At 55.3% G+C, this 106,638-nt stretch carries 100 protein-coding genes and 3 tRNA genes; 47 read left to right on the forward strand and 56 right to left on the reverse strand.

Annotated features, from left to right (window positions below; all coding sequences use genetic code 11):
- Nucleotides 1-93: 93 nt before the first annotated feature.
- Nucleotides 94-639 (reverse strand): GNAT family N-acetyltransferase, encoded by a 546-nt coding sequence (locus tag ABLV30_RS07495; RefSeq protein ID WP_148851448.1) that lies wholly within the window; start codon nucleotides 637-639, stop codon nucleotides 94-96.
- 64 nt (nucleotides 640-703) lie between these two features.
- Nucleotides 704-2,077 (reverse strand): UDP-N-acetylmuramate:L-alanyl-gamma-D-glutamyl-meso-diaminopimelate ligase, encoded by a 1,374-nt coding sequence (gene mpl, locus ABLV30_RS07500; RefSeq protein WP_004098056.1) that lies wholly within the window; start codon nucleotides 2,075-2,077, stop codon nucleotides 704-706.
- 175 nt (nucleotides 2,078-2,252) lie between these two features.
- Here mpl and fbp point away from each other — a divergent pair, with 175 nt between their 5' ends.
- Nucleotides 2,253-3,251, forward strand: a complete 999-nt coding sequence (fbp, locus tag ABLV30_RS07505; RefSeq protein ID WP_004098053.1) for a class 1 fructose-bisphosphatase — start codon at nucleotides 2,253-2,255, stop codon at nucleotides 3,249-3,251.
- A 44-nt stretch (nucleotides 3,252-3,295) separates the two neighbouring features.
- Here the strand turns inward: fbp and yjfF are convergent, their stop codons facing one another.
- The 4 genes from yjfF to ytfQ form a co-directional block, all read right to left on the reverse strand.
- Nucleotides 3,296-4,282, reverse strand: coding sequence for a galactofuranose ABC transporter, permease protein YjfF (gene yjfF, locus ABLV30_RS07510; RefSeq protein WP_265800849.1), 987 nt, complete (start codon nucleotides 4,280-4,282; stop codon nucleotides 3,296-3,298).
- Nucleotides 4,269-5,294: a galactofuranose ABC transporter, ATP-binding protein YtfT gene (gene ytfT, locus ABLV30_RS07515; RefSeq protein ID WP_014837207.1), complete on the reverse strand. Its 1,026-nt coding sequence runs from the start codon at nucleotides 5,292-5,294 to the stop codon at nucleotides 4,269-4,271. Before ytfT ends, yjfF begins: the two co-directional genes overlap by 14 nt.
- A 10-nt stretch (nucleotides 5,295-5,304) precedes the next feature.
- Entirely contained in the window at nucleotides 5,305-6,807 is a 1,503-nt protein-coding gene (ytfR, locus tag ABLV30_RS07520; protein WP_014837206.1) for a galactofuranose ABC transporter, ATP-binding protein YtfR, read from the reverse strand.
- A 109-nt stretch (nucleotides 6,808-6,916) separates the two neighbouring features.
- Nucleotides 6,917-7,873: a galactofuranose ABC transporter, galactofuranose-binding protein YtfQ gene (gene ytfQ, locus ABLV30_RS07525; protein ID WP_004098043.1), complete on the reverse strand. Its 957-nt coding sequence runs from the start codon at nucleotides 7,871-7,873 to the stop codon at nucleotides 6,917-6,919.
- A 403-nt stretch (nucleotides 7,874-8,276) separates the two neighbouring features.
- On the opposite strand from ytfQ, the gene ppa reads away from it, so the two are divergent.
- Nucleotides 8,277-8,804: an inorganic diphosphatase gene (gene ppa, locus ABLV30_RS07530; protein WP_348865585.1), complete on the forward strand. Its 528-nt coding sequence runs from the start codon at nucleotides 8,277-8,279 to the stop codon at nucleotides 8,802-8,804.
- A gap of 151 nt (nucleotides 8,805-8,955) precedes the next feature.
- Here the strand turns inward: ppa and ABLV30_RS07535 are convergent, their stop codons facing one another.
- From ABLV30_RS07535 to tamA, 3 genes are read right to left on the reverse strand one after another with little or no spacing between them, the layout of a single operon-like run.
- Nucleotides 8,956-9,300 carry a gamma-glutamylcyclotransferase gene (locus ABLV30_RS07535; RefSeq protein WP_004098039.1) on the reverse strand — a complete coding sequence of 115 codons (345 nt, stop codon included), beginning with the start codon at nucleotides 9,298-9,300 and terminating at the stop codon, nucleotides 8,956-8,958.
- Nucleotides 9,301-9,302: 2 nt separating this feature from the next.
- Entirely contained in the window at nucleotides 9,303-13,079 is a 3,777-nt protein-coding gene (gene tamB, locus ABLV30_RS07540) for an autotransporter assembly complex protein TamB (protein WP_265800847.1), read from the reverse strand.
- A complete protein-coding gene (gene tamA / locus ABLV30_RS07545) occupies nucleotides 13,076-14,809 on the reverse strand; it encodes an autotransporter assembly complex protein TamA (protein WP_014227642.1) in 1,734 nt (577 codons plus the stop codon). Before tamA ends, tamB begins: the two co-directional genes overlap by 4 nt.
- A gap of 209 nt (nucleotides 14,810-15,018) precedes the next feature.
- Here tamA and msrA point away from each other — a divergent pair, with 209 nt between their 5' ends.
- The 5 genes from msrA (at nucleotide 15,019) to araC (ending at nucleotide 21,545) form a co-directional block, all read left to right on the forward strand.
- Nucleotides 15,019-15,657, forward strand: a complete 639-nt coding sequence (gene msrA / locus ABLV30_RS07550; RefSeq protein WP_348865586.1) for a peptide-methionine (S)-S-oxide reductase MsrA — start codon at nucleotides 15,019-15,021, stop codon at nucleotides 15,655-15,657.
- A 184-nt stretch (nucleotides 15,658-15,841) separates the two neighbouring features.
- Nucleotides 15,842-17,185: a hemolysin family protein gene (locus tag ABLV30_RS07555; protein ID WP_025107621.1), complete on the forward strand. Its 1,344-nt coding sequence runs from the start codon at nucleotides 15,842-15,844 to the stop codon at nucleotides 17,183-17,185.
- A 196-nt stretch (nucleotides 17,186-17,381) separates the two neighbouring features.
- Nucleotides 17,382-18,614 carry an oligosaccharide MFS transporter gene (locus ABLV30_RS07560; RefSeq protein ID WP_014227639.1) on the forward strand — a complete coding sequence of 411 codons (1,233 nt, stop codon included), beginning with the start codon at nucleotides 17,382-17,384 and terminating at the stop codon, nucleotides 18,612-18,614.
- Nucleotides 18,615-18,632: 18 nt separating this feature from the next.
- Nucleotides 18,633-20,642, forward strand: a complete 2,010-nt coding sequence (locus tag ABLV30_RS07565) for a beta-galactosidase (RefSeq protein WP_103814240.1) — start codon at nucleotides 18,633-18,635, stop codon at nucleotides 20,640-20,642.
- Between the two features lie 30 nt (nucleotides 20,643-20,672).
- Complete coding sequence (araC, locus tag ABLV30_RS07570; RefSeq protein ID WP_004098024.1) at nucleotides 20,673-21,545, forward strand: arabinose operon transcriptional regulator AraC; 873 nt, start codon at nucleotides 20,673-20,675, stop codon at nucleotides 21,543-21,545.
- A gap of 67 nt (nucleotides 21,546-21,612) precedes the next feature.
- Here araC and ABLV30_RS07575 read toward each other — a convergent pair whose 3' ends face one another.
- On the reverse strand, nucleotides 21,613-21,819 hold the full coding sequence (locus ABLV30_RS07575) for a DUF1107 domain-containing protein (protein WP_004098023.1): 207 nt from the start codon (nucleotides 21,817-21,819) through the stop codon (nucleotides 21,613-21,615).
- Between the two features lie 322 nt (nucleotides 21,820-22,141).
- Between ABLV30_RS07575 and ABLV30_RS07580 the strand changes: the two genes are divergently transcribed.
- Nucleotides 22,142-22,699, forward strand: a complete 558-nt coding sequence (locus ABLV30_RS07580; protein WP_025107624.1) for a YtfJ family protein — start codon at nucleotides 22,142-22,144, stop codon at nucleotides 22,697-22,699.
- Here the strand turns inward: ABLV30_RS07580 and cysQ are convergent.
- Nucleotides 22,689-23,432 (reverse strand): 3'(2'),5'-bisphosphate nucleotidase CysQ, encoded by a 744-nt coding sequence (cysQ, locus tag ABLV30_RS07585; protein ID WP_004098019.1) that lies wholly within the window; start codon nucleotides 23,430-23,432, stop codon nucleotides 22,689-22,691. The genes ABLV30_RS07580 and cysQ overlap by 11 nt on opposite strands.
- A gap of 191 nt (nucleotides 23,433-23,623) precedes the next feature.
- On the opposite strand from cysQ, the gene ABLV30_RS07590 reads away from it, so the two are divergent.
- Complete coding sequence (locus ABLV30_RS07590) at nucleotides 23,624-25,567, forward strand: bifunctional 2',3'-cyclic-nucleotide 2'-phosphodiesterase/3'-nucleotidase (protein WP_049069025.1); 1,944 nt, start codon at nucleotides 23,624-23,626, stop codon at nucleotides 25,565-25,567.
- A 52-nt stretch (nucleotides 25,568-25,619) separates the two neighbouring features.
- Here ABLV30_RS07590 and ABLV30_RS07595 read toward each other — a convergent pair whose 3' ends face one another.
- Nucleotides 25,620-25,997 (reverse strand): helix-turn-helix domain-containing protein, encoded by a 378-nt coding sequence (locus tag ABLV30_RS07595; RefSeq protein ID WP_004098015.1) that lies wholly within the window; start codon nucleotides 25,995-25,997, stop codon nucleotides 25,620-25,622.
- A 90-nt stretch (nucleotides 25,998-26,087) separates the two neighbouring features.
- Here ABLV30_RS07595 and ABLV30_RS07600 point away from each other — a divergent pair, with 90 nt between their 5' ends.
- From ABLV30_RS07600 to ytfE, 4 genes are all read left to right on the forward strand, one after another.
- Nucleotides 26,088-26,936, forward strand: coding sequence for an SDR family oxidoreductase (locus tag ABLV30_RS07600; RefSeq protein ID WP_014227633.1), 849 nt, complete (start codon nucleotides 26,088-26,090; stop codon nucleotides 26,934-26,936).
- A gap of 80 nt (nucleotides 26,937-27,016) precedes the next feature.
- Nucleotides 27,017-27,841 (forward strand): AraC family transcriptional regulator, encoded by an 825-nt coding sequence (locus tag ABLV30_RS07605; protein WP_004098011.1) that lies wholly within the window; start codon nucleotides 27,017-27,019, stop codon nucleotides 27,839-27,841.
- A gap of 75 nt (nucleotides 27,842-27,916) precedes the next feature.
- Nucleotides 27,917-28,888 carry a DMT family transporter gene (locus ABLV30_RS07610; protein WP_004098010.1) on the forward strand — a complete coding sequence of 324 codons (972 nt, stop codon included), beginning with the start codon at nucleotides 27,917-27,919 and terminating at the stop codon, nucleotides 28,886-28,888.
- 82 nt (nucleotides 28,889-28,970) lie between these two features.
- Nucleotides 28,971-29,633: an iron-sulfur cluster repair protein YtfE gene (gene ytfE, locus ABLV30_RS07615; protein ID WP_014227630.1), complete on the forward strand. Its 663-nt coding sequence runs from the start codon at nucleotides 28,971-28,973 to the stop codon at nucleotides 29,631-29,633.
- Between the two features lie 114 nt (nucleotides 29,634-29,747).
- On the opposite strand, the gene cycA is transcribed toward ytfE, so the two are convergent.
- On the reverse strand, nucleotides 29,748-31,151 hold the full coding sequence (gene cycA, locus ABLV30_RS07620; RefSeq protein WP_004128150.1) for a D-serine/D-alanine/glycine transporter: 1,404 nt from the start codon (nucleotides 31,149-31,151) through the stop codon (nucleotides 29,748-29,750).
- 306 nt (nucleotides 31,152-31,457) lie between these two features.
- Complete coding sequence (gene fklB, locus ABLV30_RS07625) at nucleotides 31,458-32,078, reverse strand: FKBP-type peptidyl-prolyl cis-trans isomerase (RefSeq protein WP_004871077.1); 621 nt, start codon at nucleotides 32,076-32,078, stop codon at nucleotides 31,458-31,460.
- A 451-nt stretch (nucleotides 32,079-32,529) separates the two neighbouring features.
- On the opposite strand from fklB, the gene ABLV30_RS07630 reads away from it, so the two are divergent.
- The gene (locus ABLV30_RS07630; RefSeq protein WP_025107627.1) at nucleotides 32,530-33,186 is read left to right on the forward strand and encodes a LysM-like peptidoglycan-binding domain-containing protein; all 657 of its coding nucleotides are present in this window, start codon (nucleotides 32,530-32,532) and stop codon (nucleotides 33,184-33,186) included.
- A gap of 19 nt (nucleotides 33,187-33,205) precedes the next feature.
- Here the strand turns inward: ABLV30_RS07630 and ABLV30_RS07635 are convergent, their stop codons facing one another.
- The 5 genes from ABLV30_RS07635 to rpsF all read right to left on the reverse strand — a co-directional run bounded on the left by ABLV30_RS07635 (nucleotide 33,206) and on the right by rpsF (nucleotide 35,741).
- Entirely contained in the window at nucleotides 33,206-34,156 is a 951-nt protein-coding gene (locus ABLV30_RS07635) for a DMT family transporter (RefSeq protein ID WP_265800839.1), read from the reverse strand.
- Nucleotides 34,157-34,302: 146 nt separating this feature from the next.
- Nucleotides 34,303-34,752 (reverse strand): 50S ribosomal protein L9, encoded by a 450-nt coding sequence (rplI, locus tag ABLV30_RS07640; protein WP_004098003.1) that lies wholly within the window; start codon nucleotides 34,750-34,752, stop codon nucleotides 34,303-34,305.
- 41 nt (nucleotides 34,753-34,793) lie between these two features.
- Entirely contained in the window at nucleotides 34,794-35,021 is a 228-nt protein-coding gene (gene rpsR / locus ABLV30_RS07645; protein ID WP_000135199.1) for a 30S ribosomal protein S18, read from the reverse strand.
- A gap of 4 nt (nucleotides 35,022-35,025) precedes the next feature.
- Entirely contained in the window at nucleotides 35,026-35,340 is a 315-nt protein-coding gene (priB, locus tag ABLV30_RS07650; protein ID WP_004098002.1) for a primosomal replication protein N, read from the reverse strand.
- Between the two features lie 5 nt (nucleotides 35,341-35,345).
- Entirely contained in the window at nucleotides 35,346-35,741 is a 396-nt protein-coding gene (gene rpsF / locus ABLV30_RS07655) for a 30S ribosomal protein S6 (protein WP_004098001.1), read from the reverse strand.
- A 336-nt stretch (nucleotides 35,742-36,077) separates the two neighbouring features.
- Between rpsF and ABLV30_RS07660 the strand changes: the two genes are divergently transcribed.
- The gene (locus ABLV30_RS07660) at nucleotides 36,078-36,353 is read left to right on the forward strand and encodes a DUF1471 domain-containing protein (protein ID WP_004098000.1); all 276 of its coding nucleotides are present in this window, start codon (nucleotides 36,078-36,080) and stop codon (nucleotides 36,351-36,353) included.
- 180 nt (nucleotides 36,354-36,533) lie between these two features.
- Nucleotides 36,534-37,727, forward strand: a complete 1,194-nt coding sequence (locus ABLV30_RS07665; protein ID WP_025107629.1) for an MFS transporter — start codon at nucleotides 36,534-36,536, stop codon at nucleotides 37,725-37,727.
- A gap of 62 nt (nucleotides 37,728-37,789) precedes the next feature.
- On the opposite strand, the gene ABLV30_RS07670 is transcribed toward ABLV30_RS07665, so the two are convergent.
- The 6 genes from ABLV30_RS07670 to ulaA are packed head-to-tail and all read right to left on the reverse strand — an operon-like array spanning nucleotide 37,790 to nucleotide 42,199.
- On the reverse strand, nucleotides 37,790-38,476 hold the full coding sequence (locus ABLV30_RS07670) for an L-ribulose-5-phosphate 4-epimerase (RefSeq protein ID WP_122116892.1): 687 nt from the start codon (nucleotides 38,474-38,476) through the stop codon (nucleotides 37,790-37,792).
- On the reverse strand, nucleotides 38,476-39,330 hold the full coding sequence (locus tag ABLV30_RS07675; protein WP_032697160.1) for an L-ribulose-5-phosphate 3-epimerase: 855 nt from the start codon (nucleotides 39,328-39,330) through the stop codon (nucleotides 38,476-38,478). Before ABLV30_RS07675 ends, ABLV30_RS07670 begins: the two co-directional genes overlap by 1 nt.
- Before the next feature lie 9 nt (nucleotides 39,331-39,339).
- Entirely contained in the window at nucleotides 39,340-39,990 is a 651-nt protein-coding gene (locus ABLV30_RS07680; protein WP_009652369.1) for a 3-keto-L-gulonate-6-phosphate decarboxylase UlaD, read from the reverse strand.
- A 13-nt stretch (nucleotides 39,991-40,003) separates the two neighbouring features.
- A complete protein-coding gene (gene ulaC / locus ABLV30_RS07685) occupies nucleotides 40,004-40,471 on the reverse strand; it encodes a PTS ascorbate transporter subunit IIA (protein WP_004097995.1) in 468 nt (155 codons plus the stop codon).
- A gap of 9 nt (nucleotides 40,472-40,480) precedes the next feature.
- Entirely contained in the window at nucleotides 40,481-40,786 is a 306-nt protein-coding gene (ulaB, locus tag ABLV30_RS07690) for a PTS ascorbate transporter subunit IIB (RefSeq protein ID WP_004109091.1), read from the reverse strand.
- A gap of 12 nt (nucleotides 40,787-40,798) precedes the next feature.
- Complete coding sequence (ulaA, locus tag ABLV30_RS07695) at nucleotides 40,799-42,199, reverse strand: PTS ascorbate transporter subunit IIC (RefSeq protein ID WP_221842353.1); 1,401 nt, start codon at nucleotides 42,197-42,199, stop codon at nucleotides 40,799-40,801.
- A 364-nt stretch (nucleotides 42,200-42,563) separates the two neighbouring features.
- Between ulaA and ulaG the strand changes: the two genes are divergently transcribed.
- Both ulaG and ulaR read left to right on the forward strand, forming a co-directional pair.
- On the forward strand, nucleotides 42,564-43,628 hold the full coding sequence (ulaG, locus tag ABLV30_RS07700; protein WP_014227627.1) for an L-ascorbate 6-phosphate lactonase: 1,065 nt from the start codon (nucleotides 42,564-42,566) through the stop codon (nucleotides 43,626-43,628).
- 106 nt (nucleotides 43,629-43,734) lie between these two features.
- A complete protein-coding gene (ulaR, locus tag ABLV30_RS07705) occupies nucleotides 43,735-44,490 on the forward strand; it encodes an HTH-type transcriptional regulator UlaR (protein ID WP_004097990.1) in 756 nt (251 codons plus the stop codon).
- Here the strand turns inward: ulaR and yjfP are convergent.
- On the reverse strand, nucleotides 44,487-45,203 hold the full coding sequence (yjfP, locus tag ABLV30_RS07710) for an esterase (protein ID WP_004097989.1): 717 nt from the start codon (nucleotides 45,201-45,203) through the stop codon (nucleotides 44,487-44,489). The two genes, ulaR and yjfP, sit on opposite strands and share 4 nt — an antisense overlap.
- 197 nt (nucleotides 45,204-45,400) lie before the next feature.
- On the opposite strand from yjfP, the gene bsmA reads away from it, so the two are divergent.
- Together bsmA and yjfN are read left to right on the forward strand one after the other, a co-directional pair.
- The gene (gene bsmA, locus ABLV30_RS07715; protein ID WP_004097988.1) at nucleotides 45,401-45,709 is read left to right on the forward strand and encodes a biofilm peroxide resistance protein BsmA; all 309 of its coding nucleotides are present in this window, start codon (nucleotides 45,401-45,403) and stop codon (nucleotides 45,707-45,709) included.
- 137 nt (nucleotides 45,710-45,846) lie between these two features.
- Nucleotides 45,847-46,122 carry a DUF1471 family protease activator YjfN gene (gene yjfN / locus ABLV30_RS07720; protein WP_014227626.1) on the forward strand — a complete coding sequence of 92 codons (276 nt, stop codon included), beginning with the start codon at nucleotides 45,847-45,849 and terminating at the stop codon, nucleotides 46,120-46,122.
- On the opposite strand, the gene ABLV30_RS07725 is transcribed toward yjfN, so the two are convergent.
- Nucleotides 46,113-47,750 carry an isovaleryl-CoA dehydrogenase gene (locus ABLV30_RS07725; protein WP_221842355.1) on the reverse strand — a complete coding sequence of 546 codons (1,638 nt, stop codon included), beginning with the start codon at nucleotides 47,748-47,750 and terminating at the stop codon, nucleotides 46,113-46,115. The genes yjfN and ABLV30_RS07725 overlap by 10 nt on opposite strands.
- A gap of 105 nt (nucleotides 47,751-47,855) precedes the next feature.
- Between ABLV30_RS07725 and ABLV30_RS07730 the strand changes: the two genes are divergently transcribed.
- On the forward strand, nucleotides 47,856-48,218 hold the full coding sequence (locus ABLV30_RS07730) for a hypothetical protein (protein ID WP_265800832.1): 363 nt from the start codon (nucleotides 47,856-47,858) through the stop codon (nucleotides 48,216-48,218).
- Nucleotides 48,219-48,254: 36 nt separating this feature from the next.
- On the opposite strand, the gene rlmB is transcribed toward ABLV30_RS07730, so the two are convergent.
- From rlmB to nnr, 14 genes are all read right to left on the reverse strand, one after another.
- Complete coding sequence (rlmB, locus tag ABLV30_RS07735; protein ID WP_004109129.1) at nucleotides 48,255-48,986, reverse strand: 23S rRNA (guanosine(2251)-2'-O)-methyltransferase RlmB; 732 nt, start codon at nucleotides 48,984-48,986, stop codon at nucleotides 48,255-48,257.
- Between the two features lie 86 nt (nucleotides 48,987-49,072).
- Entirely contained in the window at nucleotides 49,073-51,523 is a 2,451-nt protein-coding gene (gene rnr, locus ABLV30_RS07740) for a ribonuclease R (protein WP_004097981.1), read from the reverse strand.
- A gap of 37 nt (nucleotides 51,524-51,560) precedes the next feature.
- The gene (gene nsrR / locus ABLV30_RS07745; RefSeq protein ID WP_004097980.1) at nucleotides 51,561-51,986 is read right to left on the reverse strand and encodes a nitric oxide-sensing transcriptional repressor NsrR; all 426 of its coding nucleotides are present in this window, start codon (nucleotides 51,984-51,986) and stop codon (nucleotides 51,561-51,563) included.
- Nucleotides 51,987-52,135: 149 nt separating this feature from the next.
- Nucleotides 52,136-53,434 carry an adenylosuccinate synthase gene (locus ABLV30_RS07750; protein WP_004097979.1) on the reverse strand — a complete coding sequence of 433 codons (1,299 nt, stop codon included), beginning with the start codon at nucleotides 53,432-53,434 and terminating at the stop codon, nucleotides 52,136-52,138.
- Between the two features lie 102 nt (nucleotides 53,435-53,536).
- Nucleotides 53,537-53,734 (reverse strand): DUF2065 domain-containing protein, encoded by a 198-nt coding sequence (locus ABLV30_RS07755; protein WP_004097978.1) that lies wholly within the window; start codon nucleotides 53,732-53,734, stop codon nucleotides 53,537-53,539.
- A 197-nt stretch (nucleotides 53,735-53,931) separates the two neighbouring features.
- Nucleotides 53,932-54,936 carry a protease modulator HflC gene (gene hflC, locus ABLV30_RS07760; RefSeq protein ID WP_004097977.1) on the reverse strand — a complete coding sequence of 335 codons (1,005 nt, stop codon included), beginning with the start codon at nucleotides 54,934-54,936 and terminating at the stop codon, nucleotides 53,932-53,934.
- 2 nt (nucleotides 54,937-54,938) lie between these two features.
- On the reverse strand, nucleotides 54,939-56,195 hold the full coding sequence (hflK, locus tag ABLV30_RS07765) for an FtsH protease activity modulator HflK (RefSeq protein ID WP_014227623.1): 1,257 nt from the start codon (nucleotides 56,193-56,195) through the stop codon (nucleotides 54,939-54,941).
- Nucleotides 56,196-56,260: 65 nt separating this feature from the next.
- Complete coding sequence (gene hflX / locus ABLV30_RS07770; RefSeq protein ID WP_004097973.1) at nucleotides 56,261-57,541, reverse strand: ribosome rescue GTPase HflX; 1,281 nt, start codon at nucleotides 57,539-57,541, stop codon at nucleotides 56,261-56,263.
- A gap of 75 nt (nucleotides 57,542-57,616) precedes the next feature.
- Complete coding sequence (hfq, locus tag ABLV30_RS07775; protein ID WP_004097968.1) at nucleotides 57,617-57,925, reverse strand: RNA chaperone Hfq; 309 nt, start codon at nucleotides 57,923-57,925, stop codon at nucleotides 57,617-57,619.
- A 92-nt stretch (nucleotides 57,926-58,017) separates the two neighbouring features.
- Nucleotides 58,018-58,968 (reverse strand): tRNA (adenosine(37)-N6)-dimethylallyltransferase MiaA, encoded by a 951-nt coding sequence (gene miaA, locus ABLV30_RS07780; protein ID WP_032695150.1) that lies wholly within the window; start codon nucleotides 58,966-58,968, stop codon nucleotides 58,018-58,020.
- Nucleotides 58,961-60,850: a DNA mismatch repair endonuclease MutL gene (gene mutL, locus ABLV30_RS07785; protein ID WP_025107633.1), complete on the reverse strand. Its 1,890-nt coding sequence runs from the start codon at nucleotides 60,848-60,850 to the stop codon at nucleotides 58,961-58,963. The genes miaA and mutL overlap by 8 nt, the downstream gene beginning before the upstream one ends.
- A 10-nt stretch (nucleotides 60,851-60,860) precedes the next feature.
- The gene (gene amiB / locus ABLV30_RS07790) at nucleotides 60,861-62,192 is read right to left on the reverse strand and encodes an N-acetylmuramoyl-L-alanine amidase AmiB (RefSeq protein ID WP_048262017.1); all 1,332 of its coding nucleotides are present in this window, start codon (nucleotides 62,190-62,192) and stop codon (nucleotides 60,861-60,863) included.
- A gap of 16 nt (nucleotides 62,193-62,208) precedes the next feature.
- On the reverse strand, nucleotides 62,209-62,670 hold the full coding sequence (gene tsaE, locus ABLV30_RS07795; RefSeq protein ID WP_014227619.1) for a tRNA (adenosine(37)-N6)-threonylcarbamoyltransferase complex ATPase subunit type 1 TsaE: 462 nt from the start codon (nucleotides 62,668-62,670) through the stop codon (nucleotides 62,209-62,211).
- Nucleotides 62,663-64,174 carry a bifunctional ADP-dependent NAD(P)H-hydrate dehydratase/NAD(P)H-hydrate epimerase gene (gene nnr / locus ABLV30_RS07800; RefSeq protein ID WP_348865588.1) on the reverse strand — a complete coding sequence of 504 codons (1,512 nt, stop codon included), beginning with the start codon at nucleotides 64,172-64,174 and terminating at the stop codon, nucleotides 62,663-62,665. Before nnr ends, tsaE begins: the two co-directional genes overlap by 8 nt.
- Nucleotides 64,175-64,187: 13 nt before the next feature.
- Here nnr and queG point away from each other — a divergent pair, with 13 nt between their 5' ends.
- Nucleotides 64,188-65,327 (forward strand): tRNA epoxyqueuosine(34) reductase QueG, encoded by a 1,140-nt coding sequence (gene queG / locus ABLV30_RS07805; protein ID WP_014227617.1) that lies wholly within the window; start codon nucleotides 64,188-64,190, stop codon nucleotides 65,325-65,327.
- 269 nt (nucleotides 65,328-65,596) lie between these two features.
- Here queG and ABLV30_RS07810 read toward each other — a convergent pair.
- The 3 genes from ABLV30_RS07810 to ABLV30_RS07820 form a co-directional block, all read right to left on the reverse strand.
- Nucleotides 65,597-65,672: transfer RNA gene (locus ABLV30_RS07810), tRNA-Gly, on the reverse strand.
- Nucleotides 65,673-65,696: 24 nt separating this feature from the next.
- Nucleotides 65,697-65,772, reverse strand: a tRNA-Gly gene (locus tag ABLV30_RS07815).
- 24 nt (nucleotides 65,773-65,796) lie between these two features.
- Nucleotides 65,797-65,872: transfer RNA gene (locus tag ABLV30_RS07820), tRNA-Gly, on the reverse strand.
- Between the two features lie 286 nt (nucleotides 65,873-66,158).
- Here ABLV30_RS07820 and ABLV30_RS07825 point away from each other — a divergent pair.
- On the forward strand, nucleotides 66,159-66,890 hold the full coding sequence (locus tag ABLV30_RS07825) for an arginine ABC transporter substrate-binding protein (protein ID WP_025107636.1): 732 nt from the start codon (nucleotides 66,159-66,161) through the stop codon (nucleotides 66,888-66,890).
- Nucleotides 66,891-66,930: 40 nt separating this feature from the next.
- On the opposite strand, the gene orn is transcribed toward ABLV30_RS07825, so the two are convergent.
- Nucleotides 66,931-67,476 (reverse strand): oligoribonuclease, encoded by a 546-nt coding sequence (gene orn, locus ABLV30_RS07830; protein ID WP_004097954.1) that lies wholly within the window; start codon nucleotides 67,474-67,476, stop codon nucleotides 66,931-66,933.
- 94 nt (nucleotides 67,477-67,570) lie between these two features.
- Between orn and rsgA the strand changes: the two genes are divergently transcribed.
- From rsgA to mscM, 3 genes are all read left to right on the forward strand, one after another.
- Entirely contained in the window at nucleotides 67,571-68,632 is a 1,062-nt protein-coding gene (gene rsgA / locus ABLV30_RS07835; protein ID WP_004097952.1) for a small ribosomal subunit biogenesis GTPase RsgA, read from the forward strand.
- Nucleotides 68,633-68,726: 94 nt separating this feature from the next.
- Entirely contained in the window at nucleotides 68,727-69,689 is a 963-nt protein-coding gene (gene asd / locus ABLV30_RS07840; RefSeq protein WP_032695147.1) for an archaetidylserine decarboxylase, read from the forward strand.
- A gap of 21 nt (nucleotides 69,690-69,710) precedes the next feature.
- Complete coding sequence (mscM, locus tag ABLV30_RS07845) at nucleotides 69,711-73,037, forward strand: miniconductance mechanosensitive channel MscM (RefSeq protein ID WP_049082936.1); 3,327 nt, start codon at nucleotides 69,711-69,713, stop codon at nucleotides 73,035-73,037.
- A gap of 36 nt (nucleotides 73,038-73,073) precedes the next feature.
- On the opposite strand, the gene yjeM is transcribed toward mscM, so the two are convergent.
- Both yjeM and epmA read right to left on the reverse strand, forming a co-directional pair.
- Nucleotides 73,074-74,576: a glutamate/gamma-aminobutyrate family transporter YjeM gene (gene yjeM, locus ABLV30_RS07850; protein ID WP_265800825.1), complete on the reverse strand. Its 1,503-nt coding sequence runs from the start codon at nucleotides 74,574-74,576 to the stop codon at nucleotides 73,074-73,076.
- A 151-nt stretch (nucleotides 74,577-74,727) separates the two neighbouring features.
- Nucleotides 74,728-75,705: an elongation factor P--(R)-beta-lysine ligase gene (gene epmA / locus ABLV30_RS07855; protein WP_219677748.1), complete on the reverse strand. Its 978-nt coding sequence runs from the start codon at nucleotides 75,703-75,705 to the stop codon at nucleotides 74,728-74,730.
- 275 nt (nucleotides 75,706-75,980) lie between these two features.
- On the opposite strand from epmA, the gene frdA reads away from it, so the two are divergent.
- The 5 genes from frdA (at nucleotide 75,981) to ABLV30_RS07880 (ending at nucleotide 79,945) form a co-directional block, all read left to right on the forward strand.
- Nucleotides 75,981-77,771, forward strand: coding sequence for a fumarate reductase (quinol) flavoprotein subunit (frdA, locus tag ABLV30_RS07860; protein ID WP_025107641.1), 1,791 nt, complete (start codon nucleotides 75,981-75,983; stop codon nucleotides 77,769-77,771).
- Nucleotides 77,764-78,498: a succinate dehydrogenase/fumarate reductase iron-sulfur subunit gene (locus ABLV30_RS07865; protein ID WP_004097940.1), complete on the forward strand. Its 735-nt coding sequence runs from the start codon at nucleotides 77,764-77,766 to the stop codon at nucleotides 78,496-78,498. Before frdA ends, ABLV30_RS07865 begins: the two co-directional genes overlap by 8 nt.
- A gap of 10 nt (nucleotides 78,499-78,508) precedes the next feature.
- Complete coding sequence (frdC, locus tag ABLV30_RS07870) at nucleotides 78,509-78,904, forward strand: fumarate reductase subunit FrdC (RefSeq protein ID WP_004097939.1); 396 nt, start codon at nucleotides 78,509-78,511, stop codon at nucleotides 78,902-78,904.
- Nucleotides 78,905-78,914: 10 nt separating this feature from the next.
- Nucleotides 78,915-79,274, forward strand: a complete 360-nt coding sequence (gene frdD, locus ABLV30_RS07875; RefSeq protein WP_004097938.1) for a fumarate reductase subunit FrdD — start codon at nucleotides 78,915-78,917, stop codon at nucleotides 79,272-79,274.
- Nucleotides 79,275-79,414: 140 nt separating this feature from the next.
- The gene (locus ABLV30_RS07880) at nucleotides 79,415-79,945 is read left to right on the forward strand and encodes a lipocalin family protein (protein WP_025107642.1); all 531 of its coding nucleotides are present in this window, start codon (nucleotides 79,415-79,417) and stop codon (nucleotides 79,943-79,945) included.
- Here ABLV30_RS07880 and sugE read toward each other — a convergent pair.
- From sugE to efp, 4 genes are all read right to left on the reverse strand, one after another.
- Entirely contained in the window at nucleotides 79,942-80,259 is a 318-nt protein-coding gene (gene sugE / locus ABLV30_RS07885; protein ID WP_014227609.1) for a quaternary ammonium compound efflux SMR transporter SugE, read from the reverse strand. The genes ABLV30_RS07880 and sugE overlap by 4 nt on opposite strands.
- Before the next feature lie 140 nt (nucleotides 80,260-80,399).
- Entirely contained in the window at nucleotides 80,400-80,546 is a 147-nt protein-coding gene (ecnB, locus tag ABLV30_RS07890) for a lipoprotein toxin entericidin B (protein ID WP_004097935.1), read from the reverse strand.
- Between the two features lie 162 nt (nucleotides 80,547-80,708).
- Nucleotides 80,709-80,840 (reverse strand): entericidin A/B family lipoprotein, encoded by a 132-nt coding sequence (locus ABLV30_RS07895; protein ID WP_025107643.1) that lies wholly within the window; start codon nucleotides 80,838-80,840, stop codon nucleotides 80,709-80,711.
- Between the two features lie 69 nt (nucleotides 80,841-80,909).
- Complete coding sequence (gene efp, locus ABLV30_RS07900; protein WP_004097931.1) at nucleotides 80,910-81,476, reverse strand: elongation factor P; 567 nt, start codon at nucleotides 81,474-81,476, stop codon at nucleotides 80,910-80,912.
- Nucleotides 81,477-81,518: 42 nt separating this feature from the next.
- On the opposite strand from efp, the gene epmB reads away from it, so the two are divergent.
- Complete coding sequence (epmB, locus tag ABLV30_RS07905) at nucleotides 81,519-82,547, forward strand: EF-P beta-lysylation protein EpmB (protein WP_025107644.1); 1,029 nt, start codon at nucleotides 81,519-81,521, stop codon at nucleotides 82,545-82,547.
- A 161-nt stretch (nucleotides 82,548-82,708) separates the two neighbouring features.
- Here epmB and ABLV30_RS07910 read toward each other — a convergent pair whose 3' ends face one another.
- The gene (locus ABLV30_RS07910) at nucleotides 82,709-83,275 is read right to left on the reverse strand and encodes a winged helix-turn-helix domain-containing protein (RefSeq protein WP_004097927.1); all 567 of its coding nucleotides are present in this window, start codon (nucleotides 83,273-83,275) and stop codon (nucleotides 82,709-82,711) included.
- Between the two features lie 481 nt (nucleotides 83,276-83,756).
- Here ABLV30_RS07910 and ABLV30_RS07915 point away from each other — a divergent pair, with 481 nt between their 5' ends.
- From ABLV30_RS07915 to yjeJ, 8 genes are all read left to right on the forward strand, one after another.
- Complete coding sequence (locus ABLV30_RS07915; protein WP_004097925.1) at nucleotides 83,757-84,317, forward strand: fimbrial protein; 561 nt, start codon at nucleotides 83,757-83,759, stop codon at nucleotides 84,315-84,317.
- A gap of 57 nt (nucleotides 84,318-84,374) precedes the next feature.
- A complete protein-coding gene (locus ABLV30_RS07920) occupies nucleotides 84,375-85,067 on the forward strand; it encodes a molecular chaperone (protein ID WP_219677750.1) in 693 nt (230 codons plus the stop codon).
- A 50-nt stretch (nucleotides 85,068-85,117) separates the two neighbouring features.
- Nucleotides 85,118-87,652 (forward strand): fimbria/pilus outer membrane usher protein, encoded by a 2,535-nt coding sequence (locus ABLV30_RS07925; RefSeq protein WP_064405869.1) that lies wholly within the window; start codon nucleotides 85,118-85,120, stop codon nucleotides 87,650-87,652.
- 4 nt (nucleotides 87,653-87,656) lie between these two features.
- Nucleotides 87,657-88,670, forward strand: coding sequence for a fimbrial protein (locus tag ABLV30_RS07930; RefSeq protein WP_348865587.1), 1,014 nt, complete (start codon nucleotides 87,657-87,659; stop codon nucleotides 88,668-88,670).
- Between the two features lie 448 nt (nucleotides 88,671-89,118).
- A complete protein-coding gene (locus ABLV30_RS07935) occupies nucleotides 89,119-89,481 on the forward strand; it encodes a hypothetical protein (protein ID WP_004097919.1) in 363 nt (120 codons plus the stop codon).
- 80 nt (nucleotides 89,482-89,561) lie between these two features.
- The gene (locus tag ABLV30_RS07940) at nucleotides 89,562-90,848 is read left to right on the forward strand and encodes an HlyD family secretion protein (protein WP_064405839.1); all 1,287 of its coding nucleotides are present in this window, start codon (nucleotides 89,562-89,564) and stop codon (nucleotides 90,846-90,848) included.
- The gene (locus ABLV30_RS07945) at nucleotides 90,841-92,964 is read left to right on the forward strand and encodes a peptidase domain-containing ABC transporter (RefSeq protein WP_004097913.1); all 2,124 of its coding nucleotides are present in this window, start codon (nucleotides 90,841-90,843) and stop codon (nucleotides 92,962-92,964) included. Before ABLV30_RS07940 ends, ABLV30_RS07945 begins: the two co-directional genes overlap by 8 nt.
- A 22-nt stretch (nucleotides 92,965-92,986) precedes the next feature.
- Nucleotides 92,987-93,853 carry a YjeJ family protein gene (gene yjeJ, locus ABLV30_RS07950; RefSeq protein ID WP_025107651.1) on the forward strand — a complete coding sequence of 289 codons (867 nt, stop codon included), beginning with the start codon at nucleotides 92,987-92,989 and terminating at the stop codon, nucleotides 93,851-93,853.
- Between the two features lie 47 nt (nucleotides 93,854-93,900).
- Here yjeJ and ABLV30_RS07955 read toward each other — a convergent pair whose 3' ends face one another.
- From ABLV30_RS07955 to ABLV30_RS07965, 3 genes are all read right to left on the reverse strand, one after another.
- On the reverse strand, nucleotides 93,901-94,254 hold the full coding sequence (locus ABLV30_RS07955) for a DUF4156 domain-containing protein (RefSeq protein ID WP_004097909.1): 354 nt from the start codon (nucleotides 94,252-94,254) through the stop codon (nucleotides 93,901-93,903).
- Between the two features lie 133 nt (nucleotides 94,255-94,387).
- Nucleotides 94,388-96,034 carry a chaperonin GroEL gene (groL, locus tag ABLV30_RS07960; protein WP_032747587.1) on the reverse strand — a complete coding sequence of 549 codons (1,647 nt, stop codon included), beginning with the start codon at nucleotides 96,032-96,034 and terminating at the stop codon, nucleotides 94,388-94,390.
- A gap of 43 nt (nucleotides 96,035-96,077) precedes the next feature.
- Nucleotides 96,078-96,371 (reverse strand): co-chaperone GroES, encoded by a 294-nt coding sequence (locus tag ABLV30_RS07965; protein ID WP_003855929.1) that lies wholly within the window; start codon nucleotides 96,369-96,371, stop codon nucleotides 96,078-96,080.
- Nucleotides 96,372-96,605: 234 nt separating this feature from the next.
- On the opposite strand from ABLV30_RS07965, the gene yjeH reads away from it, so the two are divergent.
- Entirely contained in the window at nucleotides 96,606-97,865 is a 1,260-nt protein-coding gene (gene yjeH / locus ABLV30_RS07970) for an L-methionine/branched-chain amino acid transporter (protein WP_014227596.1), read from the forward strand.
- Between the two features lie 19 nt (nucleotides 97,866-97,884).
- On the opposite strand, the gene ABLV30_RS07975 is transcribed toward yjeH, so the two are convergent.
- Entirely contained in the window at nucleotides 97,885-98,361 is a 477-nt protein-coding gene (locus ABLV30_RS07975; RefSeq protein ID WP_004097899.1) for an FxsA family protein, read from the reverse strand.
- A 338-nt stretch (nucleotides 98,362-98,699) separates the two neighbouring features.
- Between ABLV30_RS07975 and aspA the strand changes: the two genes are divergently transcribed.
- The 6 genes from aspA to ABLV30_RS08005 all read left to right on the forward strand — a co-directional run bounded on the left by aspA (nucleotide 98,700) and on the right by ABLV30_RS08005 (nucleotide 106,486).
- The gene (aspA, locus tag ABLV30_RS07980) at nucleotides 98,700-100,136 is read left to right on the forward strand and encodes an aspartate ammonia-lyase (RefSeq protein ID WP_004097898.1); all 1,437 of its coding nucleotides are present in this window, start codon (nucleotides 98,700-98,702) and stop codon (nucleotides 100,134-100,136) included.
- A 118-nt stretch (nucleotides 100,137-100,254) separates the two neighbouring features.
- Nucleotides 100,255-101,556 carry an anaerobic C4-dicarboxylate transporter gene (locus ABLV30_RS07985; protein WP_014227594.1) on the forward strand — a complete coding sequence of 434 codons (1,302 nt, stop codon included), beginning with the start codon at nucleotides 100,255-100,257 and terminating at the stop codon, nucleotides 101,554-101,556.
- Nucleotides 101,557-101,650: 94 nt separating this feature from the next.
- Complete coding sequence (gene cutA, locus ABLV30_RS07990; RefSeq protein ID WP_004097896.1) at nucleotides 101,651-101,974, forward strand: divalent cation tolerance protein CutA; 324 nt, start codon at nucleotides 101,651-101,653, stop codon at nucleotides 101,972-101,974.
- Nucleotides 101,950-103,719 carry a protein-disulfide reductase DsbD gene (locus ABLV30_RS07995; RefSeq protein WP_265800814.1) on the forward strand — a complete coding sequence of 590 codons (1,770 nt, stop codon included), beginning with the start codon at nucleotides 101,950-101,952 and terminating at the stop codon, nucleotides 103,717-103,719. The genes cutA and ABLV30_RS07995 overlap by 25 nt, the downstream gene beginning before the upstream one ends.
- A 20-nt stretch (nucleotides 103,720-103,739) precedes the next feature.
- Nucleotides 103,740-104,330: a transcriptional regulator gene (locus tag ABLV30_RS08000; protein ID WP_004097892.1), complete on the forward strand. Its 591-nt coding sequence runs from the start codon at nucleotides 103,740-103,742 to the stop codon at nucleotides 104,328-104,330.
- Nucleotides 104,331-104,398: 68 nt separating this feature from the next.
- Entirely contained in the window at nucleotides 104,399-106,486 is a 2,088-nt protein-coding gene (locus ABLV30_RS08005; protein WP_265800812.1) for a DUF1176 domain-containing protein, read from the forward strand.
- Nucleotides 106,487-106,638 lie beyond the last annotated feature (152 nt).

Here is a 106,638-nt window from a genome sequence, read left to right on the forward strand (position 1 = left end):
TAGCCCGGCTAAGCGCAGCGCGAGCCGGGAAAAAAGCGGAGATGACATTGCGCGCGGCTTCCCGGAGGCGGCGCTTGACGCGCCTTGTCCGGGCTACAAAACCTTGACCGCGCCAGCCTGCTCCATGACCACCAAACGCAAATCCTGCGCAAAGCGCTGGTACTGCGCCTCATTAATCGGCTGCGGATAGCTCAACACGATCAGTTCATGATCGGCGATACCCTGATGATAGGTCGGATGGCGATGCGCCCAGGGATTCGCGCAAAAGCCCATGGTTTCATAAAAGCGCAGGCGCTTATGGGCAACTTCGCTGGTCAGCGGATCGATTTCCAGAACGGTCAGCGGCGCGCGCTGAAGTATTTCAGCTAACAGCCGCTTGCCGTAGCCGCGCGATCGCAAGGTATCGTCGATGGCCAGATGTTCAACGTAGCGATAGTCAGCAAACCGCCAGCAGCCGCTCAGGCCAATAAACTGGCCATCATCGAACCAGGCTTCCAGTTCATAATGCGGATTATCAAGCGCCTGCTGCTTAGCCTCGGCTTCACGCTGCTCGTGCCACGGGAAGGCCCTGCCGTACAGCGCGTCAAGCACGGGAAAATGCGCGGAATCGGTAGAGGTCACTCTTTCTGAATTCAACATGAACCCTCCTGGCTACAAAAACTATCCGCCCTCACGCGGAGGGAGGATAAACGAGGAGAATAGCCTACTCGGCCGCCTCGGCTTTTTTCGCCAGCTTATCGAGCAGCTTCTGATGAATGCCGCCAAATCCACCGTTGCTCATCACCAGAATGTGGTCGCCAGGATGGGCGGTTTTAACAATCATATCCACCAGCGCATCGACATCGGCGCTCCAGTGCGCAGGCTGTACGCAAGCATCAGCCACTTCAGCAACCTGCCACGGGATATGCTGCGGCTGCAGCAGGAAGACCTCGTCCGCGCGACCGAGAGACGGCGCCAGGTCGTCTTTGCAAATGCCCATTTTCATGGTGTTAGAACGGGGTTCAAGCACGGCAAGAATACGCGCGGTACCGCCAACTTTGCCGCGTAGCGCCTGCAGGGTCGCCAGAATCGCCGTCGGGTGGTGGGCGAAATCATCGTATACGGTCACGCCGTTGGCTTCGCCGCGCAGCTCCAGACGGCGGCGGGCGTTGATAAAGCTGCCCAGCGCGTTGGCCGCATCGGCAGGCAGCACGCCGACATGCCGGGCGGCGGCGATGGCCATCAGGCCGTTATGCATATTATGCTCGCCGACCAGCGCCCACTTCACTTCGCCGACTTTCTCGCCGTCCAGCCACACTTCCCAGGAGGAAGCATCGGTGGTGAGCTTTTTCGCCTGCCAGTGCCCCTGTTCGCCAACCAGCTCCTGCTCGCTCCAGCAGCCCATCGCCATCGTCTGCTTCAGATTGATGTCGTTCTCCGGCAGGATAATCTTGCCTTTGCCCGGCACAATACGCACCAGATGATGAAATTGCTTCTGGATAGCTTTTAGATCGTCAAAGATGTCCGCGTGGTCGAATTCAAGGTTATTGAGAATCAACGTGCGCGGGCAGTAATGAACAAATTTGGAACGTTTATCGAAGAAAGCGCAGTCGTATTCATCGGCTTCAATCACGAAGAACGGGCTGTCGCCGAGGCGCGCGGAAACATCGAAGTTGCCCGGAACGCCGCCGATAACAAAGCCCGGCTTGTAGCCGCAGGCTTCGAGGATCCAGGTCGCCATGCCGGCAGTGGTGGTTTTCCCGTGCGTTCCGGCAACCGCCAGCACCCAGCGATCGCGCAGCACGAAATCGTGCAGCCACTGGGGACCGGACATGTAAGGGATATTATTTTCCAGCACCGCTTCCACGCACGGGTTTCCGCGCGTCATTGCGTTACCGATGATCACCAGGTCCGGCTGCGGATCCAGCTGGCTGGCATCATATCCTTGAATTAACTCAATTCCCTGGTTTTCCAGCAGGGTACTCATTGGCGGATAGACGTTCGCATCCGACCCCGTTACCTCATGACCGAGGGAACGCGCCAGCATCGCCAGCCCCCCCATAAACGTGCCACAGATTCCTAAAATATGAATGCGCATTCGTCATTTCCTTCTCTTATCTGAAGCACAGTTTACCGGGATGTTGGGGGGGAAAGAAATGCATTTCAGGCGATTCCGTATTTTGCTGGCGCGATTCACCAGTGCGAACTTTTTTTATTCTTTGTTAAGATTGTTATGTTCGTTTTACTTCACATAAACATGCAGGGAACGGGTTATGAAAACGTTAGGTGAATTTATTGTCGAAAAGCAGCACGAGTTCTCTCACGCAACCGGCGAGCTTACTGCTTTGTTGTCGGCGATAAAGTTAGGCGCCAAGATCATCCACCGCGATATCAACAAGGCCGGCCTGGTCGATATCCTGGGTGCCAGCGGTGCTGAAAACGTTCAGGGCGAGGTTCAGCAAAAACTCGACCTGTTTGCCAATGAAAAGTTGAAAGCCGCACTGCGAGCACGCGATATTGTTGCCGGGATCGCCTCTGAAGAAGAAGATGAGATCGTCGTCTTTGAAGGATGCGAACACGCCAAATACGTGGTGCTGATGGACCCGCTGGATGGATCTTCTAACATCGACGTTAACGTCTCTGTTGGCACGATCTTCTCTATTTACCGCCGCGTCACGCCGGTGGGCACCCCCGTTACCGAAGAAGATTTCCTGCAACCGGGCAACCGACAGGTCGCTGCGGGCTATGTGGTGTATGGCTCCTCGACGATGCTGGTTTACACCACCGGCTGCGGCGTCCACGCCTTTACCTATGACCCCTCCCTTGGCGTCTTCTGCCTGTGCCAGGAGCGCATGCGCTTCCCGGAAAAAGGCAACACCTACTCGATTAACGAAGGTAACTACATTAAGTTCCCGATGGGCGTGAAGAAGTACATTAAGCACTGCCAGGAAGAAGATAAAGAGACCCAGCGCCCGTATACCTCACGCTACATCGGCTCTCTGGTGGCGGATTTCCACCGCAACCTGCTTAAAGGCGGCATCTATCTCTATCCGAGCACCGCCAGCCACCCGGACGGTAAACTGCGCCTGCTGTACGAATGCAACCCGATGGCGTTCCTTGCGGAACAGGCGGGCGGTAAGGCCAGCGATGGTAAAGAGCGTATTCTGGATATCATCCCGGAAAGCCTGCATCAGCGCCGTTCTTTCTTCGTCGGCAACAACCATATGGTTGAAGACGTCGAAAACTTTATTAAAGAGTTCCCGGACGCGTAACCCGCCTCTTCCCCTCCCGCCTTACGGGAGGGGAAATCCTTCCGTCAGTGCCCCACCCTTGTCACCGGCGAACTCTGCCGATTCTCCCACAGCACCGTCAGGCCGCGCTGCAGCGCGATAAAGATGAACAGCAGGATACCGATAGCGATCTTGGTCCACCATGAACTCAGCGTACCGTCGAAGTTGATGTAGGTTTGAATCAGCCCCTGAATGGCGACGCCAAACAGCGTGCCGAGAACCGTCCCCACCCCACCGCTCAACAGCGTACCGCCGATAACCACCGATGCAATCGCGTCCAGTTCAACGCCAACGCCCGCCAGCGCATAGCCCGCCTGGGTATAGATGGAGAAGACGATCCCCGCCAGCGTCGCCAGCCCGGTAGAGAGCATATAAATGCGGATCGTCGTGCTCCGCGTGGAAATCCCCATCAGGTTCGCCGAAGTCGCATTACCGCCGATGGCATAAACCTGATTGCCAAAGTGGGTGCGGTGGGCCATAAAAATTCCGCCGATCACCACCAGCAGCATCAACAGCCCCATCGCGCTCAGACGCCCGCCGCCGGGGATGGTCCATGCCAGTCCTGACAGCGCGTCATACACCGGATGATTAATGGGAATCGACTCTTCCGAGACCAGGTAGCTGACGCCGCGCAGGAAAAACATCCCGGCGAGGGTGATGATGAACGCCGGGATCTTCAGCGCATCAATAAGCAGGCCCATAAACGCGCCAAAGGCGCAGCCCATCACCAGCACCAGCGGAAACGCCACCAGCGGCGAAATCCCCCAGAAACCGATCGCTTTAGCGAGAAATACGCCGGTAAAGGCGATCACCGACCCCACCGACAGATCGATCCCGCCGGAGAGGATCACGAAGGTCATGCCGACGGCGATGATCCCAAGAAAGGCATTGTCGGTCAGGATATTGCAGATCACCCGCGTCGAGGCAAAGCCGGGAAACTGGGTCAGGCAGTAAAGGTATCCCAGTACGAAGACCGCGAGGGTAATCATTAACGGTAAATTACGTTTTATCATGGCCGCGCATCCCCTTCAGTATGCTGATAAAGCGCGGCGACTGGACGATCAGTACGCACAGCACCACCACCGCTTTGACTACCTGATTAAGCTCCGGCGGGAATCCTGACAGCAGGATCCCGGTATTCATCCCCTGGATAATCAGCGCCCCGACGACCGAGAGCAGCAGGTTAAAGCGCCCGCCCATCAGCGAGCCGCCGCCGATAACCACCGCCAGGATGGCGTCCAGCTCCAGCCATAGCCCGGCATTATTGGCATCCGCGCCGCGAATATCCGCTGCAACGATAATGCCGGCAATCGCCGCGCAAACGCCGCTCAGCACGTAGGCCAACATCACGACGATGCGGGTATTTACCCCGGCGTTTTTTGCCGCGCGAATGTTAATCCCCACCGCTTCGATAAACATCCCCAGCGCGGTTTTGCGGGTAAACAGCCAGAACAGCGCCAGCGTCACGATGGCGATTATCACCGGCGTCGGGAACAGCAGTAGCGATCCGCTGCCGAGCCACGCCAGATGCGGAGAGTCAAAGGTGACGATCTGCCCGGAGGTGATCAGCTGCGCCACGCCGCGTCCGGCGACCATCAGGATCAGCGTGGCGACGAACGGCTGGATCTTCAGCACCGCCACCAGAATGCCGTTCCACAGACCGGCCAGCGCGCCGGCCCCCAGCGATGCGAGCAGCACAACCGTCAGGCTGTGCCCCGCCACGGTCATTGACGCCGCCGTTGCGCCGGCAATCGCCATCACCGCCCCGACGGAGAGATCAATCCCGCCGGTGGCGATAACCAGCGTCATGCCAATCGCCAGCAGCGCCACCGGTGCGGCGCGGTTCAAAATATCTATCGGGCTGCCGAACAGTCGCCCGTCCTGGAGCACGATCTGGTAGAAATGCGGGGCGACCAGGCTGTCAACGACCAGCACCAGCAGCAGCGCAATAATTTGCGGCATCCCTTTTGGCCAGTTAAAGCGCCGTTTCGGCTGGCCGGTTTTCGGAACAGATTGAGGCATCATCGGTTACTCCTTATGCCGCAATAGCGTTCATGATCGCCGGCACGGAGAGCTCGCTCAGAGCCAGCTCCGCCACCTGCTGGCGATCGCGCATGATAATCACCCGATCGGCGTAACCCACCAGCTCTTCCAGCTCTGAAGAAATGACCAGCAGCGCCAGACCATCGGCGCACAGGGTTTCAATCAGGCGGATGATTTCGGCGTGGGCGCCAACGTCAATACCGCGAGTCGGTTCATCAAGGATCAAGAACTGCGGCTTCGTCAGCAGCCACCGGGAGAGCAGCACCTTCTGCTGATTACCGCCGGAGAGAAATTCGATCGGTTGTTCAGCGCTGGGGGTACGAATACCCAGTTGGCGAATGAAACGTTCGGCAATCTCATTTTGTTCGCGCCGACCAATCGGCCGCAGCCAGCCGCGCTGCGCCTGTAGCGCGAGAACGATATTTTCCCGCACCGAGGCGGCGGCGATAATGCCGTCGGTTTTACGATCTTCCGGACAGAAGCCGATCCCGAGGCAGGATGCCTGATGCGGCGAGCGCAGGGTTTGCGGCTTGCCTTTGATCCACGCTTTGCCGCTGTCGGCGGGTTTAATGCCGAAGATCACCTCCGCCGTTTCCGTACGTCCCGAGCCTAACAGCCCCGCCAGGCCGACGATTTCACCGGGACGGACCTGCAGACTAAACGGTGCGATGGTGCCTTTTTTGCCAAAATCTTCGAAGGCGGCCACCGGCTTATCGCTCAGCAGGGTGCGGCCCGCGCGCTGCAGGGCGTTATGCTCCAGCTCACGGCCCAGCATCATCTTCACCAGTTCAATTTGCGGCAGCTCGCGGGTTTCCCGGCAGCCGACAAAACCGCCGTTACGCAGCACGGTGATGCGATCGCTGACGGCATACACCTGGTCGAGGAAGTGGGTGACGAAAATCAGGCTGACCCCGCTATCGCGCAGCTGGCGCATCAGGGTAAAGAGCATCTCCACCTCCTGGGTATCCAGGCTGGCGGTCGGTTCATCAAGAATTAACACTTTTGCTGACAGGTCGATCGCCCGGCAGATCGCGACAATCTGCTGCATCGCCACCGAAAAGCGGTTCAGCGGTTCACGGACATCAAGAGAAAAACCGTAGGACGCCATCAGCGCGGTGGCGCGCTTTTCCATCTCTTTACGCCGCAGCAGGCCAAAGCGTCTGGGCTCGCGGCCGATAAACAGATTATCCGCCACCGACATATTAGGCAGCAGGTTCACTTCCTGATAGACGGTGCCGATCCCCAGCTGCTGGGCGTGAGCGGTATTTTTCGGCGCGATCTCCCGCCCTTCCAGCCAGATGGCCCCGCGATCGGCATGATAGACGCCGGTCAGCGCTTTGATCAGGGTGGATTTACCCGCGCCGTTTTCGCCTAACAGAGCCATGATTTCGCCCCGGCGCAGGCTAAAATTAACGTTATCCAGCGCCTTCACGCCGGGGAAAAATTTGCTAAGCCCTTCAGTACGAAGGATTTCCTGATGTAATTCGCCGTTCATGCTCTCCCCCTCACCTTTGCCCTCTCCCCGATGGGAGGAGAGGGAAATCAGCCGCGCTTTAGCGACCGGGGACATCCCGGAGGCGGCGGTGAACCTGTGATTCGGCTACTCAGTAGCCCATATTTTTCTTCTTCTCTAACTCTTCTTTCGCCGTATCCGGCAGGTAGAGGGTCGATTTGGTGATGGTGACTTTTTCAGGCAGGGTGCCGTCTTTTTTGTATTTCTCCAGCGCATCGAACGCCGGACCGGCCATATTCGGCGTCAGCTCGACGCTGGCATTGGCCTCGCCGGCCATCATCGCTTTATAGATATCCGGCACGCCGTCGATAGAGCCGGTGAGGATATCTTTGCCCGGCTTCAGCCCGGCCTCTTTAATCGCCTGAATGGCGCCAATCACCATATCGTCGTTATGGGCGTAAACCATGCAGATGTTCTTGCCGTTGTTTTCCGCTTTGATAAAGCTCTCCATGACTTCTTTGCCCTTGCTGCGGGTAAAGTCGCCGGACTGGGAGCGGATAATTTTGATATTAGAGGCTTTAGAAATGGCCTCAGCGAAGCCTTTCTTGCGGTCAATCGCCACGCTGGCCCCCACGGTGCCCTGCAGTTCAACAACGTTACACGGCTTACCGTCGACGGTTTTGACCAGCCACTCGCCGATCAGCTGGCCTTCCAGCACGTTGTTCGCGGTAACGGTGGTCATGTAGAGATCTTTGTCTTTAACATCAATTGAGCGGTCGAGCAGGAATACCGGGATTTTGGCCTCTTTCGCTTCTTTCAGTACCGGCTCCCAGCCGGTCGCTACGACCGGCGCGATGAAGATGGCATCGACGCCCTGAGCGATAAAGGAGCGTACGGCTTTAATCTGGTTTTCCTGTTTTTGTTGCGCGTCGGCAATCTTCAGAGTGATGCCGCGCTTCGCGGCCTCCTCTTTCGCGACGTTAGTTTCGGCCGCGCGCCAGCCGGATTCAGAACCGACCTGCGAAAAACCTACGGTAAGAGGGGCAGCCATGACCATAGACGACATAGCTGCGGAAACTGCTGTGACAAGAAGTAAGCGCTTCCACATAAGAGGATCCTCGTAGGGTTATTGTTGGTTAAAGCCTCACCTGCGGACAAACTATAGACAATCGGAGATGTAACTGAATGCGTTACATCACACTTCAAAAAAGTTAATTAGATGTTAATCAGCGGCCATCTCACCAGCGGAGAGCCGGTGAGGCTTCGCGAGCCGCGCGAGCTTCGCCGTTTATGACGAAATTTTGCACACTTTGAGATATCAAGCATATGCAATGAAAACGGTTACATAATTTTATTCAGTATGCGGCTATGTTTATGGATTTTCAGGCTGTCTTACGCTGAAAAATTCAGACTCCACCCACCCGTTCTGGGGAAAAAGAAGCGAAGACATTCGATGTGAGTTGGCTATAATACCGGGCACTTGTTTGCCATACATTTTAAAGGAAACAGACATGAGCTTACTCAACGTACCTGCGGGCAAAGATCTGCCGGAAGACATCTACGTCGTGATCGAGATCCCGGCGAACGCAGATCCTATCAAATACGAAGTCGACAAAGAGAGCGGTGCACTGTTCGTTGACCGTTTCATGTCCACGGCGATGTTCTATCCGTGCAACTACGGCTACATCAACCACACCCTGTCCCTGGACGGCGACCCGGTTGACGTTCTGGTCCCGACGCCGTACCCGCTGGAGCCAGGTTCAGTCATCCGCTGCCGTCCAGTTGGCGTGCTGAAAATGACCGACGAATCCGGTGAAGATGCGAAACTGGTTGCGGTACCGCACACCAAGCTGAGCAAAGAGTACGATCACATTAAAAATGTGAACGACCTGCCGGAACTGCTGAAAGCGCAGATCACCCACTTCTTCGAGCACTATAAAGACCTCGAAGCGGGCAAATGGGTTAAGGTTGACGGCTGGGACAACGCTGAAGCGGCGAAAGCTGAAATCGTGGCTTCCTTCGAGCGCGCTAAGAAGTAATTCAGCCGCACTCAGGTTCGCAAAAACACCGCCTCCGGGCGGTGTTTTTTTTGGCCGTTGATCCATGCCCGAGCGGCGGCTGACGCCTTAGCCGGGCGACAGCACCCAACGCCACAAAAAACAACGCCACCCGAAGGTGGCGTTATCGTTATTAATACTGGTCTTTATCCAACCAGTTGCCGCTTTCTATCAGCGTGAAGCCCTCAACGGGGCGCTGATAGACATACATCCAGGCGCTACCGTAGGGCGTCTGGATCAGGTGACGAGCATACTCGCCGCCTTTGGTACGCAGCGCATCCAATTCAGCCAGCGTCGATGCGTCAATACGATAGACCTCACCATGTACCGTGCCATCGCCGGGCACCGCGCCTGGATAGTGGCCCAGGCTGTACAGTTGATAATCATTGACACTATGATCGCCCAGCCACTGAGCGTTGGTCATCCAGTGGCTGTTGCCTTGTTTGCGTCGTAAACTGCCGTAAACAAATATTCGCATTGCTAAAACTCAAACTGATAGAGCAAATCGAGAGCCTGGTCTACGCCAGACACAGCTTCCATATATAGCTTAGGCATCAGGCGATAGCGTAACGTCAACGTCGCCAGGGAGTCAAAGATCCCTACCCCATATTTTACCTGCAGACCCGGCAGTACATAGCCGCTGACCACCACTTGGGAGGAGTCGCCCACTCCCTCGGTATCCAGCGCCAGATTGCTTACGCCAAACGTCTCGCCGATTTTACCCACAACCTGACCACTTTGTGCAACCCCCATACCAATAAGCATTGAAGTCATGGCTGCGCTATCGCTCTGTCCGCTGCCTAAACCCTGCCCGCGTAGCAGGTAAGAGAGCGCTTCCTGCTGCGACATCGCCGGATCGGAGAAAATCTCCGCTTTCGGCTGATCGGCCGAGCCGGTCACGCGAACGCCGGCGATAACGTCGTCCTCGGTGGCGTCCGGATTACGAATGGCTTCGATATTCAGCAGCGGCTGATCCGGCGGACCGGAGAACAGCAGCTCGCCTTTACGCACGATCAGATCCTGGCCGTAGGCATGGAAACGCCCTTCCGGGATGTTGATCTGCCCGTTGAGCCCCAGCCCCTGTTTGTCCTGCGCCACTTTCAAATCGCCGGTCAGACGCGCTTTCAGACCAAAGGCGTCGAGACGAACGTTGTTGCCCACGTGAATCGTCAGGTTGCTGTTGATAGGGATACCAGCGCTCTGCTGCTTAATCGGCTGCAGATTTTTATCCAGCATCACTTCGTCAGATGAGACCCCAACGGCGCTTTCCGGCACTTCGTTGACGACGATACGCGCCCAGGGTACGTCAACGCTGCCATCCAGGTTAAACAGGCTTGGCGTGGCGGTAAAGACCACGTCCGGCGACACATCCAGGCGCACCATCGGCGGCACGGTTATCCGCACCCGGCTGCCCTTCGCCGCAATCTGCGCGCGCCAGTTGTCAATCTGCGTCCAGTCGGCGTTGCCGCTGAGCGCAATCTGTCCCTGGCGAGTGTTCACCGTCCCCTGCAGGGTCGAACGGGTACCGGTAAAATTCATCGCCAGCTGGCTCGGCTGCATATCAAACGGCATAAAGTTACCCTCAATATCCACACCGTTCAGCTGCATCTGACCGAAAAGCTGCGGGCTCTGGACGTTACCGCCCAGCGTCAGACGCGCGTTCAGTCTCCCTTCCGCCTTTTCACCGCGCGAGAAGATAGGGTTGATCATCGCCAGCGAGAAGTTGCTGATATTGACGTTACCGCCCAGATTGCGTCGGCCCTGGGGATCGGTGACCTGCACCTGCCCGTCCAGCTGGCCATTGTTGGTCAGGCGAATCAGCCAGCCCAGCTGGGCGCGGTTATTGTGCAGATCGGCCGTGAGGTTCAGGGTATCGAAAGCCACCGGCAGCGGCGCGTCGTTGACCGTCTGCGTCACCTTCACGTTACGCCCGCTCAGGGTGACCTTACCCTGCGGCAGCCCCTCTTTGGTGGTGTCCCAGCTCACATCGGCATTACCGCTAAACACGCCGCTGGCCTGGGTCGCTTCCGGCATAAAGGGCTTGAGCATCGCGAGATCGAAACGGTTGAGGTTCACCACCGCGCGCCCGCTCGCGCCAGCGTCGATGGTCTGCGGTACGCACAGCTCGGCGTTCGGGTTAGTCCAGCAGTGCGGCCCGATGCTGATTTTCTGCTCAAGGTTGCGGTAATCCAGCGCGATATCACGCGTCAGCGCCACCGGCCCCACCGGGGTCTGGAAACGGGTATTGCTCAGCGTGCCTTTCCAGCGCTCCGCTTTGCGGTCAAAGCTCCCCGCCAGCGAGAGCTGCCCGGAGACCGGATCGCCCTGCACCCGCAGCTGCAGGTCGTGCTGCTTCTCATTGCCCTTCGCATTGAGCTGCACCAGGCTGATATTCACGCCCGGCTGGCTAATACGGTCTACGCGTACGTCAAGGTTACCGCCAATCTGGTCGGTGGATTTCACATCACCCTTCACGTTCACCTGAGCCACCGACAGCTCCTGCCAGCGCAGCGCCCGGGCGGTGATATCCGCCAGCAGCTGCGGCGCGTCGACGGTGCCACGAACCTTCACCAGCCCTTTCGCCGTCCCGCCCAGGCCCGGCAGGGCGTTATCGAGATGCGGCGCATCAATGGTGGCGTCGAGGTTTAGGTCTTTGACCCCCAGCTCGCCTTTCACGTCGGCGCTGTTAGGGCCTAAAGCCAGATGCAGGCCGGGGATTTTCCACTGCATATAGCTGTTGCCCTGCAGCGATCCGCTTACATCGACTTTGTTTTGCTTCACGTTACCGGTAATTTTCAGCTCCGGCACCGACATCTGCCAGCTGCCGCCGTACAGGCTGCCCTGGATCTTAATCAGACCGTTGAGCTTCGACGGCCAGTCCGGGACCTCTTTAGCGGTGTTGATACCGTCAAGCGTCAGTTCGCCGCGCCAGCTGATCGCCTGCTGCCAGTTGAGCAGCGCCTTCAGTTCGGTTTTCCCTTCGAGGGCGGCGACGGTGAGCTTATCGAGATTTACCTGCTGCTCGTTGCCCTTCGCGTTCAGGTTAATCTTCGCTGGCGGCAGCGACTGCCCTTTCACCGCGGTGCTAAAGGCCAGGGTGTAGTCGGTCATCTTGCCGTTAAATTTCAGCAGAAGATCGTCAGCCTGATACGCTTTCTCGCCGGTAAACGGCCAGTAGAGCTGCTTGCTTTTCACCTCCATATCCAGCGGCAGGCCGGCCTCAGCCAGCTGCGTTTCGGCGCGCAGCGTCATCGCGACTGGACCATTCAGATCGACGCCGACCGTGAGCTTTTTACGCACTTCGCCGCCCACTTTTAGCTGCACTTTCTCGCCCTTCAGGGGGTCAATATTCAGCGTACCGTTGAGGGTGATATCGACCGGCCAGTTATCCTGCAGCTGCGCGTTACCGGAAGCCGTGACTTTCCCCTGGTCGGAGTCCACGTCCAACGCGTCCAGCTTCATCTGCCCATCGATGCTGCTGACTTTAAGCAGCAGATTGTAGATGGTTATATCGGTATCGCCGGTGAGACGCAGCTGCTCGCCGCGGAACGCCTGAATATTAAGATTCAACGGCAGATGGACGTCAGTCATTTCCGGCAGCACCGGTTTCGAGAACAGCTCTTTCATCGTCTCGCCGAGCGGCTTTTCTTCCGGCTGCGGGTTGTCAATTTTCGGCTCGACAACCTGCTCCTGAGCCACCTTCGCCACCTTCGGCAGCGCGATGAGCAACCCCTGCAGCGAGGTCGGCGTCAGGGTGAGGTTTTTCTCCTGCCAGTTAAGCCCCGTGGAAAAGTCGCGCACCGAGACGGCGGTATCGTCAATTTTTACGTTGACGTTATGCAGCGCCACCCGGCTCAGGGTAACGGGATAAGGCGTGGAGAGATTCAGCGGCCCGCTCTCTTCTTCTTCAACCGGCGCCGCTGGCGGCATCTTGCTGGTATCGATCGCCACATAGATATCGCGCAGGGAGATATCGTTGACGCACAGGCTGCTGTCCCACAGGCAGCGTAGCTTAACGCCCAGATGGAACTGGCCGGCGGTGACCGCCACGCCCGGCTGCTCAAAGCGCACGTTCTCCAGCGTCAGATCGCGCCAGCCGCCGGTGGCTTTACCGATTTCCAGCCCCGGGACCCAGCGATCGGCGGCTTTGATAACCAGATGCAGACCGGTCGTCGTCCCCACCAGGAATCCTACCGTCCCCAGCAGCAGCAGCAGAAAAATCAGTACGCCGAGGCTTATCTTCTTCCATAAACTCATAATTCAGGCCCCAGACCGATGTAAAACTGTAAACCGTGCTCTTCTTTGTCGCCGATCGGTCTGGCGATATCCAGCTTGATTGGCCCGACCGGAGACTGCCAGCGCACGCCGAGGCCGGCGCCGGTTTTAAAGTTGCTTTCGCGGATATCGCTTACCGCTTCGCCGCTATCGACGAACACCGCGCCCCACCACTTGCCGCTCACGTTGTACTGATACTCCAGCGAGCCGGTAGCCAGCTTCGAGGCCCCCATCAGTTTGCCGTCGTCATCTTTTGGCGAGATAGATTTGTATTTATAACCGCGAATGCTGCGGTCGCCGCCGGCGAAGAAACGCAGATCCGGCGGGACTTTGCTGAAGTTATCCGCCTCAATCCAGCCGAGGTTGCCGCGCACCACGAAGCGGTGGCGGTCATAAAGGGTGCGGATCCAGACGTCCTGCGCCTGCATCACAATAAAGTTAATATCCGAGCCCCACATGGTGTTGGAGTAGTCCACCGAATAGCGCTGCGAATCGCCCCAGGTCGGCATCAGGCCGCCGCGCGAACGGGTACGGTTCACCGACACGCCGGGATAGATCAGCATGGTGGTGTTGGTGACGTTGGCCTGGGTAAAGTGGTCAAGGCTCCAGCGCAGGTTCAGCGCGCGCTGCCAGCCGCTCGACATCTCCCAGTAGCGCGAAACGGCCAGGGTGGTGGAGTCAGATTTGGTATCGTTGAGATCCGTACGTTTAAAGCCGCCCTGCATCAGGTAGTACTGCTCCAGGGGGCTTTTTAACAGCGGTACCTTGTAGCTGAAATCAAGCTGCTGTTCAGGGGCGGAAAGGCTGAGGCTGGAAGTGAGGCTGTGGCCGTAGGAGTTCATCCACGGCTTTCTCCAGGTGCCTTTGACGCGCGGCCCGACGTCGGTTGAGTAGCCGACCCCGGTTTCCACGGTGTTCTCTTTACGCGGAGAGACCACGCCCTGCAAAGGCAGCACTTTCGTCTGGCGGGACTTGTCAAACTGCGGTGCCACCACGACGGAGCTAAACCAGCCGGTTGCCGCCAGGCGGCGGTTAAGTTCGGCTAAATCCTGCGAGGTGTAGTAGTCGCCCTGCTTAAACGGCACCAGGTTTTGCAGATATTCGTCGCGAATTTGCGAGCCTTCAAAAGTGACCGGGCCAAAGCGGTAGCGCTCGCCGCTGTTGTAGTCGATATCCCAGAAGGCCTGATGCCGGTCGAGGGAAACGCCAAGCTGGCTTTTATTAAACTCGCTGTCAAAGTAGCCCTTACGCAGCGCAACCCGGGTCAGAGAGCTTTTAAAACTGTCATAATCACCGTGATTGAGGACCGTGCCGATCGCCGGGCGCGTGTTTAGCAAATCCAGATAGTCGCGATCGGTTCGGGCGCCGCCGCGTAAAATCACGTCAGTGCCGCCAATGCGCACCGGTTCGCCGGGCGTGACTTTGGCGATCAGCACCTGACGCCCCCTCGCCGGCGGCGGACGTAAATCAAAATCAATCGTGGGTTCGTAGTAGCCCAGCGCTTTCAGTCCTTCGCGGATAGCATCATCAACGCGCGCGCGAAAGCGCCGGTCCGGCGTGACTTCATCGCTCTGGATCGTAGAGAGTTGGGCGCGGACGTTTTTTTCCAGTTCCCCGGATAGTCCCTCAACCTGCAAACGCACGCTCGCTGCGCTGGCGACCCCGCTGACCAGCAAAACGCTGGCGATACATAACTGGCGGATTTGTAGCACTTTTTCTCCTGAATATCCTTGTTTCCCCCCGAAGGAAACGAAAGTGCCGCTCCACGGCTTAACAAAACCCTAACAACTAAGGGTTGAAAAATAGACGTTATCCCAAATAATTCTTATGTTTAAATCTAGACGTATTAAGCGCGTTTATTGTGTTCAAAGACACGCTTGGTTACAACCTTAACCACATTTTCTGTTTTGAGAGGCCCACCGTGAGTCTATTTGATAAAACGCATCTTGTCGCCCAAGCGGACGCGCTGCCGGGACGCAACACGCCGATGCCGGTGGCTACGCTCCACGCCGTCAATGGTCACTCGATGACCAACGTTCCCGCAGGAATGGAAGTCGCCCTGTTCGCCATGGGCTGCTTCTGGGGCGTTGAACGCCTGTTCTGGCAGCTGCCCGGCGTTTATAGCACCGCCGCTGGCTACACCGGCGGCTATACGCCCAACCCGACCTACCGCGAAGTCTGCAGCGGCGAGACTGGCCATGCTGAAGCCGTGCGCGTGGTCTACGATCCGCAGGTTATCAGCTATGAGCAGCTGCTCCAGGTATTCTGGGAAAATCACGACCCGGCGCAGGGCATGCAGCAGGGTAACGACCGCGGAACGCAGTATCACTCCGCGATTTATCCGCTAACGCCTGAGCAGAGCGAGGCGGCGAAGGCCAGCCTGACGCGTTTCCAGGCGGCAATGAATGAAGCCAACGACCCGCGCACTATCACCACCGAGATCGCGACGGCGAAGCCGTTCTACTATGCGGAAGACGATCATCAACAGTATCTGCATAAAAATCCGTACGGATACTGCGGCATTGGCGGAATTGGGGTTTGTTTGCCGCCGCAGGCCTGATGCGGCTGCACCGTAGGGCAGGCCGCCGGATTGAATAATTTACGCTCTGGCGGCTTTACAGTACCTTACGCTATACTACGCCGTGCTATCGCCGGTCCAGAGCCTTCGGACCGGCTTTTTGTGAATTCCACTTAGCGTTATCCACTTCCCTTCCGAGGATCTGATCTCAACGGTCAGATAAGATATGTTAAACAGTATTTTAGTAATACTTTGTCTGATAGCCGTCAGTGCGTTCTTTTCGATATCGGAAATCTCGCTGGCCGCATCACGTAAAATCAAACTCAAGCTGCTGGCCGATGACGGCAACATCAACGCTCAACGCGTGCTGAAGATGCAGGAAAACCCCGGGATGTTCTTTACCGTGGTGCAAATCGGCCTCAACGCGGTAGCGATTCTCGGCGGTATCGTCGGCGATGCGGCATTTTCGCCGGCGTTTAATAGTCTCTTTAGCCGCTATATGTCCCCGGAGCTCTCCGAGCAGCTGAGCTTTATTATCTCCTTTACCCTGGTCACCAGCCTGTTCATTCTGTTTGCTGACCTGACTCCGAAACGCATCGGTATGATCGCGCCTGAAGCCGTCGCTTTACGCATCATCAACCCGATGCGCTTCTGCCTGTTTCTCTTCCGCCCGCTGGTGTGGTTGTTTAACGGCATGGCCAACAATATCTTCCGCCTGTTCAAAATTCCGATGGTGCGTAAAGACGACATTACCTCCGATGATATTTACGCCGTGGTGGAAGCCGGCGCGCTGGCAGGGGTGCTGCGTAAGCAGGAGCATGAGCTGATTGAGAACGTGTTCGAACTGGAATCGCGCACCGTGCCTTCATCGATGACCTCGCGTGAAAACGTCATCTGGTTCGATCTTCACGAAGATGAACAGAGCCTGAAGAATAAGGTCGCGGAGCATCCGCACTCCAAGTTCCTGGTCTGTAATGAAGACATCGACCACATCATCGGCTACGTTGACTCCAAAGACCTGCTGAACCGCGTGCTGGCAAACCAGAGTCTGGTGCTGACCGGCGGCGTGCAGATTCGCAATACGCTGATTGTCCCGGATACCCTGACGCTGTCTGAAGCGCTGGAAAGCTTTAAAACCGCCGGTGAAGACTTCGCCGTGATCATGAACGAATATGCGCTGGTGGTCGGGATTATCACCCTGAACGACGTGATGACCACCCTGATGGGCGACCTCGTCGGCCAGGGGCTGGAAGAGCAGATCGTCGCGCGCGATGAAAACTCCTGGCTCATTGACGGTGGAACGCCGATCGACGACGTGATGCGGGTGCTGGATATCGATGATTTCCCGCAGTCCGGCAATTACGAGACCATCGGCGGCTTTATGATGTTTATGCTGCGTAAAATTCCCAAGCGCACCGACGCGGTGAAATTCTCCGGCTATAAGTTCGAAGTGGTGGATATCGACAACTACCGCATCGATCAGCTGCTGGTGACCCGTATCGACAATAAGCCGACGGTGCTGGTGCCCAAGCTGCCGGATGCGGCCAACAGCGATAAAGAGTCAGCGTAAAACCGTTGACGAACCGACAAGGCGGATGAAAATCCGCCTTTTTTATTGCCCGAATGTGAGGCTGCTCACGCCCCTCGGGCAATAGCAGATTTTTACTGCTCCACAGCGAAACGTTCATGACTCCCCTCTGCGCAAAAAGGTAACTTTGCTCGCGTCTACACGATCATATTCCTGAATAAAGGAAGCGAGGGTTACCATGATAGAATCAAATAAAAATTACTATATAAGTTGTCTGTTCTTCCTGTTCTTCTTTATTGGCTGGGGATGCTGCTATCCTTATTTATCATTGTGGTTAACGGAAACCATCGGCATTAATTACACTGACGTCGGTCTGGTTTATTCCTTTACCGCGATTATTGCCGTTTGCGTTCAACCACTATTCGGTTTTATATCCGACAGGCTGGTCTATCGTAAAAACCTGATGTGGCTGCTGGCCATCATTATTACCCTCTTTGCCCCCTACTGGATCTACGTCTTTGCGCCATTATTAAAAGTTAACGTTTTTCTCGGGGCGCTGGCGGGCGGCATCTATATTGGCATGGCCTACGGCGCAGGCTGCGGTATTTGCGAAGCTTACATTGATAAAGTCAGCCGCGCTTCCGGTTTTGAGTTTGGTCGCGCCAGAATGTTTGGCGGCATTGGCGCGGCTATCGGCACCTTCGCGGCAGGCAAGCTCTACGGGATCGACCAGAACATGATTTTCTGGCTGGCCAGCGGTGCCGGCGTATGCCTGCTGGTCATTGTCTGGAAAATGCAGATTAGCGCGAATAAACAAGGCGCGATACACAGCAGTAAAGCCTCGCCGGTCACCCTGAGCGACGCCACCTCGCTGCTGAAAATGAAGAAATTCTGGTTCTTCGCGATCTACACGATCGGCGTCGGCGCGGTATATGAAACCTACGACCAGCAGTTCGCCATCTATTACAGCCACTTCTTTGAGAGCAAAGCGCGCGGCGCGGAAGTCTTCGGCTATTTAACCACAGGTCAGATTTTCCTTGATGCGGTAGTGATGTTTTTCGCCCCATGGTTCGTGAATAAAATCGGCCCGAAAAATGCTCTGCTGTACTGCGGAATGATTATGAGTCTGCGCATTATCGGCTCGGCCTGGGCTATCGGTCCGGTGTCCATTAGCCTGATTAAACTGCTGCACGGTTTTGAGAGCTCGGTATTACTCGTCGCCGCGCTGAAATATATTACTGCCAACTTCAACCCGCTGCTTTCGGCCACGGTTTATTTAATCGGCTTCCAGTTTTCGAAAAGCTTTAGCTCTATTTTCCTTTCTACCGGCATCGGTCATATGTACCAGAGCATGGGCTTTACCAGCAGCTATATCGTGCTCGGCGGTATCGCCCTGTGCTTTACGCTGATTTCATTTATTACGCTGGACAAAGCGCGCGCTTTTGCCCCGCAGCCGGCGCCCGCGCATTAATTTAAGGAGGTAACCTGTATGTCTGATTTATTTTATGGCGTGGCCTATTACGATGAATATATGCCGGAAGATCGGCTGGCGAAAGATATCGCCTTAATGCAGGAAACGGGCATTAACGTGGTGCGGATTGCCGAATCGACCTGGAGTACGCTGGAGCCCCGGGAGGGCGAATATAACTTCTACCATATCGATCGGGTGCTGAATGCCATGCATAAAGCGGGGATCGCGGTGATTATCGGCACGCCAACCTACGCCGTCCCGGCCTGGCTGGCGGCGAAGCACCCGGATATTCTGGTCACTACCGTCAACGGGCAGCAAAAATATGGCCCGCGCCAGATTATGGATATCGTCAACCCGACCTTTCGCCGCTATGCCGAAAAGATTATCCGTACGCTAATGGCGCACGTGCAGCACCATCCGGCGATTATTGGCTGGCAGCTGGATAACGAAACCAAGCATTACGATAATATCGGCCGCCATATGCAGGAGGGTTTTGTACGCAGCCTGCAGGAAAAATACCCCGACCTTGACCGGTTGAATAACGATTTTGGTCTGGACTACTGGAGCAACCGCATCGATAGCTGGCAGGATTTTCCGCCGGTCGAAAACACTATCAACGCCAGCCTCGCCTGCGCGTTCTCCCGCTACCAGCGCCAGCAGGTGACGGAGTATCTCGCCTGGCAGGCGGAGATCGTGCGCGAATATGCCCAGCCGCATCAGTTCGTCACCCACAACTTCGATTTTGAATGGCGCGGCTACTCCTACGGCGTGCAGCCGCGAGTTGACCATTTTGCGGCGGCGCAGACGCTGGATATTGCCGGAGTCGATATCTATCATCCGAGCCAGAAACACCTGACCGGGCGAGAAATCGCGTTTGGCGGCGCCATTACGCGTTCGCTAAAGCAGGGTAAGAATTACTTCGTGCTGGAAACCCAGGCGCAGGGCTTTGCCCAGTGGACACCTTATCCGGGCCAGCTGCGCCTGCAGGCTTTTAGCCACGTGGCATCGGGGGCGGCAATGGTCTCTTACTGGCACTGGCATTCGATTCATAACGCGTTCGAGACCTACTGGAAGGGGCTGTTAAGCCACGACTTCTCACGCAACGCGACCTGGCAGGAGGCCACCACTATCGGGGCTGACTTTTCCCGCCTGTCGCCACAGCTGGCGGAGCTGAAGGCAGAAAACGACGTCGCGCTGCTGATAAGCAATGAGGCGATGGACGCCCTTAACCAGTTCCGTCCCGGCGACGCGCAGGGCAATATTTATAACGATATTTTCCGCCGCTTCCACGATGCGCTGTACGACCACAATATCAGCCTCGATATTATCCACGACGTTAACGAGGAAACCGCGCGCTACCGCGCGCTGATCGTACCCGGACTCTACGCCGCCGATGATGGCCTGCTGACGCGCATCAACCGCTATATTGAGCAGGGCGGCAGAGCGCTGATCGGCTTTAAATCAGGCTTTAGCGATGAAAACGTGAAGGTGCGCAGCGGCGCGCAGCCGGGAATTTTGCGCGAGAGCTGCGGCGTGAGCTACAGTCAATTCACCCTGCCGGAAGAAACCACGGTAAGCGCCTGCAGCGCTGACATTGATTGCCGTCAAGACAATCAGGCCGAGCTGTGGATGGAGCTGCTGACGCCGGACGCCGGTACCCGTACGCTACTGCGCTATCAGCATCCGGCATGGGGCGACTATGCCGCCGCCACCGAGGCGGATTACGCTCAGGGTCGGGCGATTTACGTTGGCTTCCTGCCGCAGAAAACGCTGATTAGCCAGCTGTTCGATCGGCTGACCGCAGGACTGGATCTGCGTTCACGTACATCGGCCTACCGCTATCCGCTGGTGGTCAAAAAGATGCGCAACCGCGACGGCAACAGCATCCACTTCCTGTTCAACTACTCCGGCGAACCGCAGGCGTTTATCAGCGAGACATCGGGCAACGCGCTGTTGAGCGGGGAAAAAGTTAGCTGCGGCCAGCCGTTGCGCCTCAAAGCATGGGAATTTACTATCATCGAAAGTTAAGCGGGCGGCGGCGCTCGGGCGGGAGAAACGATGGAACTGGATATCAATGAGCTACTGAACTTCTCGCCATTGATGAAGACCTTTACCTTCAACGCCTGGGTCGTCGCCGGCTTTACCCCCATCACCCGCGGCTCAAAGCTGGACTACTACATAAACCGCCCGCAGGGGATGAAAGGTTACATCATCAATCTGACGCTTCGCGGCCAGGCGCGCGCGAAAGCGGGAGACGGCTCCCTTCTGTGTCGTGAAAACGATCTGCTGCTCTTCCCGCCCGGCGTTCCGCACCATTACGGACGGGACGAACACAGCGAATACTGGGATCATTTATGGATCTACTTCATCCCCCGGCCCTACTGGATAGACTGGCTAAAATGGGATCAAACGACCCACGGCATTGGTAAAACCACGGTCAACGATCCTGAGCAGCTGCAGAGTCTGCGCGATCTGTTCTATGAAGTTATCCGCCACCACTCCGCTTCCGCCCCGCTGTCGGAGGCGCTGGCGATGAATGCGCTGGAGCGCCTGATCCTGAACTGCTTTCAGCGACAGCCGATCAGCAACCGCCACGCCCACGACCCGCGGATTAACGCGGTGTGCGACTATCTTAACGAACATATTGCCCAGGAGATGAAGATCGAGACCCTGGCGGCGATGGTTTTTCTCTCCCCTTCGCGGCTGGCGCATTTGTTCAAAAATGAGCTGGGGCAAACGGTTTACGCCTGGCGCGAGGCGCAGCGCATCAACCGCGCGAGGTGGCTGATCCAGAGCACCTCCCTGCCGCTTAACAAAATCGCCCTGTCGGTAGGTTACGGAGACCCGGTCTATTTCACGCGCATTTTCCGTAAACATAACGGCATTCCCCCGGGAGAGTACCGTAAACGCTATGCGGAAATGAAGGGATAGGTCCAGAAACATCAACGGCTCCCTTAGGGAGCCGCCTTTTTACCGTGTAGTCATACCTCTTTTCAGGTTATGCCATCTCTGTTTGCAGACGGCTCACCTGGCGGTTGACTTCAGACATCACTGACAAATGCAGCTTGTCCTTAACCTTCGGGATAAGGATTTTGCCCTTATCAAACTCAAAAGCGCCAACGTCCTTGATATACAAACGTCCACGGAACAGGATCTTCACGTACTTCGCTACTTGTAGCGGGTTGTAGCGTTGGAAAATTTTCATTGTTGTCTCCTGCCAGGGTTACGCTCCTGTGGTGCCACAGTTAGCCCACGTACCGGAATCGCAAATTTTAATGCCCTGAAACTATAGTCCAGAATCTGAGTGATACCCAGTTTGTATAAGTTTATTTACCTTATGATGACAATAATTCAGAGTTTTCGTTTCAGGCATCCGATGAAGGTAGTATAAGTCGCCGATTTTAGACGGAATTGTGCGTCAACACGCAAACTGGCACCATCATTGCGGGTAATGCCCATAAATCGCACTTATGATTAAAGCAGACCAAGTGGTCGGATCACCTGCACAGATAATAAAAGGAAACACCATGACCCTACGTAGATTACTGGCCGTTTCATGTCTCCTGTTCCCGCTGATGGCGTCGGCGCATAACTTTGTCGATGGTCAGCGCGTTGCGCCGGTCGGCGTCGCGGATCGGGGGGAGCTGGTACTGAGCAACGATAAGTTTAGCTATAAAAGCTGGAATAGCGCGCAGCTGGTGGGGAAAGTGCGCGTCGTGCAGCATATTGCCGGGCGCTCGTCGGCAAAAGAAAAAAACGCGACCCTGATTGAAGCGATTAAAAGCGCGAAGCTCCCGCACGATCGCTATCAAACCACCACAATCGTCAATACCGATGACGCTATCCCGGGTTCAGGCATGTTTGTCCGCAGCAGTATTGAGAGCAACAAGCAGCTCTACCCCTGGTCGCAGTTTATCGTCGACAGCAACGGTGTGGTCCGCAAAGCGTGGCAGCTTAATGAAGAGAGTTCGGCCATCGTGGTGCTGGATAAAGACGGCCGCGTACAGTGGGCTAAAGACGGCGCGCTTAGCCAGGAAGAGGTGCAGCAGGTGGTTGCCCTGCTGCACAAGCTGCTCAATAAATAGAGACCCGGAAGCCGGGGTTGAGGAACGATTCACGCGGCGTGTAATCAAGGGTACGCCCCTGCCAGTCGTGAACGTGCGCCCCGGCGGCGCTGGCGACCGCATGACCGGCCGCGGTGTCCCAGGTGGAGGTCGGCCCGAAGCGCGGATAAAGCTGGGCCTGCCCTTCGGCGACCAGACAGAACTTCAGCGATGAACCGATTGAGGTGGTCTGGTGTTCGCCAAGCTGCTCCAGATACTCCTGCAGCTCCGGGTCATTGCCGTGGGAGCGGCTAATCACCACCAGCGGCGGACGCGCATCGCGGACCTGAATCTGCTTGCGAACGCCGCACTCCTCTTTCCACGCTTTGCCCTTTTCCGCGCTGTACATCACCTTCATCACCGGCGCGTAGACCACGCCAAGGATCGGCTTCCCGTTTTCAATCAAGGCGATATTGACGGTAAACTCGCCGTTGCGCTTGATAAACTCTTTGGTGCCGTCCAGCGGGTCCACCAGCCAGTAGCGCTGCCAGTGCTGGCGTACCTCCCAGGCCGGCGGGTCCTCTTCCGACAGAACCGGAATATCGGGCGTCAGCGCCAGCAGGCCGCTGATAATCACCTTGTGTGCCGCAATATCCGCGGCCGTGACCGGAGAATCGTCCTTCTTGCTGGCAACGTCCATCGGCTGTTTTCCATCGTAAACTTCCATGATGGCATCGCCCGCGTTCCGTGCTAGCTGACATACTTGTTCTAACATTCTCCACCTCGTCTGGTTACAGTGGCGTTAACTCGTTGTTTTATTTATATCGCATCATTGTGAGTTCCGCTATCTGTGATAACGATGGCGGTTTCCTTCACCGCTTTTCTGGCATGATTCACATTTCTGTAAGCAACAGAATGTAAATACATTTTCTTCTGTGCCATTGCTCATAAAAAAGGACGCCACTGATGATTAAGTTTAGCGCAACGCTGCTGGCCACGCTGATCGCCGCCAGCGTAAATGCGGCGACGGTCGATTTGCGGATCATGGAAACCACCGATCTGCACAGTAATATGATGGACTTTGACTATTACAAAGACAGCGCCACGGAAAAATTTGGCCTGGTGCGCACCGCAACCCTGATTGAGAAAGCGCGCCAGGAAGCCAAAAACAGCGTGCTGGTCGATAACGGCGACGTTATTCAGGGCAGCCCGCTGGGCGACTATATGGCGGCGAAGGGACTGAAAGAAGGCGATGTTCACCCGGTCTACAAGGCGATGAATACCCTGGATTATGTCGTAGGTAACCTCGGCAACCACGAGTTTAACTACGGGCTCGACTTCCTGCACAAAGCGCTGGCCGGGGCAAAATTCCCCTACGTGAACGCCAATATTATTGACGCCAAAACCGGCCAACCGATGTTTACGCCTTATCTGATTCAGGATACCCAGGTACAGGATAGCGACGGCAAAACTCAGACCCTGCGCATTGGCTATATCGGCTTCGTACCGCCACAGATTATGACCTGGGATAAAGCCAATCTCAGCGGCAAAGTCACCGTCAATGACATTACCGCCACCGCGCGCAAGTTTGTCCCGGAAATGCGTGAGAAAGGCGCGGACGTGGTGGTGGTCATTGCCCACTCCGGCCTTTCCGCCGACCCGTATCAGGCCATGGCGGAGAACTCCGTTTACTATTTAAGCCAGGTGCCTGGGGTCGATGCCATTATGTTCGGCCACGCGCACGCCGTCTTCCCGAGCAAAGATTTTGCCGGTATCAAAGGCGCAGATATCGCGAAAGGTACGCTGAACGGCGTACCGGCAGTGATGCCGGGCATGTGGGGCGATCACCTTGGGGTGGTCGATCTGGTTCTGAACAACGACAGCGGTAAATGGCAGGTCAGCGCAGCGAAAGCCGAAGCGCGGCCGATCTACGACTCGGTGGCGAAGAAATCGCTGGCGGCAGAAGACAGCAACATGGTGGCGGTACTAAAAGCCGACCATGACGCCACCCGCGAGTTTGTCGGCAAACCGATTGGTCAATCCTCGGACAATATGTACAGCTATCTGGCGCTGGTGCAGGACGATCCGACCGTACAGGTGGTCAATATGGCCCAGAAGGCCTACGTTGAGCACTATATTCAGGGCGACCCGGATCTGGCGAAACTACCGGTACTCTCCGCCGCCGCGCCGTTTAAAGTCGGCGGACGCAAAAATGACCCCGCCAGCTTTGTTGAAGTGGAAAAAGGGCAGCTCACCTTCCGCAACGCCGCCGACCTCTACCTGTATCCCAACACCCTGGTGGTGATGAAAGTCAGCGGTAAAGAGGTTAAAGAGTGGCTGGAGTGCTCCGCCGGGCAGTTCAATCAGATTGACCCCGGCAGCAGCAAGCCGCAGTCGCTGATTAACTGGGACGGCTTTCGCACCTACAACTTCGATGTCATCGATGGCGTGAACTACCAGATCGATATCACCCAGCCGGCGCGCTATGACGGCGAATGTCAGCCCGTTAATCCGCAGGCCGAGCGAATTAAAAACCTGACCTTTAACGGCAAGCCAATCGATCCGAACGCCACTTTCCTCGTCGCGACCAATAACTACCGCGCTTACGGCGGTAAATTCCAGGGCACCGGCGAGGATCATATCGCGTTCGCCTCGCCGGATGAAAACCGCTCGGTGCTGGCGGCGTGGATTGGCGCGGAGTCGAAGAAAAACGGCGAGATCCATCCGGCGGCGGATAACAACTGGCGCCTGGCGCCGATCCACAGCACCGTACCGCTGGATATTCGCTTTGAAACCTCACCGGGCGATAAGGCCGCGGCGTTTATCAAAGAGAAAGCGCAATACCCGATGCGCCAGGTGGCTACCGACGATATCGGCTTTGCCATTTATCAGCTGGATTTGAGTAAATAATTGCCGGTTCCCCGGTTGTGCTGCGCTTACCGGGGCTATCCTGACATCATCCTCAGGCTACCTGTTCGTGGTTCGCCAGAACCGCGGGCAGGTTCAGCTCAATCCAGTCCGCCAGCGCCGCCACCTTCTCGCTCACCTGCTCACCGAGCGGAGTCAGACTATATTCAACGTGCGGCGGTACCACCGGGTACGACACGCGGTTAAGAAAGCCATCCTGCTCCAGCGCCTGGAGCGACTGGGCCAGCATCTTTTCGCTGACGCCGCCGATCTTACGCCGCAGATCGCTAAACCGATGGGTGCCATCGCGCAGGGACACCAAAATCAGTACGCCCCAGCGGCTGGTCACGTGCTTGAGCACTTCCCGCGAGGGGCACTGTTCGGCAAACAGGTTGCCGTTGCGTAGCTGCTCGCTCAGCGTCAGATTCGCCATATTCACACTTACCTTTTTGTACGTACTTACTAAAAGTTAGTTAAGGTGTTAGCTTACCACAACTGCCAATGAACACGAAGGAGAAGACCTATGATCGCAATTACCGGCGCAACCGGCCAGCTTGGCCAGCACGTCCTGGAAAATCTGTTAACTACCGTCCCCGCAGGCCAGGTTGTGGCTATCGTGCGCAACCCGGCGAAGGCTGAATCGCTGAGCCAAAAGGGCGTAGTGGTTCGTCAGGCCGACTACAGCGATGAAGCCGCGCTGACCGCCGCCCTGCAGGGCGTGGACAAACTGCTGCTGATCTCGTCCAGCGAAGTCGGCCAGCGCGCCGTCCAGCACCGCAACGTGATTAACGCGGCGAAAGCCGCCGGCGTGAAATTTATCGCCTACACCAGCCTGCTGCACGCCGATACCTCCCCGCTGGGGCTGGCGGATGAGCATATCGCCACCGAGAAAATGCTCGCCGACTCCGGCATTGCGTATGCCCTGCTGCGCAACGGCTGGTACACCGAAAACTACCTTGCCAGCGCGCCGCCGTCGATTGAACATGGCGTATTTATCGGCGCGGCCGGTAACGGCAAAATCGCCTCCGCCACCCGCGCGGACTACGCCGCCGCCGCCGCTCGCGTTATCGCCGAAGAGGGCCATGCCGGAAAAGTGTACGAGCTGGCGGGCGATGAAGCGTGGACCCTCAGCGAACTAGCCGCTGAGCTGAGCAAACAAAGCGGTAAAAACGTGGTGTATCAAAACCTCAGCGAAGCCGACTTCGCCGCCGCGCTGAAGGGCGTAGGCCTGCCCGCTGGCCTGGCTGACATGCTGGCGGATTCTGATACCGGCGCGTCCAAAGGCGGTCTGTTCGACGATAGCCGCACCCTGAGTAAGCTCATCGGTCGCCCAACCACGACGCTGGCAGAGAGCGTCAAAGGCATTCTGTAACTGTTACATAGTGGTTAATTTTTGTAGCATCCCGGCGGGCCATCCTCAATAATGCACGGATGTCCGTCGGGAGTTATCGCATGCAAGGCGTACCAGAACAGTTCAGTGATGAAAGAGACAGCGCGCGCTTTCGCCATCTGGCGCAGCTGCCCGGCGTTGAGCTGTACCATGCCCATATCTCCCGCTACGCCTTTGAACCGCACACCCATGAAGCTTTTGGTATCGGCGCGATCGAGCTTGGCGCCGAGCGTTTTCGCTATCGCGGCAGCCAGCACGTGGCTTCGGTTAACTCGATCGTCACCATGAACCCCGATGAGCTGCACACCGGCGAGGCGGAGACCGCCGACGGCTGGCGCTATCGGATGATTTATCTCGACCCGGATACGCTGGAAGAGGTGACCGGCGTGCGCCACTGGTGGTTCAGCGAGGTGGTGCGTCAGGATCCCCTGCGCTCCCGGCAAATCGGCAATCTCATCTACGGCCTGTGGCATACTGACGATCCGCTGGCGCAGCAGGGGCTGCTGCTGGATTTGATCGATACCTTCCGCCCGTTTGCCCATCACGCCGCTGCGCTGCCCGAAGCCCGCCACCGCTTCGAGCGGGTGCGCGACTATCTGCACGATAACTATATGCGTACGGTGACCCTTGATGAGCTGGCGCAGGTGGCGGCGCTGAGCCCATACCATTTCCAGCGCCAGTTCAAAGCGCACTTCCACGTTACGCCGCACCAGATGCTGATGGCGATTCGCCTGTGGCGCGCTAAAGCGTTTCTCACGCACGGCATGCCCGCCGCCGACGTCGCTCTCGCCGCCGGGCTGACCGACCAGTCGCACCTGACCCGCGCGTTCACCCGCCGCTACGGCATTACGCCGGTGCGTTATCAAAAGCAGGTTCTCCCGCGCTAATGCGCAACCTCATACAATATTCCCGCTTTTGCCTCGCCTACACTGTCGCCAACGAAAAGAGTAATGGAAAGCGTGATGATTAGTGGTGTGCTGTACGCCCTGCTGGCAGGGCTGATGTGGGGATTGATATTCGTGGGTCCTTTACTGGTGCCGGAATACCCGGCGGTTTTACAGTCGATGGGGCGCTATCTGGCGCTGGGGCTGATCGCCCTGCCGCTGGCCTGGCTGGGCCGCGCGCGGCTGCGCCAGCTCACCGGGAAAGACTGGTGGACGGCGCTGGGGCTGACCATGATGGGCAACTTAATCTATTACGTCTGCCTGGCCAGCGCGATTCAGCGTACCGGCGCGCCGGTATCGACGATGATTATCGGCACCCTGCCGGTCGTGCTGCCGGTTTTCGCCAACCTGCTCTATAGCCAGCGCGACGGCAAGCTGCCGTGGCGACGCCTGTTCCCGGCGCTGGTCTGTATTGCCCTCGGCCTGGCGTGCGTCAATATCGCCGAGCTGCATCAGGGCTTACCCGATTTCAGCCCGTGGCGCTACGGCTCCGGTATCGCGCTGGCGCTGATCTCGGTGGTGTGCTGGGCCTGGTACGCGCTGCGCAACGCCCGCTGGCTGCGGGAAAATCCGGATAAACCGCCGATGATGTGGGCCACCGCGCAGGCGCTGGTGACCCTGCCGGTATCCCTGGCCGGATACCTTATCGCCTGCGGGTGGCTGCACGGCCAGCACGCGGACTTTCCGCTCCCCTTCGGCCCGCGCCCGGCGGTGTTTGTCACCCTGATGCTGGCGATTGCTATCTTCTGTTCATGGGTCGGCGCGTGGTGCTGGAACGTTGCCAGCCAGCGTCTGCCAACGGTGATCCTCGGGCCGCTGATCGTCTTCGAAACCCTTGCCGGACTGCTGTATACCTTTATTCTGCGCCAGAGCCTGCCCCCGCTTCTCACCTTCAGCGGTATCCTGCTGCTGGTGCTCGGCGTGGTGTCCGCCGTGCGTGCCCGCCCGGAAAAGCCCGCGCTGCAGGAGCTGGTCAGCGAGAAAAAATAGCCTGGTATCCTAAAGGGGTATTCCCAGGAACATAAGATGCATTTAAAATACAACTTATATTCTTGATGACGAGGTAACTGCTATGGCTTTCCGTGACCAACCTTTAGGCGAGCTGGCGCTGACGATTCCGCGCGCCTCCGCGCTGTTCCGTCAATACGATATGGACTACTGCTGCGGCGGCAAACAGACGCTGGAGCGCGCGGCGTCTCGCAAAGAGCTGGACGTCGCGGTGATTGAAGCCGAGCTGGCCAAACTGGCGGAAGAGCCGGTAGAGCGCGACTGGCGGGCTGCGCCCTATGCGGAAATCATCGATCACATTATCGTTCGCTATCACGACCGGCATCGCGAGCAGCTGCCGGAGCTGATTTTACAGGCCACTAAAGTCGAGCGCGTTCACGCCGACAAGCCCAACGTTCCGAAAGGCTTAACCAAGTATCTGACCATGCTGCACCAGGAGCTTTCCAGCCATATGATGAAAGAGGAGCAGATTCTGTTCCCGATGATCAAACAGGGCATGGGAACGCAGGCCGGCGGTCCTATCAGCGTCATGGAAAGCGAGCATGATGAAGCGGGCGAGCTGCTGGAGGTGATCAAGCACATCACGCAGAACGTGACGCCGCCGGCGGAAGCCTGCACTACCTGGAAAGCGATGTACAACGGCATCAACGAGCTGATTGATGACCTGATGGAGCACATCAGCCTTGAAAATAACGTACTGTTCCCGCGTGCCCTCGCCGGAAAGTAAATAAAAAGGCGCCCGCAGGCGCCCTCGACATTGTCAGTCTTATTGGCCACCCCGGGTGGCCTTTTTTATGACGGACCGTTGCAAGCAACGTTAAAAACCGCTGCCGAAGATTTTTTATTTCGCCAGGCGCTTCTTGCCGGCAAACAGCCAGCCCGCGCCGAGCAGCACAAACCACAGCGGGGTCACCATCAGCGCTTCGCGGGTATCGGCTTCCAGCGTCAGCAGGACCAGCACAAAGACGAAGAATGCCATGCACACCCAGCACATCAGTTTGCCCAGCGGCATCTTATATTTGGACTGCTCATGCAGCTGCGGACGCTTTCTGCGATAGGCCAGATACGAGCACAGGATAATCGTCCAGACGAACATAAACAGGATCGCCGACACCGTGGTAATCATGGTAAACGCCGCGATCACGCTTGGATTGACCATCAGCATGACTACGCCGCCCAGCAGACACATACAGGAGAAGGTCAGGCCTTTTGCCGGTACCGCGCGCTTCGACAGCTTGGCGAACATTTTCGGCGCCTGTCCGTCCTGCGCCAGACCGAACAGCATACGGCTGGTGGAGAACACGCCGCTGTTAGCGGAAGAGGCCGCCGAGGTCAGCACCACGAAGTTGATCAGGCTTGCCGCCGCCGGCAGCCCGACCAGCACAAACAGCTCAACGAACGGGCTCTTTGACGGCACGACGGAGCTCCACGGCGTCACTGACATAATCACGATCAGCGCAAAGACGTAGAACATAATGATGCGGATTGGAATCGAGTTAATCGCCCGCGGCAGGGATTTCTCAGGATCTTTGGTTTCCGCCGCCGTGGTTCCCACCAGTTCGATGCCCACAAAGGCGAAGACCGCTATCTGGAAGCCGGCAAAGAATCCGCTGATGCCTTTCGGGAACCAGCCGCCGTCATTCCACAGATGGGCGAAAGAGGCTTCTACGCCGGTCGGTGACTGGAAGTGCATCATCACCATCACCAGGCCGACGACAATCAGCGCCACGATAGCGACAATTTTGATCATCGCAAACCAGAACTCCATCTCGCCGAACATCTTCACGGTGGCGAGGTTAAGGCCCAGCAGCAGCAGGATGACCGCCAGCGAGGCGACCCAGTCGGAGAGTCCCGGGAACCAGAACTGCGCGTAGGCGGTGATTGCCACCACGTCCGCCATCCCGGTTACCACCCAGCAGAACCAGTAGGTCCAGCCGGTAAAATAGCCTGCCCAGGGGCCCAGCAGGTCGGCGGCAAAATCGCTGAACGACTTGTATTCGAGATTCGACAGCAGCAGTTCGCCCATGGCGCGCATGACGAAAAACAGCATAAAGCCGATGATCATATAAACAAAAATAATTGACGGCCCGGCAAGGCTGATGGTTTTGCCTGAGCCCATAAACAGCCCGGTGCCAATCGCACCACCGATAGCAATAAGCTGAATATGCCGGTTAGTGAGATTTCGCCGCAGCGATTGTTCAGTCGGAGCCTGTTCGTCGGCAGCGACTTTTACCTGATCTACCATGTGATTTTTTCCTGTTGTACCTGTCTGTGTTGTTCGGGCTCTACTGGCCCTTCATTCGTATTAACCCCGGAACGAGGGTTTATCGATATTAGGTAAGAATCGGAGGGATGAATACTATGATTTAGATATAATGTTAATTTTATGTTTAAAGTGAGTGTTATATCACTACGGTTACGCGAAACAGCTCACAAAAATACACCCATTAAGCAGATATGCAATATAAAGCTCCACCAAACGCTCAACTTAAGGGTTTTACACTATTTAAAGCGGCCCCCTCCCCCGTACGGGAGAGGAAGCACCTGCTGTTTAGATAATATCCAGCAGTTCAACTTCAAAAATCAGGGTGCTGAACGGAGGAATGGATGCGCCCGCGCCGCGCTCGCCGTAGGCCAGGCTGTGCGGAATCGTCAGTTCCCATTTGGAACCCACCGGCATCAGGGTCAGCGCTTCAATCCAGCCGCCGATCACCCCGGTCACCGGGAATTCAGCCGGTTCGCCGCGCGCAACGGAGCTATCGAAGACGGTGCCGTCGATCAGTTTGCCGGTGTAGTGAACGCGAACGCGATCAGTACGCGCCGGGATCGGGCCTTCGCCCTGGGTCAGAACGCGGAACTGCAGGCCAGACTCGGTGCTGTTCACGCCTTCGCGCTCGCGGTTTTCTTCCAGGTATTTCTCACCATCCGCGGCCATTTCCTGGAAACGCTCGCGACGCACGGCGTCAGCGCGTTCGTGGATTTCGCGCAGCGCGCGGTGAACGGCTTCCACCGGCACCTGCGGCTGTTGACCTTCCAGCGCGTCAGCAATACCCGCGACCAGCGCTTCCGGCAGCAGCCCCTGCAGGCCAGATTCGCTCAGCTGTTGTCCAACCTGCAAGCCGATACCGTAACTTGCCTGTGCTTCGATCGTGTCAAAAGTTGGGGTTGCCATCTTTGTTCCTTTTTTGGTGGGGATTCTCATGCTCCCGGGCCTTCAAATTGCGAAAGGCGGCGAGCGGAGAAAAGAGGTGGGAAGCATATCAGCCATAGCACGACGGGTAAAACTTTGTCGCCTGGATGATGACAAATCTAAGGGAAACAGAAACAATAGAGAGATAAGGTTAACCTCACGAAACATAGCTTTGTCTCGTCCTTCAGGAAGTTAGCCATCTATACCCGTCATACTTTAAGTTGCAGGAGCGTTGGCTTCGCCAGCGCGCCCCAGTCACATAGTTATCTATGCTCCTGGGAACTTACTGACTTGCCGCGTTACTCGGCCTGCGGCCTCGCCCCTACGGGGCCAGCGCAAGCGCTGTTCAAGGCAAACCTTGTCCTGCGACTTAAATTATTTAGGGTATATACTTTATTTACAGGATAAAAATATGCGGAGCAGGAGGAAAGCCATGCCCGGGCGCTTTGAACTGACATCTACCCTGGCGAAGATCTGGCACGCCCCGGATCATTTTCGCCTCATGGATCCGCTACCGCCGATGCACCGCCGCGGCATCATTGCCGGGGCGCTGCTGGTAATTATCGGCGTTCTGCTCCCTTCCGAGGATAACAGCAGCCCGGTTCAGGCCAGCCGCGAGGCGAATCTCAACCTGCAATCCCAGTCGCAGCCCTCTTCCGGCAATCAGGCGGTCCCGCTGCCGCCCATCACCAACACGCCGCCGGTCAACGATGCCGATCAGGTGGCGCCGGTCGCACCGGAGCCGATTCAGGATGAGCAGCCGGATCAGCCGCAGCAGACCGCATCTCAGCCTTATCAGGAGCCGCAGTCGACTCCCGGCATCGAGCAGCAGTGGCGGACCTACCGTATTGAATCGGGGAAAACTCTCGCGCAGCTGTTCCGCGACCACAACCTGCCGCCGACCGACGTTTACGCCATGGCCCAGGTGGAAGGCGCCGGTAAACCGCTAAGCTCACTGCAGACCGGGCAGACGGTCCAGATCCGTCAGAACGCCAGCGGCGTGGTCACCGGGCTGACTATCGATACCGGCGGCGGCCAGCAGGTGCTATTTACCCGCCAGTCGAACGGCAGCTTTATTCGCGTCCGTTAAGGCCTCACGGCCGGGTAGCTTACCCGGCCTGCTGTGGCGATTTCCCGGATGTTGTCCCCGGCTTATTCACCCACCAGATCCCGGCGCACACCAGCGCCAGCGCAACCGCATATTTCAGTTCAAGAATATTCTCGCCGAGGAAGATGGCCGACAGTACGGTGCCGGCGACCGGGACCACAAAGTTGAACGGCGCAATCATGCTCACCCGGTTATGCTTGAGCAGCACGCTCCATAGCGCAAAGGCGATGGAAGAGAGCAGCGTCAAATAAGCCAGAACCAGCGCAGCAGCGGCGCTGTGAACCTCAAGGGTGCCGCCGGTCAGATAGCCGCCGCCGACCAGTACCAGGCCGCCAAACGCCAGCTGCCAGCCGGTCATCACCGTCGGGTCAACCGTCTGCGAAATGCGCTTCCCGTACAGCGTCGCCGCCGACAGGATAAACGCCGCCAGCACCACAAAGCCGTCACCCTGCCAGACAAAGCTAAAATCGCTCAATGAACGATTAACGTTCACCAGCATTACGCCGGCAAAGCCGACAATACAGCCGATGGCTTTGTTGTAGCTCAGCCTGTCATTCTGATAGATAAAGTGCGCCAGCAGAACGCTGAAGAAGGTACCGGTGGCGTTCATAATCGATCCCTTCACGCCGGTGGTAAACGCCAGGCCAACGTAGAAGAAAACGTACTGGATAGAGGTTTGCGTGACGCCAAGTATCGCCAGTTGCCCGCACTGACGGGGATTCAAGCGGGCAATCGGCTTACGCTGCACCAGCGCGAAGAGCAGCAGCAGCGCGCCGGCAAACAGAAAGCGATAGCCAGCAAAGACGCTTTTAGACGGCACATCATCAGTGGCAATCTGAAACAGTTCATAGCCGCTTTTAATCGCCGGATAGGAGCTTCCCCACAGCAGACAGCAGAGGGTTGCGCAGGCATAAGCCACTTTCTTGCGGGAAAAAATCGAGGGTGCGTCCATTCACTTCACCAGAAATAAAATAGTGTTTTATTTTATTATCCAGAAAGTTGCTAAGAATAGCCACCATACCAGGAAAAGATTCGACAAAGACAGAAAAGCAAAACGCCGGCACAAGGCCGGCGTCTCGACGTGAGTTGAGTAAAAAATTACTCAGCTACAACGTTAACAACCAGTTTAGCGAAAACTTCGCTGTGAACCTGGAAGTCCACTTCGTGCTCACCGGTGGTGCGCAGAACGCCGTTCGGCAGACGAACTTCGCTCTTAGCAACGGCAACGCCAGCTGCAGTTACAGCGTCAGCGATGTCGCGAGTACCGATGGAACCGAACAGTTTACCTTCGTCGCCAGATTTAGACGCGATGGTAACGGTGCCCAGTGCGTTGATTGCTTCAGCACGTGCGTTAGCAGCGCCCAGAACTTCGGCCAGTTTGGCTTCCAGTTCAGCACGGCGTGCTTCGAAGAATTCAACGTTTTTCTTGGTAGCAGGAACAGCTTTACCCTGTGGTACCAGGAAGTTACGAGCATAGCCCGCTTTAACGTTAACCTGATCACCCAGGCTACCCAGGTTTGCTACTTTATCAAGCAGAATAACTTGCATTACCTTATCCTCTCAAAGTCGTATTAATGGACCGTGACCGATTACTGATGACGATCAGTGTACGGCAGCAGGGACAGGTAGCGAGCGCGTTTGATAGCGCGTGCCAGCTGACGCTGATATTTTGCACGGGTACCGGTGATACGGCTCGGGACAATCTTACCGCTTTCGGTGATGTAGTTTTTCAGCGTAGCGATATCTTTATAGTCGATCTCTTGAACGCCTTCCGCGGTGAAACGGCAGAACTTGCGACGACGGAAATAACGTGCCATATGGCTAGTCTCCAGAATCTATCAATTCAATCTGCTCGGCATGCAGAACCATTTTGCTCAAGCCGTTCTTTGCCTTGTGGCAAGAGATGAACCCTCGAACGATTACTGCGCTACCGACCGTTATACTGTGAGTAATGGCCTGGTTCTGGTGTCCGCTGATTATCACGGGCATCTGGCACCATGCCTGCCGGTGAAAACCGGCTTCCTCCTGCACCGAACGATGCTCAAGCACGAACTGGCAGTGTGGAATTCCTGACGGGCTGACCTTACGAAGTGGAGTCCTGCATACAATGCCGGACAGCTCCAGACGGTTGGTCATCAGGATTACTCTTCAGAATCCCCAGCTTCAGAATCATCTGCGGTTTCGTTGGCGAAATCTTCGCGACGCTCACGGCGCTCGTCTTTCGCTTTAACCATCGGAGATGCTTCGGTAACAGCGTGCTTAGTACGCATTACCATGCTGCGGATAACGGCGTCGTTGAAGCGGAAGTTAGTTTCCAGCTCATCGATCGCTTCCTGCGGCGCTTCAACGTTCAGCAGAACGTAGTGAGCTTTGTGCAGTTTGTTGATCGGATAAGCCAGCTGACGGCGGCCCCAGTCTTCCAGACGGTGGATCGTACCTTCTGCTGCAGTGATTGCACCAGTGTAACGTTCGATCATGCCCGGAACCTGTTCGCTCTGGTCAGGATGGACCATAAAAACGATTTCGTAATGACGCATCGAATTGCTCCTTACGGATTATTCAGCCTCCTGTCTGGGTCAGCCGCGGCCCATGGAGGCAAGGAACGTGTTAAAGGGCGGCTGAAAAATTGACGCGTCATAATACGGGCGAGCGGGGTTTAAGACAAGTGAATTGTGCAAATAATTCGCACTAAGCGCGAAGTGGCCTTAAGCCGGTGATTTAAAATTAATCAACGGGGGAAGCGACAATTTTTTGAACAACTGCATCAGAAATGGTCGCGATACGCCAGACAGGCAGAGATTACACTTAGATCAGAAGCAATCCATACCCCAGGGAAGCGGGTGAACGTCAGGAGCGTCATAAGGAGGTAGGTGATGAAATACATCCTCATAACCATGATGGCAGCACTTTTGTTGAGCGCCAACGCGCTGGCTGCTATTAAAATCGATGCCCGCCAGGCCCGCAACATGGACGATGTGCAGAGCCTCGGCGTTATCTATATCAACCACAACATCGCCACCGAGCAGGAAGCCGACCAGGCGCTTAGCCAGCAGAGCGATGCTCAGGGAGCGAAGTACTTCCAGCCGATCCTCATTCATGAACCGGGAAGCGACGGCGCCATTCACGCCAGTGCCGCCATTTACCGCTAGTTTTCCCGGATCGTTGGCTTCTTCCCGTTGCAGGGGGAAGCCAGCGATGGCATTGCCCGGCGGTCATACCCGCACAAGCGCGCCTTAATGCAATTGAGAATTATTTTTTCTCGTGACTTATCAGCGCCAGCGTAACCTGATTTAATCACTCTTTAACCGCATGATTATCCGGAGTGCTTCATGGTTCCGCGTTTTGCCACGCTAAGCCGTATCCCAAAAGGGGTTTGGGTTCTTGGCGGCGTTAGCCTGCTGATGGATGTTTCCTCGGAAATGATCCACAGCCTGCTCCCTCTATTTATGGCCACCACGCTGGGAGCCAGCGTCATTATTATCGGCATTATCGAAGGCGTCGCGGAAGCCACCGCGCTGATACTGAAGGTGTTTTCCGGCGTCATCAGCGATTATGTCGGCAAGCGTAAAGGGCTGGCGCTGCTCGGCTATGGCCTGGGTGCGCTGAGCAAGCCTCTTTTCGCCATCGCGCCCACCTCAGGCGTGGTGTTTAGCGCCCGGATGATCGACCGCGTGGGCAAAGGGATACGCGGCGCGCCGCGGGATGCGCTGGTCGCCGACGTCACCCCGCCGGAAATTCGCGGAGCCGCCTACGGGCTGCGCCAGTCGCTGGATACCATCGGCGCTTTTCTGGGGCCGCTGCTTGCCGTCGCGCTGATGTTTCTCTGGGATAACGATTTCCAGTCTATTTTTTGGGTCGCGGCGATCCCCGCCGTTCTCTCTATCGCTTTACTGGGCTTTGGATTAAAAGAGCCCAGGACGGCGGTCGTCCAGAAACGCACTAACCCCCTGCGCCGCGAGAATCTCAAGAAGCTTTCCGCCGCCTACTGGTGGGTGGTGGCTATCGGCTCGATTTTTACCCTTGCCCGCTTCAGCGAAGCCTTTCTGGTCCTGCGCGCCCAGCAGATGGCGATCCCGCTGTTCGCTATTCCGCTGGTGATGGTCGCCATGAATCTGGTTTACAGCCTGACCGCCTATCCATTCGGGAAACTATCGGACAGCATGAGCCACAGCAGAATGCTGCAGTGGGGCCTGCTGGTGCTGATCGCCGCCGATATCGTGCTGGCGCTCAGCAGCCACTGGAGCACGCTTTTAGCCGGCGTCGCGCTGTGGGGTATTCATATGGGCATGACGCAGGGTCTGCTGGCGGCGATGGTGGCGCACACCGCCCCGCCTGAACTGCGCGGAACAGCGTTCGGGATGTTCAACCTGATGAGCGGCATCGCCCTGCTGCTGGCCAGCGCCGGTGCGGGCGTGCTGTGGGAAGTTCTGGGCGCCGCCTCGACGTTTTACGCCGGCGCGATAATCTGCGTTGTGACGCTGGTTGGCATGCGCTGCATGCCGTCGGCTTATCAGCAAAACTAAAAATGGCTCCGGAGCAGACCGGTTGATTCATCATAAAGATGAAATGCTCCGGAGCACCTGTTTCACTTTTGCCCGTAATAGGCATCTGGCCCGTGCTTGCGCATAAAATGCTTGTCCATCAGCCAGCTATCGATGGGCTTCAGCTGCGGGTTGATCGCGCGAGCAATCCACGCCATCCGCGCCACCTCTTCCATCACCACCGCGTTATGCACCGCATCGTGCGCATCCTTGCCCCAGGCAAAAGGCCCGTGCTGATAGACCACGATGCCCGGCGTATGCAGCGGCTCAACGTCACCCAGCGTTTCGATAATCACGTGGCCCGTGTTCAGCTCATAAGCCTCCGCCACTTCCTGCGCGCTTAACGCCCGGGTGCAGGGAATGTCGCCAAAGAAGTAGTCCGCGTGGGTCGTCCCCAGAGCGGGAATAGCCAGACCCGCCTGCGCCCAGGCCGTCGCGTGCGTCGAGTGGGTATGCACCACGCCGCCAAGGCTCAGATAGCGGCGATACAGCGCCAGATGCGTGGCGGTATCGGAAGAAGGACGATAGCGTCCTTCCACCACGTTCCCTTCGAGATCCACGACCACCATATCGTCCGCTTTCATGGTCTCGTAGGCGACGCCGCTGGGCTTAATCGCCACCAGCCCGCGTTCGCGGTCGATAGCGCTGACGTTACCCCAGGTAAAAGTGACCAGGCCGTAGCGCGGTAAATCCATATTGGCGTCGAAAACCTGCCGTTTCAGCGTTTGCATTATGCCACCTCCAGCAGACCGGCGCTGGCCATCCGAGCCTTCACCCAATCGCGCGCTTTCGCGACCTCGGCGGCGGGATCGTCGGTCGTTTCGCTCCACATTTCAATTAGATACGGGCCGCAGTAGCCCGTCTGCTTGAGCGTTTCGAAACAACGTTCAAAATCGACGACGCCTTCACCGAACGGCACGTTTTTAAATACGCCGGGTTTCGTGTCTTTTATATGCACCGCCACGATATGCCCCATCCCGGCCTGAAGCTCCATCTGTACGTCGTTATCCCAGGCGGAAAGGTTGCCGATGTCCGGATAGAGCTGGAACCACGGATTATTCAGGTAGTGGGCGTAGCCCAGCGCCTTGCTGATCGAGTTCATCAGCGGGTAGTCCATAATTTCCATCGCCAGCGTTACCTGCGCGCGGCTGGCCATTTCAACGCTCTCTTTTAGCCCATCGCGGAAACGACGGCGCGTCTCGTTATTGGCTTCCTGGTAGTAGACGTCGTAGCCCGCCAGCTGGATTACGCGAATCCCCACGTCCTGCGCCAGCCGAATCGCTTTGCGCATAATCTCCAGGCCCTGCGCCCGTACCGCGTCGTCTTCGCTACCGAGCGGGAAGCGCCGATGGGCGCTCAGGCACATTGAGGGCACGCGCACCCCGGTTTCCGCAATCGCGTTAACCAGCGCGAAGCGCTGCTCCCGGCTCCAGTCGAGCCGGGCCAGGCGGGCGTCAGTTTCATCGACCGACATTTCGACGAAATCAAAACCGAGCGCCTTAGCCAGCCGCAGACGTTCCAGCCAGCACTCCCCGGCGGGGAGCGCTTTTTCATAGATGCCGAGCGGAATAGGTTTCGACAGCATAGCCGCTCCTTAGCCCCACAGCTGGGCGATCGAACGTTTAAACTGCCGCGCGGCTTCCACCGGGGAAGCGGCGTCGCGAATGCTGCGACCGGCGATAAAGACGTGGATCGGAATCCCCTGGAACAGCGGCAAATCCTCCAGCGCCAGGCCGCCGGTGACGGTGACTTTAAAGCCCATCCCGGACAGGCGTTTGATCGCGCTGATATCCGCCTCGCCCCACGCTACGCCGGCGGCCTGGGCATCGCGGCTGCGGTGATAAACCACCTGCTGAACGCCAGCTTCACGCCACTCCTGCGCCTGCTCCCAGGTCCAGTAGCCGGTCAGTTCGATCTGGACGTCGCCGTTGAACTCTTTCGCTACGTCCAGCGCGCCTTTGGTGGTGTTGATGTCCGCGCAGCAGATCACGGTGACCCAGTCGGCGTTGGCTTCAAAGCACATGCGGGAGAGAATTTTACCGGCATCGGCGATTTTGGCGTCCGCCAGCACGATTTTGTTGGGATAGAGCGCCTTCAGGTCGCGAACGGCGCGTACGCCCTCAGCCACGCAGAGAATCGTACCGACTTCAATAATGTCCACTTCATCGGCAATCAGGCGCGTCGTTTCATACGCGGAAGACATAGATTGGTTATCGAGCGCAACCTGCAACATAGGTAATGACATTTTGGTGTTCCTTTTAAACGGCCGCTGCCGTAGCGTTATCAATTAATTCCAGAACTTCCTGCGCGGAGCGGCAGGCGCGTAAACGGTCAAAATTGGCTTCATCTTCAAACAGGTTGACGATCTGCATGATGCCGACTTCCTGATGGGTATTGGCATCCACGGCCGCCATGGTGATCAGGATGTCGACCGGGTCGTTATCCTCATGATTGAAAACCAGCGGCGTTTTCAGCGTAACCAGCGCAAAGCCCGTTTTCTTCACCCCCTCTTCCGGCCGACCGTGCGGCATCGCCAGACCGGGAGCAATCACAAAATAAGGGCCGTGCTGAGCAACGCCATCCAGAATGGCCTGGTAGTAGCGCGGCTCCACGACATCCGCCTTCACCAGTAAATCAACGCTCAGCTTGACGGCTTCCTGCCAGGTGCTGGCGTCGGCCTGTAAAAGGATGGAGTTGTTCTCCACCAGCGAATCACGTAATTTCATTTGGCGTCCTTACTTCACATCCTGCGGGAAGTGCGCTTTGATCACCTCCAGCAGTTTTGGGCCAAAATCCGCAGGCGAGAGCATGTTGCGCACGCCAACCACGTATTTGTTGCCGGAGACGCTAATCTCACCGGCGATATGGGTGGAGGCGATGATGATGTCCGCGCCGTTGAGTTCACTTTTGTATTCCCCCACCGCGCAGCTGTTTACCGTGTGATCGATATTTGACTGGGTCAAAAACTGGTCCACCTTCATCTTCATGATCATGGAACTGCCTTGCCCGTTGCCACATACAGCCAGAATACGTACGGTCATAGTCAAAACTCCTTATTGAGCAGAAGCATCTGCCAGTTGTTTTTCCGCGTCCTCTTCAGCGCGCAGCGTGCGCCCTGCGAAGAACATATAAGCCAGTGCGATAATGATAATGACGGCCATAAACGCGATACCGACGGAGGCGAAGCCCTGCATCATCGGCGGCGCCAGAATTGACCAGTCCGCCATGCCCATCCAGGCGCTCATGCCGGTCAGCTTCACCGCCCAGACGCAGCCAAAGATTTCGATCATGCCCATCACCAGACAAATCTTGAGCGCCGCGCGCCAGCCGCCAAAGTGGTTAGCAAAGACGCCGATGGTGGCGTTCGAGAAAAACATCGGGATAAAGCCCGGAATAATCAGAATGGAAGAGCCGAAGCCGACCAGAATACCGACGGCGATCAGCTGGCCGATGGTGCCCCACATAAAGCCCCAGACGACGGCGTTTGGCGCAAAGCTATAGATCGCCGCACAGTCAATGGCCAGTACGGCGCCGGGAATCAGGCGCTGGGAGATACCGTTGAACGCCTCGGAAAGTTCGGCGACGAACATGCGCACGCCCTGGGTGATAATGAAAATAGCGACGGCGAACGAGAAGCCCGTTTGCAGGATATAGACCGTCCAGTGGGTGTTACCCGCCATCGCCTGTACGGTGTCGATGCCGAAGGAGAGCAGAATCGCGCCGAAGAAAATGGTCATCACGATGGCCGTGGAGACGATGTTGTCGTGAAAGATGTTCAGCCAGCCCGGCAGCTTAAGATCCTCAACGCTCTCCTCTTTTTTGCCCAGATACGGGGCGACCTTGTAAGCAATCCATGAAGCGAACTGCTGCTGGTGTCCGATGGAGAAGCCGCAGCCGTCGGTCACTTCCTGGGTCGGCTTATACATCATGTTCGAGGTAATGCCCCAATAGAGCGACACCAGTACCGCTGTACAGATGATGGTCGTCCACATCGGGTAGCCGAAGATGTAAAAAGAGACGGCAATCAGCCCCGCCTGCTGGAACATGATGTGCCCGGTCAGCATGATGGTGCGAATACCGGTAATACGCCGCAGCAGGACATAACAGATATTCAGCGCCAGGGCTAACAGCACGGCATAGCCCACCCAGCTGTAGGCGTCGCCCATGCGTTCGATCGTGGCCATCATTGACGCGTAGGTATCGGAGATAGCGCCGTTAATGCCGTAAACCTCAGACATTTTCGCCACGACCGGCTTAAACGTGCTGGTCAGAATGCCGGAGCCGGCCTGCAGCAGCATAAAACCGATGATGGTTTTAATCGTCCCTTTAACAATAACGCTGGCGCTTTTGCGCAGCAGGATATAGCCCAGGCAGGTCACAATACCCAGCAGCAGCGGGGCGTTGGTCATAACCTGGTTAAAGAACACGGTAAAGATGTGGTAGAGAATCTCCATAACACACTCCAGAAGGTGGACGCTCTGAACGCACGCTACGCCCAGGTTGGTTGTTGCGATCACTCTAATAATCAAAAATAATCACAACAAGATTATATTTGATTAAATGTGACGCACGCCGCAAATAATCACACAATCCGTCATCGTATTAATTCTCATTTCTACAAAATGTAAAATAGTATATTTAAATCAATGAAATAAAACCTAACTCATGTCATAACGTCAGCCTACCCCTCTTTTTACCCTCCACGATTCCCCTCATGAAGGGCAAATTTCAGGATTGCAATCCTGAACAAACGGTGACAGTATTCATCAAAACAAATCACATCGTGATTACTTTTGATAATATGTGAGGGAAAAACAAATGAGTAAAGTACAAACCATCACCCGCGAATCATGGATCCTGAACACTTTTCCGGAGTGGGGTAGCTGGCTGAACGAAGAAATTGAACAAGAGCAGGTTGCGCCGGGCACCTTTGCCATGTGGTGGTTGGGTTGTACGGGCATCTGGCTGAAATCCGAAGGCGGAGCCAATATCTGTGTCGATTTCTGGTGCGGTACCGGCAAGCAAAGCCACGGGAACCCGCTGATGAAAACGGGCCACCAGATGCAGCGTATGGCCGGCGTGAAAAAGCTCCAGCCAAACCTGCGCACCACTCCGTTTGTTCTCGATCCGTTCGCTATTCGCCAGATCGACGCCGTACTGTCCACCCACGATCATAACGATCATATTGATGTGAACGTGGCCGCCGCGGTCATGCAGAACTGCGCCGAGGACGTGCCGTTCATCGGCCCGCAAACCTGCGTCGACCTGTGGATAGGCTGGGGCGTTCCAAAAGAGCGCTGTATCGTGATGAAACCAGGGGATGTGGTTAAAATAAAGGATGTTGAAATCCACGCGCTTGACGCTTTTGACCGTACGGCCCTGATCACCTTACCCGCGGATCAAAAAGCCGCAGGCGTCCTGCCGGACGGAATGGATCAGCGCGCGGTGAACTATTTGTTCAAAACGCCGGGAGGCAACCTGTATCACAGCGGCGATTCCCACTACTCCAACTACTATGCGAAGCACGGTAACGAACACCAGATCGACGTGGCGCTGGGCTCCTATGGCGAGAACCCGCGCGGTATCACCGACAAAATGACCAGCGCCGATATACTGCGCATGGCCGAGTCGCTGAATGCTAAAGTGGTAATTCCGTTCCATCACGATATCTGGTCAAACTTCCAGGCCGATCCGCAGGAAATCCGCGTTTTGTGGGAGATGAAAAAAGATCGTCTGCAGTATGGCTTTAAGCCTTTCATCTGGCAGGTAGGCGGAAAATTCACCTGGCCGCTGGATAAAGACAACTTCGAATACCATTATCCGCGCGGATTCGACGATTGCTTCACGATGGAACCGGACCTGCCCTTTAAGTCGTTCCTGTAAGGCTTCTCCGGCGGGACCGCCCGCCGGAAATTATCCCCGTCAGCATTAGTATTTTCACCTGATTTCAAATATCATCTTTGCTTATCACTTTTAATCGGATTTGCTCATGACGGAAGCGCAAAGACATCAAATTTTATTGGATTTGCTGGCACAAACGGGATTTGTCACCGTGGAGCAGGTGATTTCCCGGCTGGGAATTTCTCCGGCGACGGCACGACGCGATATCAACAAACTCGACGAAAGCGGCAGGCTGAAAAAAGTCCGCAACGGCGCGGAAGCCATCAGCGAGCAGCGCCCGCGCTGGTCGCCAATGAATATTCACCAGGCGCAAAACCACGATGAGAAGGTACGGATTGCGCGTGCGGCTTCGCAGCTGGTCAACCCTGGCGAAAGCATCGTCATTAACTGCGGCTCTACCGCATTCCTGCTTGGGCAGGAGCTGTGCGGCAAACCGGTACAGATCATCACCAACTATTTGCCGCTGGCCAACTATCTGATCGATCAGGAACACGACAGCGTCATCATTATGGGCGGGCAGTATAACCGCAGCCATTCTATCACCCTGAGCCCGCAGGGCAGCGAAAACAGCCTGTATGCCGGGCACTGGATGTTCACCAGCGGCAAAGGGTTGACCGCCGAAGGGCTGTATAAAACCGATATGCTGACGGCGATGGCGGAGCAAAAAATGCTTAACGTCGTCGGCAAACTCGCGGTCCTGGTCGACAGCAGCAAAGTCGGCGAACGCGCCGGAATGCTCTTTAGCCAGGCCGGGCAAATCGACCTGGTGATTACCGGTAAACAGGCGGATGAGGCGATCCTCAAGCAGCTTGAGGATCAGGGCGTACAGGTGATTCGCGTTTAAAGGTGACGTTGAAAAAAGTCCACCGTCGCGGCTAACGCTTCCGGCGTAATGCGGTGGCGGACGCCTTTCTGCCAGAGGCAGGTTAAATTGTCGGCCAGCGCGTTTTGCTGCAGCGCCTGCTGCAGGCGGAAGGTTTCCCCCGGCGGCACGACATCATCTTCATCGCCGTGCCAGAGCAGCAGCGGACGGCTGGCCAGGGTCGCCAGCTGCTGGCTGACGTCCCACGCCACCAGCTGTTCTGCATCGAACGAAGGCGAAGGGAAAAGCGCCTGCGAGAGCGAACTGAAATAGCCTGACCCCATCAGGCAGGCTACGCTTTTCAGCTCCGGGTGGTGGGTCATAATCCCTAATGCCGTCATTCCGCCCATCGATGCGCCTGCCACCGCCAGCCTGTCGTCAGCAAGCCATCCCCGATCCCGAATCGCCTCCTGTAGTGCCGGAAATTCAATAAAATTGTTCATCAGAATCGGCCAGAAGCGCTGCATCCGCCCCTGTTCGTCTCCCCGGTAGCGCGCGCCGTGTTCCGCTGCATCAGGCATAATCACCCGAAACCCCGCCTCTGCAAGCGCAACGGCAAAATAGCTGTAGACCAGCTTAGAAGAGGTAAAACCATGATAAAAGACAATGCAAGGCAGCGCCGTATCCGCGGCACCCTGCGGGTACGCATGGAGAACCTCCCCACCCGCAAGGTTACGCATTTCTAATGCAATCATTTACCGTCTCCTTTCTCTCAAGTGATGTTATGTTATTACTCAAGTCGCTCGTTCGCACATGATTCATAATCTTGAGAACCAGATTACGCTTTCACGATATTTTCATTCGAAAATCGCGTACGGGATAACAATTTGGGAACATTCCCCGGAAATGACATTCAGGCTACCACTACACTATGACTAACAGGAAACGAGATATGGTTATGCGTAGGTTTGCACCGTGGTTAATGGCAATCGCTTTAACCGGCTGTAGCGCCCTACAGGGGACGCCAAAGGCGCCGCCGCCGGCAACCGACCATCCACAAGAGATCCAGCGTAATCAGACGGCGGGTCTGCAGAAGATGGGGACGGTGAGCGTATTAATGTACGGCTCACCGATGGATGTCGAGGCTGCGCTAAAGGTCAAAGCTGAGGCAGCTAAAGCGGATTACTACGTCATCATAATGATTGATGACACCATGGTTCCGGGCCAGTGGTATTCGCAGGCAATTTTGTACCGTAAATAACGGTCAACCTTTAAGCCAGCTTTACACTGCTTTGCATCCATTCACGTTCTCCTGTGCATAATAACGTTCGGCCAGCTGTAACCTGGCAGAACGTTAGCAACGGACTGCCCTCAGGACTATGTGAAATGGAGCTGACGATGAAACGAACTTTTACCCTACCCAGCCTGATGTTGACCACCGTCACGGCCAATACTTCCGCGCAGTCAGCGGAGTTTGCCAGCGCTGACTGCGTAACGGGCCTGAACGAAATTGGCCTGATTTGCGTTAACAACATCTCGGGCAGCCAGCAGGATGTTGAACACGCTATCGCCGTGCAGGCCGATGAGCAGGGCGCCTCCTGGTATCGCATCGTCCAGATGTACGAGGAGCAGCAGCCGGACAACTGGCGGGTACAGGCCATTCTTTATGCCTGAGGCGCCTGTCGTCCACGCCCCGTTGCCCGTAACAGTAAGTCATCCAGCGTCTGCTCATCCAGCCGCATGCCGCCGCGCGCGTCGAGCATCATACGGCACCAGGCCTCTGCCAGCGGCGGTGACGCGAAGCGTAATAGCTGCGCCCCAACGCCCAGCATATAGACCAGCCGGGTAATCTCCCGCCCCTGCTCTTCCAGAGGCCGCCGTAGCCACTGCTGCAGCTGCCGCCACGTCCGATCGAAATGACGATTTTGCCCTTTCACTTCCGCGCACTCCGCCGCCAGAAGTTCGAGCGCCGCCGGCTGCTTCATCAGAACCCGCATCACGTCCAGACACATAATATTACCGGAACCTTCCCAGATGCTGTTTACCGGCATTTCACGGTACAAACGCGGTAATTCACTCTCTTCACAATAGCCTGAGCCGCCCAGTACCTCCATCGCCTCGGCGACGAACGCGATCCCGGATTTGCAGACAGTAAATTTCGCGGCGGGCGTGAACAGCCTTGCCCATAGCGCTTCCTGCACATCGTCGCGCCTGTCCCAGGCCCTCGCCAGGCGGAACAGAAAGGCGGTTTGCCCTTCCAGCCGCAGCGCCATCTGCCCCAGAACCTGACGCATTATCGGCTGATCGACCAGATTTTTACCAAATGCCTGACGCTGCAGAGCATGGTATAGCGCTACCGAATAGGCCCGGCGCATCAGCGCATGGCTACCCAGCGCGCAGTCAAAACGGGTCAGGCCGCCCATTTTGAGAATTTGCCGGACGCCATCGCCCTCTTCCCCGACCAGCCAGCCGCAGGCATTGAAAAACTCGACTTCGCTGCTGGCGTTCGCGCGGTTACCTAATTTATCTTTCAGCCTTTCCAGATGTACACCGTTACGCTGGCCATCCGGCAACAGGCGCGGAACAAAAAAGCAGGAGAGGCCCGCCGGCGCCTGAGCCAGCACCAGATGAGCATCGCTCTGCGGTACCGAGAAAAACCATTTATGTCCGATCAGATGATAAAAGCCTTCTGCGCTTTTCTCCGCTCGCGTCGTGTTGCTCAGGACATCGGACCCGCCCTGCTTTTCCGTCATCCCCATCCCGATAAGCAGCCCGCGTTTCTGATTACCCGGCACAAGGTGCGGATCGTAGCGATCGCTTAATAGCGGCGATAGCCAGTCGCTAAAAGTCTCGGGTAAGGAGCGCTGCAGCAATGGAATAGCGGCAAAGGTCATGGTGGTGGGACACAGGGTGCCCGCCTCGACCTGCGCATGCAGCATAAAGCGGGCAGCGCGGGCAACGAAGGCGCCTTCACGAGCCTCTTCCTGCCAGGCAAGATTATGTACCCGGTTAGCGCACAGCCCCTGCATCAGTAAATGCCAGGCGGGATGGAAACGAACATCGTCAAGACGCGATCCCGTTGCGTCATAGCGCAGCAGTTCCGGCGGATTGCTGTTGGCCAGGCGCCCCAGCTCCAGCGATTCGGCCGTCCCCAGCTGTTGGCCAATGCTCGCCAGCAGACCGCTATCCCAGCCCGCGCCTTCGCGGACGACGGCTTCACGCAGGGCGGTATCGGACAGGAATAAGTTACTGTTACATAGCGGCGAGGGTTGATTAAATACGGTATGAGTTTGCCAGTGCATTATGTTTCCCTCCTTCAATGGCTCTATCCATAAGTATGGACAACGGCGCACTTTCCGTCAGAGAACTCTGTTATAAAGTTCTCTCACAATCAGAAAGGGAATTTCATGATTCATTTAATTATTGAAGATCGGGAAAATGCGCAGAACTATATTCCGCTTATCCACCGCCATCTTCCTCATCTCGCGATGAGCGCTATCAAACAGAACCTGAACGCTTCCGGTTACGTCACCTCATTTGATGAAAACAAAATCTGCGATGACATTCTGGAAGAGCAGAATCCTATTGGAAATTTTCTTAATCTCATCAAAGTATTAAAGAATCGAGGCGCGCAGCTTAAATTCCTCGAGCAAACGGGAGATGAACCGGGAGAGGAATTACCCTTGAGCCAGGTCCTGAACTATGTAGAAAGAGGTCTCGACATTGCCCGTCGGATAGAGCGAGAAGGCGGTCAGAACTGGAGAAGATAAGCCATTCCAGAGAATGGCTTATTTGGAAAGAAGAGATTAGCTGCGCTGGCGTACCGCTTCAAACAGGCAAATACCGGTGGCGACCGATACGTTCAGCGACGACACGCTACCGGCCATCGGGATGCTGATCAACTCGTCGCAGTGCTCCCGGGTCAGGCGGCGCATGCCTTCGCCTTCCGCCCCCATGACCAGCGCCAGCGATCCGGTCATTTTGCTCTGGAACAGCGTATGATCGGCCTCACCGGCGGTACCGACGATCCAGACGTTCTCTTCCTGCAGCAGACGCATGGTACGCGCCAGGTTGGTGACGCGGATCAGCGGGACGTTTTCCGCCGCGCCGCAGGCCACTTTTTTCGCCGTGGCATTCAGCTGCGCAGAACGGTCTTTGGGGACAATCACCGCATGCACGCCAGCGGCGTCAGCGCTACGTAAACAGGCGCCGAGGTTGTGCGGATCGGTCACGCCGTCAAGGATCAAAAAGAACGGCTGATCGAGAGAGGCGATCAGATCCGGCAGATCGTTCTCCTGATACTGACGTCCGGGCTTCACGCGGGCAATAATTCCCTGATGAACGGCGCCTTCGCTTTTCTCATCCAGAAACTGGCGGCTGGCGACCTGAATCACCACGCCCTGCGCTTCCAGGGCATGGATCAGCGGCATAAGGCGCTTATCCTCACGGCCTTTCAGAATAAAGACTTCCTGAAAACGTTCAGGAGCGCGCTCCAGCAGTGCCTGCACCGCGTGGATGCCGTAAATCATTTCACTCATTTATCTACTCGTTTAGGTTCTGTTATCCGTTCCCTTCCCCCCGCCCCGCCACGATGTCGGGAGGCGCGGGGGTAAAGGGAATCGCACTACTCAGCGATATTCTTTTTCTTCGCCGCGCGCTTGGCTTTGGTCGCTGCGGCTATCTTCTGGGTTTTCTCCGACGGCTTTTTCGCTTTCTTCTCGCCTTTTGGCTGAGCGGCTTTCGGCTGAGACTGACCTTTCTGTTTGCGGAATGCGCTATCCGGCTCGAAGTTTACCTGCTTGCCCGCCTGACGGCGACGTCCGGAAGATTTACCTGCGCCGCCTTTCTTCGCTTTTTCACGCTCGGTCTTACCGACGTTGCGCGGCGCGCGCTCGCTGGAGATAAGCGAGAAGTCAATTTTACGCTCGTCCATGTTGACCGCTTCAACGCGCACTTCCACGCGATCGCCCAGTCGATAGGTCTGGCCGCCGGATTCACCAATCAGACGCTGCCCGACCTGATCGAAGCGGTAGTAGTCGTTATCGAGGGAAGAGACGTGCACCAGACCATCAATAAACAGCTCATCCAGACGGACGAAGAAACCAAAGCCGGTCACGCTGGCAATCACGCCCTTAAAGACGTTACCCACCTGATCCAGCATGAAATCACACTTCAGCCAGTCCGAAACATCGCGCGTCGCTTCATCAGCACGACGCTCGGTCATCGAACAGTGCGCCCCCAGCTGCAGCATCTCGTCCATGCTGTAGTGCCAGCCGCCGGTCTCGGTGCTATTGCCTTTATGTCCCTGCTCTTTCGCCAGTAAATACTTGATTGCGCGATGCAGCGAAAGGTCAGGATAGCGGCGAATCGGCGAGGTGAAGTGGGCATAGGATTGCAGCGCCAGACCAAAGTGGCCGCGGTTTTCCGGGTCGTATATCGCCTGTTTCATCGACCGCAGCAGCATGGTTTGCAGCATCTCTGCATCCGGACGATCGGCGATAGAGGTCAGTAATTCCGCATAGTCGCGCGGCTCCGGCTTGTTGCCGCCAGGCAGCTCAAGCCCCAGCTCCGCGAGCACCGAACGGAATGCGGTAATCGCTTCCGTACTCGGTTTGTCATGGATACGGAACAGCGCCGGTTCCTCGGCCTTCTCAACGAAGCGCGCAGCGGAGATGTTCGCCAGGATCATGCACTCTTCAATCAGCTTGTGCGCGTCGTTACGCTGAGTCTGCTCAATACGTTCAATGCGGCGTTCAGCATTAAAGATGAATTTAGCTTCTTCACTCTCAAATGAGATACCGCCGCGCTCTTCACGCGCGCCGTCCAGCACTTTGTAGAGGTTATGCAGCTCTTCAATATGCTTAACCAGCGGCGCGTACTGCTCACGCAGATCCTGGTCGCCCTGCAGCATATGCCAGACTTTGGTATAGGTCAGACGGGCATGGGAGCTCATCACCGCTTCGTAGAATTTGAAGCCGGTCAGACGCCCCTTGGCCGAAATCGTCATTTCACAAACCATACAGAGCCTGTCGACCTGAGGATTCAGTGAACACAGGCCGTTAGAGAGCACTTCAGGCAGCATCGGAACCACCTGAGACGGGAAGTAGACCGACGTGCCGCGGCTGCGCGCTTCGCCATCCAGCGGCGTACCCGGGCGCACGTAGTAGCTCACATCGGCGATCGCCACCCACAGACGCCAGCCACCGCCGCGTTTCTTCTCGCAGTACACGGCATCATCAAAGTCACGGGCGTCTTCGCCATCAATGGTGACCAGCGGCAGGCTGCGTAAATCAACGCGCCCTTGTTTCGCCTCTTCCGGTACCTGTTCTTTCAGGCCGGCGACCTGTTTTTCGACCGCTGGCGGCCAGACGTAGGGAATTTCATGGGTGCGCAGGGCCATATCGACCGCCATGCCGGTACCCATATTGTCGCCGAGGACCTCAACGATCTTGCCGACCGCTTTGGTGCGGCGGGTTGGGCGCTGGGTCAGCTCAACCACCACCACAAACCCCATCCGCGCGCCCATGATCTGTTCCGGGGGGATCAGGATATCGAAGCTCAGGCGGCTGTCATCCGGCACCACGAAGCCAACGCCCGCATCGGTAAAGTAGCGGCCCACAATCTGGCCCGTTTTTGGCACCAGTACGCGGACAATACGCGCTTCGCGACGGCCTTTACGGTCGGCGCCCAGCGGCTGCGCCAGCACCTGATCGCCGTGAATACAGGTTTTCATCTGCTCGGACGACAGATACAGGTCATCTTTACGGCCTTCAACGCGCAGGAAGCCATAACCATCGCGATGACCGATAACGGTCCCTTTCAGCAGGTCAAGACGTTCCGGCAGCGCATAGCACTGACGACGCGTAAAGACCAGCTGACCATCGCGTTCCATTGCGCGCAGTCTGCGGCGCAATGCTTCTTGTTGTTCTTCGCCTTCAATATTCAGCTCTATTGCCAGCTCATCTCGGCTAGCCGGTTTTTCGCGTTTTGCTAAATGATCGAGGATAAATTCCCGGCTCGGGATTGGATTAGCGTATTTTTCAGATTCGCGGTCCAGGAAAGGATCTTGTGACATGTCGGTTCCTCCGTTGTCATCTCCAGTGAAGTTTACGTCACTCCACCAGCAATAATTTATAAAGCGGTTGATTCTTTTCAACCAAATCGGCCAGCGTGTAGTTATCCAGTTCCTTGAGAAAACTTTGCGCGGCTTCAGCAAGCGCCTGTTTCAGACGACAGGCGGGCGTAATATGGCAAAATTCGCTGCTGCAGTTGACCAACGAGAGCGGCTCCAGATCGCGAACAACATCACCCACGCGAATCATATTTGCCGGTTTCCCCAGACGAATTCCCCCGTTTTTTCCCCGTACCGCCGTCACGTACCCCACGCGACTTAGCTGATTGATTATTTTAACCATATGATTACGGGAAACGCCGTAAACCTCCGTCACTTCGGAGATGCTGGTCATTCTTCCATCCGGTAGCGACGCCATATAAATCAGCGCGCGTAATCCGTAATCAGTGAAACTCGTTAACTGCACAATCAACCTCAGGGAAAAGAAAAACAGAGTGCGTCGGTAGACAATTACTATTGATGATAAACCAGCCAGCGCTCAGGCCGCTAATTTATTTAAATGGGGCGGGCGAACAGCAAAAACAAGAGGCGCCTTAACGGCGCCCCTGGAGATCGTTATGCGTCGAACGGATCGCGCAAAATCATCGTCTCGGTACGGTCAGGACCGGTAGAGATAATATCAACCGGTACGCCGGTCAGCTCTTCAATGCGTGCGATGTAGTTCAGCGCTGCCTGCGGCAGACCGCTGCGCTCTTTCACGCCAAAGGTGGTTTCAGACCAGCCCGGCATGGTTTCGTAAATCGGCTCGATGCCTTCCCAGTTGTCAGCAGCCAGCGGAGTGGTCGTCACTTCGCGGCCATCCGGCATCCGGTAGGCTACGCAGATTTTAACTTCTTTCAGGCCGTCCAGGACGTCCAGCTTAGTCAGGCAGAAACCGGACAGGGAGTTAATCTGCACCGCGCGGCGCACCGCTACGGCATCCAGCCAGCCGGTACGACGACGACGGCCGGTGGTAGCGCCAAACTCGTTACCCTGCTTGCACAGGAACTCGCCGGTTTCATCAAACAGCTCAGTCGGGAACGGACCCGCACCTACGCGAGTGGAGTAGGCTTTGATGATACCCAGAACGTAGTCTACATAACGCGGACCCAGACCGGAGCCGGTCGCCACGCCACCTGCGGTGGTGTTGGAAGAGGTTACGTACGGATAGGTACCGTGATCGATATCGAGCAGCGTACCCTGTGCGCCTTCAAACATGACGAAATCGCCACGCTTGCGCGCCTGGTCAAGCAGATCGGAAACGTCAACAACCATCGCGGTCAGGATGTCGGCAATCGCCATGACGTCATCGAGAACTTTCTGGTAGTCAACCGCTTCAGCTTTGTAGAAATTCACCAGCTGGAAGTTGTGATATTCCATCACTTCTTTCAGTTTCTCAGCGAAGGTGGCTTTATCAAACAGATCGCCAACGCGCAGACCGCGGCGAGCCACTTTATCTTCGTAAGCCGGGCCGATACCGCGACCGGTCGTACCGATAGCTTTCGCGCCGCGCGCTTTTTCACGCGCGACATCCAGCGCAACGTGATATTCGAGGATAAGCGGGCACGCTTCAGAAAGCAGCAGACGCTCGCGGACAGGGATACCACGGTCTTCCAGACCTTTCATCTCTTTCATCAGCGCAGCCGGAGAAAGCACGACACCGTTACCGATGATGCTGGTGACATTCTCGCGAAGAATACCTGATGGAATGAGATGGAGGACGGTTTTTTCACCGTTGATTACGAGAGTATGGCCGGCGTTGTGACCGCCCTGATAGCGCACAACATATTTAGCCCGTTCAGTCAGGAGATCGACGATCTTCCCTTTACCTTCGTCACCCCATTGGGTGCCCAGTACGACGACGTTGTTACCCATTTTTCAAAATCACCGTTTGCTTAAAAATGGATTCTACCATCGCTTTTTCAGAGTTACAGCACTTTTTGCACTCAAAAGGCGGGAAATTAGTCTACTTTACGCTCAGCCAATCGTTTTCCTCAACATGTAGTAGATGACGATACCGGCAACCACAAGACCTCCGCCAAACCGGCGTAATAAATTATCCGGTAATTGGCTCATCGTGGCGACCATTCGACGCCACGCGCGCGGATAAAGCAACGGCCCAAGCCCTTCAAGTACTAAAACCAGCGCCAGTGCCAGCCAAATTGTAGAGTTCATTATTCACCTTTATTTAAGTACAGCCACCGTCGCTCACCCCTGTGAGTCGTTGCTCAATTCATATTCTCCGGTATTTCATCATTGTTATGAACCGGCTTTATGAAACAAAATACATAACCCATTGGCGAACCCAAATCCGCTGCGAACATTGTAAAAAAGGCGCCTCAACGGGCGCCTTTTTGCTTACTCATTGCTTATCAGCGGGTCGCTGACGTGGGTGATTTCATATAGCGGAAGAAATCGCTGTCCGGGCTGAGAACCATTACATCCTGATTGCTCTGGAAGCTGTTCTCATACGCACGCAGGCTACGGATAAAGGCATAGAAGCCTGGATCCTGGCTGAATGCATCAGCAAACAGTTTCGCCGATTCAGCATCGCCTTCACCGCGCAGAATACGACCCTGACGCTCGGCTTCCGCCAGCGTTTTGGTCACTTCATAATCCGCGGTCGCGCGCAGTTTTTCAGCTTCTTCCTGACCCTGTGAACGGTGACGACGCGCTACCGCTTCACGCTCGGCGCGCATACGGTTGTAGATCGCTTCAGACACTTCGGCAGGCAGGTTGATCTGTTTAATACGCACGTCGACGACTTCAATACCCAGCGCCGCCATACTGTTCGGGTTGATCACCTGAACCTTACCGTTCGTTTCTGCTTCAACACGCTCCGCCGCTTTAGCAATCGCGTCATCGGCAGCCGGCGTACTGACTTCATCTTCTGTGCCCGCAGAACCTGAGTTCAGCGCATCGCGGACTTCCAGGGTCAGACGGCCGCGGGAGTCGGTCACGATGTCTTTCACATCCAGACGGCCAATTTCAGAACGTAGACGGTCAGAGAATTTACGCTTCAGCAGCACCTCGGCCTGGGAAACGTCACCGCCGCCGGTTGCCAGGTAGTAACGGCTAAAGTCGCTGATGCGCCACTTGATGTAAGAGTCAACAATCAGGTCCTTCTTCTCTTTGGTAACAAAGCGGTCGGCCTGGTTGTCCATCGTCTGGATACGCGCATCAAGCATCTTCACGGATTCAATAAAAGGAATCTTGAAGTGAAGGCCAGGCGCGTACACCAGCGGTTTGTTTTCATCGTCGCGCAGAACTTTACCAAAACGCAGCGTAATGCCGCGCTCGCCCTCTTTGACCACAAAGATGGACATGTAGAGCACCACCAGCACGATGACAATTATCGCGATAACAGATTTACGCATCGTTATTCCCCCTGACGCTGGTAGTCGTTACGCTGCGCGTTGGCGCGGCGTTGGTCCATAATGGTGCCTCCCGTAGAGGTAGAAGCGTTACTGGCGCTGTTTGAGCTGGCTGCAGGCGGCAGACGCAGCAGATCGCTTGCGCCACTGCTATCGCTCTTTGCCGCCGGCGCGCCGGCGCCTTTCAGCATCTGATCCAGAGGCAGAACCATCAGGTTGCTCCCCTTATCGTTAACCAGCACTTTGCGCGTATGGCTCAGCACTTTTTCCATGGTTTCGATATACAGACGCTCGCGGGTAATTTCCGGAGCCGCTTTATACTCAGGCAGAATTTTTGCAAAACGAGCCACTTCACCCTGCGCTTCAAGAACGGTCTGGGTCTTATAGGCGCGAGCCTCTTCAAGGATACGCTGCGCCTGACCGTTAGCCCGCGGCTGGACTTCGTTGGTGTAAGCTTCCGCTTCACGAATGTACTGCTGTTCGTTTTCACGCGCGGCAATCGCATCATCAAACGCGGCTTTTACTTCCTCCGGCGGACGCGCCGTCTGGAAGTTGACGTCGAGCAGGGTGATACCCATGTTGTACGGACGAATGGTCTCTTCCAGCTCGCGCTGGGTATCGCTACGAATGACGGTACGTCCTTCGGTCAGGATACGGTCCATGGTGTATTTACCGATCACGCCACGCAGGGCGCTGTCGGTGGCCTGACGCAGGCTGTCGTCCGCGCTGGTGACGCTAAACAGATAGCGTTCCGGATCGGTCACGCGGTACTGCACGTTCATCTCAACGCGCACGACGTTTTCGTCAGACGTCAGCATGACGCCGGAAGCCGCCAGTTCGCGGACCGACTCAACGTTAACCGCCTGAACGTTATCAATGAAAGTAGGTTTCCAGTTAAGGCCAGGCTCAACCAGATGGCTAAATTTACCAAAGCGAGTGACGACGCCACGTTCAGCTTCTTTAATGGTATAGAAACCGCTGGCTGCCCAGATAATAACCGCAGCGGCGGCAACGATGCCGACGATACGTCCGCCCATTGGCCCGCGAGGTCCCTGAGAGCCGCTACCGCCGCCCAGTCCACCTTTTCCGCCACCCAGGCCGCCAAGTTTTTTACTTAGCTTACGGAAGATATCATCCAGATCGGGAGGTCCCTGCTCGCGACCGCCTTTGTTGCCATTTCCCCCAGAGTTGCCGCCTTGGTTATTGCTGCTTCCCCACGGGTCGCGGTCCTGTCCGTTATTACCGGGCTGATTCCACGCCATGTATATGCTCCATATTTGTTTTTGATATCCCCACAGGGGTCAATATCTTCAGGCAAGCTGCAAGGTCAAATCACGTATTCAACCAGCGCTGGCTCTTGTTTACAGAGGCGACGCCAGTCAACGATCGGCATGCGCACCTGCAGACCAACGCTACCGTCATCCTCCATCCACTCTTTCTCTATCGCCTGAAGCTGATAGAACCGGCTTCTCAACCGACCTTCCTGCGGTGGCAGGCGCAGCGTGTGCTGGGCCACTTCACCAGAAAGCCGTTCCGTCAAAGCCTGAAAAAGCAGCGGTACGCCAACCCCGGTCTGGGCGGAAAGCCAGACCCGAATCGGTTTATTTTCTTCATCCCGATCGATACGCGGCTCAAAATCATCCAGCATGTCGATTTTATTCATGACCAGCAGCGCCGGGATCTCATCAGCTTCGATTTCCGCGAGCACCGTATTCACTGCGTCAATATTTTCCTGCACGCGCACATCGGCAGCATCAATGATATGCAGCAACAGCGTCGCCTGGCGCGTCTCCTGGAGCGTCGCTTTAAACGCGGCCACCAGATCGTGCGGCAGGTGGCGAATAAAGCCTACGGTATCCGCCAGGACGGTTTCGCCGACATCAGGGACATCAATCCGGCGCAGCGTTGGGTCCAGAGTGGCGAACAGCTGGTTCGCAGCATAGACCTCGGCTTCGGTTATCTGATTGAACAACGTGGATTTACCGGCGTTGGTATAACCGACCAGCGACACGGTTGGAATATCGGCTTTGGCGCGTGACCGCCGTCCCTGCTCACGCTGTTTTTCAACTTTTTCCAGTCGCGCCAGGATCTGCATAATACGGTTACGCAGCAAGCGGCGGTCAGTTTCGAGCTGGGTTTCCCCCGGGCCGCGCAAACCAATCCCGCCTTTCTGTCTTTCAAGGTGGGTCCAGCCGCGAACGAGGCGAGTCGCCATGTGGCGCAGCTGCGCCAGCTCGACCTGCAGTTTCCCTTCGTGGGTACGCGCTCGCTGGGCAAAAATATCTAAAATCAAGCCGGTACGATCGATAACCCGACATTCGCATAAGCGCTCCAGGTTTCGTTCCTGTGCCGGACTCAGGGCATGATCGAAGAGCACGACCGATGCACCGGTCGCTTTTACGGCTTCCGCAATTTCGACTGCTTTACCTTCACCAACAAAATACTTCGGGTGCGGTGCTTTACGGCTACCGGTAATCACCTGCATTGCTTCGACACCGGCGGAAGAGGCCAGAGTTTCAAACTCCTGGAGATCTTCCATATCTTTGTCTTGCGAAAAATAGATGTGTACCAGTACCGCCTGCTCACCGGCATCATAACGGTCAAACAAGCGTAAACCCCTTATAAAATACCAGCGGGGAACGCAGAAAACCTGGCTCCCCGACGTGGAAAAACAGCATCTGCCTTATTCGGCGTCTTCGCTGTCTTGCTGCGGCGCAGAAGAACCCTGCGCACCACCACCGTGGTGATAGTTGTTTGTACCGCCGCCAGCATTGTTGCTGTGGTGTGACACCGGGCGAGACGGGACAACAGTAGAAATTGCGTGCTTATAGACCATCTGGCTGACCGTGTTTTTCAACAGGATCACGAACTGATCGAAAGACTCAATTTGCCCTTGCAGCTTAATACCATTCACCAAATAAATAGAAACCGGAACACGTTCCCGACGCAAAGCGTTCAGGAACGGATCTTGTAAAGATTGCCCCTTAGCCATTCTCTCTTTTCCTTATATGTATGCTTGTTTTGTACTCAGAACCTTACGATTCTTAAAAAAATTACGCACGATACCCGTTCAATTGTACACGTTCAGTCCAGGCTAGCACCAACAACCTGTAATACTTTGTTGAACGCTTGTTCAGGTTGTTCACTGTCTAACCAGTGGATACCTTCCCAACCGCGCAGCCAGGTCACCTGACGTTTAGCTAACTGTCTCGTGGCGCAAACACCTCGATAAACCATTTCATCATACGGGATCTCGCCATTTAGGTAAGACCACATCTGGCGATATCCGACACAACGAATGGAAGGCATATCCGTATGCAAATCTCCCCGGGCAAAAAGCGCCCGCACTTCTGCTTCAAAACCTGAAGCCAACATCTGATGAAAACGCTGTTCTATGCGCTGATGGAGCAGTTCACGGCTCGCCGGGGCGATGGCGAACTGGTGCACCTTATACGGCAGAGCATCACCTGACGTTTGCGTCAGCTCCGTTAAAGTTTTACCCGAAATGAAAAAAACTTCCAGTGCTCGGGAAAGTCTTTGCGGATCATTTGGATGAATACGCGCGGCGGCAACCGGATCAATTTCCTGTAGCTGCTGGTGTAACGCGTTCCATCCCTGCTCTGCGGCCTGTTGCTCGATCCTGGCTCTGACCTCAGGGTCAGCCGAGGGTAGAGGCGACAATCCTTCCAACAACGCCTTGAAATACAACATCGTTCCGCCAACCAGTAGCGGAATTCGCCCGGCAGCGACGATATCGGCCATCTCTGCCAGCGCATCGCGGCGGAAATCCGCCGCGGAATAAGCTTCGGCCGGGTCAAGAATATCCAGCAGACGATGCGGCGCAGCGCTCAGCTCCGCGGCATCGGGCTTGGCCGTGCCTATGTCCATTCCTCGATAGATGAGGGCTGAATCAACGCTAATCAACTCTACTGGCAAAACTTTACGTAAGGCGATAGCCAATGCGGTTTTACCAGAGGCCGTCGGGCCCATTAAAAATATTGCCTTAGGCAGGCTTGCCTCAGTTACATCACTCATCTTTCAGGGCATTCATCGCCGAATGTAAATCAACAGGTTGTAACAGACCACCCGGCGGCGCTTTAACCAGCTGCGGACATAAGCGTTCGATATCCGCCAGGACGGCAATCGCCTGCGCCATGTTCCACTGCGCATGTTCGCTCGCCAGATTACGCGCCATCCACTGAGCAATATTGCCGACGTCGACGGTTTTTTGCTGCGCCAGGTAGCCTATCAGTTCAGGAATCAAGATTTGTAAATTTTGTTGTCTTAAGGGTAAAGGCACTGCGCGGACCGTCACGTGGTGCGCATCGGACTGGAGTTCAATCCCGACCTCAGCCAGCGCCGACTGCGCCTGCTTGAGCGCGTCTTTTTCCTCGTCGGACACTTTTATCCGCAGCGGGATAAGCAGCGGTTGGGCGCAAACCGCCTCTGCGCCCGGCGTTAGCTGCGCCTGGCGCAGCCAGCGCTCAGCAACCGGCAGAGCCAGCAGCGCTAACTTACCGCCGCGCTCCAGCAGCGCGCAGTCGCTATCGATAATCGTCAGTACGCGGCCAAAGCTTTGGCTATGGCCCGACAGGCCTTCCGCTGCCGGTGCGGGAGCCAGGGGTTTGCGCTCCGTGGCCGGCGTATCCAGCAGTTGGCGATAAAGCGCACCCTGCTGTTTTTGATAGCCTGGCTGCGCGTGCGGCCAGGCGGCTCCGCCAGATGAACCCGAGGCGGCGGACTCTCGCGAACCTCCGGTATTAAAACGCGGCGCGGCGGGCTCATCCCGGTAACGGGGAGCGGCGCTTTCACGCGCGACCGCTGGCTGGGCAAAATGATTGCCGCCCGCCGCAATGCGGTTTTCCGGCACCTGCCGCGGCGCGGGCTCATCGCCCTCTTCCGCCAACGGCACCTCCAGCTGCTGCTGCAGGACGCTCAGCACGCCCTGATAGATAAAGTCATGCACCAGGCGCGACTGATGAAAACGCACTTCATGTTTGGCCGGATGGACGTTCACATCCACCTGATGCGGATCTATCTTCAGATACAGCACAAAGGCAGGCTGCTGGTCGGCGCCCAGTTTGTCTTCACAGGCCTGGCGAATCGCGTGATTAATCAGGCGATCGCGCATCATCCGCCCATTGACGTAGCAATACTGAATCTCCGCCAGCGTCGGATTGGTATGTAGCGGATCGGCCACCCAGCCGCTGAGGGTCAGGTCGCCGTGCTGCCACTCAATCGCCAGCGCGTGTTCGAGAAATGGCAAACCGCAGATCGCGCCCAGACGCCGCTCGCGCTGGCCGTCCTGCGATACCGCCCGGTACTGGCGCACGGACTTGCCGTTGTGGCTGAGGTTGATGGTCACGTCGAAGCGCGCCAGCGCAATGCGCCGCACGATCTCGTCGATATGGCCAAACTCGGTTTTCTCGGTGCGCATAAATTTGCGCCGGGCGGGGGTGTTATAAAACAGATCCAGCACTTCCAGCGTTGTTCCCACCGGGTGCGCCGCCGGCTTCACGGTGACCGCCTGATCGCGCCCTTCGGCATAGGCCTGCCAGGCCTCCTGCTGATCTTCGGTACGCGAGGTCAACGTCAGACGCGCCACTGAGCTAATACTGGCCAGAGCTTCGCCGCGAAAGCCGAGGCTAATGATCGCCTCAAGGTCATCCAGCGAAGCAATTTTACTGGTGGCGTGACGAGCCAGCGCCAGCGCCAGCTCGTCTTTTTTGATGCCGCAGCCGTTATCGCGAATGCGGATTAACTTCGCCCCGCCGCGCTCAATATCAATGTCGATGCGCGTCGCCCCGGCATCGAGGCTATTTTCCACCAGCTCTTTGACCACCGACGCCGGACGTTCCACCACTTCACCTGCGGCAATCTGGTTGGCGAGCTGCGGCGGTAGAACCTGAATCGGCATGGCCGTCTCCTTAATTTAACAACGTCCCGTCTGACGAACCTGCGCTGGCAGTCTGCGCGGCTGCCCCGCGCGGCGCGGATTGCAGAGGATGCTGCATAAAGTAGTTACGCAGGCCGTTATAAATCGCCTCTGCGACCTGCTGCTGATAAGCATCGCTACCCAGCAGCCGCTCTTCGCCGGTATTACTGATAAAACCCGTTTCCACCAGGATCGACGGGATATCCGGCGAACGCAGTACGCCGAGGCTGGCATGCTCAGGGCGACGCTTATGTAAATCGCCGATCCGCTGCAGCTGGCTCAGCACATTGGTCGCTACATCATACCCGACGCGCTGGGAATGGCCGAACTGTAAATCCAGCACCGCCTGGCTCAGGTAAGGGTCCGACTGGCTGTTGGCCAGTACATCGCCCGCGCCGCCCAGCAGTTCTGACTGTTTCTCATGCTGCTCGAGCCAGCCGGCCATTTCGCTGTTCGCGCGGCGGTTGGAAAGCACCCAAACCGAGGCCCCGGTAGCATCGCGATTCGGCGCAGCGTCGGCGTGAATCGAGACAAGGAAATTGGCGTTTTGCTTACGTGCGACGTCAGAACGCCCCATGACGGAAATGAAATAATCGCCGTCGCGCGTTAGCACGGGCCTGAACTGCGGATCGGCATTCAGCAGCGCGCGGAGCTTACGCGCAATCGCTATGGTCACATTCTTTTCTTTCGTGCCGTTCGGACCAATGGCTCCCGGATCTTGGCCGCCGTGGCCGGCGTCAATGGCGATAATCACTTTATCGTCGCCGGAAACGGTACGCGCCGCAGGACGCGTTACGCTACTGGTGTTGGTCACCGCGGTAAGCCGGTCGTTATCGGCTTTAAACGGGTTGCGCGCGGGTTCGCTCGGACGCACGGGCTGCGCCACGGGCCTTTCCGCCTGTCTAACCACCACCGGCTGAGGTGGAGGCGGAGGCGGCGCGTCGGCGTTAATCGTAAACACCACGGTGTAGTTAGAGCCGTTCTGCTGTTTCACCGCGCGGGTTTTGCCATCGGCGGTGAGATCCACCAGCAGGCGCAGCGACTGCGTATCCTGCGGCGTCCCGGAACGAATGCTTTTTACCAGATTATTGCCGCTAAACTGCAGCGGTAGCCCCTGGAGTACGCCAGTCTGTTTAATATCCAGCGCCACGATGCGTTTGCCCTGGGGGCTAAACGAATATTCAGGCTCGCCGATAAAGCTAATGGTAATGCGGGCCTGCCGATCGCCATTTGAGACCTGGATATCGGATAAACTTGCCGCAGTGGCCTGAATGCTGAACAGCATCAGTGCGGCGGCCAGCCAACTGGTTAAGCGATACATCATCCCGTCGTCCTTCAGGCTAATTAGCCAAACGCGCCAATAAAGACTCACCCAATGAGGAGACCGCGGTTACGCGCGCCTCACGCCCTTGTGCCTGATACTCAAGGTGAATTTCAACATCCGGGTCCGGCAGTACTCCCGTGCCCTGCTGAGGCCATTCCACCAGGCAGATAGCATCGTCAGTAAAATAATCGCGGATCCCCATAAACTCGAGTTCCTCAGGATCCGCCAGGCGATAAAGATCGAAGTGATAGACCATCAAATTATCGAGACTGTATGGCTCGACGAGGGTGTAGGTTGGGCTTTTAACGTTGCCACGGTGACCGAGAGCCTGAAGGAAACCGCGGCTAAAGGTGGTCTTACCCGCCCCTAAATCGCCATACAAATAGATGACCGTCGCGCCAGCGCATGCCTGCGCGACGCGATTGCCAAGGCTTAAAGTCGCCTGCTCATCGGGTAAAGGAATCACTCGGTTAATCATGGTCTACGTCAATCACATCCGGGTTAACAACACGCCTGAGCGTGAAAAAAAGATCGGTCGCCAGCATTCCGCGGGTGCCGTGTCTCGCCGCCAGCCGATCGGCGGCTTCGCCATGAGCAACGCATCCGGCGCAGGCAGCATCATACGGCGTCAGGCGCTGGCCTAACAACGCAGCGATAATACCGGTCAGCACATCGCCCATCCCGCCGCTGGCCATCCCAGCGTTACCGGCGTCGATAATAGCCATTTCGCCCCTTTCGCTCGCCACGATCGTACCTGCACCTTTCAGCACCACGATGCCACCATAACGTTTTACCAGACGTTGTGCAGAATGTAAGCGATCGCTTTCAATTTCTGCCACACTCACGTTCAGCAGGCGGGCGGCCTCGCCGGGATGCGGCGTCAGCACGCGATTGTGACGTTTATCGGGATTGATTGCCAGCAGGTTCAGCGCATCCGCATCCCAGACCATTGGTTTGCGAAAATTCTCCGCCTGGCGTAGCGCATTTTTACCCCACTCGCCCTGCCCCAGACCCGGCCCAATCGCAATGACATCCGCCCAGTGCAGACTCTCTTCGAGAGAACGGGACGTCAGCTCATGGACCATCAGCTCCGGCCTGGCGGTCAGAATGGGGGCAATGTTGTCCCGGTGAGTCAGTACTCGCACCAGCCCGGCGCCCGCGCGCAGCGCCGCTTCACCGCTCATTCGTATGGCGCCCGCCGTCCCCGGTTCGCCGCCAATAATCACCAGCTTACCGTGGTCGCCTTTGTGCGAGGTTGGACGCCGCGGCGGCAGCCAGCCGGGGAGCTGCGAGGCATCGAAGCGACTGAGCGCCGTCGTTTGGCCTGCCAGCCAACCCTCAAGCCCCAGGGCGTGGTGATGCAAACGGCCAACGACATCGCGGGCTTTGCCGGTCAGCAGCCCCGGCTTAAGCGCGATAAAGGTGATGGTATGAGCGGCATGGATAACCGCGCCCGGCGTCGTCCCCGTTTGCGCATTCAGGCCGGAGGGGATATCCAGCGCCACAACCGCAGCCGGATGGGCGTTTGCCCGCGCGATCAGCGCCGCAACGTTTTCCCGGGGCGCGCTCTGTAACCCGGTACCGAGCAGGCCGTCAATAATCAGCGTGATATCTTCCGGCCAGGGGATGCTGGCGGCATGAATCGTGCCGCCGGCGTTGAGCCACTCCTCACGCGCGAGGCTGGCCTCTTCCGGCAGCGGCTTCTCGCTCTCCAGCGCCAGCAGCGTGACCTGAATGCCTCGCGACTGTGCCAGGCGAGCCACCACGTAGCCGTCGCCGCCGTTATTACCGTGGCCGCAGAGAATCAGCCAGTGCTGGCTTTCAGGATACTGGACGCGCGCAAACTCAAAAGCCGCTTCGCCCGCACGACGCATCAATTCATACAACGTCAGCCCAAGGGCATCCGCCGCTTCTTTTTCCGCTCGTCGTAGCGCCTCCGCCGACCAGATGATATGTGGTATACTCCCGGTGTTTTTCGTCATCGTATGGTCCATCATGTCACAGCCCCTCGATCTCAATCAGTTAGCGCAGCAAATCAAACAATGGGGCACAGAGTTGGGGTTCCAGCAGGTCGGTATTACCGATACCGATCTCAGCGCCAGCGAACCTAAACTGCAGGCGTGGCTGGATAAACAATACCACGGCGAAATGGCGTGGATGGCGCGTCATGGCATGATGCGCGCGCGCCCCCATGAGCTCCAGCCCGGTACCCTGCGCGTGATTAGCGTGAGAATGAACTACCTGCCCGCTAATGCCGCTTTCGCCCGTACCCTGAAAGACCCCGCGGTGGGTTACGTTAGCCGTTACGCCCTCGGACGGGACTATCACAAGCTATTACGTCATCGCCTGAAAAAATTAGGTGAGATGATTCAGGGACAGTGTGCTTCGCTCAATTTTAGACCTTTTGTCGATTCCGCGCCGATTCTTGAACGCCCTTTAGCCGAAAAAGCGGGGCTGGGATGGACAGGTAAGCACTCGCTCATCCTTAGTCGCGATGCCGGCTCGTTCTTTTTCCTCGGTGAACTGCTTATCGATCTCCCTCTTCCCATTGACCAGCCCGTCAAGGAAGAGTGCGGCCGCTGCGTTGCCTGTATGACCATCTGCCCAACCGGCGCCATCGTCGAGCCCTATACCGTCGATGCCCGGCGCTGTATTTCCTATCTGACTATCGAACTGGAAGGCGCTATTCCGGAAGAGTTTCGCCCGCTGATCGGCAACCGCATATACGGCTGCGATGACTGCCAGCTGATTTGCCCGTGGAACCGCTTCGCGCAGCTCACCGATGAAGAGGATTTCAGCCCGCGCAAGGCGCTACACGCCCCGGCACTTATTGAGCTGTTCGCCTGGAGCGAACCCTGGTTTTTAAAAGTGACGGAAGGTTCGGCCATTCGCCGTATTGGTCATCTGCGCTGGCTGCGTAATATCGCCGTCGCGTTGGGCAACGCGCCCTGGGATGAAGCGAACCTGAAGGCGCTGGAAAGCCGCAGGGGTGAGCACCCGCTTCTCGACGAACATATCGAGTGGGCGATGGCGCAGCAAATTGAAAAGAGAAATGCCAATGTGGTTGAGGTGCAGTTACCCAAAAAGCTGCGTCTGGTCAGGGTGGTTGAAAAAGGGCTACCGCGCGACGCCTGATTCATTCACAGGGTGTGAATAAAAATAAAAACACATTGCGTTTCAAGGGGCAGACGTTCGTCAAGTGATCGGATTAACACTTTGAAATGAAATTTAACTGTTACATTTCAATTAGATATAAGAATACTATTTACATAGTGAAGTAATTTTCTGAGAGAGGACGAAAGGTTAAGCTGTGGATAACTCTGTTCACAGTATTTTCAGGACCGCGCGAAAATCATCACCGGCGCGTGCTTGCGCTGTGGATAAACTGGGTATGAGAAGATATTTGGAGCGGGAAACGAGACTCGAACTCGCGACCCCGACCTTGGCAAGGTCGTGCTCTACCAACTGAGCTATTCCCGCTTGGGTATGGTAACTTTCAAATTTTGGAGCGGGAAACGAGACTCGAACTCGCGACCCCGACCTTGGCAAGGTCGTGCTCTACCAACTGAGCTATTCCCGCTTGGGTATGGTAACTTTCAAATTTTGGAGCGGGAAACGAGACTCGAACTCGCGACCCCGACCTTGGCAAGGTCGTGCTCTACCAACTGAGCTATTCCCGCATACTTCTGGCCATATTTCTATGGCGTCGTGATTTGCATTTCTGCTTCGTCACGGGAGGCGCATTATACGAGAATTCGATTTACCTGCAACCCCCCTGAGCGCAATTTTTTTCGTTTTTGGTTTAAGTGACCACTTAATCACCACACACCGGCCTGAATTGTCTAAATAACCAGCAAATGCGGCAAAATCACTTTTTCCGGGCCCGCTAAAGGCGCAAAATCGCTCAAGTTTATAGGCGGATATCGCCCGCTGACGGTCAACAACGATGACAACCAGGGAAATAAAATGAAAAAAGCGCTTACCGTCCTGCTGCTGGCCACGCTTGCCACAGGAACAGCATCGGCAACAACGCTACATTTTGGGACAACGACGGCCAATCCGCCGTATGAAACCGTCAATGGTAAAAATCAGCCCACGGGTTTTGATATCGACCTGGCCAACGCGCTATGCAGGCAGATGCAGGTCGAATGCAAATTCACTCCCCAGGGGTTCGATACCCTCATCCCGGCGCTGCGCTTTAAGAAATTCGACGCCGTGATTGCCGGTATCGAAGTGATTCCGATGCGAGAAAAGCAGGTTGCGTTCAGCCATCCCTATCGTCAGGCGCTGTCCGGCGTAGTTGTCACCGCGAAAGACGCCGCCCATACCTTTGCCGATCTGAAGGATAAAAAAATCGGCGTCGTGAAAGGCACCCTTCATCAGCACTATCTGCGGGACAAACAAAAAGCCGTGCATGCGGTGCCTTACGACAGCGACGAAAGCGCCCTGAGCGCGCTGAAAGAAGGCGTGATTAGCGGCGTGATGGGCGATCAGGAGACGTTAACGAAATGGCTCCAGGATAACCCCGACTACGCCATGATGGACGAACGCGCCACGGATCCCGGCTACTACGGTAAGCAGTACGCCATTGCGGTACGTAAAGACGATCCTGAGCTGCTGAATAACATCAATGCCGCTCTGGATGTCGTAAAAGCCTCGCCGGAGTTCCAGGCCATGGAACAGAAGTGGTTTAAATAGTCGGGGATATGACCGGGGCGTGTTGGCCCCAGCACGGGCGTTAAAGCTTAATAAAGTGTTCGCGATAGTAGGCCAGTTCCGCGACCGATTCGCGAATATCGTCCATCGCCTGATGGGTTCCTTGTTTCTTAAAGCCGTCGAGAATTTCCGGCTTCCAGCGACGAGCCAGCTCTTTGAGCGTGCTGACGTCCAGATAGCGGTAGTGGAAATACGCTTCCAGCTCAGGCATATATTTAAACAAGAAGCGGCGATCCTGGCCGATGCTATTGCCGCAGATCGGCGACTTACCTGCCGGTACCCACTTTTTGAGGAATTCGATAGTCGCCAGTTCGGCTTCACGATCGCCCTGGGTACTCGCCTTTACCCGCTCCACCAGCCCGCTGCCGGTATGGGTACGCACGTTCCACTCGTCCATCAACGCCAGCTGCGCGTCTGACTGGTGCACCGCAATGGTCGGCCCTTCCGCCAGAATGTTCAGATTCGCGTCGGTCACCAGGGTGGCGATTTCGATGATGCGATCGCGCTCCGGATCCAGCCCCGTCATTTCAAGATCGATCCAAATCAGGTTGTTTTCATCTGCACTCATGTTATTTTCCACCCTTCTTACGTCACTATATTCATCTAAAATAGCGTGTATCATAGAGGTTTTGCCCGTACAGGGCGACCAGGAGCCAGTTCGATTGAGTAAAAATAAACTCTCCAAAGGCCAACAGCGCCGCGTGAAGGCCAACCACCAGCGCCGCCTGAAAACGACTTCGGAGAAGGCCGATTTTGATGACAACCTGTTCGGTGAGAAATCCGAAGGGACCGTCATTAGCCGCTTTGGCATGCATGCCGATGTCGAATCCGCCGACGGTAGCGTCCACCGTTGCAACATACGCCGCACTATCCGTTCGCTGGTCACCGGCGATCGCGTGGTCTGGCGGCCTGGCAAAAGCGAAGCTGACGGCGTCAACGTCAAGGGCATCGTCGAGGCCGTCCATGAACGGACCTCCGTACTGACGCGTCCGGATTTCTACGACGGCGTCAAACCCATCGCCGCCAATATCAATCAGATTGTCATTGTTTCCGCGATCTTGCCTGAGCTTTCTCCGAATATTATCGACCGCTACCTCGTGGCCTGCGAAACGCTGAACGTTGAGCCGCTGATCGTGCTCAATAAGATCGACCTGCTGGATCAGGCGAGCATGGACTTCGTCAACGAGCAAATGGACATTTATCGCCATATTGGTTACCGCGTACTGATGGTCTCCAGCCGCACGCAGGATGGCCTGAAGCCGCTTGAAGAGGCGCTCACCGATCGTATCAGTATCTTTGCCGGGCAGTCAGGGGTAGGCAAATCCAGCCTGCTGAACGCGCTGCTGGGCCTGCATGATGACCAAATCCTCACCAATGACGTTTCGGATGTCTCCGGACTGGGGCAGCACACCACCACGGCCGCGCGCCTGTACCACTTCCCGCACGGCGGCGATGTGATTGACTCGCCGGGCGTACGCGAGTTCGGCCTGTGGCATCTCGACGCGGAACAAATCACCCACGGCTTTGTCGAATTCCATGATTATTTAGGCCGCTGCAAATACCGCGACTGCAAACACGACAATGACCCGGGCTGCGCCATTCGCGAAGCGGTGGAGAAAGGCGAAATCGCCGAAAGCCGGTTTGAAAACTACCATCGCATTCTGGAAAGCATGGCGCAGGTACAGGTAAAAACGCGTAAAAGCTTTTCATCAACCGATGACTGACATTTAAGCTGAGCATCGTTAGAATCGTCCCCCTTTTTTCAGGCTCCGCTGCTCCGCGGGGCCAGGAACGACAAATAATGGCCTGGAGGCTACCTTGTTAAACGATCTTAAACTTTCACTGCAATACATTCTGCCTAAACTGTGGCTCACCCGCCTCGCAGGCTGGGGTGCACGCAAACGAGCAGGCTGGCTGACAAAACTGGTCATCGATCTGTTCGTGAAATATTACAAGGTCGATATGAAAGAGGCGCAAAAGCCTGACACCGCCAGCTACCGTACCTTTAACGACTTCTTCGTTCGCCCGCTGCGCGACGACGTCCGTCCGCTAAACACCGACCCGAGCGTGCTGGTAATGCCCGCCGACGGCGTCATCAGCCAACTGGGCGCCATTGAAGACGACAAAATTTTGCAGGCTAAAGGCCATAACTACAGCCTGGAAGCGCTGCTGGCCGGTAACTACCAGATGGCTGACCTGTTCCGTAACGGCAGCTTCGTTACCACCTATCTTTCGCCGCGCGATTACCACCGCGTGCATATGCCGTGCAACGGTATTCTGCGCGAAATGATCTACGTGCCGGGGGATCTGTTTTCCGTAAACCATCTGACCGCGCAAAACGTGCCGAATCTTTTTGCCCGCAACGAGCGCGTCATCTGCCTGTTCGACACTGAGTTTGGCCCTATGGTGCAAATCCTCGTCGGCGCCACCATCGTCGGCAGCATCGAAACCGTGTGGTCCGGTACCGTCACGCCGCCGCGCGAAGGCATCATTAAGCGCTGGACCTGGCCTGCTGGCGATAGCGAAGGCTCCGTCGCCCTGCTGAAAGGCCAGGAGATGGGCCGCTTTAAGCTGGGCTCCACGGTGATTAACCTGTTTGCTCCGGGCCAGGTGAAGCTGGTTGAGCAGTTACAAAGCCTGTCGGTGACCAAAATAGGCCAGCCGCTGGCGATCGCGCCTGAAGCCACAGCGCCGGTAGAGCCCGTGCCGCTGGCGGAAGAAGAAGTCCGCGCTGAACACGCCGCCAGCCCGCTGGTTGACGATAAACAAGACGAAGGTTAATTCCTGAAAAAAGGTTACGCCGTGCGCCTGATATACACTTTCCTGTTGGCCTGGTGCCTCAGTTTTGGGGCGTACGCAGCGACAGCCCCGGATGCTAAACAGATAGCCCAGGAGCTGGAACAGGCGAAGGCGGCAAAGCCCGCCCAGCCTGAAACCGTTGAAGTCCTGCAATCTGCCCTGAACGCCCTTGAGGAGCGTAATGCCTCCCTTGAGCGCGCCCGTCAGTACCAGGACGTTATCGATAACTTCCCCAAACTGTCGCAAAACCTGCGCGCGCAGCTCAACAATCTCAGCGATGAGCCGCGCCAGGTCTCCACTACCCTCTCCTCCGATGCCCTGAACCAGGAGATTCTCCAGGTCAGCAGCCAGCTGCTGGAAGCCAGTCGTAAAGCCCAGCAGGAGCAGGATCGCGCCCGCGACATCGCCGACTCCCTCAACCAGCTGCCGCAGCAGCAGAGCGATGCCCGCCGCCAGCTGAATGAGGTTGAACGCCGGGTCGGCGCGCAAAGCAGCAATACCCCGCTGGCACAGGCGCAAAATCTTGGTCTGCAGGCGGAGTCCGCGCGGCTGAAAGCGCTGGTCGATGAGCTGGATCTGGCGCAGCTTTCCGCCAATAACCGCCAGGAGCTCTCACGGTTGCGATCCGAGCTGGCGCAGAAAGAGAGCGAGCAGCTCGACGCCTGGCTACAGGCGCTGCGAAATCAGCTCAATAACCAACGGCAGCGTGAGGCGGAAAAAGCGCTGGAAAGCACCGAACTGCTGGCGGAAAACAGCGAAAACCTGCCGCCGGATATCGTGGCGCAGTTTAAAGTTAACCGCGAGCTGTCGCAGGCGCTTAACCAGCAGGCGCAGCGGATGGATTTGATCGCCTCGCAGCAGCGCCAGGCGACCAATCAGACCCTCCAGGTGCGTCAGGCGTTAAACACCCTGCGCGAGCAGTCCCAGTGGCTGGGCTCTTCCAACCTGCTTGGCGAAGCCCTGCGCGCGCAGGTGGCGCGGCTGCCGGAAATCCCGCGGCCGCAGCAGCTGGATACCGAAATGGCGCAGCTGCGCGTGCAGCGTTTACGCTATGAAGATCAGCTCGGCAAACAGCCGCAGCTAAGACAAATTCGTCAGGCCAGCGGTGAACCGCTCACCGCGGAACAGAACCGTATTCTGCAGGCCCAGATGCGCACGCAGACCGAGTTGCTCAACTCCCTGCTGCGCGGCGGCGATACGCTTATGCTCGAACTGACCAAGCTGAAGGTCGCTAACGGTCAGCTAGAGGATGCGCTTAAAGAGATCAACGAAGCGACCCACCGCTATCTGTTCTGGACCTCGGACGTCAGCCCAATCGGCTTCTCGTGGCCGCTGGAGATCGTTCAGGATCTCCGCCGCCTGATCTCGCTCGATACCATGAGCCAGCTCGGTAAGGCCAGCATGATGATGCTGACCAGCAAAGAGACCCTGCTGCCGCTCTTCGTCGCGCTCATTCTGGTGGGGTTCAGTATTAGCTCACGCCGCCATTTCACCAGCTTCCTTGAGCGCTCCAGCGCGCGCGTCGGTAAGGTTACGCAGGATCACTTCTGGCTCACCCTGCGCACGGTGTTCTGGTCCATACTGGTGGCCTCGCCGCTGCCGGTGCTGTGGATGACGCTGGGCTACGGGCTGCAGGCCGCCTGGCCTTTCCCGCTGGCCGTAGCGATTGGCGATAGCGTCACCGCCACGGTACCGCTGCTGTGGGTCGTGATGATTTGCGCCACGTTCGCCCGCCCTAACGGCCTGTTTATCGCCCACTTTGGCTGGCCGCGCAGCCGCGTCAGCAAAGCGATGCGCTACTACCTGATGAGCATCGGGCTAATCGTGCCGCTGATTATGGCGCTGATTACTTTCGATAACCTCAACGATCGCGAGTTCTCCGCCTCGCTGGGCCGCCTCTGCTTTATGCTGATTTGCGGCGCGCTGGCGATGGTGACCCTGAGCCTGAAACGCGCCGGCATTCCGCTGTATCTCGACAAAGAAGGCAGCGGCGACAATATGCTGAACCGGCTGCTGTGGAATATGCTGCTCGGCGCGCCGCTGATAGCGATGCTGGCGGCGGCGATCGGCTATCTCGCCACGTCGCAGGCGCTGCTCGCCAGGCTTGAAACCTCGGTCGCCATCTGGTTCCTGCTGCTGGTGGTTTATCACATCATACGCCGCTGGATGCTGATCCAGCGGCGCCGCCTGGCGTTCGATCGCGCGAAGCACCGCCGGGCGGAGATCCTCGCCCAGCGCGCCCGCGGCGAAGAGGAAGTCCAGCATACCAGCAGCCCGGAAGGTTCGATGGAAGCTGAGGTCAGCGAGGTCGATCTTGATGCCATCAGTACCCAGTCGTTGCGTCTGGTGCGCTCCCTGCTGATGCTGATCGCGCTGGTGTCGGTTATCGTGCTGTGGTCAGAAATCCACTCCGCGTTTGGCTTCCTGGAGAATATCTCGCTGTGGGACGTCACCTCCACGGTACAGGGCGTTGAGAGCCTGGAGCCGATTACCCTCGGCGCGGTGCTGATAGCCATCCTGGTGCTGATTATTACTACCCAGCTGGTGCGCAACCTGCCCGCGCTGCTGGAGCTGGCTATCCTCCAGCATCTGGAACTGACGCCGGGCACCGGCTACGCCATCACCACCATCACTAAGTATCTGCTGATGCTGATCGGCGGTCTGGTCGGCTTCTCGATGATTGGGATTGAGTGGTCCAAGCTGCAGTGGCTTATTGCCGCGCTCGGTGTGGGTCTCGGTTTTGGCCTGCAGGAGATCTTCGCCAACTTTATCTCGGGCCTGATTATCCTGTTTGAGAAACCGATCCGCATTGGCGATACGGTCACCATTCGCGATCTCACCGGCAGCGTGACGCGTATTAATACCCGCGCCACCACCATCAGCGACTGGGACCGTAAAGAGATTATCGTACCGAACAAGGCGTTCATCACCGAACAGTTCATCAACTGGTCGCTGTCGGATTCCGTGACCCGCGTGGTGCTAACGGTGCCTGCACCGGTAGATGCCGATACCGAAGAGGTGGCGCAGATCCTGTTAAATGCCGCGCACCGCTGTTCATTGGTTATCGATACCCCGGCGCCGGAAGCGTTCCTCGTTGATCTGCAGCAGGGGATCCAGATTTTCGAGCTGCGTATCTACGCCGCCGAAATGGGCCACCGGATGCCGCTGCGCCACGAGATGCACCAGCTGATTCTGGCCGGATTCCGCGAGCACGGTATCGATATGCCGTTCCCGCCGTTCCAGATGCGCCTGGAGAGCATCGATGGCAGAAAAAGCAGCAGGGCGCTGACCTCGGCAGGGAAAACCAGCCGCACGCCCGGCAGCCTGTAAGAACGGCCTTGCCTGAACGCAGGCAAGGCCAGCGTTTTAGCTCTCCTGGACCATCAGCTGCACCGCCGTACGCCGGCGGTAATTCTCATAGATCCCCAGCGCCAGCAGCGAAAAGAAAGCCGGTCCGCCGACCATCCACAGCGCGCTGCTCCAGTCACCCGCTTCCATCACCGGCTCAATCACGGTAAAGATATTGGCAAATGCCACCACCAGTACCACAACGGCGGTCGCCAGCAGCGTCGAGCCGCGGTGTTTAAAAATCACAAAGGGGCGATCGAGATCCTGCTTCGCCTTAAAAAAAGGAAATGCCAGCGTTAAAAACAGATACGGCAGCGTCATAGAGACATTCGCCATCAGCGTCAGTTTGTTATAAAACGCCGACGCGGTATCGCCCCCAAAGGAAACCAGCAGAATAAACACGCTCACCAGCAGGCACTGCCACCACATGGCGTTCGCCAGCATACCGTTAGCGTTAATTCGCGTCATTGCTGAAGGCCAGAGCGCTTTTGGCGTGCCCTGAATAATCGCCTTTAACGGCGAGTAGCTCAGGGTAAAGAAAGCGCCGGTATAAGCGAGGAACATGGCGAGTCCGGTGATTCTGGCAAACCATAATCCGCTCAGGGCGGCGACGGCGGGCGGCAGATGCATCGCATTAGCCAGGGTGGCGCCAAGGCGGGTCATCAGCACGTAGGTGATATTACCGAGGTTCGTGGAAGGGTTGCTCAATACCTGCTGCCAGTTGGCGCTCACGCCCCATAGAACAATCGCCAGCGAATAGCCAACAGAAATGACGACCGCCGCGATAACAATGCCTTTGGCAAAATTCTTTTCCGGCTGCTCGGTTTTATCCACCAGACCGCCAACCGCTTCGATTCCGCCGTAGGCAAAGATGGCAAAAACCACGAACGATAGCATCGCCAGACCGGACTGATAGTCTGGATTAGGCGAGGCCGTGAAATCCAATGGTTGGGCAAAATGGCCGCCGTTGAGCAGTAAAATCACCAGGCTCACCAGCAGCAGGACCAGATTAAGGCCCATGACCGCGATCCCGCCGACGGCGGTAATTTTGGCGATTTTGTGCATGCCTTTTACCGCGACAAAGGTCACCAGCAGCATCCAGCACGCGGCAAGAATACCGACCGTTTGCGTGGAGGTCAGTCCGGCCAGCGCCCAGGATTGCGTTTTATCCGCGCCGAATAAGAATGTGGAAAACGGCACCCAAATTTTAGCCGCCGTGCTGACCATCCAGACCACATAGGATGAAAACCACATAAAGGCCCCCATAAACGCAAAGCGCGGGCCGACGCTATGATTCATCCATGAATAGATCCCGCCCTCCTCCTTACGATAGGCCGCTCCCATCTCCGCCATCATTAGCGCAAAAGGGATAAAGAAAAACAGAGCGGAGAAGAGATAAAACGGCATCGCGCTGTAGCCCATCAGGTAGAACGCTGAGGGGCTGTTTGCAAAACCAAATACCGAGGTGAAGATCATTAATATCAGCCCAATCAGGCTCATCTTCTTTATTTGCTGGTGCATAAATCTATCCAAACGCGGTATCGCGGCAGAGGATGCCGGATAACCAAAAAAAATGAGCGCGGATAGTAGCAAAAACCCAAACGGTTCTTGTGGGTATTAGGGCTGAAAGGCGGGCTTCCCTTCCATCATCGAAAGGGAAGCTGAGAGAGGATCAGGCGCGGTCGACGGTGAAAGAGAGAACCTCACCGATGCTTTCTGCCCCCAGGGCCAGCATCACGACGCGGTCAACGCCCAGCGCCACGCCGGAACAATCCGGCAGCCCGGCTTCGAGAGCGGCCAGCAGATGACGATCGATTGGCTGCTGCGGCAGGCCGCGAGCGGCGCGCTTGCGGTTATCCTGTTCAAAACGCTGCTGCTGTTCGCGCGCGTCGGCCAGCTCATGAAAACCGTTCGCCAGCTCAATGCCTTTGTAATAGACCTCAAAACGTTCCGCCACGCGGTGATCTTCGGTGCTGATTTGCGCCAGCGACGCCTGGCTTGCCGGGAAGTGATAAATAAACGTCGGACGATCTTTACCGATGTGCGGCTCGACGCCCATGGTAAAAAGTAGCTGAAGCAGCGTATCCCGGTCCTCTTCCGTATCGGCGATATTGCTCAGATCCAGCTTCGCCGCCGCTTCGCGCAGCTGCGTTTTATCCGCCGACAGCGGATCGATTTCCAGATGACGCTGGAAGGCTTGCTGATAGGAGAGGCTTTCGGCTGGCTGGCAGTCGAGGACCTGCTGGAGCAGATCGTCCACTTCATTGATCAGCCGGTACATGTCATAGCACGGACGATACCACTCCAGCATGGTGAATTCCGGGTTATGGTGGCGCCCCATCTCTTCATTGCGGAAGCTACGGCACAGCTGAAAGACCGGGCCGCAGCCGGCCGCCAGCAGGCGCTTCATGTGATACTCCGGGCTGGTCATCAGGTACAGGTTCAGCCCCTGAGAATGACCAGGACCGACGAAACGCGTCTCAAACGGGACCATATGAATATCCGTCACCGTCGCCTGACTCATGCAGGGCGTCTCCACCTCCAGCACGCCGCGGTCGGTAAAGAAACGGCGAATTTCCGCCATGACCGCTGCACGTTTTAATAGATTTGGAATGGATGCGCTCGGCTGCCAGGTTGCCGTTTCGCTCATGGTACGTTCTCCGATTTGAAACAAGGGCACGAAGTCTACTCGTAACTGGCGGATGAAACAAATTTTGTGCGAATACGTAAACGCGTTACATACACTTAATTTATTGATAACCCAAAAACATAAAGCAATGAGATAAACGACCGCACAGAACGATAAAAAAATCGAACACGTCAATTTTCCCTCATAACCCTACGGCTATACTCCTTACCTATAAAGGAGCAGTGATACGTTTTCGCCAGCCCGGCGGCGAAATAAACAAAAACTGGAGGAATGTCGTGCAAACTTTTCAAGCCGATCTTGCCGTAATAGGCGCAGGCGGAGCAGGTCTTCGCGCCGCAATAGCCGCCGCGCAAGCTAATCCAAATGCAAAAATCGCTCTAATTTCAAAAGTCTATCCTATGCGCAGCCATACCGTTGCTGCTGAAGGGGGTTCCGCTGCCGTCGCGCAGGATCATGATAGCTTCGAGTACCATTTTCACGACACCGTTGCCGGCGGCGACTGGCTATGTGAGCAGGACGTCGTTGACTACTTCGTTCATCACTGCCCGACGGAAATGACCCAGCTCGAACAGTGGGGATGCCCGTGGAGCCGCCGCCCGGACGGCAGCGTCAACGTCCGGCGATTCGGCGGTATGAAGATCGAACGAACCTGGTTCGCTGCCGATAAAACCGGCTTTCATATGCTGCACACCCTGTTCCAGACCTCGCTTCAATTCCCGCAAATCCAACGCTTCGACGAACATTTTGTTCTGGATATTCTGGTCGATGATGGGCAGGCTCGCGGTCTGGTCGCGATGAATATGATGGAAGGTACGCTGGTGCAGATCCGCGCCAACGCGGTAGTTCTGGCTACCGGCGGCGCTGGACGCGTGTATCGCTACAATACCAACGGCGGTATCGTCACCGGCGACGGGATGGGTATGGCGCTCAGCCACGGCGTACCGCTGCGCGATATGGAGTTCGTGCAGTATCACCCCACCGGCCTGCCGGGCTCCGGTATTCTGATGACGGAAGGCTGCCGCGGCGAAGGCGGTATTCTGGTCAACAAGAACGGCTACCGCTACCTGCAGGATTACGGCATGGGTCCGGAAACCCCGCTGGGCGAACCGAAAAATAAATATATGGAGCTGGGTCCGCGCGATAAAGTCTCCCAGGCTTTCTGGCACGAATGGCGCAAGGGCAACACGATCCCTACGCCGCGAGGCGATGTGGTCTATCTCGATCTGCGCCATTTGGGTGAGAAAAAGCTGCTTGAACGTCTGCCGTTTATCTGTGAACTCTCGAAAGCCTACGTTGGCGTCGATCCGGTAAAAGAGCCGATTCCGGTGCGTCCAACCGCACACTACACCATGGGCGGGATCGAAACCGACCAGCAGTGTGAAACCCGTATCAAAGGGCTGTTTGCCGTTGGCGAGTGTTCTTCTGTGGGTCTGCACGGCGCCAACCGCCTTGGCTCCAACTCCCTGGCGGAGCTGGTGGTCTTTGGTCGTCTGGCCGGTGAGCAGGCCATGCAGCGCGCAACCGAAGCGGGCGAAGCCAATAGCGCCGCGCTGGACGCGCAGGTCGTCGATATCGAGAAGCGCCTGAAAGATCTGGTTAATCAGGAAGGTAACGAGAACTGGGCGAAGATTCGCGACGAAATGGGTCTGTCGATGGAAGAAGGCTGCGGCATCTACCGTACGCCGGAGCTCATGCAGAAAACGGTCGATAAGCTCGCCGAGCTGCAGGAGCGCTTCAAGCGCGTGCGGATCACCGACACGTCCAGCGTGTTCAATACCGACCTGCTGTACACCATCGAACTGGGCCATGGTCTGAACGTCGCCGAATGTATGGCGCATTCCGCCCTCGCGCGTAAAGAGTCCCGCGGCGCGCATCAGCGCCTGGATGAAGGCTGCACCGAGCGCGACGACGTCAACTTCCTCAAGCATACCCTCGCCTTCCGCGATGCCGATGGCCACACCAGTCTGGAGTACAGTGATGTGAAAATCACCACTCTGCCGCCGGCAAAACGCGTGTACGGTGCGGAAGCGGAAGCAGCCGAGAAGAAGGAGACGACGAATGGCTGAGATGAAAAACATGAAAGTCGAAGTGGTGCGCTACAACCCGGAAGTGGACATCGCACCGCACAGCGCTTTCTATGAAGTTCCCTATGATGAGCAAACCTCGCTGCTTGATGCGCTGGGCTATATCAAAGACAACCTCGCGCCGGACCTCAGCTACCGCTGGTCCTGCCGCATGGCGATTTGCGGTTCCTGCGGCATGATGGTGAACAAGGTGCCAAAACTGGCCTGCAAAACCTTCCTGCGCGAATACACCAAAGGCATTAAAGTCGAGGCGCTGGCTAACTTCCCGATTGAGCGCGATCTGGTGGTCGATATGACCCACTTTATTGAAAGCCTGGAAGCGATTAAGCCGTACATCATTGGCAACCCGCGCACGCCCGATCAGGGGCCTAACACCCAGACCCCGGCGCAAATGGCCAAGTACCACCAGTTCTCCGGCTGCATTAACTGCGGCCTGTGCTACGCGGCCTGCCCGCAGTTTGGTCTTAATCCGGAGTTTATCGGCCCGGCGGCGATCACCCTCGCCCATCGCTATAACGAAGACAGCCGCGACCACGGTAAAAAGGAACGTATGGCGCAGCTTAACGGCCAGAATGGCGTCTGGACATGTACTTTCGTGGGCTACTGCTCCGAAGTCTGCCCGAAACACGTCGACCCGGCGGCCGCGATCCAGCAGGGCAAGGTAGAAAGCTCGAAAGACTTTCTTATCGCCACCCTGAAACCACGCTAAGGAGTGCAGTATGACGACTAAACGCAAACCCTACGTGCGGCCGATGCCGTCCACCTGGTGGAAAAAGCTGCCGTTTTATCGCTTCTATATGCTGCGTGAGGGAACAGCGGTACCCACGGTCTGGTTCAGCATCGTGCTGATTTACGGATTGTTCGCACTGAAGCACGGCGCGGAGAGCTGGGCCGGGTATATCGGTTTTCTGCAAAATCCGATTGTCGTGATCCTGAACCTGATCACGCTTGCAGCCGCGCTGCTGCATACCAAAACCTGGTTTGAGCTGGCACCGAAAGCTGCCAATATTATCCTTAAAGGCGAGAAAATGGGGCCAGAGCCGGTTATTAAGGGGCTTTGGGTCGTCACTGCGGTCGTCACCGTGGTGATCCTGTTTGTCGCGCTGTTCTGGTAAGGAGGCTGGAATGATTAATCCCAAACCAAAACGTTCTGATGAACCGGTATTCTGGGGGCTGTTTGGCGCTGGCGGCATGTGGGGAGCGATTGTCGCCCCCGTTATCGTGCTGCTGGTGGGTATTATGCTGCCGCTCGGACTGGCGCCCGCGGACGCCTTCAGCTACGAACGCGTGCTGGCTTTCGCCCATAGCTTTATTGGCCGCGCATTCATTTTCCTGATGATTGTGCTGCCGCTATGGTGTGGACTTCACCGTATTCACCATGCGATGCATGATTTGAAAATTCACGTACCCAACGGTAAGTGGGTCTTCTACGGCCTCGCGGCGATTCTGACCGTCGTCACTCTGGTCGGCATATTGTTCATCTAAAGCGCTCGCCGGAGGCCGCTTTTACCTCCTCGGCGATAAGCCCGGTAGCATTATGTTACCGGGCTCGCTTCTCAAGAAAATTCTGCCGCATTTTTCCTGCCTGAATCTACACTTAGCTTAAAACTGGCAAGGAAAACATTATGCGTCTGCTACCCGTTATTGCGGTTGTTGCCGCTTCATTTCTGCTTGTAGCCTGCAGCGCGCCGACGCCACCTTCTGGCGTAACCGTGGTCAGTCCGTTCAACCCTCAACGCTATCTTGGCACCTGGTATGAGATTGCCCGCTTCGATCACCATTTTGAGAGCGGTTTAGAAAAAGTTACCGCAACCTATAGCCTGCGCGACGATGGTGGGCTGGACGTGGTCAATAAGGGATACAACCCCGACCGGGGGATGTGGCAGAAAACCGACGGCGTGGCTTACTTTACCGGGGAGCCCACGCGAGCCGCGCTGAAAGTGTCGTTTTTCGGCCCCTTCTATGGCGGCTATAACGTGATTGCGCTGGACAAGGATTATCGCTACGCGCTGGTTTGCGGACCTGACCGGGATTATCTCTGGCTACTGGCGCGAGCGCCGAAAATCCCGCCAGAAGTGAAGCAGCAGATGCTGGATATCGCTACCCGGCAGGGATTCGACGTCAGCAAACTGCTGTGGGTCAATCAGCAGTATTAATGCGCGCTCATTTTCAGGCCAATGATACCAATCACAATACACGCCAGGCTGGCAATGCGCATCGGGCTGGCGGATTCGCCTAGCAGGATAATCCCCGTCACGGCTGCGCCGACCGCGCCAATTCCGGTCCAAACGGCGTAAGCCGTCCCCACGGGTAGCGTTTTCATCGCCCACGACAACAGCGCCATGCTGATGACCATGGCGGCAATCGTTATCACGCTTGGCACCAGGCGGCTAAACCCATGGGTATATTTCAGGCCGACAGCCCAGACGACTTCCAGCAGACCCGCGATAAACAGAATAAACCAGGACATATGGCTCCTTTGATGGGGCCGTCCCCAGATGTGAAACGCTTACAGGCCGTCCCGTAAGGTAGATGATATTCCGCAGGAATTATACACGACGTGGCAACGGTGAGGAAGAACGGTACGACCAACGGCCGTACCGCCATGGTCTATTGCTGAGCTTTGGTCGCGGCGCCCGAAATCGCGCTACCGCCTTCTGAAATATCCTGACCTACACCGCGCGTGGTGTTACATGCGGTCAGTACAGAGGAAAGTGCCAAAACCGTAAAGAACGCTGCAATCGCTTTTTTTACCATAATGTCATCCTTATTAACCAGTTTTAGTTATCGTGCTCTATAAGCATAGACAAACTGGTCCAGGATGAGGGAAGCGAGACGATTTTTAAGAGAAAAAGAAGTGAAGAAAGTGAATCAGATAGAGCGTGAGTATATGAATAAGAATTGCCTGATGAAATAAGATTAGCTGACCGCGTGAGAAATAGCATGACCCAGGCTCTGGATATCCTCGCCCACGCCGCGAGCCGTATTGCACCCGGCAAGCAGAGAACCGCTCAGCAATAACAGTAGCAACAGTTTCAGTGTAGGACTCATCTTCCTTGCCTGCGGTTTCAACCTGTAGAGGCGCAGCATGGCGCTGCGCCAACTCTTTCGCCGCCTGAATTACTTCACGCGGGAGACGTATTCGCCAGAACGAGTATCGACTTTGATGACTTCGCCAATCTGTACGAACAGAGGAACTTTAACCACTGCGCCAGTGGACAGCGTTGCAGGCTTGCCGCCGGTACCCGCAGTATCGCCTTTCAGGCCTGGATCGGTTTCAACTATTTCCAGCTCAACAAAGTTTGGCGGGGTGACGGAAATAGGCTGACCGTTCCACAGGGTCACGATGCATTCAGCCTGATCCAGCAGCCACTTAGCGTTATCGCCAACGGCTTTAGCATCAGCGGCCAGCTGTTCGAAGGTAGAGTTGTTCATAAAGTGCCAGAACTCACCGTCGTTATACAGGTAAGTCAGGTTCATATCGACAACGTCCGCACCTTCAGCAGAATCGGTAGACTTGAAGGTTTTCTCAACGCGAGTACCGGTCAACAGGCGGCGCAGCTTAACGCGCGCGAAAGCCTGGCCTTTGCCGGGTTTAACGAATTCACTGGCTTCAACGGCATAAGGTTCGCCGTCCATCATGATTTTAAGACCGGCACGAAAATCGTTGCTATAGTAAGTCGCCATAAGGCCCTCTGAAATTTTGTTAATTGGTAGCTAAGCCACAAAATGGCGCATATTGTAACCCTAAATACCCCATCCAGAGAAGATTGGTTAACGCAACTTGCCGATGTTGTGACCAGTCCTGATGAACTGCTGCATCTTTTAAATGTAGACGCAGATGCGAATCTATTGGCAGGACGTGATGCTAAGCGCCTGTTCGCACTGCGTGTTCCGCGGGCGTTTATTGCCCGTATGGAGCCAGGCAATCCCAACGATCCTCTTCTACGTCAGGTACTTACCTCCCAGGAAGAGTTTATTAATGCCCCAGGATTCTCTACCGATCCGCTGGAAGAACAGCATAGCGTTGTACCCGGTCTGCTGCATAAATACAGCAACCGTGCGCTACTGCTGGTGAAAGGCGGCTGCGCGGTAAATTGTCGTTATTGCTTCCGTCGTCACTTCCCCTATGCTGAAAACCAGGGCAATAAGCGTAACTGGCAGCAGGCCCTGGAGTACATTTCGGCACATCCCCAGCTGGATGAGATCATTTTTTCCGGCGGCGATCCGCTTATGGCCAAGGATCATGAACTCGACTGGCTATTGACGCAGCTGGAATCTATTCCGCACATCAAGCGCCTGCGTATTCACAGCCGGCTGCCCATTGTGATTCCTGCGCGTATAACTGATACGCTGGTTGCCCGTATTGCTGCATCATCGTTACAGGTACTGCTGGTAAACCACGTTAACCACGCCAACGAGATTGATGCGGCGTTTCGTGCGTCCATGAAAAAAATGCGTATGGCTGGCGTGACCTTATTGAATCAAAGCGTGCTGCTGCGCGGCGTAAATGATAACGCCAACACGCTTGCCGACCTGAGCAACGCGCTATTCGACGCCGGCGTCATGCCTTATTATCTGCACGTGTTAGACAAAGTGCAGGGAGCGGCGCATTTTATGGTCAGTGACGAAGAGGCCAGAGCGATCGTGCGCGAATTGCTGACGCTGGTGTCCGGCTATTTAGTACCAAAACTTGCGCGGGAAATCGGCGGGGAACCCAGCAAGACGCCCCTCGACTTGGGGTTAAAGCAGCAATAGTCAATCCGTCTGCCGGGCATAGCCTGGCAGACTGCCTATTTGCTATTACTCACTGGTATATAAATACTACTGCTTAATCATTTTCGTAAAACCAGTCGTTATCCTTTCTGAAAGAAAGTAAAAGCAAATATAAAAGCAAGCTGTAGACCCATTCATTAAAGCTACAAGAAAAGAGAAAGAATGTTTGCTGCGGTCATAACCAATAGCAGGGGTAAAATCCACTTGGGTAATTTGAACTCTGTTGCTTTATTGTCATTGAAACTTTTTTGCGCATCTTCCTGAATGGCTAAATTATGAGTCACATTGTTCTCAACCGGAGGCGAAGATGTGCTCGCGGTGATCTGCACATTTTCAGGGTTTTCTGGCTCCTTTTCGTCCGTTCGGAAGAATGACGCGATATTTGATCCTGCGGCGAGAACAAATCCCCGCTGCCTTACTGTGACAATAATATCTTGCGATAATCCTGCTTTCAGTAATGATTTTCTTAGCAAGGAAATGTTCTGATAGAAAGTATTCTGAGAAACAACAATCCCTCTATTTTTCCACACTATATCCAGAAACTCCTCCCTGGATATAATCTTCCCGTTGCTTTCGAGCAAAAGTTGCAGGCAGCGTGCCGTTGGCACATTGAGGGTCACGCTGTCCCCATTCTCTCCTACAGGCTGTAGCTCATTCATATTTACATTAAAAATAACTTCATTATTAATGATATATTCATTGAATATCATAATCCCAATCCTCTCTCACCATTCCATATGAAACAAAGATGAATTAAATTCAAATTCACCTTTAGCAAACACAACACATCCCTTTTAGCCTGCCAGATTAGATAATTTCAAGGATAAATTCCCGCTCCTCCCAGAGCAAAGATAATATTATCATGATATTTGAACCAAAGGGAAGACTGATTTACAACTATACGTTCCAGATACGCTCGTTATTATCTACGAAGTCTACTTGTGAATTTGCAACCTTCAATAAACAAGCTTTAAATTCAAGCAGAATTCACATGCATTTTATCTATCCTGCACTTAGATTTGTTACCGCTCCGGCACAATACGCGCTGATTTGTACAATAGTGGCGGCAGGAGAAAGATAACGATAGCGCTCAGGCAGCATAGCGGAATGCTAGTTATTACTATTCATACTAATTAACATCCACGCCATGACGCTATTCAGGACTTTAGTATCTCTATATGGATTAAATAAATGAAAAAAACAATTTTAGCTGTAATGGTCGCTGCTTCAGCAGTTCTGAGTGCCCAGGCTTTTGCGGCAGGAAACAGTTCTAATCTGACTATTCTGGGCAACGTAACCGACACCGGCGAATCCTGTAACGTAACGCCGTCCGCGATGATTTCAGGCGGATCTTTAACGCTGGATGATGTAAAAGCATCCGTGCTGGAGGCCCTGGCTGTCAACGCACCGTATATGTCTACAGCAAAAGATATTGAGTACAAAATCGAAGACTGCCAGAAAGGCGCTAAAGACTTTAGTGGCAATATCAACGTCACCGTAACAGGCGACTATATCAGCGGCCAGGATGACGTGCTGACCAACTCCGCGGCCAGCCCGGCGACTAACGCTGCGGTTACCGTGGTTAATACCGATGGAACCCGCGTAAGCTTCACCGGCACTACGCCTAAGGTTATTGCATATACTGCGGGTACGCCTTCTTATCTGCGTTATAAAGCCGCATACGTTAAAACCGCAAATGGCGTTACCGATGGTGCAGTTAAGGGTGTAGCAACCTTTACTATTAGCTACTAATAAGCATGCCGGGGTTTACCTGAGGTAAACCCCATTCTTATATTCAGGGAATGAATTATGCTGAAGTCATTATTAAGGATAACTACACTTTCTTTTATTACCATCAGCTTTGTAGCCCACAGCGGAGTCGTGGTGGATTCAACCCGTCATCTTTATAAAGAAGGCGCGCGAGAAATCAGCGCAAACATTGAAAATAAAGATGATACGCCATATCTTATTAAATCCTGGGTAGAAGCACCTGAAGGAACGAAAGACAGCTTTTTTATGGTGACGCCTCCGCTTTTCCGTCTGGAGGGAAAGCAAACGAATACGGTGCGTGTTTTTCCTAATGCGTATATATCCAAAGCACCGCAGGATCGTGAAACCGTCTACTTCTTTAACGTTATGTCTATCCCGCCAACCAGCGATAGTGAAGCCGATAAAAACAAGCTGCAGCTCGCCGTTCGCCACAGAATGCGCCTCATCTATCGTCCACGCGCTATTCAGGATATGAATATTACTACTGAGGCCAAAAATCTGCAGTGGCGTAAGTCCGGTAATAAAATAACGTTAAAAAACCCGACCCCATTCTTTATTTATTTTAAAACAATAACAATAAACGGCAGGGATATTACTAGTTCAGTTAATAACATTGATGCTTTTTCCAGCAAAGAATTTACTTTGCCTGCAGGTATAAATGGTTCAGAGATCGTATGGAAGGTAGCTACGGATAATGGGGGCTCGGGCCCAGCTAACACCTCATCGATTTAAATTCTTTTTCATTGGCCAGGGTGAAAAGTATGTCTATTTCAATAAAAAAGATGGGAGGGGCGCTATCCGGAACCTACCACACATTTTTCGTTCTCGTTCCGGCGCTCGCTCTCGGTTTAAGCGCTAATGCCCTGGCACGTGATTTTTTTGATCCCGCTTTTATAAAATCAGTAAATCAGGGCGATCCATCCTCAATACCGGACCTTTCCCTGTATTCAACCAGGGATGCACAGGCGCCAGGGGTGTACCGCATTGACGTTATTTTAAATAATAGTCTGCAAGAAACGGCCGATATTCGCTTTGTTGACAAAAAAGATCCGGCGACTGATGCCTTAAAACTCGCGCCATGTTTAAGCATTGCTAAATTAACCACCTATGGTTTACGTTCAGATGCATTTCCAACATTAAAAGAGGATGCTAACGGCTGTGCTGATACGAGCATCATCCCGGATTTCACCACCGATTTTAACTTTAATACTCAACAGCTGCTGATATCCATACCGCAGGCAGCCCTGTCGACGATAGCTCAGGGATTTGTTTCTCCCGATGAGTTTGATGACGGTATTAACGCCTTGCTGACCAACTATCAGTTTAGTTCGGGCAAAGACTATGAAGCGGACAATGAGTATTACAATCTTAACCTACAATCCGGCCTGAACATTGGGCCGTGGCGCCTGCGCAACCTTAGTACCTGGAATAAATCAGCAGGCACGAAGAGTGACTGGGATTCCGTCTATCTCTATGCGCAGCGAAGCATTGTGTCGTTGAAAAGCACCTTAGTCATGGGTGAAAGCACCTCTCTCTCCAGCATTTTTGACAGCGTGCCCTTCACGGGGATTCAGCTGGCAACCGATACGGACATGATTCCTGAAAGCCTGCGCGGCTTCGCGCCTGTTGTTCGTGGTATTGCCAGGACCAACGCTCGCATCGTCATTAAACAGAATGGCTATCAAATCTACCAGGCCTTTGTCGCTCCGGGCGCTTTCGAAATCACCGATCTCTACTCGACCGGCGGCAACGGTGACCTTTACGTCACCGTCGAGGAGTCCGATGGTTCCCAACAGAACTTCGTCGTGCCTTACGCCTCTCTGCCATTAATGCTCAGAGAAGGCCAGATGGAGTATGAGATCACGAGCGGTAAATATCGCCCATATGACGGCAATATAGATGAAAAACCGTTTACGCAGGCTACGATCGGCTACGGTGTCTTAAGCAACACCACTTTCTATACCGGTTTGCAGGCGGCATCCAACTATCAGGCGCTCGCTTTCGGAGTCGGGCAAAACCTTGGCGATATTGGCGCGGTTTCCGCAGACGTCACGACAGCCTGGTCCCACAAGAAAGATGAAGATAAAACGTCCGGCCAATCCTGGCGTATCCGCTATGGTAAAAATATTCTTGAGACCGGCACCAATATTACCGTAGCCGGCTACCGCTATTCGACCTCCGGGTACAATACGCTAAGCGATGTGATGAACACCTATAGCAACAGATACGGCGGCTATACTCCACGCTCTCTGCGTAACAGAACCAATATTACCGTCAGCCAAAGCCTGGGGGCCGGGTTAGGTAGCCTTTCTGTATCCGGTATATTCGAGGATTACTGGGACAGCAAGCGCCACAATAACTCGCTGAATATTGGTTACAACGGCGGGTTCCGCCGCTTTAACTATTATGCCGGCTATAGCTATAGCCGCTACAGCTGGGGAAATAGTGGCTCCGGCCGTTATGTAGAGGATGACCATGTCGTTTCATTTAATATCTCTATTCCTTTAAGCGAGTGGTTGCCTAATGCTTATGCGACCTACAACGTCACCAACAGCAGCCCGGGCTCGACCGATCAGTATGTTTCTCTGAGCGGGGTGGCGCTGGAAAATCATAACCTCGACTGGAACGTACAGCAGGGCTACAGCAATCGGGAGGATGCCAGCGGCGGCGTCTACGGCAACTATCGTGGTTCAACGGGTTCAGTTAACGCCGGCTATAGTTATGCCAAACATAGCCAGTTGATTAACTATGGTCTGAGCGGCGGCGTATTAATGCATGCCGACGGTATTACCCTGGGTCAGGAAATGTCTGAAACCGCCGTACTGGTTAAAGCACCCGGGCTGAAAAATGTACGCCTGGAAAACGACGCGACTATCGAAACGGACTCCCGCGGCTACGCGATTATTCCGTACGTTACGCCATACCATCGGACCAACGTAACCTTAGATAGCACGACTCTGGGGAATAATATGGAATTGCCAAATACGACGCAAAAAGTCGTGCCTACCCGTGCAGCCGTGGTACGGGCGAACTTCGCGGGTAATATTGGCCGCCGCGCATTCCTTATCCTTAAGAGAGCATCAGGCGAAAACGTGCCGTATGGCGCAACGGTAACGTCAACTACCGATAAAAATGCCCAGGCCAGTATCGTGTCTGATGGTGGGATGGTCTACATGTCCGGTCTAAAAGATAACGGTGAAGTCTATGCCCAGTGGGGTTCAAAGACTGGCCAGCAGTGTAAAGCGGCTTATAGTCTGGCCAGGGAAATCGAAGGCATCGCGCAGACGACTGCGGTTTGCCACCAACAGGGAAAGTAATACTATGAAATGTCTTTTTTTTATTATTAGTTTACTCAGCATAAGCTTACAGGCGGTGGCTACCTGCTCATATAGTAAAACGGGTGGCGGTGCGATTACCGTTAGTTTTAACGGTTCTGTCATCGCGGATTCCACATTACCTAACGGTAGCATATTAGCGTCGGCAAGACGTGGAAGTGTAAATCCCAAAACATTTTCATCGTGTAGTTCCAGCGATGTCTATGTCGTCAGAACCGTACCTGTCGTAAGCCCATCTAATATTACTAAAATTGGTGGAAAAATAGTTTATGAGACAGGTATCCCCGGTATTGGGTTTCAGATTTCTGATATTACCTTACCATCAGTTAACTATTTTTCCCCTGCAGAAATAGATCAGCCAGAAATAGCCAGCAATCATTATTTTTCTAAAGCGTCTGGACAGGTCATGGTCTGGTTAGTGAAAACCGGCCCCATAACGAAACAAAAGGGAAACAAAACGGCGGTTTATTTTATGGCTGACCCGCCAAATCAGACCAACACGGGTGCATCGAATACCGCTGAATTATTCAGAATCAATGTGGATTTGACTAACATTACTTTTAAGGAAACTACCTGCGAAATCTCGCCGCGCAATGGAGGTATCGTAAAACTATCAACCATTGATATTTCAGATTTAAATTCCGTAGCTGTCGGTAGTGCCGCAGGCAAGTCCAAAAATATCACCCTCGATATTAACTGCCCGGATTCAGAAATCAATAAAAAATATGTTTACTGGTTTAGCCCTATATCTGTAGCATCAACAAGCGTAAATGGACTATTACTAAATTCATTACCAGACGGCGCTCAAAACATAGGTATCATTCTTAAAAAAAATGGTTCTGCGATAAAATTTAACGATCTGAGTGCCTACCCCTTCGTCAGTACTAAGAGTCAGGATTTAACGCTCACTGCTGACTATTTTAAAATCGCTAAAAATGTCTCTGCAGGCATCACTGGGGAGATAAAAACAGATTTAGAGGTCATCCTGCAGGAGGAATAATTCCCCTGTGAGCAAGGATATAAGCATATACCAGCAAGTTTTACATAGACTTAATGATGAATAAAAGCAAAAACGTTATAAATCCAAAATTATTCGAGTGGTGAGCGAGAGAATACTTGGCAGTTTACTGCATTAAGTGGCTGGGCTGAGCGCGCTCAGCCAACGCTCAGGCAGCCTGAAGTGTGGCGGTTAAAATGCCTGTCGTTATCAATCCGTTCCCTCACACACAATCACGCCATCAATATTAATTCACTAAAGCTGATACATGAACCGCTAAAAATTCACTAATCAATCATCAACACGGACATTGAAAAATAACAGTCACATATTAGAATCAGCCTCGAAATACCACCTTGCACCTTCGTGTATTTCATTTTCTAAAAATGTCAAAATAGATTTTGACTTGTTGTTGTTTTCTTAAAGCACTCATATATTAAAGGAATATATAATGAAACAACTCACTGTATTTGAAATGGAAGAGATTTCTGGTGGCTACTCCTGGGACTTCTCATCGATAACTGGCGCCTTAACCAGTATTGTTTTTAATAGCGCAGAAGCTATCGGGGCATCCATTTTAGGTGCCACTGCAGGCGCACTTGCCGGTTCTGCTATGGGCGGCATCTTCGGCGGTAACGGTGGCGGCATTTTAGGTATCGGGTCAATTGGCCAGGCGGTGGGGATGATTTACGGTCTGTGCGTTGGCGGCGTTGGTGGCGCTATTGCTGGTGCCATGGTTGGCTGGGATATCACTCTCGATAAATGTATCGAGATGTTTGATGGATTTGTTGATGGTACGCTAGCCTACTGGTAAGAAAGTTTTCAGACCATAACTTTATGAAGGCTCTGACGAGCCTTCTTTTATCTTAATTCTCTATCTCAAAGCTGATAACAATGTTAAAAAATATCTATCGCAAGGAAGCGATTGAGTACAAAAAAATTCACTGGAAAGGGAAAGCATTATTGTTAGCAGGCATCCCGGCATGGTTGGTTACCTTGTTAGCATCACTTTTTCTTATTGCTCTTGTATTATCTCTCATATTTTGTACCTTCACTCAGCGCATTGATGTGCGTGGCGAAGTCATTACGCTCCCCCACTCCGTGAACGTCTTCGCACCACAGCAAGGTTTTGTTGTTAATCAGCACGTAAAAGTGGGTGATATCGTAAACAAAGGCCAACCGCTTTATGAGCTTGACGTTTCGCGTAATACCATTAATGGGAATGTGAGCGCAGCCCAAATTGAAGTGATTAATGAAAAAATTGCTAATGCGGAAGATATTATAAGCAAACTGACGCGCAATAAAGCTGAAACATTAACCGCCCTTGATAAACAGCTTAAAACTACCAGCGCCTCACTGGCTGAAACTAATCGCATGCTGGCGACGACTCAGGTAGGCTTAAACAAAATGCATACCAACTTATCCAGCTATGATAAATACCTCAAGGATGGTCTGATCACTAAAGACCAGTATAACTATCAGCATTCTTTATATTTTCAACAGCAAAGCGCCTATCAATCCCTGGTTACCCAAAAAATGCAGCTGGAATCTCAGCTCACGCAAACCAATAGCGATAAAATAACCAAAGCAGCAGACTTTGATAATCAGATCTCCAGCCAGCACAATCAAATCAATGATTACAAAAATCAGCTGGTAGAATCCAACGCGAATGGTAATCTCATTATTAAAGCAACGACCAATGGAAAGATTGAGTCGCTGGCCGTGACTAAGGGGCAGATGGTTGAGAACGGCAGCAGCCTCGCACAGATCAAACCCACAGGGGATATTGAGTATTATCTCATCCTATGGTTACCCAATAATACTATCCCTTATGTGAAGCCAGGCGACACGATTAATATTCGCTATGATGCTTTTCCTGCGGATAAATTTGGGCAATTTCCAGGAAAGGTTATTTCTATCTCCTCGGTTCCAGCATCACGCCAGGAGATGGCTGAATATACCAACGTTAATAACGGCACTAGCCAGCAGGAGTTGGCGCTCTATAAAGCCATTATAAAAATTAAAGACAAGACTTTTAACTACAACGGAAAAACGCTCACGCTCTCTAACGGCCTGAAGGCTCAGGCGGTAGTTTTTCTTGAAGAGCGTCCGCTTTATATGTGGATGTTTACCCCTTTCTATAAGATGACGCAAAGCGTGAGTGGCCCGATCGATGCATAAAGAACTGTTTAAAACGATTACCGATAAGCTAAATTTTTCGCTCCGCCATAAAACGCCGGTGATATTACAGTCGGAGGCTGCCGAATGCGGTATCGCCTGTCTGGCGATGGTTTGCGGCTTCTACGGGCTCAATATCGACCTGTTCAACTTCCGCCATCGCTACGGCAGTCCTTCTCAGGGCGTTACGCTCATGTCGTTGAGCAAAACGGCGGAACATGCCGGGTTGAAAAGCCGCGCGCTATCCCTCGACCTGGATGAAATCAAGCAGCTAAAGCTGCCCTGCGTCATCCACTGGGGTTTGAATCATTACGTGGTGCTCACTAAAGTGCGTAAAAGCAGCTTTATTGTTCACGACCCGGCGCTGGGTAAACGGGTTATTGGCATCCAGGAAATGTCCAATAACTTTACCGGCGTTGCGCTGGAGCTATGGCCGGACCAAAACTTTCAGCAGGAACAGGCGAAATCTCGTCTACGCCTGCTGGACCTGATGCGTAATATTGTTGGGCTGAAATCCGTCCTGCTCAAGATCTTTGCCTTTTCGGTAGTGGTTGAGGCTATCGGTCTGTTGTTACCCATCGGCACGCAGCTGGTAACCGACCACGTTATCATGGCGCACGATCAGAGCCTGCTTTCGGTTATCTGTATTGGCCTGGTTTTCTTCACGCTCTTCCGTACATTTATTAGTATGCTGCGGGCCTGGATCTCATTAACGTTAAATACGCTGACCAATATTCAGTGGAAGACAACGCTGTTCGATCATCTGGCGAGCCTGCCGTTATCCTTTTTTGAGAAGCGCCATCTGGGCGATATTCAGTCTCGTTTCTCCTCGCTGGATACTATCCGCTCAACCTTCACCAATAGCATTGTTACCGGCATTATCGATTCGATTATGACCGTTGGCCTGCTGATTATGCTAACGCTTTATGGCGGCTGGCTGGTTTGGGTCGTGGTGGGCTTTACTTTATGCTACGTCATCATGCGTTTTGCGACCTACAGCTTCTACCGCCGCGTTGCCGAAGAGCAGGTTATCAAGGGCGCCCGTTCCAGCTCGCACTTTATGGAGTCGCTCTACGGTATTTCAACCATTAAGGCGTTGAACTTAAAAGAACGCCGTTCGCAGCACTGGTTAAATATCAACATCGACGCCTGTAATGCCGGCATCAAACAGACTCGGTTCGATATGATGTTTGGCGGTATTAATACCTTTATTACTTCTATCGACCAGGTTGCGGTTCTCTGGCTGGGGGCAATTATGGTTATTGATAACAATATGACCCTTGGCATGTTTATGGCCTTTAATGCCTATCGCGGTCAGTTCTCGCAGCGCGCCTCAAGTTTGATCGATCTGATTATGCAGCTGCGTATGCTGTCGTTACATAATGAGCGTCTTTCAGAGATCGTCTTTAGCGAGCCGGAAAAAGAACTGCCTTCACGACGCGTTTTTGCAGAAAACACGGGCGTTAAACTGGAAGTGAAGAATCTCAGCTACCAGTACGATCCGTTCTCGCAGCCTATTTTTTCTAATTTAAATATTACCGTTGAACCGGGCGAATCCATCGCGCTGGTCGGCCCTTCCGGCGTCGGTAAAACCACGCTACTGAAAGTCATGTGCGGCCTGCTGTCCCCAACCAGCGGCGATGTGATAGCGGATAACCTCGATATTCAGAAAATCGGCATTAACAACTTCCGTCATGGAACGGCCTGCGTTCTGCAGGAAGACAGACTCTTTTCGGGTTCCCTGATCGATAATATCAGCGGCTTTGAAGATAACGCCGATATGGACTTTATCGTTGAATGCGCACGCAGATGTAATATCCATGATGAAATCATGAAAATGCCGATGGGGTACGAAACCATTGTCGGCGAGCTCGGTTTAGGCATCTCTGGCGGGCAAAAACAGCGGCTCTTAATCGCTCGCGCCCTCTATCGAAAACCCAGCATTCTGTTTATGGATGAAGCCACCAGTCATCTCGATCTTAAAAACGAGTCGGTGATTAACCAGTCTATCTCTGGGCTAAGCATTACCCGAATCATCGTCGCCCATCGGCCATCCACCATTGCCTCGGCCGATCGCATCATTGATTTATCACAGCTACGCACGCTGGCACCAGCGTAACCCTCAGGAAAAGGAGATCCGAATGCAAGGCACGTTTATTGGTTTTAATACCGCATCAATTAAATATGAAGACAAATTTTTAGCTTTAATGCTCAAAGTAAAGCTGAGTAATCAACTTTGCCAGTCTTACTATCTTCAAGCCCAGGCGCTTACCGACCTCCTGTTAGTTTTACAACACAGGATGGCCATCGTATTACAGCGCTTAAACGCTGAAGGTGAAAGTTATAAGAGTGAACTGGTCGCTTTTAATGAGCAGCTCATAGAAAACACCCCGGTTATAGATATGCCGGAAGTCCAGCAGCCCAATTCGGAAAGGCGAGTCATATCGATTACGTTAAAACCAGGAGATACCTGGTCAACGCTCATTCTTGTGCTGCAAAACGAGCAAATTGCTACGCTGCGCATTGATGATATGCAGGTTGAAGCGCTGCTGGTTGGAGTTCAGCAATCTCTTAAAAACGCCGGTGATAACGAACTGATTAAAAATTTAACGTCATCACTGGAAAGCCTGATGCTATATGCCCTGGATTTAACGAATAACAAGAATGTTGATTATCAACAGTACATCCAGGATGAGTGGAAGCTCAATCTGTTTTCCCATTATCTGGGCGTGCTGTACTGCTGTGATACGGAAGCAGGCCGAAAAATCATCTCCGGCGCGGTGATTAAAACCAACGCCGCCCATCCGTCAGAGCAGGAGAATAGCGTAGTGATGCGCTTAATTGAGAAGAGCCCAAAACTGAAAGAAGTGCACGCAAAGCATCAGCCCTGCCAGATTTTTAGCCAAATTATTCCTTCTCAGCCGGGAAGAATGCTGTCGCTGGAGGAGTGCCTGCGGCCTTTACATGCGTTCTACATGGCGACACAGGCCAAAATCAACGCGCGCTAAAAAATATGCCAGGTGCCTCTATTGGCTCAAGAGAGGCACCTGTTAAATCAATTCGGGCACTTATAAACCTGGCCGTTCATTTGGCTATCTGTCGGGACAAAGCTGGACAACAGATTCTGCGTCGGGCTGCTGACGCCGTAAATCACGTTGCCTCCCATTTCTGCCGCATGGTTACGCAGAGCGTTTGCCGCACCGCGCATAGAGCCGCCTTCATCACCATTCTGCCCGGACAGCCAGTTGCTCTGCGTACCGGTCGCAGTGCCTAACAGCTGGCATTCGGAACCCGGTTTATCCTCAACAAAGCGTACGTTCTGGCCACCAGAGGTCAATTCGTTGCTGGAGCTGCAACCTGCTAACAACAATGCTGCGCCGACAATCCCTGCTAAATATTTTACCTGCATGTTATTCCCCACGATCAATGAGCTGGACGCACTGGCCCGGATGTACAACCTTATACTAAAAAGACGACAAAAAGAAAAACCCCCGAGCATTTCTGCCCGAGGGTTCTTTATTTCTAAGGGGTATAGCGCACGATTACATCATGCCGCCCATACCGCCCATGCCACCCATACCGCCAGCAGCACCTAAGTCAGGCGCGTCGCTTTTCGGCAGGTCAGTAACCATGCACTCGGTGGTGATCATCAGACCAGCAACGGATGCTGCGTACTGCAGAGCAGAACGCGTCACTTTGGTTGGGTCCAGGATACCGAAGTCGATCATGTTGCCGTATTCTTCAGTTGCGGCGTTGTAACCGTAGTTACCCTCACCGGCTTTCACGTTGTTAGCAACAACTGACGGCTCTTCACCGGCGTTGGATACGATCTGACGCAGCGGAGCTTCCATTGCGCGCAGCGCAACTTTGATACCGACGTTCTGATCTTCGTTCTGAGCGGTCAGGCCAGCCAGTTTAGCCGCAACGCGAACCAGCGCTACGCCACCACCGGCAACCACGCCTTCTTCAACCGCAGCACGGGTCGCGTGCAGGGCATCGTCAACGCGGGCTTTCTTCTCTTTCATTTCAACTTCGGTCGCTGCGCCAACTTTGATTACCGCAACGCCGCCTGCCAGTTTCGCAACGCGCTCCTGCAGTTTTTCACGGTCGTAGTCAGAAGTCGCTTCTTCGATCTGCTTACGGATCTGAGTAACGCGGCCCTGAATCGCAGCTTCTTCACCCACGCCATCGATGATGGTGGTGGTGTCTTTGTTGATAACAACGCGTTTCGCCTGACCCAGGTCTTCCAGAGTCGCTTTTTCCAGCTCCATACCGATCTCTTCAGAGATAACGGTACCGCCGGTCAGGGTTGCGATGTCCTGCAGCATAGCTTTACGACGGTCGCCGAAGCCCGGAGCTTTAACCGCAGCCACTTTAACGATGCCGCGCATGGTGTTCACCACCAGGGTCGCCAGCGCTTCGCCTTCTACGTCTTCAGCGATGATAACCAGCGGTTTGCCAGCTTTCGCCACGGCTTCCAGAACCGGCAGCATTTCGCGGATGTTGGAGATTTTTTTGTCAGCCAGCAGGATGAACGGGCTTTCCAGTTCAACAGCACCGGTTTCCGGCTTGTTGATGAAGTACGGGGACAGGTAGCCGCGGTCAAACTGCATACCTTCAACCACGTCCAGTTCGTCTTCCAGACCGGTACCGTCCTCAACGGTGATAACGCCTTCTTTACCGACTTTGTCCATCGCTTCCGCGATCAGTTTACCTACGGTTTCGTCGGAGTTAGCGGAGATGGTACCTACCTGAGCAATGGCTTTAGAGTCAGAGCACGGTACGGACAGCGTTTTCAGTTCTTCAACGGCGGCAACGACAGCTTTGTCGATACCACGTTTCAGATCCATCGGGTTCATACCCGCAGCAACGGCTTTCAGGCCTTCAGCGATGATAGCCTGAGCCAGTACGGTTGCGGTGGTGGTACCGTCGCCTGCAGCGTCGTTCGCTTTAGAGGCAACTTCTTTCACCATCTGCGCGCCCATGTTTTCGAACTTGTCTTCCAGCTCGATTTCACGCGCTACGGAAACGCCGTCTTTAGTGATGGTTGGCGCACCGAAGGATTTGTCCAGAACCACATTACGGCCTTTCGGGCCCAGGGTTACTTTAACTGCGTCTGCCAGTACGTTTACGCCGCGCAGCATTTTCACACGAGCGTCGTTACCGAATTTTACGTCTTTAGCTGCCATTTTATCTTTCCCTTAAATTCGTATGTTCAGTGTCGTTCGCGGATTACGCTTCAACAATTGCCAGAATGTCGCTTTCGGACATGATCAACACTTCTTCATTGTCGATCTTCTCGGACTTCACGCCATAGCCATCGTTGAAAATGACGATGTCACCAACTTTAACGTCCAGAGGCTGCACGGTTCCGTTTTCCAGGATGCGGCCCTTACCGACAGCGATGATTTCGCCACGAGTTGATTTTGCTGCCGCAGAACCGGTCAGAACGATGCCGCCAGCAGACTTCGTTTCAACTTCTTTACGTTTGACGATCACACGATCATGTAACGGACGAATACTCATTTTGATAGCTCTCCTTTGAGAAAGTCATTATCAGTTATGGATGACGCCGGTCCGCACACGGTTTTCCGGCTAGTGCCCTGAGAGATGGGGATGGGGTTTTACCGCTTCAAGGGGAAACGCAAAAAAAAATTTGTCCTCGTGCTCGGACGCACATAAATTTGCCGTCCTCGCCTGACGTCATAAGCAAAAGCGATTGTGATACCATCCTTTTTTTGCCGGGCGCAAGGTTGAATCATGAGTGGTTTAAAACAGGAGTTAGGGCTGGCTCAAGGCGTGGGATTACTCTCCACGTCATTACTGGGAACCGGGGTCTTCGCCGTTCCGGCACTGGCCGCGCTGGTCGCCGGCGATAACAGCCTCTGGGCCTGGCCGGCGCTGATTTTACTGGTGTTTCCCATCGCTATCGTCTTTGCGACGCTGGGCCGCCACTTTCCCAGCGCCGGCGGCGTGGCGCATTTTGTGAATATGGCCTTTGGCCCGCGTCTGGCGCGCGTCACCGGCTGGCTCTTTTTATCGGTGATCCCGGTGGGATTACCCGCGGCCCTGCACATCGCCACCGGCTTTGGTCAGGCGCTTTTTGGCTGGCACGACAGCCAGCTGCTGCTGGCCGAGCTGGGAACGCTGGCGATTATCTGGTGGGTCGGTTCCCGCGGAGCCAGCTCCAGCGCCAATCTACAAACGCTGGTTGCCGTGCTGATTGTCGCCCTGATCGTCGCCATCTGGTGGCGCGGCGCGATCAATCCCGCGCAGATCCCCTTCCCGGCGCCCGCTGAAATCGATAGTTCGCAGCTTTTCTCCGCGCTTTCCGTGATGTTCTGGTGCTTTGTCGGGCTGGAGGCTTTTGCACACCTGGCCTCTGAGTTTAAGCAGCCGGAACGCGATTTCCCCCGCGCGCTGATGATTGGCTTATTACTGGCGGGTTCCGTCTACTGGGCCTGTACCGTGCTGGTCCTGCATTTTCATGCCTTTGGCGAGGAGATGGCCGCCGCCGCGTCGCTGCCCAATATCGTGGTGCGCCTGTTTGGCGTGCAGGCGCTGTGGATTGCCTGCGTTATCGGCTATCTCGCCTGCTTCGCCAGCCTCAATATCTATATTCAGAGTTTTGCTCGCCTGGTCTGGTCGCAGGCGCAGTACAAACCCGAGAGCTATCTGGCCCGGCTGTCGCCGCGACAGATTCCGCGCAACGCGCTGAACGCGGTGCTCGGCTGCTGCGTCATTAGCGCGTTATGCATTTATGCGCTCAATATCAATCTTGATGCGCTGATCGTCTACGCCAACGGCATTTTTATTATGATCTATCTGCTGTGCATGCTGGCGGGCTGCCGTTTGCTTGAGGGACGTTATCGCGCGTTAGCGGCGTTTGGCAGCCTGCTGTGCCTGCTGCTGCTGGCGATGGTGGGCTGGAAGAGCCTTTACGCGTTTATCATGCTGGCGGTACTGTGGCTGTTTTTACCGAAGCGCAGGCTGGCGGAGGGGTATTCCAGGCCGGAGTAACCGGCCCGGGCAATGCATGTTAGTCGCGGCGATCGTCTTTATGATCGAGACGGTCGCGTTCGTCGTCTTTACGCTGGTATTCGCCTTCAAAGGTATCGCCGCCGCCCGTTCCGGCGCTAAACCCGCCGCCCGGCATCCGGCTAAAGCGCAGATGCGGCATCAGTTTTAAGGTCAGATGCTTCTGTACCGGAGGTAACAGCAGCAGCAGCCCCAGGAAATCGGTAAAGAACCCCGGCAGAAGCAACAGCAAACCGGCGATAATCAGCGACACGCTTTTGATCATCTCTGCGGCCGGGCTCTCCCCCGCCGCCATCTTCTGCTGCATCAGCATGAGGTTTTTAAAGCCCTGGTTTTTCACCAGCGATATCCCCACCACCGAGCTGAAGATCACCAGAATCAGCGTCAGCAGAACGCCAAGCACATGAGCGACTTGGATAAAGATCGAGATTTCAATGTAAACGTATAAAAAAACGGCAATTAACGGAATCCAACGCACCGGCGTCTCCTTCATTAACAGACGCCAGCATCGGCGCCCGTAGTCATAGATGTGCTATTCGCATCAGCAAGATGTTGGGCCAAAACGTCACTTTTCAATCGTAAAAAAAGCTTATTTTTTTCAAAATTAGAAAACCGGTGACTCATTTCACAGATTAATAATTCTTATAAGATTCACTACATAATAAGTGATCAGGGCGGCTGATATTCGCTATCATCAGCATATGATCGTGGGCACCGGGCCGATTAAGGAAATAATCTGCGGCCAGAAAATGCGCTAGATCCCATTAATTCTGCGTATTTGGTGAATTCATAGGCAGCTTGAAAGAGAAGGTTCACATGTTAAACAACATTCGTATCGAAGAAGACCTGTTGGGTACCAGGGAAGTTCCAGCTGACGCTTACTACGGCGTCCATACTCTGAGAGCGATTGAAAACTTCTACATCAGCAACAACAAAATCAGCGATATCCCTGAATTTGTCCGCGGAATGGTGATGGTGAAGAAGGCCGCTGCGCAGGCTAACAAAGAGCTGCAAACTATCCCCAAAAGCGTCGCCAATGCCATTATCGCCGCCTGCGATGAGGTCCTGAATAACGGTAAATGCATGGACCAGTTCCCGGTCGATGTGTTCCAGGGCGGCGCGGGCACTTCCGTTAACATGAACACCAATGAAGTACTGGCGAACATCGGCCTTGAGCTGATGGGCCATCAGAAAGGCGAATATCAGTATCTCAACCCGAACGACCACGTTAACAAATGCCAGTCCACCAACGATGCCTACCCGACCGGTTTCCGCATCGCGGTCTACGCCTCCATCCTCAAACTGATCGATGCGATTAATCAGCTGGGCGAAGGCTTCCAGCAGAAGGCCGTAGAGTTCCAGGACATTCTGAAAATGGGCCGGACTCAGCTACAGGATGCGGTACCGATGACCCTCGGTCAGGAGTTCCACGCGTTTAATGTTCTGCTTAACGAAGAGACCAAATGCATTCTGCGCACCGCGGAACTGCTGCTGGAAGTGAACCTTGGCGCGACCGCTATCGGCACCCGTCTGAACACCCCGGATGGCTATCAGCAGCTGGCGGTACAAAAACTGGCGGAAGTCAGCAACCTGCCGGTTGTCCCCGCGGAAGATCTGATCGAAGCGACCTCCGACTGCGGCGCCTACGTGATGGTCCACAGCTCTCTGAAGCGTCTGGCGGTAAAACTGTCCAAAATCTGTAACGACCTGCGCCTGCTCTCTTCCGGCCCGCGCGCTGGCCTGAACGAAATCAACCTGCCTGAACTGCAGGCGGGCTCTTCCATCATGCCCGCCAAGGTTAACCCGGTGGTCCCGGAAGTCGTCAACCAGGTATGCTTCAAAGTAATCGGTAACGACACCACCGTCACCATGGCTTCCGAAGCGGGCCAGCTGCAGCTGAATGTGATGGAACCGGTGATTGGCCAGGCGATGTTTGAATCTATCCATATTCTGACCAACGCCTGCTACAACCTGCTGGAAAAATGCGTCAGCGGCATCACCGCCAACAAAGCGGTATGTGAAAGCTACGTCTACAACTCTATTGGCATCGTCACCTACCTCAACCCGTATATCGGCCACCACAATGGCGATATCGTCGGCAAAATCTGCGCTGAAACGGGCAAAAGCGTCCGGGATGTGGTGCTTGAACGCGGCCTGCTGACCGCGGCGGAGCTGGACGATATCTTCTCTGCGCAAAACCTGATGCATCCGGCCTATAAAGCGAAGCGTTATACCGATGAAAGCGAACAGTAGGTTTTCCGATTAAACTAACCACGGGCATGTCAGCAATGACATGCCCTTTTTGTTCTTATTGATTTACTAAATTACAACAACCCAATATCAACTTGTTAATAAAACAAGGAAGGCAAATATGTTTGGTGCAGAACTCGTTATTGTCCTGCTGGCGATTTATCTGGGAGCCAGGCTCGGGGGAATCGGCATCGGTTTCGCCGGTGGCCTGGGCGTCCTCGTCCTGACCCTCGTGTTTCAAATTAAACCTGGCGCGATCCCCTTCGACGTCATCGAAATCATTATGGCGGTTATCGCCGCTATCGCCGCCATGCAGGTCGCCGGAGGGATGGATTACCTGGTCAGCCTTGCCGAACGTATGCTCCGGCGTCATCCCAAATACATCACCTTTCTCGCGCCGCTGGTCACCTGGTTTATGACCGTGCTTGCCGGAACCGGGCATACGGCGTTCTCAACCTTACCGGTTATCACCGAAGTGGCAAAAGAACAGGGCATCCGCCCCTCACGCCCGCTCTCCATTGCGGTGGTCGCTTCGCAGATTGCCATTACCGCCTCGCCGATTTCCGCAGCGGTGGTCTTCTTTGCCGGTATTCTCGAGCCCCTGGGCGTCAGCTACCTGACGCTACTGGCGATCTGTATTCCGGTTACCCTGATTGCCGTCATGCTTACCGCCATCGTCTGTAACTTCCTCGGCTGTGAGCTGAAAGACGACCCGATTTATCAGGAGCGGCTGGCAAAAGGGGAAGTCAAACTGCGCGGCAGCCAGGTTTTTGAACTGAAGCCGCACGCCAGACGCTCGGTATTACTGTTTCTGATCGGTATCGTCGCGGTGATGTTCTACGCCACCGCCATCAGCGATACCGTAGGGCTGATCCAGGATCCGGTCCTGCCGCGTAACGAAGCGATTGTGGTGTTTATGCTGACCATCGCGACGCTGATAAGCATCACCTGCAAAATCGACACCGGTGAAGTGCTCAACGCCAGCACCTTTAAATCCGGCATGAGCGCCTGCGTCTGCGTTCTCGGCGTCGCATGGCTGGGGGATACTTTCGTCAAAGCCCACATCAGCGATATCCAGACCGTGGCGGGCGACCTGCTGCACAACTACCCGTGGCTGCTGGCGGTGGTGCTGTTCTTCGCCGCGACCCTGCTATATTCCCAGGCCGCGACCACTAAGGCGCTGATGCCCGCCGCGCTGATGCTGGGCGTGAGCCCGCTTACCGCCATCGCCTCATTTGCCGCCGTCTCCGCCCTTTTCGTTCTGCCGACCTACCCCACCCTGCTGGCGGCGGTCGAAATGGATGACACCGGCTCCACCCGCATCGGCAAATATGTCTTTAACCATGCCTTCCTGATCCCCGGCGTCATCGCCATTACGCTATGCGTGATCCTCGGGTTTATTTTCGGCGGCATCATGCTGTAAATCTCTTCAAATTCGGGCCAGATCCTGGCCCGTTTCGTTAATCCTCCCTATCTTGCATGCTATAGTGCCTCTTTTCGCTGATACGAGGTTCACGATGACGATGCCTGATGCTGTTGTTGTACTCTGTACCGCGCCGGATGAAGCGACCGCCCAGGACCTGGCGGCCAAAGCGCTGGCGGAAAAACTCGCCGCCTGCGCCACTCTCCTGCCGGGAGCGACATCGCTCTACTACTGGGAAGGAAAACTGGAGCAGGAGTATGAAGTGCAAATGCTGCTGAAAACCGACCTTGCCCATCAGCAGGCGCTGCTGGACTGCCTGAAGTCCCATCACCCGTATCAAACCCCTGAACTTCTGGTTCTGCCCGTTATTCACGGAGACAACGATTACCTCTCATGGCTCAACGCATCATTACGCTGATCCTGCTGCTTTGCAGCACATCGGCCATTGCCGGCCTGTTCGACGCCCCTGGCCGCTCGAACTTTGTTCCTGCTGACCAGGCTTTTGCCTTCGATTTTCAGCAGAATCAACACGATCTTAATCTGACCTGGCAAATCAAGGATGGTTACTATCTTTACCGTAAACAGATAAAGCTGACGTCCGCAGATGCGGCGTTTACCGACCCCTCGCTGCCTGCAGGCGAATGGCATGAGGACGAGTTTTACGGTAAAAGCGAAATTTACCGCCAGCGCCTGACCGTGCCGGTCACTCTGACTCACGCCGCCGCCGGCGCGACTCTTACCGTGACTTATCAGGGATGCGCGGATGCCGGTTTCTGCTATCCGCCGGAAACCAAAATCGTGCCGCTCGGCAACGCGCTCGCGCGCTCCAGCAGCGATACCGCCGTCGGGCAACCCGGGCTGACCCCGCCTCTGCCGCTGGAAACGCGCCCGGCGCTGCCGGTAGAGTCGCCGTCCGACCTTCCGCCCCCCGCTGTGGACAATAAAGATGCCGCTCTCCCCTTTAGCGCGCTGTGGGCGCTCTTGATTGGTATCGGCATCGCGTTTACCCCCTGCGTGCTGCCGATGTATCCGCTGATTTCCGGCATCGTGCTGGGCGGGCAAAAACGCCTCTCCACCGCCCGCGCGCTGCTGCTGGCCTTTATCTACGTCCAGGGCATGGCCCTAACCTACACCGCCCTGGGGCTGGTCGTTGCCGCTGCGGGCCTGCAGTTCCAGGCGGCGCTGCAGCACCCTTATGTGCTGATCGGCCTGTCGGTGCTGTTTATCCTGCTGGCGCTGTCGATGTTTGGTCTGTTTACGCTCCAGCTGCCTTCGTCGCTGCAAACGCGCCTGACGCTGATGAGCAATAAACGCCAGGGCGGTTCACCCGGCGGCGTATTCGCCATGGGGGCGATTGCCGGATTAATCTGCTCGCCCTGCACCACCGCGCCGCTGAGCGCCATTCTGCTCTATATCGCCCAGAGCGGTAATCTGTGGCTGGGCGGCGGTACCCTGTACCTCTACGCGCTCGGCATGGGGCTGCCGCTGATCCTGGTGACCGTATTCGGTAACCGTCTGCTGCCGAAAAGCGGCCCGTGGATGGCCCACGTCAAAACCGCCTTTGGCTTTGTGATCCTGGCGCTGCCGGTATTTTTACTCGAGCGTGTCGTGGGCGAACCGTGGGGCCTGCGGCTTTGGTCGCTGCTTGGCGTCGCCTTTTTTAGCTGGGCGTTTATTACCTCGCTGGGCGGCACGCGCCCCTGGCTGCGTATTGTGCAAATAGTGATGCTCGGCGCCGCGCTGGTCAGCGCCCGTCCGCTGCAGGACTGGGCTTTCGATGCGCCGGTCGCGCAACGGCAGTCCCATCTCCAGTTTACCCGTATCCATAGCGTCGATGAGCTCAATCAGGCGCTGGCGCAGGCGAAAGGCAAACCGGTGATGCTCGACCTGTACGCCGACTGGTGTGTGGCCTGCAAAGAGTTCGAGAAATACACCTTTACCTCACCTGAGGTGCAACAGGCCCTGAAAGAGACCGTTCTGCTGCAGGTTGATGTCACCAAAAATAGCGCGCAGGACGCGGCGCTGCTGAAGCACCTCCAGGTGCTCGGCTTGCCCACCATTCTGTTTTTCAATGAACAGGGCGAGGAGCAGCCCGCGCAGCGCGTCACCGGCTTTATGGATGCCGCGGCATTTAGCGCCCATTTGCGCGATCGACAACCGTGAGCGACACTGTAGGAGGAATAATGGAGGAAAAGACCGTGCAACGTGAAGATGTCCTGGGTGAAGCCATCCAAATCCTCGAAATCGAGGGTATCGCTAACACCACGCTGGAAATGGTCGCCGAGCGCGTGGCTTACCCGCTCAATGACCTCAAACGTTTCTGGCCTGACCAGGAAGCGCTGCTGTACGACGCGCTTCGCTATCTCAGCCATCAGGTCGATGCCTGGCGCCGCCAGCTTTTACTGGACGAGTCGCTCAGCGCGGAGCAGAAGCTGCTGGCCCGCTACGCCGCGCTGACCACCTGCGTAAGCAACCATCGTTATCCCGGCTGCCTGTTTATTGCCGCCTGTACTTTTTATCCGGACCCTCAGCATCCGATCCATCAGCTGGCCGAGCAGCAAAAGCAGGCTTCGCTGGCCTATACCCATGAACTGCTTAGCCAGCTCGAAGTTGACGATCCGGCAATGGTCGCAAAGCAGATGGAGCTGATCGTTGAAGGCTGCCTGAGCCGACTGCTGATCAAGCGCAGCCAGACGGATGTCGATACCGCGCGTCGCCTGGCAGAAGACATATTGCGTTTTGCCCAGTGCCGTATGGGCGGCGCCCTGACCTGATTCCGATATCTTAACCAATTCATCGCGCATATAATCCCCTCCTCATCGATATGCTGACAGGGTTTGATATGCGCTCTCTTCTTTGGGTTGCCATCATGGGGCTGTGTTCAACACCGCTCCTGGCAGCTTCTCCGCAAGGCTTTTCTTTCGCGCACAAAGACTGGGAGCTCGCCTGCGACAACACCGGGACCTGCCGAGCCGCCGGCTATGGCGCCACCATGGGCGAAGTCAGCGTTCTGCTGACCCGCAATGCGGGCGCGGCGCAGCACGTCATCGCTGTGGCGACTTTCGCGCAAACCGAACGCGATATCCCCCCTGACGCAACGGTAAATCTGTTCATTGACGATCGGGATAACGGCCCACTTGAGGCCGCCGACGAGAGCCACTTTCGCTTTGATGACACCCAAACGGCGGCCCTGATTCAGGCCCTGGAGCACAACGGCAAAATTGAGCTTGCCCTTAACGGCGAGCGTAAGACGCTCTCCGACGCGGGCAGCAGCGCCGTATTCCTGAAAATGGATGAGTTTCAGCAGCGTCTGGGCACTGCCGATGCGCTGTTACGCCAGGGCGACGCCGGTGATGACAATATTTTATCAGCCGCGCCCGCACCGGAAATTATCGCCGCACCGGTCATCCACAATGCCGCCACCGTAGCGCTGACGGCAAAGCAGCGGCAGAAACTCCGTCCCCAGCTCGTCCCTCTGCTAAATAGCCATTGCGACGACTGGCAAAACGCGGATATCCCGGCATCTGAGCGCCAGATCACCGCAACGCCGTTGGATAAAAGCCACACGCTGATTCAGGCGCTGTGCTGGCGCGCTGCCTACAACGACGGCTATGCAACGTGGGTGGTCGACAAGGCGTTTATGACCCAGCCTCAGCTGGTCACCACCGACGCCTCCAGCTATGCCGACGGCGTGCTCACCTTTTTCAATAAAGGCCGCGGTATCGCCGACTGCATCAGCGGTGAAGAGCGCGTCTGGGATGGCAAAACGTTTGTCCAGAGCCTGAAATACTCCACCGGCGACTGCCGGGAGATCGCCCCCGGCGGCGCGTGGATGCTGCCCACCTTTGTGAGCCAGGTTATCCCGAAGCAGCAGAAAGATGCCGATAACAACGCGCTGAAAGCGCTGTATAACGCCGTATTAAAGGAGCAGAAGGCCAATCCTGAACTGGATCTGAATAATATCGCCGAGCAGTTCCCCCTCAGCGGGAACGTCAGCCATTTTACGCTGACCTACGCGGACAACTCTCTGGTATCGACGACGAAACCGTCCGCCGATATCAGCGATGATGAGTGGCAGGCGTTTCTCCAGTCCGATATCAGCGCCGACTCCGAAAACGGTAAAGTGAGCTTTACGCTGGTCGACCTCGACGGAGACGGTAAACGCGATTTAATTATCGACAGCTACGTTGGCGGCACCGGACTCTTTAGCTATACCGGGATACTAAAACGCAGCGACGACGCTTTTGCTGCGGTTAACAGCGATGATAGCGGCAATGGCGATGATTTTGACGCAGGCGTTCCGGGCGCGCTCTATTCTCTCAACGGCCGCGGCGCCAACCAGTGGAGTCACTGGGTGCGCATTAACGGCCAGGTTTACGCGCTCTGGTACAACGGCCAGTTTGGCGAAGACAATCTCTATCTGTTGCGCCCATTTGGCCCCTCAGGCAGTACGCCGGCAGTGACAATCCGCTATCGCTACACCCTTAACGACATTCGCTCGCCGGAAAAAGACCAGCCTCTGACGCCCGCGCTGAATGAGCGGGAAAAGTCAGACCTGCTGAAGTCGCTGGAAGTGATGCAGAGCAACCTGCTCAAGGATAAGCCACAGAGCGACAATGACGCGCCAATTTGCCCTATTCCTCCGGGCACATCATCCGACGACGCGGAAAACTACTATAGCGGGGTAGCGTCGAACTATATCTATGAAACCGTGGCATATATCCCGGTCTGGCTGAACGATAAATGTTTTATCGGCACCATCTTTAGCCACCACGGCGCCTATCGTCACGGCGTCGATGCGGAAATCACGATCAGCTCGCCGCGCGATGACGAAGACATTGTTGGCGACTACGCGATTTCTGGATTACGCCGCGCTATCTCGGTGACCAGCGGCTGGAAAATCCGTGAAGGCGACAACGGGATGATGTAATTTTCAGCAAAAAAGCGTCTTCAGGCGCAGAATTGCCGCAAACTTAAGCAACCGGTAGATAAATCGAGAAATTTGATTGACGCCGCGTACGGATTACGGTTTAATGCGCCCCGTTGCCCGGATAGCTCAGTCGGTAGAGCAGGGGATTGAAA

The sequence above is a fragment of the Klebsiella sp. CN_Kp113 genome (assembly GCF_040064585.1).
Lineage (GTDB): Bacteria > Pseudomonadota > Gammaproteobacteria > Enterobacterales > Enterobacteriaceae > Klebsiella > Klebsiella michiganensis.

What these genes read in the sequence shown, in the direction of transcription:
- bsmA (WP_004097988.1), top strand. Translation starts at nt 45,401, where the DNA reads ATGGTTATGCGTAGGTTTGCACCGTGGTTAATGGCAATCGCTTTAACC.
- ABLV30_RS07675 (WP_032697160.1), bottom strand. Translation starts at nt 39,330, where the DNA reads ATGCTGTCGAAACCTATTCCGCTCGGCATCTATGAAAAAGCGCTCCCC.
- nnr (WP_348865588.1), bottom strand. Translation starts at nt 64,174, where the DNA reads ATGACGAAAAACACCGGGAGTATACCACATATCATCTGGTCGGCGGAG.
- yjfP (WP_004097989.1), bottom strand. Translation starts at nt 45,203, where the DNA reads ATGATTGCATTAGAAATGCGTAACCTTGCGGGTGGGGAGGTTCTCCAT.
- ABLV30_RS07755 (WP_004097978.1), bottom strand. Translation starts at nt 53,734, where the DNA reads ATGAACTCTACAATTTGGCTGGCACTGGCGCTGGTTTTAGTACTTGAA.
- ABLV30_RS07590 (WP_049069025.1), top strand. Translation starts at nt 23,624, where the DNA reads ATGATTAAGTTTAGCGCAACGCTGCTGGCCACGCTGATCGCCGCCAGC.
- epmB (WP_025107644.1), top strand. Translation starts at nt 81,519, where the DNA reads ATGGCGCATATTGTAACCCTAAATACCCCATCCAGAGAAGATTGGTTA.
- ABLV30_RS07565 (WP_103814240.1), top strand. Translation starts at nt 18,633, where the DNA reads ATGTCTGATTTATTTTATGGCGTGGCCTATTACGATGAATATATGCCG.
- ABLV30_RS07865 (WP_004097940.1), top strand. Translation starts at nt 77,764, where the DNA reads ATGGCTGAGATGAAAAACATGAAAGTCGAAGTGGTGCGCTACAACCCG.
- ABLV30_RS07635 (WP_265800839.1), bottom strand. Translation starts at nt 34,156, where the DNA reads ATGGACGCACCCTCGATTTTTTCCCGCAAGAAAGTGGCTTATGCCTGC.
- aspA (WP_004097898.1), top strand. Translation starts at nt 98,700, where the DNA reads ATGTTAAACAACATTCGTATCGAAGAAGACCTGTTGGGTACCAGGGAA.
- ABLV30_RS07670 (WP_122116892.1), bottom strand. Translation starts at nt 38,476, where the DNA reads ATGCAAACGCTGAAACGGCAGGTTTTCGACGCCAATATGGATTTACCG.
- yjfF (WP_265800849.1), bottom strand. Translation starts at nt 4,282, where the DNA reads ATGATAAAACGTAATTTACCGTTAATGATTACCCTCGCGGTCTTCGTA.
- rplI (WP_004098003.1), bottom strand. Translation starts at nt 34,752, where the DNA reads ATGCAAGTTATTCTGCTTGATAAAGTAGCAAACCTGGGTAGCCTGGGT.
- ABLV30_RS07825 (WP_025107636.1), top strand. Translation starts at nt 66,159, where the DNA reads ATGAAAAAAGCGCTTACCGTCCTGCTGCTGGCCACGCTTGCCACAGGA.
- ppa (WP_348865585.1), top strand. Translation starts at nt 8,277, where the DNA reads ATGAGCTTACTCAACGTACCTGCGGGCAAAGATCTGCCGGAAGACATC.
- ytfE (WP_014227630.1), top strand. Translation starts at nt 28,971, where the DNA reads ATGGCTTTCCGTGACCAACCTTTAGGCGAGCTGGCGCTGACGATTCCG.
- ulaC (WP_004097995.1), bottom strand. Translation starts at nt 40,471, where the DNA reads ATGAAATTACGTGATTCGCTGGTGGAGAACAACTCCATCCTTTTACAG.
- ABLV30_RS07595 (WP_004098015.1), bottom strand. Translation starts at nt 25,997, where the DNA reads ATGGCGAATCTGACGCTGAGCGAGCAGCTACGCAACGGCAACCTGTTT.
- cysQ (WP_004098019.1), bottom strand. Translation starts at nt 23,432, where the DNA reads ATGTTAGAACAAGTATGTCAGCTAGCACGGAACGCGGGCGATGCCATC.
- ABLV30_RS08000 (WP_004097892.1), top strand. Translation starts at nt 103,740, where the DNA reads ATGGAGGAAAAGACCGTGCAACGTGAAGATGTCCTGGGTGAAGCCATC.
- fbp (WP_004098053.1), top strand. Translation starts at nt 2,253, where the DNA reads ATGAAAACGTTAGGTGAATTTATTGTCGAAAAGCAGCACGAGTTCTCT.
- ABLV30_RS07910 (WP_004097927.1), bottom strand. Translation starts at nt 83,275, where the DNA reads ATGATATTCAATGAATATATCATTAATAATGAAGTTATTTTTAATGTA.
- hflK (WP_014227623.1), bottom strand. Translation starts at nt 56,195, where the DNA reads ATGGCGTGGAATCAGCCCGGTAATAACGGACAGGACCGCGACCCGTGG.
- ABLV30_RS07630 (WP_025107627.1), top strand. Translation starts at nt 32,530, where the DNA reads ATGCCCGGGCGCTTTGAACTGACATCTACCCTGGCGAAGATCTGGCAC.
- ABLV30_RS07920 (WP_219677750.1), top strand. Translation starts at nt 84,375, where the DNA reads ATGCTGAAGTCATTATTAAGGATAACTACACTTTCTTTTATTACCATC.
- ABLV30_RS07535 (WP_004098039.1), bottom strand. Translation starts at nt 9,300, where the DNA reads ATGCGAATATTTGTTTACGGCAGTTTACGACGCAAACAAGGCAACAGC.
- ABLV30_RS07665 (WP_025107629.1), top strand. Translation starts at nt 36,534, where the DNA reads ATGGTTCCGCGTTTTGCCACGCTAAGCCGTATCCCAAAAGGGGTTTGG.
- frdD (WP_004097938.1), top strand. Translation starts at nt 78,915, where the DNA reads ATGATTAATCCCAAACCAAAACGTTCTGATGAACCGGTATTCTGGGGG.
- ABLV30_RS07985 (WP_014227594.1), top strand. Translation starts at nt 100,255, where the DNA reads ATGTTTGGTGCAGAACTCGTTATTGTCCTGCTGGCGATTTATCTGGGA.
- ABLV30_RS07610 (WP_004098010.1), top strand. Translation starts at nt 27,917, where the DNA reads ATGATTAGTGGTGTGCTGTACGCCCTGCTGGCAGGGCTGATGTGGGGA.
- miaA (WP_032695150.1), bottom strand. Translation starts at nt 58,968, where the DNA reads ATGAGTGATGTAACTGAGGCAAGCCTGCCTAAGGCAATATTTTTAATG.
- ABLV30_RS07660 (WP_004098000.1), top strand. Translation starts at nt 36,078, where the DNA reads ATGAAATACATCCTCATAACCATGATGGCAGCACTTTTGTTGAGCGCC.
- mpl (WP_004098056.1), bottom strand. Translation starts at nt 2,077, where the DNA reads ATGCGCATTCATATTTTAGGAATCTGTGGCACGTTTATGGGGGGGCTG.
- ABLV30_RS07925 (WP_064405869.1), top strand. Translation starts at nt 85,118, where the DNA reads ATGGGAGGGGCGCTATCCGGAACCTACCACACATTTTTCGTTCTCGTT.
- sugE (WP_014227609.1), bottom strand. Translation starts at nt 80,259, where the DNA reads ATGTCCTGGTTTATTCTGTTTATCGCGGGTCTGCTGGAAGTCGTCTGG.
- ABLV30_RS07915 (WP_004097925.1), top strand. Translation starts at nt 83,757, where the DNA reads ATGAAAAAAACAATTTTAGCTGTAATGGTCGCTGCTTCAGCAGTTCTG.
- fklB (WP_004871077.1), bottom strand. Translation starts at nt 32,078, where the DNA reads ATGGCAACCCCAACTTTTGACACGATCGAAGCACAGGCAAGTTACGGT.
- cycA (WP_004128150.1), bottom strand. Translation starts at nt 31,151, where the DNA reads ATGGTAGATCAGGTAAAAGTCGCTGCCGACGAACAGGCTCCGACTGAA.
- rlmB (WP_004109129.1), bottom strand. Translation starts at nt 48,986, where the DNA reads ATGAGTGAAATGATTTACGGCATCCACGCGGTGCAGGCACTGCTGGAG.
- frdC (WP_004097939.1), top strand. Translation starts at nt 78,509, where the DNA reads ATGACGACTAAACGCAAACCCTACGTGCGGCCGATGCCGTCCACCTGG.
- yjeH (WP_014227596.1), top strand. Translation starts at nt 96,606, where the DNA reads ATGAGTGGTTTAAAACAGGAGTTAGGGCTGGCTCAAGGCGTGGGATTA.
- ABLV30_RS07605 (WP_004098011.1), top strand. Translation starts at nt 27,017, where the DNA reads ATGCAAGGCGTACCAGAACAGTTCAGTGATGAAAGAGACAGCGCGCGC.
- hflC (WP_004097977.1), bottom strand. Translation starts at nt 54,936, where the DNA reads ATGCGTAAATCTGTTATCGCGATAATTGTCATCGTGCTGGTGGTGCTC.
- efp (WP_004097931.1), bottom strand. Translation starts at nt 81,476, where the DNA reads ATGGCGACTTACTATAGCAACGATTTTCGTGCCGGTCTTAAAATCATG.
- queG (WP_014227617.1), top strand. Translation starts at nt 64,188, where the DNA reads ATGTCACAGCCCCTCGATCTCAATCAGTTAGCGCAGCAAATCAAACAA.
- ABLV30_RS07680 (WP_009652369.1), bottom strand. Translation starts at nt 39,990, where the DNA reads ATGTCATTACCTATGTTGCAGGTTGCGCTCGATAACCAATCTATGTCT.
- ABLV30_RS07965 (WP_003855929.1), bottom strand. Translation starts at nt 96,371, where the DNA reads ATGAGTATTCGTCCGTTACATGATCGTGTGATCGTCAAACGTAAAGAA.
- yjeM (WP_265800825.1), bottom strand. Translation starts at nt 74,576, where the DNA reads ATGCACCAGCAAATAAAGAAGATGAGCCTGATTGGGCTGATATTAATG.
- ABLV30_RS07750 (WP_004097979.1), bottom strand. Translation starts at nt 53,434, where the DNA reads ATGGGTAACAACGTCGTCGTACTGGGCACCCAATGGGGTGACGAAGGT.
- ABLV30_RS07895 (WP_025107643.1), bottom strand. Translation starts at nt 80,840, where the DNA reads ATGAGTCCTACACTGAAACTGTTGCTACTGTTATTGCTGAGCGGTTCT.
- ABLV30_RS07880 (WP_025107642.1), top strand. Translation starts at nt 79,415, where the DNA reads ATGCGTCTGCTACCCGTTATTGCGGTTGTTGCCGCTTCATTTCTGCTT.
- ABLV30_RS07600 (WP_014227633.1), top strand. Translation starts at nt 26,088, where the DNA reads ATGATCGCAATTACCGGCGCAACCGGCCAGCTTGGCCAGCACGTCCTG.
- rpsR (WP_000135199.1), bottom strand. Translation starts at nt 35,021, where the DNA reads ATGGCACGTTATTTCCGTCGTCGCAAGTTCTGCCGTTTCACCGCGGAA.
- ytfR (WP_014837206.1), bottom strand. Translation starts at nt 6,807, where the DNA reads ATGAACGGCGAATTACATCAGGAAATCCTTCGTACTGAAGGGCTTAGC.
- mutL (WP_025107633.1), bottom strand. Translation starts at nt 60,850, where the DNA reads ATGCCGATTCAGGTTCTACCGCCGCAGCTCGCCAACCAGATTGCCGCA.
- tsaE (WP_014227619.1), bottom strand. Translation starts at nt 62,670, where the DNA reads ATGATTAACCGAGTGATTCCTTTACCCGATGAGCAGGCGACTTTAAGC.
- amiB (WP_048262017.1), bottom strand. Translation starts at nt 62,192, where the DNA reads ATGATGTATCGCTTAACCAGTTGGCTGGCCGCCGCACTGATGCTGTTC.
- ABLV30_RS07945 (WP_004097913.1), top strand. Translation starts at nt 90,841, where the DNA reads ATGCATAAAGAACTGTTTAAAACGATTACCGATAAGCTAAATTTTTCG.
- ABLV30_RS07495 (WP_148851448.1), bottom strand. Translation starts at nt 639, where the DNA reads ATGTTGAATTCAGAAAGAGTGACCTCTACCGATTCCGCGCATTTTCCC.
- ytfQ (WP_004098043.1), bottom strand. Translation starts at nt 7,873, where the DNA reads ATGTGGAAGCGCTTACTTCTTGTCACAGCAGTTTCCGCAGCTATGTCG.
- epmA (WP_219677748.1), bottom strand. Translation starts at nt 75,705, where the DNA reads ATGAGCGAAACGGCAACCTGGCAGCCGAGCGCATCCATTCCAAATCTA.
- ecnB (WP_004097935.1), bottom strand. Translation starts at nt 80,546, where the DNA reads ATGGTAAAAAAAGCGATTGCAGCGTTCTTTACGGTTTTGGCACTTTCC.
- ABLV30_RS07580 (WP_025107624.1), top strand. Translation starts at nt 22,142, where the DNA reads ATGACCCTACGTAGATTACTGGCCGTTTCATGTCTCCTGTTCCCGCTG.
- ABLV30_RS07955 (WP_004097909.1), bottom strand. Translation starts at nt 94,254, where the DNA reads ATGCAGGTAAAATATTTAGCAGGGATTGTCGGCGCAGCATTGTTGTTA.
- ABLV30_RS07730 (WP_265800832.1), top strand. Translation starts at nt 47,856, where the DNA reads ATGATTCATTTAATTATTGAAGATCGGGAAAATGCGCAGAACTATATT.
- ABLV30_RS07725 (WP_221842355.1), bottom strand. Translation starts at nt 47,750, where the DNA reads ATGCACTGGCAAACTCATACCGTATTTAATCAACCCTCGCCGCTATGT.
- cutA (WP_004097896.1), top strand. Translation starts at nt 101,651, where the DNA reads ATGACGATGCCTGATGCTGTTGTTGTACTCTGTACCGCGCCGGATGAA.
- ABLV30_RS07555 (WP_025107621.1), top strand. Translation starts at nt 15,842, where the DNA reads ATGTTAAACAGTATTTTAGTAATACTTTGTCTGATAGCCGTCAGTGCG.
- yjfN (WP_014227626.1), top strand. Translation starts at nt 45,847, where the DNA reads ATGAAACGAACTTTTACCCTACCCAGCCTGATGTTGACCACCGTCACG.
- ulaA (WP_221842353.1), bottom strand. Translation starts at nt 42,199, where the DNA reads ATGGAGATTCTCTACCACATCTTTACCGTGTTCTTTAACCAGGTTATG.
- ABLV30_RS07940 (WP_064405839.1), top strand. Translation starts at nt 89,562, where the DNA reads ATGTTAAAAAATATCTATCGCAAGGAAGCGATTGAGTACAAAAAAATT.
- hfq (WP_004097968.1), bottom strand. Translation starts at nt 57,925, where the DNA reads ATGGCTAAGGGGCAATCTTTACAAGATCCGTTCCTGAACGCTTTGCGT.
- ABLV30_RS07930 (WP_348865587.1), top strand. Translation starts at nt 87,657, where the DNA reads ATGAAATGTCTTTTTTTTATTATTAGTTTACTCAGCATAAGCTTACAG.
- tamB (WP_265800847.1), bottom strand. Translation starts at nt 13,079, where the DNA reads ATGAGTTTATGGAAGAAGATAAGCCTCGGCGTACTGATTTTTCTGCTG.
- ulaG (WP_014227627.1), top strand. Translation starts at nt 42,564, where the DNA reads ATGAGTAAAGTACAAACCATCACCCGCGAATCATGGATCCTGAACACT.
- ABLV30_RS07575 (WP_004098023.1), bottom strand. Translation starts at nt 21,819, where the DNA reads ATGAAAATTTTCCAACGCTACAACCCGCTACAAGTAGCGAAGTACGTG.
- rnr (WP_004097981.1), bottom strand. Translation starts at nt 51,523, where the DNA reads ATGTCACAAGATCCTTTCCTGGACCGCGAATCTGAAAAATACGCTAAT.
- ABLV30_RS08005 (WP_265800812.1), top strand. Translation starts at nt 104,399, where the DNA reads ATGCGCTCTCTTCTTTGGGTTGCCATCATGGGGCTGTGTTCAACACCG.
- ABLV30_RS07935 (WP_004097919.1), top strand. Translation starts at nt 89,119, where the DNA reads ATGAAACAACTCACTGTATTTGAAATGGAAGAGATTTCTGGTGGCTAC.
- ABLV30_RS07995 (WP_265800814.1), top strand. Translation starts at nt 101,950, where the DNA reads ATGGCTCAACGCATCATTACGCTGATCCTGCTGCTTTGCAGCACATCG.
- priB (WP_004098002.1), bottom strand. Translation starts at nt 35,340, where the DNA reads ATGACCAACCGTCTGGAGCTGTCCGGCATTGTATGCAGGACTCCACTT.
- yjeJ (WP_025107651.1), top strand. Translation starts at nt 92,987, where the DNA reads ATGCAAGGCACGTTTATTGGTTTTAATACCGCATCAATTAAATATGAA.
- ABLV30_RS07560 (WP_014227639.1), top strand. Translation starts at nt 17,382, where the DNA reads ATGATAGAATCAAATAAAAATTACTATATAAGTTGTCTGTTCTTCCTG.
- rpsF (WP_004098001.1), bottom strand. Translation starts at nt 35,741, where the DNA reads ATGCGTCATTACGAAATCGTTTTTATGGTCCATCCTGACCAGAGCGAA.
- ytfT (WP_014837207.1), bottom strand. Translation starts at nt 5,294, where the DNA reads ATGATGCCTCAATCTGTTCCGAAAACCGGCCAGCCGAAACGGCGCTTT.
- ulaR (WP_004097990.1), top strand. Translation starts at nt 43,735, where the DNA reads ATGACGGAAGCGCAAAGACATCAAATTTTATTGGATTTGCTGGCACAA.
- groL (WP_032747587.1), bottom strand. Translation starts at nt 96,034, where the DNA reads ATGGCAGCTAAAGACGTAAAATTCGGTAACGACGCTCGTGTGAAAATG.
- orn (WP_004097954.1), bottom strand. Translation starts at nt 67,476, where the DNA reads ATGAGTGCAGATGAAAACAACCTGATTTGGATCGATCTTGAAATGACG.
- araC (WP_004098024.1), top strand. Translation starts at nt 20,673, where the DNA reads ATGGAACTGGATATCAATGAGCTACTGAACTTCTCGCCATTGATGAAG.
- ulaB (WP_004109091.1), bottom strand. Translation starts at nt 40,786, where the DNA reads ATGACCGTACGTATTCTGGCTGTATGTGGCAACGGGCAAGGCAGTTCC.